The sequence below is a fragment of the Pseudoduganella umbonata genome (genome assembly GCF_014192225.1).
Classification (GTDB): domain Bacteria; phylum Pseudomonadota; class Gammaproteobacteria; order Burkholderiales; family Burkholderiaceae_D; genus Rugamonas; species Rugamonas umbonata.
In genome coordinates this window covers 172251-287200 of sequence record NZ_JACHXS010000010.1, presented here as the reverse complement: position 1 = coordinate 287200, position 114950 = coordinate 172251, and the positions used below count along the sequence as shown (strand labels likewise).

Here is a 114950-nt window from a genome sequence, read left to right as displayed (position 1 = left end):
ACGGACAACGACAGCCGCAGCATCACGGCCATCGTGGCCGAGGATGCCGCGAACATCGGCGCCAATCCGGTCGATAGCGCGGTGGTCGAAGGCCACACGCTGCGCTACACGGTCAGCATGAACGCCGCCGGCGTAACGGACGGAGAGTATGCACTCACGCTGTCCGGCAGCGCCGCCACGGCGGACCTGGGCGCGATCGCGTTTTCAAATGGCGTGACGTGGAAGAACGGCGATCCCGCCACGGGCATCGTGATCGTGCCGGCAGCGGTGACGAGCTTCACGGTCGATGTCGCCACCGTGGACGATACGGTGGTCGAAACGGCGGAAACGGTGGTGATCACGATGGGCGGCATATCGGCCAGCGGCACGATCGTCGATAACGACGTGGTAGTGACGCCGCCTGCGCCGGAGACGCCGACGACACCCGAGACCCCGACGGTGCCGACGGTGCCGACGACACCCGAGACCCCGACGGTGCCGACGGTGCCGACGGTGCCGACGACGCCCGAGACCCCGACGACGCCCCCGGTGCCCCCGGTACCCCCGGTACCCACAACGCCCACGACGCCCACGACGCCCACGACGCCCACACCCCCGACGCCCCCCACGACGCCAGGACTGCAAACGGGCCTCGACCCGGCATCGGACGACGGCAACAGTTCGACCGATACCGTGACCAGCGTCGTCACTCCTGAATTCACGATCAGCGGCGGCACGCTGCTGGCGGCCGGCGGTACGGTCCGCCTGCTGGGTGCCGCCGGCGAGGTGGTGGCCAGCAACGCGATCACGGCGGAGGATATCGCCGCGGGCAAGGTCAACGTGGGGGCCGGCTTGCTGGACGATGGTGTCTACACGTTCAACGCCCAGATCCTCGATGCCGGCGGCAACCTGGTGGCCCAGGCTCCGGTATCGGTGACGATCGTCACCGACGTGGACGGCGTGGCGCCGTCGATCGAACTGGCGGCCAATGGCGGCGACTTCAACCACGACGGCGTGCTGGACTGGCAACAGCACGCGGTGGCGCAAATGCCGATGCGTTCGCTGGCCGACTTTGCACTGGGCAAGAACGCATCGGCCGCGTCGTTCGGCGCGGTGCTCGCCGGTTCGGTGACGACCGTTGGCGAGGCCGTGCAACTGACCAACGGTGCCCAGCTGAAGGACCTGAGCCTGACCGACCTGCCGGCGGCGCTGCCGCAGGAATTCCGCGCCACGTCGCCGGTGTTCAACTTCACGGTCACGGCGGAAGAGGGCGTGGCCAGCCTGCCTGACCTGGATGCGACCCGCGAGGGCCTGCAAACCCGCGTCGTGATCGACCTGGCGGCCGGCGGTTCGCTGGCGAACGATTTCCTGAAGTTCGACAGCGCCACGCAGACCTACTACAGCTTCCTGGACGACCAGCGGCTGGACACGATGGACAACGGCGCCACGCTCGTCGACCTGAATGCCGATGGCCGCATCGATCGTATCGTGCTCACCTTGACGGATGGCGGGTGGGGCGACGAAGATGGGCTCGTCAACGGCACGATCGTCGACCCGGGCATGCTGGCGTTCGATACGCCGGATCACCAGGTCTACAGTATCCTGCTTGCCGACGGCGACCGTTACTACACGGCCAATGCCACCGAGGCGGCGCAGAAGGCGGCTATTGCGGGCAACACGTTCGAAGGCGTGGCTTTCGACGCTGCGCCGGGCGGGCAGCAGATGACGGCGTATTACCAGCCGTTCACGCAAGACTGGACCTTCGCGGCCGCTGGCCAGGCCCTGCCTTACGCCTGCTATGGCGCGGTGGCCGGCGCCGGTGGCTTCACCGCCCTGGCGGCCGGCAGCGGCATCGGAACGGATTTTCACCTGTACCAGAATACGCGGGGAGAAACCCAGCTGGTATCGGCGGCCGACGCGGCATCCCTCGGCCTGGCGGCCCAGGGTTACACCGACCGTGGCGCGAAGTTCGCGGCAACGACCATCAACGCCTTTGATTTCGACGCGGAAGGGTACCTGGTGGCGAACCAGGACAATGCGTCGGTACAGGCCTTGATACAGCAGTTGGCGGCGACCTACCAGTCGAGCAGTGCGGCGGGCTTTGTCGATGCCGTCGAGCAGAACTATTTTGCGCAGGTCACGATCGTCGGTGTTGCGCACGGCACGGCCGCCACGGCAGCCGAGCTGAACGCCGCGTTCGGTACCGCGTTCGCGAATTGAGTCGAGTCAAACATCGGGAGCTTTATGAAACGCAGCAATGGAGCAATTGTGCACGCGGCGCTGACCGCAGCAGTGCTGGCAACCGGGGCGCTGGGAGCGGCCGCTGCCAGTGCCGAGTCTTACCGCTATTGGGGCGCGCACCTCGGTGCCAACACGCTGGACGATTGGCAAGCCCGCGTCGATTTCGGTGCCGGTGTCGCATTCGATGGCCGGGCCGACATGAAGCGCGGCCTGCATGGCGGCCTGCAGGTGGGACATGCCACCGAGCATGCCCGCTATGAAATCGAATACGAACGGGGCGCGCTGCGCGTCGAGAAGCTGGCCCTCGGGCCGGTGACCGAGGCGGCCGATGGCCGCGGCCATTACGATGCCGTATTCGCCAATGCCTACCGCACGGACCGGCTGTCCGAAACGCTGGGCACGTTTTTCGGCGGCGGTATCGGCTGGGGGCGGGTGGAGCTGCCGGAACTGATGCTGGGCAGTTTCGATTGCCGCTGCTTCGGCCCCGCGTCGAAAAGCGGTTTTGCATGGCAATTACGCGCCGGCCTCGAATACCGGCTCACGCCGGTACAGGCCGTGTCGGTGCAATATACCTGGCTGGCGCTGCCGGCACCGAGGCGCGATGCCGGTGTGGCCGTCGATTACGAGCGCCGCCGTTTCGGGGCATTGTCACTGGCGTATTCGCGCCGCTTCTGAACCGAACGGCAACGCCAGCTACCAATAGTCAATCGTGCGCGCCGGGGGCCGTTCATCGGTGATAGGCTGGTTGCTCTGACTTCAGGAGCAGCGCATGTTTCATCATCTCGGAATTGTCGTGACGGATTTCACGCGCAGCGCGGCGTTGTATGACGCCTGCCTTGCGCCGCTGGGTATCCGTCGCACCGAAACCGACATGGACTGGGCCATCTACGCCGCCGAGGGCGGCCAGCCGTTCATCTGGCTGGGGTCCGAAATTCCCACATACTGGGCCGCCGGCCACCAGGCCGGCAATGCGCCGATCCACATCGCCTTCGCGGCACCCGATCGCGAAGCCGTGGACAGGTTCTATGCCGCAGCGATGGAACACGGCGCCGAAGACCACGGGCCGCCCGGTCTGCGGGTCGGCTCGGGCCACTATTACAGCGCCTACATCCTCGATTTCGACGGCAACAACATCGAGGCCACGCTGCGCGAAAAATAAGCGCCCGCAGTCATCTCGCGCAGTTATCTCCCGGCGATACCTCTCATTCCATCACGGCTTCGTCAACCGCGCAGCGCTGCACGGAGCGGACGCGACAGTGAGTGGGTGCCAACGCCTGACGCACCATATCCAGCGCCCGCTGCGGCGCCGCAGCGCCGCACATGAAGATGTCGACGGCGGCAAACGCCTGCTCGGGCCACGTGTGGATCGAGATATGCGACTCGGCCAGCAGTACCACGCCAGTCACGCCGAGCCCTGGTCCGAACGCATGGAAGTGGCTGTGCAGGATATGCGCGCCGGCGGCGTCTGCCGCTGCGCGCAGCAGTGCCTCGATCCGCGCGCAGCTCGTCAACCGGTCGGCCGCGACGCCGGACAGGTCCGCCAGCAGATGGGTTCCCTCGGCCTTGTAAGTGCTCACTTATGGCCTCCGCCGCCACCGCCCCAGCTGCCGCCGCCCGTGTTGGACGACCATGTCGAGCCGCCGCTACGGTAGCTGCTGCCGCCGGAGCTGCCGGAACCCATGCTGCTCCAGCTGAGCACGGTCGAAACGAAGACAACGGCAATGCCGTAGATCCAGAACTTCTTCATGGCTTGTCGTTGTTATCCAGGAAGATCGCCGGCAGGTACAGCGCCAGCCCGGCCAGCACCGTATAGGCGATCGTGCTGCCGAAGTTGGCGATCAGCGGGATCGCGTTGAATACGCCGGCCGCGATGACCAGCAACTTGGCCGCGCTGCGATAGCGGGTTCCACTGCTCAGCGTGCCCGGCGCGCGCAATGGCGGCGCCGTACCTTTCAGCACATCGGGGAACCATGCCTTCACCTGGTCGAACGCCACGGGTGCCGAGCGCGACCAGGTGATCTCGCTGGCGCTGCGCTCCGCCGCCAGCGTAACCTGGCCTTTCTGGAATTCCTCCACCTGCGCCACGTCGCCCACTTCGACACGCCAGTTGAACGCGCCGGCGGCGAACGTCACGCGGGCCGGGTAGCCGTACAGCCGCCGATACGACACGTTGTCGAGCAGCACCGAGTCGCCGCGCCAGTCGGGCCAGACGTCCATCGCGTCCGACCGCTGCCAGCCATCGCCGGTCTCCACCAGCCACGTGAAGCCGGTACGGCTTCCGTACAGCAGGTACTCGGTCCACTCGGTGCCTTCGTCGTCCGCACGGCGCATCACGCCGATCACGGTAAGTGTCTGGCTGCCCAGCCTGCCCTCGGCGCCCAGCGGCAGCGTGGCGCTGGCGGCCAGCGTGGCGTCGACCCGCTCGCCGGCGCGCAGCACTTCGATCTTCGGGCTGGCCGCGTCGAGCTGGGCGCGGCAGGCCGGGCATACCAGGTTCGCCGTCATGCCCGGCAAATAGCGGATGCCGTTGCCGCACGACGGGCAGTCGAGCGCTTCGACCTTGCCGCGGAAGCGGCCGGCCGTGCGCCGGATTTCCAGGTCGTCACGCAGCAGTTGCGGGCGCAGGCTGTCCAGCGCCACCGGCACGCCGCCATAGGCCAGCGGCTCGCCATCGGAATAATCCAGCGTGAGGAAGGCGCCTCCGCCGCGCAGGTCGGCCACCTTGGCTTCCCAGCCTTCGGCCACGCGGAACGGCAGTTCGCCCTGGCCGCCGGTGCAGCGCGCCGTGCGCACGTCGGCCGCCATCCAGCGTTCGCCGGCCACCGTCACGTACTGGCCAGCCCGCAGTTCGCCGAAGGCTGGCAGCGCGCCTTCCAGCCGGCGTTCGAGCGTGATCGTGAACTGGCCCGACGCGTCGCCCAGCCAGCCCGCCTGGCCATCGTCGAACAGCAGATACCACTCGTTCCAGAAGCCGGCGTCGTAGCGCAGCTGCAGGCGCCCGATCACGGTGAACGGGCGATTCGCCCAGGTGCCGGAGGTGCCGAGCTGGATCGGCGAATAATCTTCCAGCACGTCCGCGATCTTGCCGAGATCGCGCACGCTGCCGGCCTCCTTCAGCACGCCGGTGCGGCAGTATTCGCAGACGGCCATCACGGCCGCGTGCGAGCGGAAGCGCACCTCGGCGCCGCAGTTCGGGCAAGAGACGACTTGCACCTGCGCGTCAGCCGATCAGTTTCTTCAGCAGCTCGGCTTTCGTGCTGTCGTAGTCGGCGGCGGAAATCAGGCCCTTGTCCAACAGACCTTTCAGCTTTTGCAGCCGGGCTTCGATCGAATCGTCGGCCGGTGCCGGCGAAGCCGAAGGAGCAGCCGACGGAGCCGCCTGTGGCGCCACCGGCGCCAGCGAAGCGCCGACCGCCTGGCCCATCGCCTGGCCGATCGTCACGCCAGCACCCAGCCCGGCGCCGATGCCGGCGATGCCGCCTTCGTTCTGTGCCGCCAGCGGGATCGCGGTGGCGGTCTGGTAGCGGGTAAAGCCGGCCATCTTGTCGGCCGACAGGCCACCCTTCATGCCGGCCGAAATGCGGTCGTCCAGCGCCTTCTGCAATTCCTCGGGCAGGCTGACGGAAGCCACGTTGAATTCATCGAGCCCGATGCCGTAGCGGGCGAACGCGTCGGCCAGGTCGCCCTTGATTTCCTGCGCCATCAGCGCCTGGTTGGCTGCCATGTCGAGGAACGCCACGTTCGAGCCGCCGATCGAGCTGGCCATCGTGGACAGCAGGATGCCGCGCAGCTGCTCTTCCACTTCGTCGCGCGTGTACGCCTCGCGGGTACCGCTGATTTCGGTGAAGAACTTGCGGGCATCCGTCACGCGATACGAATACATGCCGAAGGCGCGCACGCGGATCATGTCGAAATCCTTGTCGCGGATGGTCACCGGCTGCGGCGTGCCCCACTTGCGGCCCGTCTGCACGCGCGTGCTGAAGAAGTACACGTCCGACTTGAACGGCGCGTCGAACAGCTTGTCCCAGTTTCGCAGGTTGGTCAGCACGGGCAGCGTCTGCGTCGTCAGCTTGTGGGTGCCGGGGCCGAACACGTCGGCGATCTGGCCCTCGTTGACGAACACGGCCACCTGCGACTCGCGCACCACCAGCACGCCGCCGTTCTGGATCTCGAAATCCTGCATCGGGTAGCGCCAGGCCAGCACGCCTTCCTGGTCCTCGTTCCACTGCAGGACGTCGATGAACTGCTTCTTGATAAAGCTGCCGATACCCATGGTGGGCTCCTTCAGGAAATGCAGGCGGCGTTGATGCCGCCGATGGAAAGGGAAATGGTACCGAGCAGCGCGCCGAACGCGCTGTTGCCCGCTTCGATCTGGTCCTTGGCCATTTTCAGCGCGCGCGTGGTGACCGCGTAGGCCAGCGCCTGCACGACCATCGCGCCGAAGGCCCAGGCAAAGAATTCCTGGTAATTGCGCGTGTGCAGCAGGCCGGAGGCGATCGTCAGCGAAAAGCCCAGCAGGGCGCCGCCCAGCGACAGTGCCGCCGCGTGGTTGCCTTGACGGATCAGGTGCACCTCGTCGTACGGCGTCATCCACGTATAGGCCTTGAAGAACACCGCCAGCAACGCGGCGGCAATGCACAGGTGGATCAGGTAGTTGGCAACGGCGAACATGGCTTATGATGACAAGCTGTGTAGACAGAGAAACATGATAATCCAGCAGTAGGTCGATGAACAAAAAAATTCTGATCCTGTCCGTGTTCGTCGTCGCCTCATGCGGCCTGGCCTATGAACTGATCGCCGGCGCACTCGCCAGCTACCTGCTGGGCGATTCGGTGCTGCAGTTCTCCACCATCATCGGCTGCTACCTGTTCGCGATGGGTGTCGGCGCCCACCTGTCGAAATACGTGAAGGACGAGCACGTGCTGGCGCGCTTCGTCGACATCGAACTGGCCATCGGCCTGATCGGCGGCGTGTCCGCGGCCCTGCTGTTTCTCACGTTTTCCTGGGCCGCCGCGCCGTTCCGGCTGCTGTTGTACGTGATGGTGTTCATGATCGGTGCGATGGTCGGCATGGAAGTGCCGCTGGTGATGCGGGCACTGAACGCGCGCCAGACCGCGTTCGCCGATATCGTCAGCCGCGTTCTCACGTTCGATTACCTGGGCGCGCTGGCCGTGTCGCTGCTGTTTCCGCTGGTGCTGGCACCGCAGCTGGGCCTGGTGCGCACCGGCTACCTGTTCGGCATGCTCAACATCGGTGTGGCGCTGTGGACGATCCGCGTGTTCCGCGCCGAGCTGGATAACCTCGCCGGCCGTACCCTGCGCGCCTGCGGCGTGCTGGTGGCCTTGGCGTTCGGCTTTGCCAGCGCCGACCGGCTGACGCATTTCGGCGAACATTCGCTGTTCGGCGACGAGATCGTGTACGCCACCAGCACGCCCTACCAGCGCCTCGTGATCACGCGCTGGAAGGACGACACACGGCTCTACATCAACGGCAACCTGCAATTCTCGTCGCGCGACGAATACCGGTACCACGAGGCGCTGGTCCACCCCGCGCTGGAACGGCTGCCATGGGCGAAGCGGGTGCTGGTGCTGGGCGGCGGCGACGGCCTGGCCGCGCGCGAAGTGCTGCGCTACAAGAACATCGAGCAGGTCACGCTGGTCGATCTCGATCCGGCGATGACCGCCGCGTTCCGGACCCGCGCCGAACTGGCCGCGCTGAACCGCGGCGCGCTGTCGGACCCCCGTGTCAGGATCGTCAACGCCGATGCGGCCGTGTGGCTGCGCGGCACCGACGAGATGTTCGACGCCGTCATCGTCGATTTCCCCGACCCGTCCAGTTTCGCGCTCGGCAAGCTGTACTCGGTGCCGTTCTACAGCATGCTGCGGCACCACCTGGCGGCCAACGGCCTGGTGGTGGTGCAGTCGACGTCGCCGTACTTCGCGCCGCACGCGTTCTGGACCATCGATGCCACGCTGCGCGAAGTGGGCCTGCGCACTTACCCGTACCACCTGTACGTGCCGTCGTTCGGCGAGTGGGGTTTCATCCTCGCGTCGCCGCAGGGCAGCTTCACGCCGCCGGTCACGTACCGGCTGCCGATGCGCTTCCTGAACGGCGCCACCACGGCGGCGATGTTCACCTTCCCGCCGGACATGCAGCCGTTGAAGATGGCGCCGAACCGCCTGAATACCCAATCGCTGGTGCACGAGTTCGAGCAGGACTGGCACCGCACGATCCGCTGAGGTAACAATGCAACGCCGTTCCTTCCTGCGCTGGACCGCCGCTCTCGGAGCCGGCGGTGCCGCCGCCGCCGCCGGCATCGTCGCCTATGGGCGCTGGCGCGAAATCAAGCCCGCACTGCATTTCCCCGGCCGCGCCGAGGGCCATTATTTGCGTGACCGCCAGGCGCTGCCTGCACCGTCGGAGACGATCGAGGCGGACGTCGCGGTGCTGGGCTCCGGCATCGCCGGCCTGACGGCGGCGTGGAAGCTGCACCGCGAAGGCGTGGGCAACGTGGTGATGGTCGACGGCCCGGAACCGTTCGGCAACGCGGCCGGCGGCGCCCATGGCGCGCTGGCCTATCCGACCGGCGCGCACTATCTGCCGATCCCGCCGCAGGAATGCCTGCACATGCGGCACCTGCTGTACGACCTGGGCATCATCACGCGCGATCCCTACGGCCCGAAGCCGTACTACGATGAAAAGCTGATCCTGCACGCGCCCCATGAACGGCTGCTGTACCAGGGCAAATGGCAGGAAGGCATCGTGCCGCGTGCCGGCGTGCCACAGGCCGAGCTGGCCGAGCACGCGCGCTTCAACGCCGAGATGGAAAAGCTGCATGCCACGCGCGGGGCCGACCGCCGCAAGGTGTTCACGCTGCCGGCCGCGCATGCCTCGGCCGATCCGGCCTGGCGCCGGCTCGACACGATCACGTTCAAGACCTGGCTGGAACAGAACAATTACCGGGCGCCCACCTTGCTGTGGTACCTCGACTACTGCTGCCGCGACGATTACGGTATCGGCATCGACAAGGTTTCCGCCTGGGCCGGCCTGCATTACTTTTGCGCGCGCGGCGGCGAAGCGTCCAATGCGGAAGGCGGTGCATGGCTGACGTGGCCCGGCGGGCTGCAACCGCTGGCGCAGAAGCTGGCCGAGCGCACGGGGGCGCGGCGCATGGCCGGCACGGTGGCCTCCGTCAAACAGGTGGACGGGCGCGCCGAGGCGCTGTGCTTCGTGCTGGAGAACGGCAAGCCGCGCACGTACCTGGTGCGGGCCCGCAAGGCCATCTGCGCAATGCCGCTGTTCGTGGCCAGCCGCGTGGTCGAGGACATCGCGCAGTATGGCTTCGACCCCGCACGGCACATGCCGGCCTACGCGCCCTGGCTGGTAACGAACTTCCTGCTGGACCGCTTCCCGGAAGAGCTGCCCGACGCGCCGCTGTCGTGGGACAACGTGGTGCACGGCACGCAGGGCCTCGGCTACGTGGTTTCCACGCACCAGGACATCCGGCAGGCGCCGCCGGCGCAGACGGTGTTCACCAGCTACGTCGCGCTGGCCGATCGCGATCCGCGCGAAGCACGCAAATGGATGGAGACCGCAGCGCCCGAGGAATTGCTGGCGCTGGCCACCGTCGACCTGCGCGCGGCCTACGGCAGTGCTTTCGACGGCTGCGTGCTGCGCGCCGACATCACGTTGCGCGCCCACGCCATGGCGGCGCCGCTGCCGGGCTTTCTCTCCAATCCCGGCGTGCAGGCGCTGCGCGATGCCAGCGGGCCGGTGCTGTTCGCGCATGCCGACCTGTCGGGCTTTTCAGTGTTCGAGGAAGCGTCGTGGTGGGGATGGCAGGCGGCGCGGGCGGCACTGTCCTGAGATGAACGCATTGCTCCCTCCCGCCGCGCTGCCCGTCCTGTGCGGCGAGCGTGTAACGCTGAGGCCGATGGATGAACACGATGCCGCGGCCCTTTTCGCCATCTATGGCGATCCGCTGGTCATGCGCCACACCGGCGAAGACCCGTTTCCCGAGCTGGCCACGGTCGGGCAGATGCTGGCCAGCGTGCGCCGCTTACTGGCCAGTGGCCAGTCGCTGGAGTGGGCGATCGTGCTGGCCGGCAGCGGCGAACTGGTGGGCACATGCGGGCTGCACAGCTTCGACGCGGCGGCCCGCGCCGCGCAGGTGGGCTGCCTGCTCAGGCGCTCGGCCTGGGGTCGGGGCATCATGCCGGAGGCGCTTGCCGTCCTGGCGGCGTATGCCGCCGAGGTATTGCGGCTGCATGGTTTAATGGCCGACGTCGCGCCGCAGAATACACGGGCTCGCCGCATGTTCAGACGGCTCGGGTACCGCGAGGATGGCAACGATATGCTGCGCATCGGACTGCGCCCGGCGCCGCGCGCATAGCCGGCAGTCCTAGTCGGCGTTCAGCTTCATCGCCGCATCCAGGTCCAGCATCGCCTGCACCGCGGCATCGAGCGGCGGCGACTGCACGCCGGTCACGCCCACGCTCTGGAAGATGGTTTCGATCGGCACGAAGCCGCGCGCCTTGCGGGAGTACAGCCCGGCCAGCACCAGCGCCCGCGTCGCCACCACGTCGCCGTCGGCCAGGATGCGCTGTTCGAACACGACACGGTTTTCGGTCCACGCCACGATCCGCGTCTCGAGCACGAACGACTGGAACAGGCGCAGCTCGCGGCGGAAGCGGATCGCGCCGCCGCCGACGATTGGCGTCCACTTGTTCTTCAGTACGGCGCCCAGGAGCCCCATGCGCAGCATGATGTCGGTGCGGCCCAGGTCGAACAGCGTCCAGTAGCGGCCGTTGTTGACGTGGCCGTTGGTGTCGAGGTCATTGAACCAGACGCGGAAGTTCAGGCGCGACACGCCGTGCGGCGCGGCCAGCTTGGGGCGGAACGGGGTGCTGATCAGCAGGTACAGCAGGCGGAACCACAGGTTCATCGGAATTCCTGTTGAAAAATCGGCATGCTGGAGCATGCCGATGGCTTTGGCAAGGAGCGTTTCCTCTAGTCGATGCAAGAAGGGCACCCATCAAGGGTGCCCTGCATGCCTGCCACCGGCAGTGCAGCAAAGTTGCCTGGAAAATGGGCGGTCCGCCGATGCGGTACGTCCCCATTTTCCGGCAACATTTCCTGCACCTGCTTACTGCTACTGCTTACTTCAACCGCAGCTTCAGCTCACCCGCCGCCTGCTCCATCGCCCCACGCACGGCCGGCACGTCGGACAGAGCGTTGAGCAGACCGAAGTCGTGGATCATGCCGTTGTAGCGCACCGATTTCACCACCACGCCAGCGGCATCGAGCTTGCGGCCGTAGGCCTCGCCCTCGTCGCGCAGCACGTCGAACTCGGCGGTCTGGATCAGCGTGGGCGGCAAGCCTTTCAGCTGTTCGGTGCCGGCCTGCAGCGGCGATGCGTAGATCTCCTGGCGGGCCGCCGCGTCGCGGGTGTAATTGTCCCAGAACCAGGTCATCATGTTCTTCGTCAGGAAGTGGCCGTTCGCATACTGCCGGTAGGACGGCGTGTCGAAGTTCGCATCCGTCACGGGCCACAGCAGTACCTGGGCACGCAGCGCCGGGCCGCCCTTGTCCTTGGCCATCAGGCTGACCACAGCCGCCATGTTGCCGCCCACGCTGTTGCCGGCCACCGCCAGGCGCTTGCCGTCCACGCCGATCTCGCGGCCATGTTCAGCCACCCAGCGGGTCGCGGCATAGGCTTCGTTGATCGCCACGCCGTAGCCCGCTTCCGGCGACGGCGTGTAGTTGACGAATACCGCCGCCGCACCGGAACCGCTGACCAGGTCGCGCACCAGCCGCTCATGGGTCGGGAAGTCGCCCAGCACCCAGCCGCCGCCGTGGAAGAACATGAACGCCGGAACGGTCCCCTTCACGCCGGCCGGGCGCACGATCGTCAGCTTGACGGGCTTGCCATCGAGCGTCACGGTCTTTTCGCTCACATCGGCCGCCGGCAGCTTGACGTTGGCGCCAGCCTGCGCACCTACCAGCACGGCGCGTGCTTCCTGCGGCGTCATCTGCTCGATCGGCTTGCCGCCTTCGATCGCCTGCAGGAAGCCGGCGGTTTGCCGTTCGACGCCGGGCAGGGCGGCTGCGGTGGCTGCGGTGGCCGCGGTGGCACTAATGGCGAGCAGGGCGGTAGCGAGGAGGGTCTTGGCGGTGTTCATGGTATTTCCTTTGCTTGTTATTAGATAGTGTGCGACTTATTGGGTATGGCTACGTACGGCGAGATTACTTGGCCTGTGCGGCGGTTTCGATCAGCTTCGCTACGGCGGCCGGGTGCGACGTCATCACCACGTGGGAAGCGCCCGGGATCGCCACGGTCTGCCGCGATTGCGCACGGTCGGCCATGAACTGCAGTGCCGCTGCCGGGATGTTCTTGTCGGCGGTACCGTAGACGAAGTACGACGGCACGTTCTTCCAGGCAGGAGTGCCGGCCGCTTCGGTCAGCGCCGCTTCGGCGATCGGGCGCTGTGCAACCGCCATCAGTTCGGCCTGGGCTTTCGGCAAGTCGGCGGCGAACTGCTGGTGGAACTTGTCTTGCTGGATGTAGAAATCCTTGCCGCCGTCCGGCAGGGCCACCGGCTCGGCCAGTGCCGGGCCCAGCGTGCCGCCCGGGTAGCGGCCCGACAGTTCGAGTGCCGTCTCGCCCTGGTCCGGTGCGAATGCCGCCACGTACACCAGGCTCTTCACGTTCGACTGGCCGTACGCCGCGGCCGAGATCACGGCGCCGCCGTACGAGTGGCCAACCAGCACGACCGGGCCCTTGACGCTTTTCACGATCGTGGCCACGGCAGCGGCATCGCCTTTCACGCTGCGCAGCGGGTTGGCCGCGCCGATCACGGTGTAGCCGTCGGCGCGCAGTTTCGCGGCCACGCCGTTCCAGCTGGTCGAATCGGCGAACGCGCCGTGGACCAGGATGACGGTCGGTTTGACGCCGGCGGCCGGGGCAGCCGGCGCGGCGAGAGCCGATGCGGAACCGATGATCGACAGGGCGAGGGCGATGGTTTTGATGGCTTTCATGGTGATCTCCTAGCAAGTGTAAGTTAATAACGTTCGATTAAATAGCGTGCTACTTGTTTGGTTCCACTGTGCCGGGATTTTCCCGGCGTCGCGTTGCTGCCTGGCTGCCGCTGCTTGCTGCTTGCTGCTTGCTGCTTGCTGCGTCAACCCATGGACTGAAGTATAAGTAGCGTGCGATTTAATTGCAAGCGATTTTTAATCTTTTTTGCATGGGTGGTCCGACACAGCCAGATATGTAAATTTGATATACGTTCTGATGAATAATCAATATTTCATGTCTATCTGATCGCGCTACACTGGCCTGACCACATTCCCCCTGCCGACATGAAAATCACCAAGCTCACGCTGTACCGGGTGCCGCCCCGCTGGATGTTCCTGAAGATCGAAACTGACGAAGGCATCACCGGCTGGGGCGAGCCGGTAATCGAAGGCCGCGCGCGGACCGTCGAAGCGGCCGTCAACGAACTGAGCGAATACCTGGTGGGCCAGGACCCGACCCGCATCAACGACCTGTGGCAGGTGATGTATCGTGGCGGCTTCTACCGGGGCGGGGCGATCCTGATGAGCGCGATCGCCGGCATCGACCAGGCGCTGTGGGATATCAAGGGCAAGGCGCTCGGTGTGCCCGTCTACGAACTGCTGGGCGGCCGCGTGCGCGACAAGATGAAGATGTACAGCTGGGTGGGCGGCGACCGCCCGGCCGATGTCATCGACGGCATCCTCACGCTGCGCGAGATCGGCATCCAGACGTTCAAGCTGAACGGCACCGAGGAACTGGGCATCATCGATACGGCATCGGCCGTCGATGCCGCCGTCAGCCGTATCGCGCAGATCCGCGAAGCGTTCGGCAACACGATCGAATTCGGCATCGACTTCCATGGCCGCGTGGCCGCGCCGATGGCGAAAGTGCTGCTGCGCGAACTGGAAGCGCACCGCCCGCTGTTCGTCGAGGAGCCGGTGCTGGCCGAGCAGGCCGAGTACTATCCGCGCCTGGCCGAATACACGTCGATTCCGCTGGCCGCCGGCGAGCGGATGTACTCGCGCTTCGAATTCAAGCACGTGTTCCAGCGTGGCGGCATCTCGATCGTGCAGCCGGACCTGTCGCACGCCGGCGGCATTACCGAATGCGTGAAGATCGCCTCGATGGCCGAGGCCTACGACGTGGCGTTCGCCCCCCATTGCCCGCTGGGCCCCGTGGCGCTGGCCTCGTGCCTGCAGGTGGACTTCGTATCGCACAACGCCGTGCTGCAGGAACAGAGCATGGGCATCCACTACAACAAGGGCGCCGAGCTGTTCGACTACGTTGTCAACCGCGAAGACTTCCAGATCACCGATGGCTACTTCCCGCCGCTGCCCAAGCCGGGCCTGGGCGTGATCGTCGACGAGGAACGGGTCATCGCCGCCAGCCAGAATCCGCCGGACTGGCGTAACCCGGTGTGGCGCCACCCCGATGGCAGCGTGGCGGAATGGTAAGCACGCCCGCGCTCATCGGCCTGGACTGGGGCAGCACCAGCCTGCGCGCGTGGCTGATCGCGTCCGACGGCACGGTGCTGGAAGAACGCAAGGCGGACAAGGGGGCTTCCACGCTGTCCGGCCACGAGGCGTTTGCCGCGGCGTTCGATGACGTGTCCGGCGCCTGGCGCGCCGCGCATGCGGGTGTGCCGGTACTGGCCTGCGGCATGGTCGGCAGCGCGCACGGCTGGCTGGACGTGCCGTACGCGCGCTGCCCGGCCGGCAGCGACGCGCTGGCCGCCGGCCTGCGCCGCCCCGATGGCGGCCAGGATAATGGACCCTACATCGTGCCCGGCGTGCTGTTCGACGACACGAGCCTGCCGCCGGACGTGATGCGCGGCGAGGAAACGCAGGTCGTCGGCGCGTTGCACCTGCACGACACGCTGCGTGCTTCCAGCTGCGTGGTCATGCCCGGCACCCACTCGAAATGGGCGCAGATCTGCGCTGGCCGCATCGTGCGCTTCGCTACGCACATGACGGGCGAGCTATATGCCGTGCTGCGCCAGCATTCGGTGCTGGGGCGCCTGATGCCGGACGACGTGCCGGTCGATCCGGATGCGTTCGTGCAGGGTGTCGACGCGGCGCGCGACCATGGCGAGCTGGGGCTGCCGCACCAGATGTTTGCCGCGCGCAGCCTCGGCGTCACGGGGCGCCTGCCGCACGAGATGCTGGCCGATTACCTGTCCGGCCTGCTGATCGGCCACGAATTGCGCGCTGGCCTGCAGTGGCGTGCAATGGCCGGCCTGGGCGCGCAGCCGCTGGCGCTGGTGGGCGCGCCCGACCTGTGCGCCCGCTACCAGGTGGCGCTGCACCGTTTCCAGCGGCCGGCCGACCTCGTGCTGGATAATACGGCCCCCGCGGGGCTGCTGGCACTGGCCCACGCGGCAGGCCTGCTGCCGCTTGAAACCTGAAGGGTTCCGATGAACGTATTCGACGAAGCATTTGCAACACTGCCGCTGGTCGCGATCCTGCGCGGCCTGCGCCCGGACGAAGCCGAAGGCATCGGCGCCGCGCTGTATGGCGCCGGCTTTCGCCTGATCGAAGTGCCGCTCAATTCCCCCGAGCCGTTCGAGTCGATCGCGCGCCTGGCGCGCAGCCTGCCGGCCGATGCCGTGCTGGGCGCGGGCACCGTGCTGGAGACGGCGGCGGTGGCGCGCGTGCGCGATGCCGGCGGCAAGCTGATCGTGATGCCGCACGCGGATACGGAAGTGATCCGCGCCGCGAAGGCGGCCGGCATGTATTGCGTGCCCGGCGTGGCCACGCCCACCGAGGCGTTCGCCGCGCTGAAGGCCGGTGCCGATGCCCTGAAGCTGTTCCCGGCCGAACTGATCACGCCGGCCGTGGTCCGTGCCATGCGTGCGGTGTTGCCTAAGGACAACAAATTGCTTCCGGTGGGTGGTATTACTCCTGACAATATGTCAGACTTCCGCGCCGCCGGCGTTGCCGGCTTCGGACTCGGGTCCGCCCTGTATAAACCTGGCATGGATGCCGCATCCGTTGCCGCCAACGCAAAGGCTTTCGTCGACGCCTGGAAGCAGAAGTAGAGCACACCCTGTAAGCACACCCTGTAGATAAAGCACACCCTGCCAACCGGCGACGCGCCCGCGACCAGCGGGCGTTGCCGGAACCGATTACCTGGAGACTGGATGAGCAAGCATTTGACGCGGCCCGCACTGGCGCTGGCGGCAGCATTGGCGATGTGCGGCACGCATGCCGCGCAGGTCATCGGCGTGGACGCATCGGCACCGGCTGCCGCACCCGTGAGCGGCCACCTGCAGCTCGGTACCGCGACGACACCGAAAGGCAGCGCACTGGGCGCGAATAACCGCTACCTGACGCTCGACGGCCAGCCGTGGATGCCCGTGATGGGCGAGTTCCACTATTCGCGCAGCCCGGCGGCAACGTGGGAAGCGGAACTGGCAAAGATGAAGGCGGCCGGCATCACCGTCGTGGCCAGCTACGTGATCTGGAATCACCACGAACCGAAGGATGGTGCGTTCGACTGGAAGGGCGATCGCGACCTGCGCCGCTTCGTGCAACTGTGCGGCAAGCTGGGGCTGAAGGCCGTCGTGCGCGTCGGCCCGTGGGTGCACGGCGAAGTGCGCTATGGCGGCATCCCCGACTGGGTGGTGGACGGCATGCGCACGCGCGGCGACGATCCGCAGTACCTGCGCCACGTGGCGCGGCTGTACCGCGAAATCGGCGCGCAGCTGAAGGGCAGCCTGTGGAAGGATGGCGGCCCCGTCATCGGCCTGCAGCTGGAAAACGAGTACAACTTGAGCGGCCCAGGCGAGGGCGCCGGCCATATCGCCACCTTGAAGAAGCTGGCGCTACAGGCGGGCATGGACGTGCCGTACTACACCGTCACCGGCTGGGATGGCGCGCAGTATCCGTCCGGCCAGGTCACGCCCGTGTTCGGCGGCTATGTCGACGAGCCATGGGCCGTGTCCACCACGGAACTGCCGCCGAAGGAAACCTACGCGTTCCGCTTCGACAGCCGCGTGTCCGGCGACCTGGGTGCGCAAACAAAATCGCACGGCCCCGGCACCGCCGAGACGGACATCGACAAGACGCCGTTCCTCGGCGCCGAATACGGCGCCGGCCTGCCGTTCATGTACCGCCGCCGCCCGGTGGTCTCGCCGGACGACATCGCCTCGATGCTGCCGGTGCAGCTGGGGTCCGGCGTGAACCTGATGGGCTACTACATGTTCCACGGCGGCCGTAACCCGGTCGGCGGCACCACGCTGGAAGAAAGCAGCATCAGCGGCGGCTACAACGACACGCCGGCGATCAACTACGACTTCCAGGCGCCGCTGGGCCCGGACGGCCAGCAGCGCCCCGTGCTCGGCTACCTGCGCCCGTTCCACTATTTCATCGCCGGCTTCGGCGACCGGCTGGCGCCGATGACGGTCCGCAAGCCCGACGTGACGCCGGCCGGAACGCAGGATTTGCGCACGCCGCGGGTGGCTGTGCGCAGCAGCGGCGACAGCGCCTTCGTGTTCGTCAACAACCACGTGCGCCAGTACCCGATGCCGGCGCAGTCGCTGCAGTTCGACGTGAAACTGGCCGGCGGCACGGTGCGATTCCCGCGCCAGGCCGTGACCGTGCCGAACGGCGCCTACGCGATCTGGCCGGTGAACTTCGACCTGGACGGCACGCGCCTGCGCTATGCGACGGCACAGCCGGTCGCCCGTCTCGATGGCGGTGCCGATGGCATCACGTACGTGTTTGCCGCCGCCGCCGGCGTTCCCGTCGAGCTGGCGCTGGAAGCCGGCGGTGCGACGGTGGAGACGTCCGCCAGCGGCGTTACCGAACAGGGCGCCACGATCCTCGCCGTGACGCCGGGCACGTCGCGCGCGCTGACGATCCGCCGCGCCGGCGCCAGGCCGGTCCACCTGCTGGTGCTGACGGCCGAGCAGTCGCGCCAGCTGGTCATTGGCGAGATCGGCGGCGAGATCGGCGGCCAGCGCCGCCTGGTACTGAGCAGCCAGCAAGCGTGGTTCGAAGGCGGCAAGCTGCACCTGCGCTCCGTCGATGAACCGACGCTGCGCTTCGCCGTCTACCCGGCGCCAAAGCGTGCGCCGAAAGCCCGGCATCCATTTACCGCGCGGGGCAAAGACGGCGTATTCCAGGCTTATGAAGCCACGCTGCCGGCAGTGCGGCTGACGGCCACCGCCACGCCGCTGCGCGAAGCGCGCCCGGCACCGGCGGTAATGAAGGGCGGCCTCGCCAAGGCGGCCATCCAGCCGATCCCGGAAGCCTGGCGCAGCGCCGCCACCTGGCGCATCGACGTGCAGCCGGATGCCCTGAAACACGTCGACGATGCGCTGCTGCAGATCGACTTCACCGGCGACATCGGCCGCCTGTTCGACGGCACGCGGCTGGCCGACGACTGGTACTACAGCGGCTACGGCTGGCAGGCAGGCCTGAAGGCGCTGGCTGCGAAAGAGGAACTGTCGCTGGCGGTGCTGCCGCTGCGTGCCGATGCCCCGGTCTACATCCCGAAAGAAGCACGTCCCGAATTCGGCGCGCAGGCGCAGGTCGCGCGCGTCAATAAAGTGAGCCTGGTACCTGTCTACAAGGTCACCGTCGAGCTCACCGCCACCCCATAAAAAATTATCACACCATCGGAGAAAGCATGAACTTCACCAAGCAACCAGGTCGCCGCCACGCGATCGCCATCGCCGCGGCCATCTGCGCGATGCCGGCACTGGCCCAGACCACCGACACCCCGGCCGCGCCAGCGGCGGAAACGCAGCAGGTCGTCGTGACCGGCATGCGCGCCAGCCTGCAGAAGGCCCAGGACCTGAAAAAGAACGCCGACCAGGTGGTCGACTCGATCGTGGCCGACGACATCGGCAAGCTGCCCGATTCGAACGTGGCCGAAGCGCTGCAACGGATCACCGGCGTGCAGATCTCGCGCAGCCGCGGCGAAGGCGACCGGGTGCAGATCCGCGGCCTGTCGCAGACCCAGACGCTGGTCAACGGCCGCTCCATCTTCACGGCCGGCAAGGAACGCGGCCTGTCGTTCCAGGACGTGCCGTCCGAACTGCTGGCCGGCGCCGACGTGTACAAGAGCCCGACGGCCGAACAGGTCGAAGGCGGCATCGGCGGCGTGATCGACCTGCGCATGCGCCGGCCGTTCGACTTCGCCGGCCTGAAAGTGGCAGGGACCGTCAAGGCCACCAATGCCGACTACGCGGACAAGCGCAACGGCGAAGGCTCGCTGCTCGTGTCGAACCGCTGGAAACTGAACGGCCAGGATTTCGGCGCGCTGATCTCGATCGCGCACCAGAAGCGCGACTACCGTTCGGACATGCAGGAACTGGATCCGCCGGCCCAGCTGGCTGACGGTACGGGCGCCTACGCGCCGATCGGCGCCTGGTATTCCTACGAGATGGGCGAACGCGAACGCACCGGCATCAATTCGTCGCTGCAGTGGCGCCCGATGCGTGGCGTCGAGCTGTACCTGGACGCCAATTTCACTAAGCTGGAAAGCAAGACCGACACCTACGGCTTCTACGGTTCGCCGTACTGGCCGAACTGGTCGGCCGAGACCAATGCCGGCGCCATGTGGCCACGCGGCAGCGTCACCACCGAGAACGGCAATGTCACCAAGGGCACGTTCTACGGCGCCGACCTGACCACCTCCGGCTACATCGGCGACAACGACACCAAGACGCGCCAGCTGGCGATCGGCGGTTCGTGGCGCGCCAACGGCTGGACCGTCAAGTCCGAGCTGGGCTACACCAAGAGCAATTTCGAGCGCTTCTACCAGGAAGTGCGCCTGGGCGTGGGCACCAGCAGCCCGGCATTCACGTATGACCTGACGACCGAGCTGCCGTCCGCCTACCCGGAACTGGCCAACCCGAACGACCTGGTCACGCCATCGCAGTACTGGGCCAGCAAGGCGCTGTACTTCCGCCAGAAGAACGAAGGCCGCGAGACCACGTGGCGCGGCGACGTCGAGCGCAACCTGGACAGCGACCTGATCCCGCGCATCAAGGCGGGCGTGCGCCTGACCGACCGCAAGGCATCGAGCTCCGAGATCAACACGATCGACGACATCTGGAACGCCGGCGGCACCGGCCCCGTGGGCGGCGCGCTGCCGGGCCTGGCGAGCCAGATCGGCACGATTCCGTACAGCGACCTGCTGCACCGCGAAGGCGCCGGCACGATCCCGAAACAGTGGCTGTCGATCGCCAACCTGGACTGGCTGCGCGACCCGCAGACCGTGCGCAACGCGTTGGGCCTGGCGGTGCCGGCCTTCGATGCGGGGCAGACCTTCGACTTCGGCGAGAAGACCCAGGCGCTGTACGGCATGGCCGACTTCGAATCCGAACTGCTGGGCAAGGAAGTGACCGGTAACTTCGGCGTGCGCTACGTGCGCACGAAAACCGAGCGCCGCTGGCAGGAACTGCAGAACAACGGCTACGTGACGCGCCAGGCCGATACCACCGACGACGACTTCCTGCCGAGCGTGAACGCGCGCATGGAACTGACGGACAAGCTGATCGCCCGCGTCGCCGCCTCGAAAGTGGTGACCCGGCCGGACTTCAACCAGCTGACCCCGAGCCTGTCGCTGGACGCCAACAACCGTACCGGCTTCGTCGGCAACCCGGACCTGCAGCCGCTGTCGGCACGCCAGTTCGACACCACGCTGGAGTACTACCTGAGCCAGAGCGACTACGTGTTCGCCGCGGCGTTCTACAAGAAGGTCGACGGCTTCATCCAGACCACCACCAGCGACGTGAAGTACGGCGACACCACGTATGCGGTGCGCACGCCGTCGAACGGCAACGACGGCACGATCAAGGGCCTGGAAATCGGCTACCAGGGCTTCTTCACGAACCTGCCGGGCTACTGGAAGGGCCTGGGCCTGCAAGCCAACTTCACCTACGTGCACAGCAAGGCGCCGGGTCCGCTGGAAGGCCAGCAGACCGCGCTGGAAAACCTGTCGAAGCAGAGCTACAACATCGTCGGCATGTATGACTGGAACGACGTCGCGTTGCGCCTGGCGTACAACTACCGCGGCAAGTACCTGGCCGGCACGGAGAACTACTACGTGAACAACGGCGCGACGATGTCGCAGACGCCGGCGTACATGAACGGCTACGGCCTGGTCGATGCCTACGCCAGCTACCAGCTGACGAAGAACCTGAAGGTGGCATTCGAAGTCAGCAACCTGACCCGCAAGTCGCGCAGCAGCTACTACGGCGTCACCGGCACGCAGTTCGGCCGCTACGCCGACGACCGCCGCTTCGGCCTGAGCCTGCAAGCGAACCTGTAACGGAAGACGGCATGCGGCCGGCGCAGCGATTCGCCAGCGCCCGCCGCATGCCGCATTCACGCCGATCCACGCACCCGCGTGGCTGATGGCCGCACCGACCGGCGCGGCCATTTTTTTCGGCTCTGGCCAACGATATACGACCCGCCATACAACCATCAAATACCGGAGACAAAGATGATGACATTCTCATTCCGCCCCTTCGCGCTGGCCGCGCTGCTGGGCGCCTCGCTGTGCGCCATGCTGCCCGCGGCAGCCAACGAACCGCTGCTGGCCGGCGGCGATTACTCGGTGCTGCCGCTGATGGAAAAGCACGGCGCCGTCTTCAGCGACCGCCAGGGCAAGCCCGGCGACGCGCTGCAGATCCTGCGCGCCTCCGGCCACAACATCGCCCGCCTGCGCCTGTATGAAGGCCCGGGCCCCGGCACCGGCAACGAAGGCTGGCACTGGCCGGCCGGCTCGATGGACTTGCCCGACCTGCTGAAGATGGCGCGCCGCAGCGCGGACCTCGGCATGCAGATCGAGCTGACGTTCCACTACAGCGACTTCTGGACCAACAGCAAGACGCAGATCGTGCCGGCGAAGTGGCGCGCCGAGCTCGATAAACTCCCGGACGACAACGCCCGCTTCGAGCGGCTGCGCCAGCTGGTGTTCGAGCGCACGCGCGAAGTGATGGCGGCGCTGAAGGCGCAGGGCACCACGCCGCAATTCGTTTCGGTCGGCAACGAGACCGAGGGCGGCATGCTGTACCCGTACGGGAAACTGGGCGGCAAGACGCTCGATGAAAACTGGCCGCGCCTGGGCGCGCTGTTCCAGGCCGGCTACGACGGCGTGAAGGCCGTATCGCCCGCCAGCCGGGTGATCATCCACCTGGACGACGGCGGCAACGTGGCCAAGTACCGCCATTACTTCGACCACCTGCAGAAATTGGGCGTGAAGTGGGACGTGATCGGCGCCTCGTACTACCCGTTCTGGACCAAGCGCAACGTCGCCCAGTTCACCGCTTTCGCGCAGGAGATCACGAAGCACTACGACCGCGACCTGTTCGTGATGGAGACAGGCTTCAACTGGTCGCCGGTCCTGCCGAACGGCCATGCCGGCCAGTTGTCCGACAACGGCCCGTATCCGGCATCCATGAGTTCCCCCGAGGGCCAGGCCGCGTTCATCGACGAGTTGCTGGGCGCGCTGCGCCGCACCGACCGCGTGCTGGGCGTGCTGTACTGGGACCCGGTGATGATCGAGGTTCCGGGTACCGGCTGGGCGGTGCGCGACGCCGACGGCAAGCCGGGTGCCAACGTGGTGTCGAACACCACGATGTTCGATTTCAAGGGTCGCGCGCTGCCGGTGCTCGATGCGTGGCGCAAGCATACGCCGCCCGTGCGCAAGGAGTGAACACGGCAGCGCTGCGATTGACGGAGGCAGGGTAGCGGCCTATCATGGCTGACGCACCGGGGATTTGCACCCGGTTTTGCCTCCGATCGCGTCACCCTGCATGCACGACATTCTTTCCGACCGATTCGTCCGCTCCCACCTGAAGATGCGCCAGCTCGTGCTGCTGGTGGAACTTGGCCGCCATGGCTCGATTCTCCACGCGGCACAGGCGGCGAACCTCACGCAGCCGGCCGCCTCGAAGCTGCTGGCCGAACTGGAACACGCGCTGAACGTGCAGCTGTTCGAACGGCTGCCGCGCGGCGTGCTGCCCACCTGGTATGGCGAAGTGCTGATCCGCCGTGCCGGCGCCGCGCTGGCGGAGATGGATGCGGCGCACCAGGAAGTGATGGAGCTGCTGGCCGGCCTGTCCGGCAAGGTCAATATCGGCGCGGTGCTGACGCCATCGGCCGGCCTGCTGCCCGATGCGATCAAGCTGCTCAAGACGCGCCATGCGCGCGTGCGCGTGTCCGTCACCGTCGACACCAGCAAGCTGCTGACCGACAAGCTGCGTGCCGGGGAACTCGATATCGTGATCGGCCGCGTGCAGGACTCGAACGCCGCCGGCGAACTGCTGTTCGAACCGATCACCAACGAGCCGCACAGCCTGATCGCCGGTGCCGGCCATCCGCTGGCCACGCGCACCGACCTGGCGCCGTCCGACCTGGCCAGGGAGCCGTGGATCGTGCCGCCGGCCGGCTCGGTGCTGCGCGACCGGTTGACGGCGCTGTTCCTGTCGCATGGCCTGGAGCCGCCGTCGGACACCGTGGAAGCGATGGCGCTGCCCGTCATCGTCAACCTGCTGGCCGGCAGCCGCATGATATCGGCGCTGCCGGCCGAACTGGTGCAGCCCTACCTGGACATGGGGATGATCACCGTTCTCCCGTATGACCTGGGCCTGACGATGGACCTGTATGGTATCGTCACCCGCAAGCAGCATCGCCTGTCGCCCGGCGCGGAAGCGATGCTGGCGACGCTGCGCGAAGTGGCCGCGCAGCGCTATCCACGGGAGCATGGATGAAGGCCTGCAAACTGTTTCGCGTTGTCGACCGGCCCGAGCTGGCCGACAAGGACGCGGCGCTCACGCCGCTGTGCAGCGGCGACGAGCATGCGGACCGGCAGTTCGGCAAGGGCCTGCACAGGGAAATCGCGGTGCTGCAGGAAATGCTGTACGCCGAGCACCGGCGCAAGGTGCTGCTGGTGCTGCAGGGTGTCGATTGCGCCGGCAAGGACGGTACCGTGCACCGCCTGTTCCGCAAGATCAATCCGATGGGACTTCGCCCCGTGCGTTTCGACGTGCCCACCGCCGCCGAGACCGCGCGCGACTTCCTGTGGCGCGTGCACCTGCAGGTGCCGCGCCAGGGCGAGATCGCCGTGTTCAACCGCAGCCATTACGAAGACGTGCTGCACCCGGTCGTCCATGACCTGATCGACGGCCGCGAGACCGACCGCCGTTATGCGCAGATCCGCGACTTCGAACGCATGCTGGCCGAATCGGGCACCACGATCGTCAAGGTGTTCCTGCACATTTCAAAGGACGAGCAGCGGCGGCGGCTGCAGGACCGCATCGACGACGTGGAGAAGCACTGGAAGTTCGACCCGGACGACCTGAAGAATCGCAGGAAATGGTCCGCATACCAGGCGGCCTACGAAAGGGCGATCGCCGAAACCGATGCGCCCCACGCGCCGTGGTACATCGTGCCGGCCGATTCGAAGCCGCACCGGGATATCGCCGTGGCCGCGCTGCTCGCGGAGACGATGCGGGGCATGAACCTCGCGTATCCGCCGGGCGATCCGAAGCTGGCGAAGCTCAGGGTGAAGTAGGCTGGGGTCTGACCGGTTTTCGCCGTGTTTTCGGCTGCGCATCAAAAACCGGCCCGACCAGCATACAATGGCCTTTTACCATCACATCGTTGGATTCGACATGACCATATTGTCCAGGTTCGCGGCCATCTCCGCATTCGGCGTGCTGGCGGCGGCATCCGCGTTCGCGCAGCAGCCCGCGCCATCCACCCCGGCTGCTTCGCCAGCCACTCCGGCGGCCGCGCCCCGCTATGCCGGCTGCCCCGCCATCCTGCACCGATCGTTCAAGCGCCTGCAGGACGAAGCTTCGCAGGACCTGTGCCAGTATGCCGGCAAGGTGGTGCTCGTCGTGAACACGGCCAGCTACTGCGGTTACACCAAGCAATATGAAGGACTGGAGGCGCTGCATACGAAATATGCGGACAAGGGCCTGGTGGTGCTGGGCTTCCCGTCGAACGATTTCGGCAAGCAGGAACCCGGTACGGCGAAGGAAATCGCCGACCTGTGCTTCAACACCTATGGCGTCAAGTTCCCCATGTTCGCCAAGACGGTGGTGTCGGGCAGCGCGCCGAACCCGCTGTACGCCGACCTGATCAAGGCCACCGGCAAGGCGCCCGGCTGGAATTTCCATAAATACCTGATCGGGCGCGACGGCAAGGTGATCGAGAACTTCCCCAGCAAGGTGACGCCGCAGGACAAGGCCCTGGTCGGGGCGATCGAGAAGGCGCTGGCTTCCTGATCAGCCGCGGACGAGTTCGAACCCCTCGTCCAGCCATCCGGTCACGCCGCCCGGCATGGTTTTCACCGGCCGCCCCAGCCTGGCGAGCCGGATGGCGGCGCGGGCCGCGCCGTTGCAGTGCGGACCGGCACAGTAAGTCACGAACAGGGTATCCGCCGGATACTCGGCCAGCTTCGAACCGATGATCTTGCGGTGGGCGAGATCGATCGCGCCCGGCAAGTGTCCTTCGGCATACTTTTCGGACCCGCGCACGTCCAGCACCACGAAATCCTGCTGCGGCGTGCCGAGCACGCTGTGCACGTCCCAGCAATCCGTCTCGAAGCGCAGCGAACCTTCAAAATGCGCCAGCGCCGCGTCGGCGGGGGCGGCGAGTACTTCGGTCACGATCGACATGTTTTCTCCCTTGTTTGTGTGCAGTTGTGTACATCTGGTTGGTATCGAGGCTTCATTGTCGGCCCGGCCGGCGCCGCGCTGCAGTGGCGCGGATGCCAATCCGCGTTAAGATCGCGCCATGGCACCTTCCTCCATTAAAAAACCCCACCTCGTCGTCGCGCTGGCCTACGACGGCCTGTGTACCTTTGAATTCGGCTGCACGGTCGAGCTGTTCGCCCTCGACCGGCCGGAACTGGGCGTGGACTGGTACGACTTCCAGGTATGCGCCGTGGAACGGGGACCGATCCGCGCGGCCGGCGGCATCACCGTACAGGCGCGCTATGCGCCCGGCCTGCTGAAGAAGGCCGATACCATCGTCATTCCCGGCTGGCGCGACGCCGATGAAGCGCCGCCGCCGGCGCTGGTGGCGGCATTGCGCGCCGCCCACGCACGCGGTGCCCGCCTGTGCTCGATCTGCTCCGGCGTATTCGTGCTGGCCGCGGCCGGCGTGCTCGATGGCCAGCGCGCCACCACGCACTGGCGCTATGCCGCCCGGCTGGCGCAGCGCCACCCGGCGATCGTGGTGGAGCCCGATGCGCTGTACATCGACAACGGGCAGGTGATCACGTCCGCCGGCTCGGCCGCCGGGCTGGACATGCTGCTGCACCTGGTCCGGCGCGACTACGGTGCGCGCGTCGGCAACATGGTGGCGCAGCGGCTCGTGGTGGCACCGCATCGCGAGGGCGGGCAGGCGCAGTTCCTGCCGCGGCCGATGCCGGCCGACGAGGCGGGCCGGCTGGCGAAGCTGATGGACTGGCTGCGGCGGCATCCGGGGCAAGCGCACACGGTGGCCTCGATGGCCGACCGGGCGGCGATGAGCGCGCGCACGCTGCAGCGCCAATTTCGGGATACCACCGGGATGGGACCGGTCGAATGGCTGACGCGCGAGCGGGTGGCCCTTGCCAAGGAGCTGCTGGAATCGCCGCTGCCGCTGACCCAGGTGGCCGAGCGGGCCGGCTTCGGCTCGGAGGAAACGCTGCGGCATCACTTCCGGCGGCTGGCGGCGACGACGCCCGGCGCTTACCGGAAGGCATTCCTTGTTGCAACGACATCCGTCGACTAAGCTGCATGGCGCGGCCGCCCGGCCGCGCATCCTGAATCCGAGATCGAAATCCAGCATCCAACAAAGGAGTCCACCATGCCTTATGTCGATGGTTTCGTCGTCCCCGTCCCGAAAGACAAGATCGAAGCGTACCGTGCGATGGCCGAAACGGCCGGCGCCGTGTGGCGCGAGCACGGCGCGCTCGAGTTTCGCGAGTGCATTGCCGACGACGTAAAAGCGGGAGAAGTCACGTCTTTTCCACAGGCGGTGCAGCTGAAGGACGATGAAACGGTGTTCTTTTCGTGGATCGTCTATAACTCGCGCGAGGAACGCGATGCGATCAATGAAAAAGTGATGAACGATCCGCGCCTGAAAGACACGATGGCGTCGATGCCGTTCGACGGCAAGCGCATGTTCTGGGGTGGCTTCCAGACGTTCGTCAGCCTGTAGGTGACGCCGGCCTCCGGGCCTGCCATCACGTATCGACCAGTTCGGCGCGCAGCGCGCCCCGCAGCGCGTTGCAGACGACGATTTCCTCGGCCCCTGCCAGCGTGCTGCGCGTGATGACCGTTTCCGTGGCACCCCATGCTTCCAGTACCACGGCGCGCATCACGCCCGGCAGCAGGCCGCTGGCCAGCGGCGGCGTCAGCCAGCCGCCGCCGATGCGCACGAACACATTGCTGCGGCCGCCCTCGGTCAGTTCGCCCCGTTCGTTGAAGAACAGCTGGTCGAACGCGCCCTGCGCTTCGGCCGCCTTCCAGGCTGCATCGTAGCCGGCGCGCAGCGTGGTCTTGTGGCGCAGGAACAGGTTGTCCGACGCGGTCGGCGCATCGGCCAGCAGCACGCGCACCGGCTGCTGCAGCGGCGTCAGCAGGCCGCTCTGCATCGCGAAGCCGCCCGCCGCGTTCAAGGCGAGCCGCAGCCGGCACTCGCGGCCGGGCGGCAGCGCTTCGCAGGCGATCGCGATGTAGGCCCGGGCGGCCGCCTCGTCCCATTGAAAACCGAAGTAGCGGGCCGAGCGCGCCAGCCGTGCCAGGTGGCGCTCGACGTGCCGGGCACCCTGCTCGCGCGTGGCATGCATGGTTTCGAACAGGTCGAAATCGTTCGACAGGCCGGTCAGGAAGCGCGCCTTCAGCCCGCATTCGGCATATTCGTCCGCCGCCACGCTGTCGTGCACGATGCCGGCGCCCACGCCCATCTCGCCGCGGCGCACGCCGTTCGCCGGCGGCTGCAGCGTCAAGGTGCGGATCGGCACGTTCAGGCAGAAATCGCCCGGCGCACCGGGCCGCGGCGGGTCGAACCAGCCGATCGCGCCGGTGTACAGGCCGCGCGGTTCCGGCTCCAGTCCGGCGATGATTTCCATCGTGCGCCGCTTCGGTGCGCCGGTGATCGAGCCGCACGGATACAGCGCCGCGAACAGGTCGGCCAGCGTGGCGTCCTGCCGTACTTCGGCCTGCACGGTGGAGGTCATCTGCAGCACGCTGCTGTAGCGCCGCACTTCGAACAGGGCCGGCACCTTGACCGTGCCGGTCACGGCAACGCGGCCGATGTCGTTGCGCAGCAGGTCGACGATCATCAGGTTTTCCGCGCGATTCTTCGGGTCGGCGGCCAGGGCGGCGGCGCGTCGCGCGTTTTCGCCGTCGATGTCTTCGGCCTGGCCCGGCAGCGCTGCCGGCGCGGTACCCTTCATCGGCTGGGCAGTGAGCGTATTGCCGGTGCGCCGCACGAACAGTTCCGGCGACAGCGACAGCACCGCCGTGCCATCGTCGGCAAGTACCAGGGCGCCGTACGGTACCGGCTGGCGCGCGCGCAGGCGCTGGTACAGCGCGCACGGCGCGCCGAATGCATCGAAGCGCAGCCGGTAGGTGTAGTTGACCTGGTAAGTGTCGCCGGCCGCGATATAGGCGCGGATTTGCGCGATCGCGGCCGCGAACGCCGTTTCGGTGACGTTCGACGCGATGCCGGCCAGGCCGGCGATGCCGGTGCCGCGGTCCTGTTCCCGCGCCATCAGCCAGCGCGCCACGGCTTCGCCGTCCAGGTGGTCGCAGCGGCGGAACAGCAGCACCTGTGCCAGCGGCACGCCGGCTTCGCGCGGCGCGATGCCGACGATGTGGTGGCCCAGCTCGTAGCTGCACAGCGCGACGGCGAACAGGCCTTCGGCCAATGCCGTTTCCATGTCCTGCAACAGCGCCGGCCACGTGTCGAACGACGTGCAGCGCAGCGTGCGCACGTGGCCTGTGAGCAGGCGCGAGCGGCCGCCGGCCGCGGCGTCGTCGAGCAGGGCGAAGCAGTTGGCGTTCATCGCATCAGCGCAGCAGCAGCGCGATCTGCGTATTCGCGTCCTGCGCCGGGGACAGGACGAAGCCGCTCTTCGCATAGCGGTGCCAACAGCCCAGCACGAACGCCACCATCAGGCTGGCGCGCGCGGCGATGTCGCGATCCTGGTCGCCGCCAGGGCTCGACGCGGTGGCAGCGGCGACGTCGGCGGCAGCCTGCCGCAACGCGCCTTTCAGCGCCAGTTCCACGCGGTCGTAGAAGCCGTTCATGCGCTGCTGCAGCCGTTCGTCTTCGCCCACCAGCGCGTCGCCGATCAGCACGCGCGTCATGCCCGGGTTGTTGGCGGCGAAGTGCAGCAGCATGGCCAGGATGTCGCAGGCCTGCGCCAGGCCGTCCTGCTGGCGTTCGGTGATCTGGTTGATCAGGCCGAACACCGAGGATTCGATGAATTCGATCAGTCCCTCGAACATCTGCGCCTTGCTGGCGAAATGGCGGTACAGCGCCGCCTCGGAAACTTCGAGCCGCCGCGCCAGCGCGGCCGTGGTGATCTTTTCGCCCTTTGGATGCTCGAGCATCGCGGCCAGGGCCTGGAGGATTTGCAGCTTGCGCTGGCCGGAGGGTTGGGTTGGCATTATTCGATCACGGTATTGCGGCGCAAACGGGACAGCCGCGCCGGCAGGTGTTTGACGGATTTTACTTTGACGTCGACCCAGCCGGGGCGGTTGAGGCGTTTCGGCGGGTGGGCGGTGCCGATCGGGTCGCCCACCTTCAGGTATTGCGTGACCCATGCCGTGCGCATGCCCAGCGCGTGCGCGGTGCGCAGGTTGGCCAGCGTGTCTTCGACCAGGATGCAGCGGCGCGGCGCCACCTGCTGCCGGCGCATCACCTTGCGCAGCAGCAGCTTCGACGGCTTGGGCCGGAGCTGCCCATGCACGCGCATCGATTCGATCGCGATGTGGTGCGAGAAGTGGCGCTGTATGCCCAGGTGGCGCAGCACCATCGTCGAGTAGCGGTGCGGCGCATTGGTCAGCAGCACCTTGCGGCCCGGCAGCCGTTTCAGCAACTGGCCAAGGCCTTTCTCGTGCCGGATCATCGAGAGCAGGTCCTCCATGCCGTGCGTTTCGGCGAGAAAATGATCGGCTTTTACGCCATGGTGCTTCACCAGTCCCAGCAGGGTGGCGCCGTAGCGCTTCCAGTACAGCGTGCGCGCGGCGTTCACGGCATCGGTGTGCGCCGGCGTCATGCCATCGCCCAGCACGCGTGCGATGTACGTGTTCATGTTCGCCGTGATCGCCGGGAAGATGGCGTGCGACGCATTGTGCAGCGTGTTGTCGAGGTCGAACAGCCAGACCGGGGCCAAAGGTTTAATATTCACGTCTCTCGGAACTGCAAAGGTAGCCATGCGACGCCAGATTATAGTGATGTTTTGTTGCCTGTTCGTGTTTACCGCGGCACTGGCACCACGGGCGATGGCGGCCGACGGCACTCCGAACCGGGGCGCGCTGTTCCGCATCGAGCAGCCGGCGGCGGGCAACGCGGGCAACGCGGGCAACGTCGCGTGGCTGTTCGGCACCATCCACGTGGGGGCGAAAAGCTTTTATCCGCTCGAACCGAAGATCATGGCGGCGCTGGAAAACGCCGCGGTGCTGGCGCTGGAAGTCGATCCGCTCGGCAGCCAGGACGACATTGCCCGCGCCGTGCGCGAGTACGGCATGTACCCGGCCGGCCGGGGGCCCGCATCGGCCGAACTGGCCGCCCCCTACCGGCCGCGCCTGGAGCGCCTGCTGCGCCAGTACGACGTGCCGCCCGCCTCGGTGGCGCCGATGAAGCCGTGGATGCTGGCCAGCCTGCTGACGGTGCGCGAATTCGAACGGCAGGGTTACCAGACCGACCTCGCCGTGGAAATGTGGCTGTCGCACGGGGCCCGGGCCCGCAAGCAGAAAATCGTCGAGCTGGAATCGGTGCAGGCGCAGATGGCGCTGTTCGGCCGCATGACCACGGCGGACCAGGCCCTGTTCCTGCAGGAGACCATCGACGCGATCGACGGCAGCGAGCAGGCCAGCGACGCGCGCGCCATCGCCACCGCGTGGGCCACGGCCGACCAGGCGGCACTGGACCGCATTGCCGAGAAGACCGCCACGGACGACACGTTCTCCGGGCGCTTCGTCAGCCGCGTGCTGCTGGACGGACGTAATCCGCTGCTGGCGGACGGCATCGCGAAATTGCTGGCGCGCGAGAAGCAGAGCGTGGTCGCGATCGGAGTACTGCACCTGGTGGGAAAGAACAGCGTGCCGGAACTGCTGCGGCGGCAGGGCCTGCGGGTCGAGCGGGTGTATTGACAACGGAACGGCGGAAGGACGGCGGAAAACCGGGAGACGGGAAAAACCGTAGGAAGAGTGGTACCTGATGGAGCGTGGTGCTGGAGGAGCGTAGTGCTGGAGGAGCGTAGTGCTGGAGGAGATTGGTGCCCTTTACGTGGATTGAACACGTGGCCTCTCCCTTACCAAGGGAGTGCTCTACCACTGAGCTAAAAGGGCATCTTTACCGCGGATCTTGAAGCGCCACTGCAAAAAACGGGCGGCTTGTACCGCCCGGTTTTTTTAGTGAGACCGGATCATAGTGCCAAATGCCTGTTCGGTCAACACTTCCAGCAGCAGGCTGTGTTCGATGCGGCCATCGATGATGTGCACCGTGTTGACGCCGGACTTGGCGGCATCGAGGGCCGACGAGATCTTCGGCAGCATGCCGCCGGAGATCGTGCCGTCGGCGAACATCTCGTCGATTTCGCGGGCCGACAGGTCGGTGACCAGGTTGCCGTTCTTGTCTTGCACGCCGGCGATATTGGTCATCATGATCAGCTTTTCCGCTTTCAGGATCTCGGCGATCTTGCCGGCCACGACGTCGGCATTGATGTTGTAGGCCTGGCCATCCTGGCCGAAACCGATCGGCGAGATGATGGGGATGAACGCATCGTCCTGCAGCGCCTTGACGACGGCCGGGTTGATCGCGTCGATCTCGCCGACGAAGCCGATGTCCAGGTACTGGCCGGGATTTTCCTTGTCCGGCATGGCCATCTTGCGTGCGCGGATCAGGCCGCCGTCCTTGCCGGTCAGGCCCACGGCCTGGCCGCCGTAGTGGTTGATCAGCATGACGATGTCCTGCTGCACTTCGCCGCCCAGCACCCACTCGACGACTTCCATGGTTTCCTCGTCGGTGATGCGCATGCCCTGCACGAACGTGCCCTGCTTGCCGATCTTCTTCAGCGCATTGTCGATCTGCGGGCCGCCGCCGTGCACCACGACCGGGTTCATGCCGACCAGTTTCAGCAGGATCACGTCGCGCGCGAAGCCATGCTTCAGGCGCTCATCGGTCATCGCGTTGCCGCCGTATTTGATGACGATGGTCTTGCCATGAAAATTGCGGATGTAGGGCAGCGCTTCCGCAAGGATCTGTGCCTTGATCGCCGGGGAAACGGCGGCGAGGTCATCGGCTGGCACATCCAGGTTCAAATTCGACAGTTGGCTCATGGCGGGTCCGGTAAAGAGTGTGGGACGATTTTACAGCGAAGCGCGGTAGGAGACCGCAAGCCACCGGCCAGCTGGCCGGCAACGAAGATTTTGACGCGCATTATAGAGCCAAATCCGCATCAAATAAGTTGTCAAGCCACGAACGATCGATTAGCCTCGGCACGATGAGCACCTGCGAGCGCTGCGGCGCCACCTTTCACTGCGCGATGGTCGATGGGAAGACCCCTGGCGAGACCCCCGGCCAGGCCGGCGGCGATGCAGCGCCGTGCTGGTGCACGCTGCTGCCACCGGCCGTTCCGGTACCCCGGCAGTCAGGCCTGAAGGCCGAGGTCAACGAGAAGCAGGCCGCCACGCCGCCCGTGGGCTGCTGGTGCCCGGACTGCCTGAAGGCGCATATCGCGGCGCTGCGGCGGTAACGCGGCCGGGCTGTCGCGGGCGCTCAGCCGCCCCGCACGGTCGAGAAAAACCGCATCATCTCGCGGCTCGCGTCCGGCCCCCTGCCATCCGTATAGCTGCCGGCCGGGCTGCCGCCGGACCAGGCATGGCCGGCACCATGGATCACCCAGTGCTCGGCCAGCGGCGAGCCGTCGTGCAGCCAGTGCTTGGTGCGCGTGTACGAGTAGCCGTCCGGCACGCGCCCCGCCAGGCGCGATGGCAGCGCCTTGGTGCCCAGCGGGTGGCTGCGCAGGCCCTGTGCCATCAGTTCCTCGCCGTTGGCGGGATGAACGGTCGTATCCTGGTCGCCGTGGAACACGATGATCGGCAGGCCGGCGCTCTTCGTTTCGCGCGCGCTGGCGCCGCGCTTCATCGCCGACAGTGCCGACGGCAGGTCGCGCGCGGCCGCGAACGGCAGGCCCGAATGCACGCCGACGGCGGCAAACAGTTCCGGATACAGGGTGCCGACGATGACGGCCATCGCGCCGCCGGCCGACATGCCGGCGATGTACACCTGGCCCGGCGCGACCGGGTAGGTATCGATGATGTCGCGTGTGATGCCGGCGATGATCGACGGTTCGCCCTGGCCATGCTTCTGGTCGAGCGCATTGAACCAGTTCCAGCAGCGCGAATTGTTCGCATCCGGCGACTGGGCGGGATACACGACGAAGCAGCGCCGCTCCTCGGCCACCGCGTTCATCCGCGTGCCGGCGGCGAAATCGTCGGGATTCTGCGCGCAGCCGTGCAGCATCACCACGAGCGGCAAGGCCTGGCCTTTCCAGCACGAGGGAACGTACAGCTTGTAGGAGCGGCTGCCCGCATCGTTGGCATAGACGCCGCTCATGAAGTGGGCACCCGCGGGAATTTTTACGGCGGCGGGCGACGGGTCGAAGACCGTATCGGGCAGGTCGAAAGCGCCTTGCCTGGATGCGGCCTGCCTGGATTGGGCGGATTGAGCCGATTTGCTGGATGGTGTGAAAGAAGGCAGCGTGAAGGCTGTCTTCGGAAGCTCGGGAAGGTTGCTGCCGAACAGCAGCTTGACCGTCTTTCGCATTTGCTTGAACCAGTGATGACCTTCATTCATGGTGTTCCCCGGAGGCTGGTGGATGCGTGTTGGTACTGAGCAGTCGCACGCTTGACCTCTGGTAGAAAACCGATGAAATCGCGTGCCGCGCCGCGTCTCCTCTGCGCTCCGTGTGGTCCACGGGCCTTTTTTGGACCAGTATAGCCAGATTCGCCAAACCGGGGTGCAAGACTGTATCGGCTAAAATACAGCCTCGCCAGAACGCTGCCGCATTATGAAAACTGCATTGCCGGAACATGCCACGCCTGTCCCATCTCCCTGCGTGAGCCTGTGCAAGATGAACCGGGATACCGGCTTTTGCGAGGGCTGCCTGCGCTCGATCGACGAGATCGTGGCGTGGGGAAAAGCCGACGACGATTACAAGCGCGCCGTATGGGCACAGCTTCGTTTGCGCGAGCAGACGATCGACTTCGACTGAACCCCGCGCCTGCCGCGATCCGAAAAAATGATGACCTTACCCGACTCCATCCGCGTATTCGAACGCGGCTGGCTCTCCGCCAATAACGTGCTGCTGGTCGGCCGCCACGACACGGCGCTGATCGACAGCGGCTACGTGACGCATGCGCCGCAAACGCTCGAGCTGGTGCGCCACGCGCTGCCGGGCCGCCGCCTCGACCGCCTGTTCACCACGCACCTGCATTCCGACCACTGCGGCGGCAACGCGCTGCTGCAGGCGCACTTCGGCTGCGACACGTTCGTGCCGGCCGCCGAGGAAGCGAAGGTGCGCCACTGGGACGAAGACGCGCTGACATTCCGCGCCACCGGCCAGCAGTGCCCGCGCTTCACGATCGACGGCGTGGTGCGGCCCGGCGATGTGCTGGAAGCGGGCGATCTCGAATGGCACGTGCTGGGCGCACCCGGCCACCATGCCCATTCGCTGATCTGGTACTGCCCCGCGGAGAAGATCCTGGTCTCGGCGGACGCGCTGTGGCAGAACGGCTTCGGCGTGATCTTTCCCGAGCTGGAAGGGGAAGAAGGTTTCGCCGAAGCGGGCGCCACGCTGGACCTGATCGCATCGCTGGACGTGCGGCTCGTGATTCCCGGCCATGGCGCGATGTTCGACGATGTGGAAGCTGCGCTGGCGCGGGCGCGGCGGCGGCTCGATTTCCTGTCGTCGAAACCGTCCAACAACGCCGAGTATGCGGTCAAGGTACTGCTGAAGTTCCTGCTGCTGGAACGGCAGCGCATCCCGGTTGCCGGCGTGCAGGCGCTGCTGGCATCGATCCCGCTGGTCGTCGAAACAAACCGGCGGCACCTGCACAAGTCGGAAGAAGAACTTGCCGCCTGGGCCGTCAAGCAGCTGGTCCGGGGCCTGGCCGCGAAAGTCGACGGCGACGACCTGGTCAATGTATAACCAAGGTGTAATCCCCGGTGTAAGCCACGGCGCAACGGATGTGTAGCGTCCATGCCGACGCGGTAGAGCGTTCCGTCTAGAATTCGCACGATCGTACTTTTATAAGTCTATAATCGTTTGATTCGATCCATTTCACCAACCTCAACAGCGAGTCGACCATGGCCCTGCCTCCCGTGCTGCAAAACCTGTCCCTTCCAGTGATCGCATCGCCGATGTTCATTGCCAGCGGTCCCGCGCTGGTGGCGGCGCAGTGCAAGGCCGGCATCGTCGGCTCGTTCCCGGCGCTCAATGCCCGGCCGGCCGAGCTGCTCGACAAGTGGCTGACGGACCTGCAGCAGGAGCTGGCGGAATTCCAGGCGGCCAATCCGGACAAAAAAGTCGGCCCGATCGCCGTCAACCAGATCGTGCACCAGTCGAACGACCGCCTGGCTCACGACGTCGAGGTCTGTGTGAAGCACCAGGTGCCGATCATCATTTCGTCGCTGCGTGCGCCGCCGAAGGAAATGCTGGATGCGATCCATAGCTACGGCGGCATCGTGCTGCACGACGTGGTCTCGATCCGCCACGCCCAGAAGGCGCTGGAAGCGGGTGTCGACGGCCTGATCCTGGTGGCGGCCGGCGCCGGCGGCCATGCGGGCACGCTGTCGCCGTTCGCGCTGGTCGGCGAAGTGCGCAAATTCTTCGACGGTCCGATCGCGCTGTCCGGTTCGATCGCGACCGGCGACGCGATCCTGGCCGCGCAGGCGATGGGCGCCGACTTCGCGTATATCGGCTCGCGCTGGCTGGCCACGCAGGAATCGAACGTGACGGATGCCTACCGCGAAGCGATCGTCGAATCGTCGGCGGCCGACGTCATCTACACGAACCTGTTCACGGGCGTGCACGGCAACTACCTGAAGAAATCGATCGTGGCCGCCGGCCTGGATCCGGAAGCGCTGCCCGAATCGGACAAGACCAAGATGAGCTTCGGCTCCGGTACCGCCAAGGCATGGCGCGACATCTGGGGCGCCGGGCAGGGCGTGGGGTTGATGGAAGACGTGCCGACGACGGCGGAGATGGTGGAGCGGTTGAAGGCGGAGTATGCGGCGGCGCGCAAGCGGCTGGCGCTGTAAATCACGTTTTGTGGTGCTAAAACGGGCGAAGCGGGGGGGCGAGGAGCCTGCTCCTCGCCTGTGAAGCGGGCGATGGCACGCATGCCATCGTACTGTCCAGTCCCCCTGGCGCAGGCTGTCGGGTACTAAACCGGGGACAGTCCCCAAGCAAGCAACACCGGGGGCGAAGCAGGGGTTTCGAGGAGCCTGCTCCTCGCCTGTGAAGCGGGCGATGGCATGCATGCCATCGCACTGTCCAGTCCCCTTGGCGCAGGCTGTTGGGTACTAAACCGGGGACAGTCCCCAAGCAGGCAACACCGGGGACAGTCCCCTCTGCCAATGGCATGCATGCCATCGCACTGTCCAGTCCCCCTGGCGCAGGCTGTCGGGTACTAAACCGGGGACAGTCCCCAAGCAAGCAACACCGGGGACAGTCCCCTCTGCCAATGGCATGCATGCCATCGCACTGTCCAGTCCCCTAGCGCAAGCGGCTGAACCCGGGGACAGTCCCCAAGCAGGCAACACCGGGGACAGTCCCCTCTGCCAATGGCATGCATGCCATTGCACTGCCCAGTCCCCCTAGCGCAGGCTGTCGGGTACTAAACCGGGGACAGTCACCAAGCAATCAACACCGGTGACAGTCCCCTCGCGCGAGCGATTCGGCGGCGCGCAAGCGGGTGGCGCTGTAACAGAAAAAAGGGGGCACTGGCCCCTTTTGCTTTACTTGGCAGCCACCGGCGCCAGCGTTTCGTGCTGGGTGGTGGTGCGCTGCGGCGCCTTGTGCACCATCGTGTAGGCGTAGTCGACGCCCATGCCGTACGCGCCAGAGTGTTCCTTGACGATCTTCATCACGGCATCGTACGAATCGCGGTGCGCCCAGTCGCGCTGCCATTCCAGCAGCACCTGCTGCCAGGTCACCGGCACCACGCCGGCCTGGATCATGCGCTGCATGGCCATGTCGTGCGCTTCCTTCGACGTGCCGCCCGAAGCATCGGACACCATGTAGATTTCGTAGTCGCCTTCCAGCATCGCGCACAGTGCGAACGTGGTGTTGCACACCTCCGTCCACAGGCCGGCCACGATCACTTTCTTGCGGCCGTTCTTCGCCAGTGCGTCGCGCACTTTCTGGTCGTCCCACGAGTTCATCGAGGTACGTTCCAGGATGTCCTGGCCGGGGAACACGTCCAGCAGTTCCGGGTAGGTGTGGCCGGAGAAGCTCAGCGTTTCCACGGTGGTGATGGTGGTCGGGATATTGAACACCTTGGCGGCCTTCGCCAGGCCGACGGTGTTGTTCTTCAGGACCTGGCGGTCGATCGACTGCACGCCGAAGGCCATCTGCGGCTGGTGGTCGATGAAGATGAGCTGGCTGTTCTGCGGGGTCAGGACTTCGAGTTTCGGGTTGTTGGCATTGTTCGTCACGATGGGCACCTTGTGTGGTTGTCAGTGGCGAAAATGGTATGCCAGACAACCCGCGGTGCCCATTGGCCTTAGGTGGGAGTACTTGCCGCCCCGATCAAGGGTGTCAACTCGACAAATCGGCGTTGTTGAGCGCCCACAGGCCGGGCAGGTTGCGCCAGTAGTTGTAGGCATCCATGCCGTAGCCGACTACGAAACGGTTCGGGATCACCAGGCCCACCAGGTCGGGTTTTACCGGCTTGGTCTTGCCGATCGCCTTGTCCGCGAACACGACGATGACGACTTCCTTCGCGCCCATGTCCAGCAGGCGCTGCTTCACGTGGGCCAGCGTTTCGCCTTCGTCGAGGATGTCGTCGACGACGATCACGGTGCGGCCCGCAACGTTCGAGCGGGGCACTACCTTCCACACCACTTCGCCGCCGCGGTCTTCGTCGCCGTAGCGGCTGACGTGGATGTAGTCGAACTCGAGCGGGAAGGTCAGCTGCGGCAGCAGGTTGCCGGTGAAGACGACGGCGCCGCCCATCACGCCGAGCACGAGCGGGAATTCCTCGAGCTGGTTGAAGCGTGCGTTCAGGTCGTCGGCCACCTGGCGCACGGCGTCGGACACCTGCTGGGCGGTAAAGATTTCCTCGGCGTTGTCCAGCAGCGCGCGGGCCCGTTGATGATGAATTTGTTGCATGGCGTGGAAAGTACAGTTGAAAAGTGCGCCAATTATCCGCGATTACGCAGCGGTTGTCCGGGCCCGTTTCAATGGTACTGGCTGTATGAGCACAGTGTATCGGCCGAGCTCGGCTTCATGCGGCTGCGCCTCCCGGCTGCGCATCTCAAGTGTAGTCGCGCCGGTCGTCGATCACCTTGCCGTCGTTGGGCAGGCTGCCGCGCTGCACGAACTGGACTTCGCCACGCAGCTTGGTGACGTCGCGCAGCGTGGCGACGATCGCCGCGCCATCGCCGGCCGTTGCCGGATCGTCCACTTCGCACTGCAGCGTCATCGTTTCATCGGCGATCGTGCCCGTCACCACCAGCCGCGCTTTCGCCACGCCGTGGCGGCGCGCCACATCGTGCACCTGCGCCGGATGCACGAACATGGCGCGCACCTTGGTGGTCTGGTCCGCGCGGCCCAGCCAGCCGCGGATGCGCACGTTGGTGCGGCCGCACGGCGATGGCGCCGCGTCGGCCAGCAGCGCGGACAGATCGCCGGTGGCGAAGCGGACCAGCGGATAGTCCGGGTTGAACACCGTGAGCACCACTTCGCCCACCTCGCCCGGCGCCACGGGGTCGCCGGTGCCGGGCCTGACGATCTCGAGAATCACGTCCTCGTCCAGCACCATGCCCGGATTGAGCGCGCCGCCGGTGCGCGTTTCGTAGGCGATGTTGCCGGCATCGGCCGACGCATAGGCCTGGCATACGTGCGGCACGCCATGCTCGGCGAACCACTTGCGCAGCGAATCGGGCAGCGCCTCGGCCGACACCAGCGCATGCGTCAGGCTCGACACGTCCGTCCCCGTTTCCGAGGCCTTCTCAAGGATGATCTTCAGGAACGACGGCGTGCCGACATAGGTATCCGGCCGCAGCGCCGCCATGGCCTGTACCTGCAGTTCCGTCTGGCCGCTGCCGGCCGGGATCACCGTGCAGCCGATCCGCGCGGCACCACTTTCGACCATGAACGCGGCCGGCGTGAAGTGGTACGAAAAGCAGTTCTGCAGCAGCCCGCCGGCCCGCACGCCGGCCGCGTACATCGGCCTCGCGAAGCGCCACCAGTCGGCGGAGTGGCCTTGCGGATCGAAGATCGGCCCCGGCGACATGCAGATGCGCGACAGCGCGCGCGGCGCGGTGCTCGTCAGCCCGCCAAACGGGCCATCGTGCTGCTGCAGCTCCTTCAGCTGCGACTTGCGCGTGACGGGCAACTGCGCCAGCGCGGCGCGGTGGTCGATGGCGCCGGCGTCCACGCCTTGCAGGATGCGCGCCCAGCCGGAAGCCGACTGTGCCTGTTGCAGCAATGCGGGCAGGCGCCGCATCAGGTCGCGTTCGCGGTCCTGCGGATCGCGGATTTCCAGGTCGTCCAGCGTGCCGGGATTCATGGGGCGCCTTCCGCAATTTGCTTTTGCAGCTTCTTCGCGCCGGGCAGGGCGGCGCACGGTTTTTTCGCCTTTGCGATATTCAACACAGCCACCTCACGAAAGCCAGCGCTTGCGCCGTTTGTAGAATTTCTGGTCGCGGAAGTTCTTGCGGCCCGCGCCGGATACGCCCAGGTAGAATTCCTTCACGTCTTCGTTGGCCGCCAGTTCCGCGGCGGCACCTTCCATCACCACCCGGCCGTTCTCGAGGATGTAGCCGAAGTCCGCGTAGCGCAGCGCCACCATCGTGTTCTGTTCGGCCAGCAGGAACGACACGTTCTCGCGCGTGTTGAGATCCTTGACGATGCCGAAGATCTCCTCGACGATCTGCGGCGCAATGCCCATCGACGGCTCGTCCAGCAGGATCATCGTCGGCTTGGCCATCAGCGCGCGGCCGATCGCGCACATCTGCTGTTCGCCGCCGGACGTATAGCCGGCCTGGCTGGTGCGCCGCTCCTTGAGCCGCGGAAAATAGTGGTAGACGCGCTCCAGCGCTTCGCGCAACTGGGCGCGCGACTGCCTGCACGTGTACGCGCCGGTCAGCAGGTTTTCCTCGATCGTCAGATGGCCGAAGCAGTGGCGGCCTTCCATCACCTGCGCCAGGCCGCGCGTCACCAGCGCGTTCGGCGTCAGCTGGTCCACGCGCTCGCCGTTGAAGCGCACCTCGCCTTTCGTCACGTCGCCCCGTTCGCCGCGCAGCAGCGTGGAGATCGTCTTCAGCGTGGTCGATTTGCCGGCGCCGTTGGCGCCCAGCAGCGCCACGATGGCACCTTGCGGCACTTCCAGCGACACGCCTTTCAGCACCAGAATCACGTGGTCGTAGATCACCTCGATATTGTTGACCGACAGCGTGCTCATGGCATGCAGGCCGGCTTGATGTTCTTCTCCGCCGCGTACTTGCCGGACGATTCGTCGATCAGCTTCTTCACCAGCGCGCGGTCGCCCACGATCCAGTTCGGCGTGATGGCATTCCACTTCCTGCCGTCCCACTGCTGCACCTTCACGGCGCCGGAACCTTCATGGTCCTCGCAGCTCGTCTTCACGGTGGGGAACATGTTTGCCGCGCCCACCGCCTTCTGCCGCGCCGCGTCGATGTTCAGGTGTTCCAGACCCCAGCGCATCTGCTCGCCGGTGACGGGTTTACCCTTGCCGAATTTCTCCTGCGCGGTGCGCATCGCCTCGACGAACAGGATGCCGGCCGTGACGCCGCGCATGTGGTACACGGAACCGATGCGCGCCTGGTCGGACAGGTTGCCCTTGCCGGTCTTGTACAGTTTCGCGCGGATCTCGTCGAGTACCGGGTAATTGCCCGGCGTATTGAACGACATCGCCGTGTATCCCTTGGCCGCGTCGCCGGACGGCACGGTGTCCTCTTCGGAGCCGGCCCACCATACGCCGAGGATTTTTTCACGCGGGAAGCCGTTGCGCTGCGCGGTCTTGATCGCCACCGAATTCATCACGCCCCAGCCCCACAGGATCACGTGATCGGGCCGCGCCTGGCGGATCTGCAGCCACTGCGCCTGCTGCTCGCTGCCCGGCGGCGCCACCGGGACCTTCACCAGTTCGAACCCCTGCTGCTTCGCCAGCGCTTCCAGCACGGGCAGCGGTTCCTTGCCGAACGCGGAATCGTGATACAGGTGCACGATCTTCTTGCCCTTCAGCGAACCGCCGTTCTTGTCCGCCAGGTATTTCACCATCGCGGCGGCCTGGCTCCAGTAGCTGGAAATGAGCGGGAACACATAGGGAAAGACCTTGCCGTTGGCCGCATCCGAGCGGCCGTAGCCCAGCATCGTCATCGGGATCTTGTCCTGCGGGATGCGGTCGAGGATGCCGTAGGCGATGCTGGTCGACAGCGGTTCCACGAGCGTGGCGCCGCCGCGCTGGGTTTTCAGCCGCTCATAGCACTCCACGCCGCGCGACGGGTTGTATTCGGTCTCGCACTCCTGCCACGCGATCTTGACGCCGTTGACGCCGCCGGCCGCGTTGACGAGCGAAAAATAGTCGATGATGCCGCCATAGAAGCCGGAGCCTCCCGACGCATACGGGCCCACGCGGTACGACGGCAGGGCGACGAACTGTTCCTGCGCGAAGGCGGGAGCAATGGCGCCGGCAACGAGGGTGCCGATAACGATGGAACGCAACAGCTTCATGATGGTCTCCTTTGGAATATTTTTAATGGGGGAATGGCCACAGGCGCAGCTTTTCCTTGCCGATCTGCCACAGGCGCGCCAGGCCGTGCGGTTCCACGATCAGGAAGAAGATGATCAGCGCGCCGAACACCATCAGTTCCAGGTTCGATGCCACGCTGGTGGGCAGCGCGAGGCCGTGCGCGGCGATGTTCAGGAACACCGGCAGCAGCACGATGAACGCCGCGCCCAGGAAGGAACCGAGGATCGAACCCACGCCGCCGATGATGATCATGAACAGGATGCGGAACGACAGGTCCAGGCTGTACGCTTCCGGCTCCACCGTGCCCAGGTAGGCGAATGCATACAGCGCGCCGGCCACGCCGCAATAAAACGAGCTGACGGCGAAGGCCAGCAGTTTCGTGCGCATCGGGCGAATGCCGATCACCTCGGCGGCCATGTCCATGTCCCGCACCGCCATCCACGAGCGGCCCACGTTCGAGCGCACCAGGTTTTTCGCCAGCAGCGCCATCAGTGCCACCACCAGCAGGACCAGCACGTACTTGCGCTGCGGCGTATCGAAGGCGTAGCCCATGATCTCGATGCGCTGGGCGGTGATCACGCCGGAAGCGCTGCCGCCGGTCAGCCATGAAATCTTGGTCAGGCACCAGATCACGAAGAATTGGGTGGCCAGCGTGGCCGCGGCCAGGTAGAAGCCGCGGATGCGCAGCGACGGCAGGCCGAATGCGATGCCGACGAGGGCCGCGCACAGGCCGCCCAGCACGAAGGCGAGCAGCATCGGGATGCCGGGAATGCGCGCGACGAAATTCCACGACGCGAACGCGCCGACCGCCATGAAGGCGGCGGTGCCCAGCGATAGCTGGCCGGCATAGCCGGTGAGGATGTTCAGGCCCAGCGCGGCCAGCGCGAAGATCAGGAACGGGATCAGGATGGCCGACAGCAGATAGGGCGAAGCAAGGAGCGGCACCGCCAGCACGGCGACGGCCAGCGTGGCGATCAGCGCGATGCGGTCCTGCCGGATCGGCAGCAACTGGCCGTCGGCTTCGTAGGTGGTGCGGAATTGCCCGGCTTCGCGATAGAACATGTCAGATCCTCCGGATGATCTTTTCGCCGAACAGCCCTTCCGGGCGGACCAGCAGGAACAGCAGCGCCAGCACGTAGGGGAACCAGCCTTCGATGCCGCCGCCGACCAGCGGCCCGATATAGACCTCGGCCAGCTTCTCGGAGGCACCGATGATCAGGCCGCCGACGATGGCGCCGGGCACCGACGTGAAGCCGCCCAGGATCAGCACCGGCAGGGCTTTCAGGGCGATGAACGTCAGCGCGAACTGCACGCCGTTCCGCGCGCCCCACAACAGGCCCGCCACGAGGGCCACCACGCCGGCCACCGCCCACAGGATGGCCCAGATGCGCTGCAGCGGGATGCCGACGGCCTGCGCGGCCTGGTGGTCGTCCGCCACGGCCCGCAGCGCGCGGCCGACCCTGGTCTTCGCGAACAGCAGCGCCAGCACGGCAACCATCACGCCGCAGATGATGGCGGCGATCACGTCGAACTGCGACACCACGATGTTGAAGCGGTCCAGCAGCGACTGCATCGGCACATCCTCGATCGGCAGCGGCAACTGGTGTACCTGCGAACCCCACAGCAGCTGCGCCAGGCCTTCGAGGAAAAAAGCCAGGCCGATGGTGGCCATGAACAGCGTGATTTCCGGCTGGTTCACCAGCGGGCGCAGCACCACGCGCTCGATGGCGATGCCCAGGACGATCATCGCCACCACGGTGCAGGGAATCGCCAGCCACAGCGACATGCCGAACTTGTCCATCATGCCCACGCACGTCAGCGCCGCGAAGAACACCATGGCGCCCTGGGCAAAATTGAACACGCCGGAAGCCTTGTAGATCAGCACGAAGCCGATCGCCACCAGCGCATACATCACGCCCGACAGCAGGCCGCCGATCAGGACTTCGAAGAAGAAATTAATGTCCATGGCCGCCGCTTTCCACGCCATTCGCCTCGCCATCCGCCACGCCGCCAAGATAGGCCCTGATCACTTCCGGATTGCTGCGCACCTCGTCCGGCGTGCCGTCGCCGATCTTCCTGCCGTAGTCGAGCACGACGACCCGGTCCGAGATATCCATCACCACCCCCATGTCGTGCTCGATCAGCACGATGGTCGTGCCGAACTGGTCGTTGACGTCGAGGATGAAGCGGCACATGTCCTGCTTTTCCTCCACGTTCATGCCGGCCATCGGTTCGTCCAGCAGCAGGATTTCCGGTTCGGCGGCCAGCGCCCTGGCCAGTTCGACCCGCTTCTGCAGGCCGTACGGCAGCCGGCCCACGGGCGTCTTGCGGATGTGCTGGATCTCGAGGAAGTCGATGATTTCCTCGGCCTTGCGGCGGTGGGCGATTTCCTCGCGCCGCGCCGGGCCCCAGTACAGCGCCTGCAGCAGGAAATTCGACTTCATCTTGAGGTTACGGCCGGTCATCACGTTGTCCAGCACCGTCATGCCCTTGAACAGCGCGATGTTCTGGAACGTGCGCGCGATGCCGGACCTGGCCGCAGCATGGCAGTCCATGTTGCGCCGGTGCTGGCCGCGCAGCACGATCTCGCCCTGCTGCGGGCGGTACACGCCGTTGATCACGTTCAGCATCGAGCTCTTGCCGGCGCCGTTCGGGCCGATGATGGCGCGGATCTCGTGTTCGCGCACGTCGAAGGAGATGCCGGTCAGCGCCTTCACGCCGCCGAACGACAGCGAGATGTCGCGCAGGTCGAGGATCACGGGACCGGCCTGCCTTCGCGCGCCGAACAGCGTATCGGGTTCGTTCATCAGCATGGTGGCTTCTCCCATCACGCCGCGCGCCGCACGGGCGGCAGTACGCGGCTGTCGGCAATGCGCAGGTCGGCCGCCACGATGCCGCTGCGGCCATCCTCGAACTTCACCTGCGTCTCGATGTATTGCGACGCGCGGCCCGCATACAGCGCATCGACCAGCACGCGGTATTTTTCGGCGACGAACTTGCGGCGCACCTTGCGGGTGCGGGTCAGTTCGTCGTCGTCCGGGTCGAGCTCCTTGTGCAGCACGAGGAAGCGGTGGATCTGCGTGGCGCTCATCGCCGCATCGCCGGCCAGGTCGGCATTCACCTTTTCCACGCATTCGGCCATGAGCTCATATACCTGCGGGTGGGCTGCCAGGTCGGTGTAGCCGGAGTAGGCGAAGTTGCGCCGCTCGGCCCAGTTGCCCACCGCGTCCATGTCGATGTTCAGGAACGCGCACACGGTATCGTGCCCATTGCCGAACGCGACCGCTTCCTTGATGAACGGGAAGAACTTCAGCTTGTTCTCGATGTAGTTCGGCGCGAAGATCGCCCCGCCGTTCAGGCGGCCCACGTCCGCCGCGCGGTCGATGATCTTCAGGTGGCCGTCGGCGTCGAAGATGCCGGCATCGCCCGTGTGGAACCAGCCTTGCGGATCGATCGCTTCCGCGGTGGCGTCGGGCCGCTTGTAGTAGCCGCTCATCAGCGTGGGCGACTTCACCAGCACTTCGCCGTTGTCGGCCAGCTTCACGTCCACGCCCGGCGCCGCCATGCCGACGCTGTCGAACTTGATCTGGCCGTCGGGCTGCAGGCAGATATAGGCGCAGGTTTCTGTGGAACCGTAGAACTGCTTCAGGTTGATGCCGATCGAGCGGTAGAAGCGGAACAGGTCGGGTCCGATGGCGGCGCCCGCCGTGTAGGCGACGCGCACCCGCGACAGGCCGAGCACGTTCTTCAGCGGTCCGTACACGAGCAGGTCGCCGAGCGCGTAGTGCAGCCGGTCCGCCGCCGGGACCGGGCGGCCGTCGAGGATGTCGGCGCCCACGCGGCGTGCCACGTCCATGAAGTGATGGAACATCCGGCGCTTCGGCGCCCCCGCATCCTCCATGCGGATCATTACCTGCGTCAGCATGTTCTCGAAGATGCGCGGCGGCGCGAAATAATAGCTGGGGCCGATTTCGCGCAGGTCGGTCGTCACCGTTTCCGACGATTCCGGGCAGTTCACGGTAAAGCCCGCCACGAGCGCCTGGGCAAACGAAAACAGGCAGTCGCCCACCCACGCCATCGGCAGGTAGGACAGCACGTTCTCGTCGTCCGTCAGCCGTTCGAAGCCGGTACCGCCGGTGCCGGCGGCGATCAGTGCCGCATGGGTCTGGCAAACGCCTTTCGGCTTGCCGGTGGTGCCGGAGGTGTACAGGATCACCGCGTTGTCCAGGCCGCTCCCCGCCTGCAGCGCGGTATCGAAGGCGCCCGGGTTGGCCTGGTCCCACGCGCGGCCCGCTTCCTGCAGGCGGGCGTAGGAAACCAGTTCGTTCTGGCGGTAGTGGCGCATGCCGCGCTCGTCGTCGTAGGCGATGTGCTCGATGCCGGCATAGTCGGCCTGCAGTTCGAGCAGCTTGTCGACCTGTTCCTGGTCTTCCACGACCGCGTAGCGGATCTCGGCGTTCTCCAGCACATAGGCCATGTCCGCCGCCGGCGCATCCTGGTACAGCGGCACGGCCACGCCGCCCAGGCATTGCGCGGCCAGCATCGCCCAGTACAGGCGCGGCCGGTTGTCGCCGATGACGGCCAGGTGCATGCCGCGCGTGAAACCGAGCGCGGCAAGGCCGCAGGCCAGCGCGCGCACTTCATCGCTTGCCTGGGCCCACGTCCAGGCCTGCCAGATGCCCAGGTGCTTTTCCCGGTACGCGCACTTGTGCGGCCGGGTCCGCGCGTGTTCGAGCAGCAGGCGGGGGAAGGTCTCCGGTATTGCGTCCATCAGTGTCTCCCATTCTGATTCGGGGTTCGAGACGCGCTTTTTATGCAATGATATTAACTGCGATGCCTGCCCGCGGTTGTCGTTTCAAAGACAATTGCCCGGACTTTCGATGGTGCAATGCAATATGATCAAAGCGTGGATCACTGCATCCATCACAGCGTAGATGACAGCATGGATGACAGCGTGGACGACAAGGTACCCAGCCTGAAAGAAGCATTGCGCGGCGCGTTGTGGGCGCAGGCGCTGACGCCCGAGCAGATGGCACGCGTGGAAGACACCACGTTCGAGGTGTTCGTGCCGAAAGGCGGCTTCGTCTGCCGCAAGGGGGAAGTCGTCGACAACTGGATCGGTATCGTTGCCGGCATGGTCAAGATGAACAACTTTTCGCCGTCCGGCAAGAGTGTCACGTTTACCGGCGTACCGCCCGGCGGCTGGTTCGGCGAAGGCTCGCTGCTGAAGGACGAGCACCGCAAATACGATGCGATGGCGCTGCGCGACAGCCGCATCGCCCGCATGCCGGCCGCTACCTTCCACTGGCTGCTGGAAACCAGCCTGCCGTTTACACGCTTCCTCCTGATGCAGCTGAACGAACGGCTGGGCCAGTTCATCGGCATGGTCGAGCACGAGCGGCTGCTCGATCCGGATACCCGCGTGGCCCGCTGCCTGGCCTCGCTGTTCAATACCCACCTGTATCCCGGCAGCCAGCGGCTGGTGCAAATCTCGCAGGAAGAAGTCGGGCTGCTGTCCGGCGCGTCGCGCCAGCGCGCCAACCAGGCCCTGCAGGTGCTCGAGCGGGAAGGATTGTTGCGCGTGGATTACGGCGGCATCCGCATACTCGACCTGGATGGCTTGAGAAGCTTCGAAGCCCAGGCGCTGCCTTAGCACTGTCGCGCTGTTGTCCAGCTGTGTTGTAAACGATTCGCCTTCTGTGTTAGTGCCTTAACAAATGGCAGCGCTGTCCTGCTTTAGCCTGTCCCGGACACGGTGAATCCAGGAGCATTTCATGTTACAGCTGAGCAGAAAACAAACGGCATGGGCAGCGGCGGCGGTCGGTGCGCTGGCCGCTTCCTACATGGTGGTTCGCAGCAAGACAAAACAGGCCGAGGTGGAAAATCCGCCGACCGGCCAGTTCGTTACCGTCGATGGCGTGAAGCTGCATTACCTGCAGCGTGGCGCCGGCCCCGTTGTCGTGCTATTGCACGGCAATGGCGCGACGTCGCTAGACTTCGAACTGTCCGGCCTGATCGACATGCTGGCGCGCGACCATACGGTGATCGCCTTCGACCGCCCCGGCTTCGGCTACAGCGACCGGCCGCGCAGCACAGTCTGGACGCCACCGGAGCAGGCCGCTCTGCTGGCCAGGGCACTGGCGGAGTTGCACGTCGACAAGGCCATCGTGGTGGGCCATTCGTGGGGGACGCTGGTCTCGCTGGCAATGGCGATGGACCATCCGGACCTCGTCAACGGCCTCGTGCTGATGGCTGGCTATTACTATCCGAACCCGCGTGCCGACGTGGTACTGATGTCCGGCCCGGCGATCCCGTTGGTGGGCGACGTGATGCGCTTCACGGTGTCGCCACTCGTGTCGCGCCTGCTGTGGCCGGGGTTCGTCAAGAAAGTGTTCAGTCCACGCCCGGTGGCGGACAGTTTCAGGCGCTGGCCCAAGTGGCTGTCGCTGCGGCCTTCGCAGCTGCGTGCGGCCAGCGCGGAATCGGTATTGATGATTCCCGCCGCCGCGAACCTGCGGCACCGCTATGCCGAGATCACGCTGCCCGTGACCATCTTCACCGGTACCGGCGACAAGGTCGTCGATCCAGGCCACAACGCCGAACGCCTGCACCGCGAACTGCTGCAAAGCCAGCTGCACACGGTGCAGGATGCCGGCCACATGCTGCACTACGTGGCGCAGGACGAGATCGTGCGTGCCGTACGCGACATTGCCGAGGGCCGTCCGCGCATGGACTTCCAGCACACCACGCATCACCTCGAAGGGGACAACAGCCAGCCGAGGGTGCTGCACTGATGAGCGGCTGCGCGGTATCATTCGGGCACGTGTCCTTACTCGTGTGCCACCGATACCCACCATGTCCCTTACCGCAGCCAACATCTTCGCCGACCGCCTGGCAGCATTGCGCCAGGCCATGCGCCGCCATGGCGTCGACGCCGTCATCGTGCCGTCGTCCGATCCGCACCTGTCCGAATACCTGCCGCCGCGCTGGAAAGGGCGCGAGTGGCTGTCCGGCTTCACGGGGTCGGTCGGCACGTTCATCGCCACCCAGGACTTCGCCGGCGTGTGGACCGACGGCCGGTACTGGACGCAGGCCGAAACGGAACTGGCCGGCAGCGGCATTGCGCTGATGAAGATCGCGTCGGGCGCCAGCACGGAATACGTGGCCTGGCTGGCGGCCACGCTGCAGGCCGGGCAGGCGGTCGCTGTCGACGGCACCGTGCTGGGCCTGGCCATCGCCCGGCTGCTGCAGGGTGCGCTCGATGCGAAAGGCGTCACGCTGCGCGCCGATATCGACCTGCTCGACGACGTGTGGAACGACCGTCCCGGCTTGCCGCACGATCCCGTGTACGAGCACGCGCCGCCGTATGCCGCCACGCCGCGCACCGAAAAGCTCGCCGCGCTGCACGCCGCGATGCGCGAGCAGGGCGCCGACCGCCACCTGATCTCCACGCTGGACGATATCGCGTACCTGTTCAACCTGCGCGGATCGGATGTGAACTTCAACCCGGTTTTCGTCGCGCATGCGCTGGTCGGGCTGGACCACGCCACGCTGTTCGTGGACCAGGGCAAGGTAAAGCCGTCGCTGGCGGCCAAGCTCACGGCCGACGGCATCACCGTCGCGCCTTATGAGCGCGCCGCCGCCGCGCTGGCCGAACTGCCGCCGGGTGCCGTGCTGCTGCTCGATCCGCGCCGCATCACGCACGGTACGCGGCAGGCGGTGGCCGCTCATGTGAAGGTGGTGGAAGCGATCAATCCGACCACGTTCGCCAAGTCGCGCAAGACCGAAGCGGAAGCCGTGCACGTACGCGCCACGATGGAGCAGGACGGCGCGGCGCTGTGCGAATTCTTTGCCTGGCTCGAGGAGGCACTGGCGCGCCGCCACGAGAAGTCGCTGGACGAGGTCGACATCGACCGCCACATCACTGCCGCCCGCGCGCGCCGGCCGGGCTTCGTCAGCCCCAGCTTCGGCACGATTGCCGGGTTCCAGGCCAACGGCGCGATCATGCATTACCGCGCCACCGAAGAACACTGCGCCGTCATCGATGGCGATGGCCTGCTGCTGATCGATTCCGGCGGCCAGTACATCGGCGGCACCACCGACATCACGCGCGTGGTGCCGGTGGGCGACATCACCGCCGAACACCGGCGCGACTTCACGCTGGTGCTGAAGGGCATGATGGCGCTGTCCGCCACGCGCTTCCCGCGCGGTACGAAGGCACCACTGCTCGACGCGATCGCCCGTGCGCCGATCTGGTCGGCCGGCATCGACTTCGGTCACGGCACCGGCCATGGCGTGGGCTTTTTCCTCAACGTGCACGAAGGGCCGCACGCGATCACGCCGTCGCTGATGCCCGAGCCGCACACGGCGATGGAGCCGGGCATGATCACATCGATCGAACCGGGCATCTACCGGCCCGGCAAGTGGGGCATCCGCATCGAGAATCTGGTGCTGAACCGGGCCGACGGCACGACGGAGTTCGGCGAATTCCTGCGCTTCGAGACGCTGACGCTGTGCCCGATCGACACGCGCTGCATCGACCGCGCCCTGCTGCGCGACGACGAGATCGCGTGGCTGAACGATTACCACGCCACCGTGCGCGAACGCCTGGGCCCGCTGGTCGACGGCGCCGCGCTGGCATGGCTCAACGAAAGGACCCAACCATTATGAGCAGCCGTTCCACCCGGGCGTCGAACGCGATCGACCGGCTCAAGCAGCGCAGCGGCAACCCGGGCTGGTCGATGTCGATCACCGGCAGCGGCCACTTCTTTCTCACCGAGGGGCCGGGCAAGCCACCGCTGTGCCCACCGATGGAGCTCGACGAGTTCGTGGCCTTCGTCAATGCGCAGGGGCCGCAGGTGGCGAAGCGCATCAGCAAGAACGATGTCGAATTCGAGAAGCAGCTGACGAAGAAGCCGCCGAAAGCATGACATGACGCGCGACCTGCTGGGGGCCTACTGGACGTCGGCCGAGCTGGTGACAAATGGCGTCATCTTCCTCAACCTGCTGGGCGCGCTGCTGCTCGGCATGCTGGTCGGCTACGAACGCTCGTACCATGGCCGCGCCGCCGGCATGCGCACCTATGGACTGGTGTGCATGGCGTCGGCCGCGCTGACCGTGATCGGCGGCTATCCCGAGCACTGGTTCGGCGGCCAGATGACGGCGCTGGTGGGCACCGATCCCACCCGCGTGATCCAGGGCATCGTCACCGGCATCGGCTTCCTCGGCGCGGGCGTCATCATGCGCGAGGGATTCAACATCAGCGGGCTGACGACGGCGGCGTCAATCTGGGCTTCGTCGGTGATCGGCATCCTGGTCGGCGTGGGCTTCTATGCCGCGGCGATGGGGCTGGCGCTGCTGTCGGCCGTGGTGATGATCTACCTGTCGAAGATCGAAGCCTGGCTGCCATCGCGGCACGCGATCGCGATCACGCTGCGCTTCAAGCCGGGCTACGAACCGCAGGAAGCACGGCTGCGCGCACTGGCGAACGAGCGCGGCTACGAGATCGCCGGCGGTTCGCTGATGATCGCGCTGCAGGGAGGACGGATGGAATGGCGCTTCGTCGCGCTGGCCCACAGCAAGCGCAGCGGCGCCCCGCTGGGCAAGCTGGCGGAAGAAATGGCGCACTACGAAGGCGTGGAAGGGTTCCAGATCACCCACGCGCGCAACTGAGGAAGTTACCAAAAACCGGGGGCGTAGCCGGGGTTTCAAGGAGCACAGCTCCTTGCCGGCGCAGCGATGCCGGCCTGCAAGCCAGCATTCCCTCCAGACCCTCCATTACAGGAAACATTTATGCTCGTGACATCGCAAGACGTACTGGATTTCTGGTTCCTGCCGATCGGCGTGAAAGGCCATAACACGCAGCGGCCGGAATGGTTCCGCAAGGATGACGCGTTCGATCGCCAGGTGTTCGCCGAATTCGGCGATGCCGTCGAGGATGCGCTGGCGGGCGGCCTGCGCCGGTGGGACGATGAAGGAACCCAGGGTGCGCTGGCGCGCATCCTCGTGCTGGACCAGTTCACGCGCAACATCTACCGCGGCACGCCGAAGGCGTTTGCCGGCGACACGCTGGCGCTGGAAGCGGCGCTGGCGATCGACAACTCCGGTGCCAACCAGACGCTGCCGCCGGTCCAGCGCGCGTTTTCGTACATGCCGTTCGAGCATGCCGAAAGCCTGTCGATGCAGGACCGCTCGGTCATCCTGTTCGACAAGCTGGCGGCTTCCGCCGCGGGCTTTGACAGCATGCTCGATTTTGCGAAACGCCACCGCGACGTGATCCGCAAGTTCGGCCGCTTCCCGCACCGCAACGAGATCCTGGGCCGCGCGTCGACGCCGGAAGAGGTGGAATTCCTGAAAACGCCCGGGTCCGGATTCTGATGCGCACGCTGGCCATCGTCGGTGCCGGGCATGTCGGCCGCGCGCTGGGGCGCCTGTGGCACACGGCCGGCGTGTTCGACATCGCCGGCGTGCTGGCCCGTTCGCCCGGCTCGGCGCAGCGTGGCGTGGATTTCATCGGTGCCGGCACCGCCGCCGCGGACGTTGCCGCGCTGCCCGCGGCCGACGTCTATTTGCTGGCGGTGACGGACGACCAGATCGTGCCGGCCTGCGCGGCGCTTGCCGCCAGCCGCCCGTTGCAGGGTGCGATCGTGTTCCACTGCAGCGGCGCGCTGGCGTCGGGCACGCTCGAAGCGGCGCGCCAGGGCGGCGCGCTGCTTGCCAGCGTGCACCCGATCCGCAGTTTCGCCGATCCCGCCGCCGTGGCGGCGGCATTTGCCGGCACGTTTTGCGGCATCGAAGGCGATACCGCGGCACTGGCCGTGCTGGCGCCGGCCCTGGAGGCAATCGGCGCCCGGCCCGTGGCGATCGATCCGGCCGCCAAGACCGTCTATCATGCGGCGGCGGTCTTCGCCAGCAATTACGTCGTCACCGTGCTCGATGCGGCGCTGCGTGCCTACGAAGCGGCCGGCATTCCCGACGACGTGGCGCGCGAACTGGCGCATCCGCTGGCGCAGGAGTCGCTGTCGAACGTGTTCCGGATGGGCGCGGCCCAAGCCTTGTCCGGCCCGGTTGCGCGGGGCGATTACGCGACCGTCCAGCGGCAGCAGGCCGCCGTATCGGCCTGGGATACCGATACGGGCACCCTGTATGGCGCCCTTGTGCCGCCTACCGCGGCGCTGGCGGCGCGCAAGCGCCAATAACCGGCAGTCAATCTTGTCCGGTTGACGTCAAAGCGTTGCGCTGAAGCAAAAAAAGTCACGCTATCATCGACAAACTTGGCGCGAAGCAATAAGCTAGGTCCTCTTATTACTTCACCGACCGGCGCCGCGCCGGACAGGGGATCGTTATGTTATTTCTGAAGTCCACGACCGTCACCAAGGCGCCCGGCATCTACGAAGTCGACGTTGCTGCAAAACCGCCCGGCAAGACCTACGGCGTTTACCTGGCAACCGACCCGGACAATCCGCCGGCCGCCGTGCTCGAGGCACTGGCCTCCGCCGGTTTCGTGCAGACCCACAGCTCCGCCTACACCCACAAGGACCGCGGCAAGGTGCTCGACCTGCACTTCCAGAAAGACGGCACGGACCTGTTCAAGGGCTGGAAAGTAGAAGAGTGCGAAGCCAACATGGCGCAGATCGGCAAGATCTTCGGCGACGTCGGCGTCGCCTTCACGCCACGTGTCATGTCGCTGGCCGAAGCGTACGCGTAAGGCGAGAAAAAATCGGGGACAGTCCGGCGATCCGGGCCGTCCCTATTTTTTCGACCTGCTGAACCTCAGGAAATGTCGATGTGGTACAAGGCCCACGGGCAGGAGCCGAAGCGCTCGGCCACGGGTTTTGCCGCCATGTCCGGCACCCGGTCCGCGTCGTACACCGCCCATAGCGGGCCCAGGCCGCCGAGTGCCATCGGTGCGCCATCCATGTGTGTTGCCACGATAAAGCGTTGCTTGCGCGCCTGTGCGCCGGTGACCGAGGCCGCATAACCGTCCACCGCACGCAGCGTGATGCGGGTGCCGTCCACAAGGGCGACGCCGGCCGCGTTCAGCACGTCGGCCAGCAACGGGCCGGACAGCGTGTGGACCTTGCCGTCGTATTCCAGCGTGGGCCGGATCGTCAGCGCCGGCAGCGCGGCCAGCGCGCCGTAGTCGAATGCCCATGCCTTGTCGAACGACAGCTTTTGCTTGAACATCATCTGGTCCGCCACCGGGTCGAACCTGGCGCGATTGGCTTTCGGGATCGCGCCCGTGACCGTCAGCAGCGTCGGGCCGCGCTGCCCGTTCCTGGGTGCGGCCAGCGCCGGCGCCATGCCGGTGGCTGCCAGCGCAGCCAGGAAGGTACGTTTTTCCATCGGGATTCCTCGTTGTTATTGTCGTGCGGAACGTCCGCTATCATAGCGTGATGGACCTGTTTTCCGCCGATGCCACCCTGCAGCCGATACCGATCGACGACGGCGAGCTGGCCTTCCTCGCGCAACTCCCGCTATCGATGCCGAACGATGCGGTACTGCGCCGCCTGCTCCACGAGATTGCCTGGCGCGAGGAAACCATTTTCTTGTTCGGCAAGGCCCAGAAGCAGCCACGCCTGTCGGCCTGGTATGGCGAGGCCAGCTACACCTATTCCGGCCGCACCTTCCACCCGCTGCCGTTCACGCCGCTGCTGCAGGAGATCAAGCGTGCCGTCGAGGAGGCGACCGGCAAGCGTTTCAACAGTGTGCTGCTGAACTGCTACCGCAACGAGCGCGACAGCATGGGTTTCCACAGCGACGACGAACCCGAACTGGGCCCGGAACCGGCAATCGCCTCGGTGTCGTTCGGCGCCACACGCACCTTCATCCTGAAACACAGGAAGCGGCCGGCCACGGTGAAGCTGGACCTGACCGATGGCAGCCTGCTGCTGATGGCCGGCACGCTGCAGCGGCATTGGCGCCATGGCATCAACAAGGAAACCAGGCCGCGCGGCCTGCGCGTCAACCTCACTTTCCGTGCAATTCGGTAGATCCTTTCCAGGACTACACTTTATTAGGGTTTCTTAAGGAAACGCCGTCAGTTTGGGCGTGTTCACCTTGTTTCAATAGCCATTACATCTGCTAACAATTATTACGGAAATGGACCTTTTATAAATGGGGTACGGTGCTATCTTGGTCTCGTCGCGGTTCCATTGATACGAACAGCGATCCCGCAGCACTGTAAAAACAACCAATTTGCTGAGAGATCAAATCATGAAAAAAACCCTTCTTGCCCTCGTTGCTTCCGCTGCCGCCTTTGGTGCCGTTTCCGCCCATGCCGCCGATGGTTCGCCCTATGTCGGTATCGGTGGCGTCGTCAGCGAACATCGCTACGAGCTGCGTAATGACTCCACCGGTGTCGACAACAGCAAGCACGAGTACGGCGGAAAATTCTTCGCCGGTTACCAGATCAACCCGATGTTTGCCGTGGAAGCCGGCTACACGGACTTCGGCAAGTCTGACTATTACTACGCTGTGAATGGCGCCAGCGGCCGTGCCGAGGCGGACTCGGAGTCCTACTACCTCGCCGGCAAGGCCAGCTACCCGGTGGCGGAAAAGGTCAACGTGTTCGGCAAGCTGGGCGTGGCCCACAACAAGAACGACGTGATGGCATCCGGCCTGGCCGCCGGCTACAACGGCGAGAGCAGCCGCAATTCGGTGTACGCATCGCTGGGTGCCGAGTACGCGGTGAACGAGAAAGTCGCGTTGTCGCTTGAGTATGAGCACTACGGCAAGAACGATATCGACGTGGGCCGCAGCAAGGGCGCCGTATCGCTGAACGCGCGCTACAGCTTCTAAGCGGATTGCAGCGCGTTGCACCGGTCGAGGCCGGGCGCGACAGCGGAGCCGTCATGGGTTCCAATGTCCTTGTGCCCGCCTCCCCAAACGGTTTCTTCGTGACAGAAGAAAAAACGGACTCCGAGGAGTCCGTTTTTATTTGCTGCCTCAGTTCGTGAGAGGCTTGTAGCGGATGCGCTTCGGCTTGGCACCTTCCTCGCCCAGGCGTTTTTTCTTGTCCGCCTCGTATTCCTGGTAGTTACCGTCGAAGAACGTGACCTGCGAATTGCCTTCGAACGCCAGGATATGGGTGGCGATGCGGTCCAGGAACCAGCGGTCGTGCGAGATCACCATCACGGAACCGGCGAATTCCAGCAGCGCATCTTCCAGCGCGCGCAGCGTTTCCACGTCCAGGTCGTTCGACGGTTCATCCAGCAGCAGCACATTGCCGCCCTTGAGCAGCGTCTTGGCCAGGTGCAGGCGGCCGCGTTCGCCACCGGACAGGTTGCCGACGATCTTTTGCTGGTCGCCGCCCTTGAAGTTGAAGCGGCCCAGGTAGGCGCGGGACGGCATCTCGAAACGGCCCACGCTCAGCATGTCGGCGCCGCCGGACACGTCTTCGAACACGGTCTTGTTGTTGGCCAGTTCGTCGCGGTTCTGGTCGACCAGCGAGACTTTCGCCGTCTTGCCGATGACGACTTCGCCGCTGTCCGGCGTGTCGATGCCGGCGATCATCTTGAACAGCGTGGATTTACCGGCACCGTTCGGGCCGATGATGCCGACGATGGCACCCGGCGGCACGATGAACGACAGGTTGTCGATCAGCAGGCGGTCGCCGAATGCCTTGGAGACGTTCTTGAACTCGATCACGTCGTTGCCCAGGCGCTCGGCGACGGGGATGAAGATCTCCTGCGTCTCGTTGCGCTTCTGGTATTCGTATTCGGACAGTTCGTTGAAGCGGGCCAGGCGGGCCTTCGACTTGGCCTGGCGCGCCTTCGGATTCTGGCGCGACCATTCCAGTTCCGTCTTCAGCGCCTTCTGGCGGGCCGATTCGGTGGACTCTTCCTGCTGCAGGCGGGCCTGTTTCTGGTCCAGCCACGAGCTGTAGTTGCCTTTCCACGGGATGCCGTGGCCGCGGTCCAGTTCCAGGATCCATTCGGCGGCGTTGTCGAGGAAGTAGCGATCGTGGGTGATGCCGACGACGGTGCCAGGGAAGCGCAGCAGGAACTGCTCCAGCCATTCCACGGATTCGGCATCCAGGTGGTTGGTCGGTTCGTCGAGCAGCAGCATGTCGGGCTTGGACAGCAGCAGCTTGCACAGCGCCACGCGGCGCTTTTCACCACCGGACAGCACGCCGATTTTCGCATCCCATGGCGGCAGGCGCAGCGCATCGGCGGCCATTTCCAGCTGCAGGTTCAGGTTGCCGCCATCGGCGGCGGCCAGGATCGATTCCAGGCGCTGCTGCTCGGCAGCCAGCGCATCGAAGTCGGCATCTTCCTCGGCATACGCGGCGTATACGGCGTCCAGTTTCGCTTGCGCCTCGAACGCTTCGCCCAGGCCCGACTCCACTTCCTGGCGAACGGTTTTTTCCGGATCGAGCTGCGGTTCCTGTGGCAGGTAGCCGATCGACAGGCCCGGCATCGGGCGCGCTTCGCCCTGGATGTCGGTATCGATGCCGGCCATGATTTTCAGCAAGGTCGACTTACCGGAGCCGTTCAGGCCCAGCACGCCGATCTTCGCACCCGGGAAGAACGAGAGCGAAATGTCCTTCAGGATCTGGCGCTTGGGCGGGACGATTTTGCCCACGCGGTTCATGGTATAGACGTAATTTGCCATTGAGAAATTCTCGAATTGAGTGATGTAACTTTAAAGAAGGTCAACAAGGATACGCCAAACGGTGCTGGAGGGCCAGTCAGGCAGCCGCGCGCCGGCTCGTCCAGAACCCTTCAGCCATGTACAGCGCCAGCGCGCTCCAGATCACGATGAAGCCGGCCAGCCGCGCTGTCGAGAACGTCTCATGGAACACGACCAGCCCGAGCATCATCTGGATCGTCGGCGCGATGTACTGCAGCATGCCCAGCACCGACAGGGGAATCTTGCGCGCGCCGGCGGCAAACAGCAGCAGCGGGATCGCGGTGATCGGGCCGGCGGCGACCAGCAGCGTGCGCGTCCAGTCGCTGGGCGTATTGACGAAGGTGTTGGCGCCATGGACCGTCAGCCAGATCAGGTAGCCGCCGGCCAGCGGGAACAGCAGCAGCGTTTCGAACGACAGGCCCTCCAGCGCCGCCAGCGCGGCGGTCTTGCGCAGCAGGCCGTAGGCACCGAACGTGGCGGCCAGTACCAGGGCGATCCATGGCAGCGCGCCGGCCTGCCAGGTCAGCCAGGCCACGCCGGTGGCGGCCACGCCGATCGCCAGCCACTGGCCGCCGCGCAGCCGTTCCTTCAGCACGAACAATCCAAGCAGCACGTTGAACAGCGGCGTGATGAAATAACCCAGGCTGGCATCGATCACGTGGCCGTTGTTCACGGCCCAGATGTAGATGAACCAGTTGGCCGACAGCAGCAGCGCGCTGGCCGCGAACGTGGCCACGACCTTCGGCTGCCGCAGCACCGCCGGCAGCCATTTCCATTGCTGGCGCACGGTCAGCACGATGCACAGGAACAGCAGCGACCAGACCATGCGGTGCGCCAGGATTTCCATCGGCGGCACCTCGCCGATCGCATGGAAATACAGCGGGAACAGTCCCCACAGCAGGAACGCGCTGGTGGCGTTCAGCACACCGCCATAGCCGTCCTCCTTGCTGGCGTCCTTCGTCATGGCAGTTCCAGGTGCAGGATCGGGTACGGATGGCCGAACGGATCGCGTTCCGAGCGGCCGGCCTGGCGAAAGCCCATGCGCGCATAGAAGCCGGCGGCCTGGCCATTCTGCTCGTTCACGTCCACCTTCGTGGCGCCCAGGGTGCCGATCGCGAACGCCGTCAGCGTGCGGCCGGCGCCGGTGCCGCGCCGCGCCGGATGGACGAACAGCATCTCGATATTGCCGTCGGCCACGCCAATGAAGGCATACGGGGCGCCAGCGGCGTCGCGCAGGCAGTACAGTGGCGTAAACGTGCCCAGCAGCTCGCGTACCAGCGGCACCAGCGTGGCAATCGCTTCCTCGGACAGGAAGTCGTGGGTGGCGCGTACCGACGCTTCCCACACCTCGAACAGGCGGGGAGCATCTTCGGCGGTTGCCCGGTCGATGCTTGCGGGGTTCGCGATGGTTTTTTCAATGGTCATCTGTCATCCTTCGAGGCGCGACCTTAACACAACGGCGCAGCATGCGCTGGTCACCGGCGGCTTGCTTTTAGAGGGCGATTGGCCTATTGTGCAGTGCGCAAAAAAATAATTCGGGTGCAATTTTGACAGACAAGAAAAGCAGCCTCGCTACATTGACGCTGGCGGCCGTGGGGATCGTTTACGGCGACATCGGTACCAGCCCTCTCTATACCCTCAAAACCATCTTCGACCCGGACCACGGACTGGCGCTCACCGAAGCCAACCTGCTGGGCGTCGTTTCGCTGATCTTCTGGGGACTGACGATCGTCGTTTCGCTGAAGTACGTCACGCTGGTGCTGCGCGCGGACAACCGCGGCGAGGGCGGCATCATGGCCCTGATGGCGCTGGCGCTCAATTCCGTGAGCAAGCGCTCCGGCTGGCATTTTCCGCTGCTCGTGCTGGGGGTGCTGGGCGCCACCATGTTCTATGGCGACAGCGTGGTCACCCCGGCGATTTCGGTACTGAGCGCGATGGAAGGCCTGGAAGTGGCCACGCCCGCGCTGGAACACTACGTCGTGCCGCTGACCATCGTGGTGCTGGTGTCGCTGTATTCGGTGCAGCGCCATGGCACCGCCGGCATCGGCCGCTTCTTCGGACCGATCATGGTGCTGTGGTTCCTGGCGCTGGCGGCCATGGGCATCGTCAACATCGTCGAGCGGCCGGACATCCTGCGCGCGTTGAACCCGCTGCACGCGGTGCACTTCATGATCGACAACGGCTTCGTGGCCTTCGTCGGCCTGGGCGCCGTGGTGCTGGCATTCACCGGCGCCGAAGCGCTGTACGCCGACATGGGCCACTTCGGCAAGAAGCCGATCCGCATGGCGTGGTTCGCGGTGGCGTTCCCCGCGCTGGCGCTGAACTACTTCGGCCAGGGCGCGCTGCTGCTGCACGCGCCGGAAGCGATCTCGAACCCGTTCTTCCAGCAGCTGGGCAGCTGGAGCATCTACCCGCTGGTGGTGCTGGCCACCATGGCCACCGTGATCGCATCGCAGGCCACCATCTCCGGGACCTTCTCCATGACCAAGCAGGCCATCGCACTGGGCCTGCTGCCGCGCATGCGCGTGATGCACACCTCCGAGCACCAGATCGGCCAGATCTACATCCCGGCCGTCAACTGGCTGCAGCTGATCGTGGTGCTGATCGCGGTGATCGGCTTCGGTTCCTCCGATGCGCTGGCCGGCGCCTACGGCATCGCCGTCTCGGCCACGATGCTGGCGACCACGATCCTGACGTTCTTCGTGATCCGCTACCGCTGGCACCTGCCGCTGCCGGTGTGCATCCTCGCGACCGGCTTCTTCCTGGTGATCGACGTGCTGCTGTTCTCGGCCTGCACGCTGAAGCTGTTCCACGGCGGCTGGATGCCGCTGCTGCTCGGTACCGCGCTGTTCACGATCATGCTCACCTGGCGCACCGGCCGCCAGCTGGTGTTCCAGAACCTGGAAAAGCATGCGATCCCGCTGGAGGATTTCCTTTCCTCGCTGTTCGTGGCGCCGCCGGTGCGCGTGCCCGGCACCGCCGTGTTCCTGCGCGGCGAAAGCGACGGCGTGCCGCACGCGATGCTGCATAACCTGTCGCACAACAAGGTGCTGCACGAGCGCGTGGTCTTCCTCACCGTGCACATCCTGGAAGAACCGTACGTCGCGCCGGGAGAGCAGGTGCGCATCGCCGACCTGGGACACCAGTGCTACCAGGTCAACGTCGACTACGGCTTCAAGGACGAGCCGGACATTCCCGCCATCCTCGACCGTTGCGCCGAACACGGCTTGCGCTTCGAGATGATGGAAACCTCGTTCTTCATCGCCCGCCAGACCGTGATCTCGGCACCACAACAGGGCATGGCGCCATGGCGCGAACATCTGTTCGTGGCGATGTCGCGCAATGCCCGCGCCGCGGCCGATTATTACCAGATCCCGCCGAACCGCGTGATCGAGCTGGGCACGCAGGTCGAGATTTGATCGTGAATGTGTAAGGAAATGTTGTACTGGGGGAGCGGCAGTGGCACTCTGTTAAACTTTCGCTCCACCGGCAACCGCCAACCAAGCGAGCAGCCATTGGCAACGGCTTTGCAACGGCTTTTTCAACGACTTTTAATCCAGTAAGAGTGACCACATGAAATCGATTCTCCAAATTCTCGCGACGCTGGCTTGCGCGCTGGCCCTGACCGCTTGCGGCGGCAGCGACGACGCACCGGTAACGACTCCCGACCTGCCAGTGGTCTCGAAGGCCGACCTGGCGGTGGGTACCGGCATCGAAGCGATCGCCAGCGACACGGTCACCGTGGCCTACACCGGCTGGCTGTACGACAGCACCAAGACCGAGAACAAGGGTACCCAGTTCGACCAGGCCACCGCGGCAAGCCCGTTCACCTTCCAGCTGGGCAAGGGCGCCGTCATCGCCGGTTGGGACCAGGGCGTGGTCGGCATGCGCGTCGGCGGCAAGCGCCGCCTGGTGATTCCGCCAAGCCTGGGCTATGGCGGCACGGCGAATGGCCCGATCCCTGCCAACTCGACGCTGGTGTTCGATATCGAAGTGCTGGCGATCAAGCGCTGACGATCAAACGCTGGATCAAACACTGAGCATCGTGACGAAAAAATGGCGGCCTGCGGGCCGCCATTTTTTTTGCCGTTTCGCCGCTGCCCGTCACTCCCGCAAGGCGCCGGCCGGTGACAGCCGCAACGCTGCCAGCGCATGGCGCGCCGTGGCCAGCAGCGCCACCAGGGCTGCCAGCAGCGTTGCCGCCACGAGCGGCCATTGGCCCAGCGGCGCGCGTTCCACGAAACCTGCCAGGTAGCGCTCGATCGCCAGCCATGCCAGCGGCACGCCGAACAGGGCGCCGGCCGCCAGCAGCGCGGCGAATTCGCGGCCCAGCAGCCGCGCAATGGCGCCCATGCCGGCGCCGTACAGCTTGCGCAACACGATCTGCCGGCGGTTGCGCTGCACGCTGTAGGCGGCCAGCACGTAGATGCCGAAGGCGGCCAGCCCCACGGCCAGTGCGCTGGCCGTGGCCAGCATCCGGGCCAGCCGTGCATCTTCCTGGTAAGTGCGTGTGAACAGCGTCGCGGCAGGCTGCACGGTCATGATCCGGTCGGGAAAATAGCGCCGCCACAGCGGCGCCAGTGCGCGTTCCACTTCCTCCATGCCGGCGCCGGTGCGCACCGTCAGCACGCCGTAGTTCGGCTGCAGCAGGTAGACGATCGGTTCGGTTTGCCGGCGCAGGTCGTTATGGCGGAGGTCCGGCGCGATGCCGACGATCGGGCCATGGTCGGGGAAGGGCGCCTGGCCGACCGCCGCCTGCGGCGCCGGATAGTCCAGCGCGGCGGCAGCAGCGGCATTCAGCACCAGCGCATCGCCCCCCGCGCGGTCGGTATCGGCCCGGTACAGCCGGCCGAAGCGGGGCCCGATGCCATATACCTCGAAGAAGTCCGGCGACACCGGCTTGATCTCCAGCCGCAGGTCGCGCCCGTCGCGGGTGCGGAAACCCTGCACGATCTTCATGCCGTCGCGGCCGACCGCCTCCGACGACAGCGCGGCCCCGCCCGACAGCGGCAGGCCGCGAACCGCCTCGGCAAAGGCCTGTACGGCCGCCGGCCTGGCATCCTCGGGCAAGTCCACCGTCACCAGCGGTGCCGGGTCGAAGCCGGGATCGGCCCGGCTGGCAAAGTGCGTCTGCCACGCCACGGCGATGGCCATGCCGCCGAGCGCGATCGCGGTGGCGAACTGCAGTGCCGTCAACCCGCGGCGCAGCCATAGCCCGCCCACCGTTTCGCTGTTGTCGCGGCCGGCCAGCGCCGCGGCCGGCCGCACGCGCAGCGCCACCAGTGCCGGCCAGCTCCCTGCGAGGATGCCGGTCAGCAGCGCCGCCAGCAGCGCGAGGGCGATGCGGGCCGGGCTGAAGAAACCGTCCAGCGTGCGGTCGACCAGGCCCGCGAACGTGGGCAGCAGCAGCCATGCCAGCATCATGCCCAGTACCGCGGCGAGCAGGCAGACAAGCACCGATTCGGCGATGAATTGCGCGGCCATGCGCGGCGCGCTGGCGCCGAGCAGCTTGCGCAGGCCCGATTCGCGCTGGCGCTGCTGTGCGCGCACGGTGGCCAGGTTGACGTAGTTCGTGACGGCCAGCACCAGCACCAGCAGGGCGATGCCCGCCAGGCCCAGCACGGCGGAGCGCTTGCCGTAGTCGTCGCCGCTGCGGCTGGCCGCCATGTCGGGGTCGAAATAGACGTCCGGCAGCGCCATCAGTTTCACTTCGGTGCCCGGACCCTGCATCGCCCTGCCGATCGGGCGGGCGCGCATGCGCTGCTCCATCGGCGACGCATCCATGGCTTGCTGCAGCAGCGCTGCCAGCTGCGCGGAATCGGCACCGGGCACCAGCTTGAGGAAAATGCCGCCGCGTTGCCAGCCCGGCACCAGCGTGCGCTCCGCCGCAGGCCGCGCACGGCTCAACGGTCCGGTCAGCGCCTCCCACCGCGTGGTGACGTTGGCCGGGAGGTCGGGCAGCATGGCGGCCACCCGCAAGGTTTCGCCGTTGACCTGCACCGTACGGTCCAGCACACCGGCATCGGTGCCGAACAGGCGGCGCGCCGTGCTGCGTGTCACGGCCAGTGCATCGGGCCGGGTCAGGGCCGCTTCGATGTCGCCGGCCAGGGGCACGATGCCGAACATGCCGGCGAACGCCTTGTCGACGGCAAGCACCGTCACGTCGTGCAGCTGTGCGCCGGCCCGCACCGGCGTGCGCAGCCGCACGGCGATGCTGGCCTGCTCCACCATGCCGCTGTCCACCGCGACCTGGCGCAGCGGCAGCATCGAGCGGGGATCCCAGTCCGGCCGGGGGAACCAGTTGATGCGCTGCTTTACCTGCATCACGCGCCCGGCATCGGGCACGTGGCTGTCGTAGCTGAAGCAGTAGCGCACATAGCCGAGCAGCAGGAAACACGCGGCAAAGGCCAGTGCCACCCCGAGGACGGTCACCAGCGAAAAGCCGGGCTCGCGCAGCAGCAGGCGCCAGCCGATACGGAAATCGCGCAGGGTCATTGCTCTCCTCCTCAGGCGCGCAGCACGGCGGCGGGCGCGGCGCGCAGTGCGGCGATGGTGTGGCGCAGCGTGGCGATGGCCGCCACCAGGATGGCGATGGCGGCGGCACCCAGCAGCGTCCAGCCACCGATCGGCGCATGGTCGACGAAGCCGGCCAGGTAGGCACGGATCGCCAATGCGGCCGGTGGCAGGCCGATCATGGCACCCAGCGCCAGCAGCACGGCGAATTCCCGGCCCAGCAGCCTGGCAATGGCGGCACGGCCGGCGCCGTACAGCTTGCGCAGCACGATCTCGCGGCCGCGCCGCTGCACGTTGTAGGCCGACAGCACATAGATGCCGAACGCCGACAGCAGGATGGCGACGATGCTGGCGGCCCCTAGCAGGGTCGCCAGGCGCAGGTCTTGCTGGTAATTTTCGGCGAGATAGCTGGCGGCCGGGCGCACCAGGGCAATATCTTCCGGGAAGAACTTGCCGAACAGGGCGATGGCCTGCCGTTCCACATCGCGCAGGTCGGCGTCGCTGCGCATCGTCAGTACCGAGCCGGCCAGCGAGTTCCGGTAGAACATCGGCTGCGGTTTTTCACGCAGCGATTCATGGCGCAGGTCGGGTGCGATGCCGATCACGCGGGCCGCGAGCTGCTTGCCATTGTGATCGAACGATACCAGTTCGCCGACCGCTGCCTCGGCGCCAGGGAAGCCCAGCGCCAGCGCGCCTGCCCGGTTCAGCATCACCGTGGTCGGCGTCCTGTCCTGCTCGATCTTCGGGTCGAACGTGCGGCCTGCCACGGCCGCCACGCCATACACCTGGAAGAAGTCGGCCGATACATTGCGCGATACCAGCACCACTTCGCGCCCGCCCAGCCGCCGGATCGGGCCATTCTGGCCGGCGAACGGCTGGCCGACGGCGTTTTCGGAGAACGCCACGCCCTGCACGTGGGGCAGGCGGCGCAGCGCTTCGCGAAGCTGCAGGCCCTGCGGTCCCTGCCACAGCGCGCGCGGCAGTTCGACCGTGAGCAGCGGCGCCGTATCGAAGCCGGGATTGGCCGAACTGGCGTAGCGGGCTTGCCAGGCAATGGCCAGCGTGGCCGCCGTCAGTCCCATCGCCACGGTCAGCTGCAGCACGGTCAGCGCCCGGCGCAGCCACAGGCCGCCACGGGGCTCCATTTCGCGGCGGATGGCCAGCACGGTCGCCGGCCGCATGTCCAGCGCGATCCACACCGGGTACAGCCCGGCCAGCAGCCCCGCCACCGCGCCGACGGCCAGCGCCGCCAGGATCGCGGCGGGCGACATCATCCGCTCGAGCGGGCGGTCCAGCATGCCGGACACGGCCGGCAGCAGGAGCCAGGCCAGCAGCAATCCCAGCGCCGTCGCCAGCATGGCGACCACCAGCGCCTCGGCCAGCAACTGGCTGGCGAGGCGGAAGGCACCGGCGCCGAGCACCTTGCGCAGCACGATTTCCGGCTGGCGCCGCGTGGTGCGCACGGCGGCCAGGTTGACATAGTTCGCCACCGCCAGTGCCAGCACCAGCACGCCGACCGCGCCGAGGCCGATGACGAGGGGCCTGGCGCCATGCGGCGTGCTGCCCGGGCGTCCCTCCAGGCTGGTGTCGAAATACAGGCCGGTCAGCGGGGTCAGCGCCAGGTCGACCATCTTGCGTGTTCCCAGCTTGCGCAGCAGGTCGGCCGGGACCTCGCGCAGCAGCGGGGAATGGTCGAACTCGCGTTGCATGTGGGCGGTGAAGTGCTTCGGCGCGATACCGGGCGCCAGGCGCACGTACAGGTAGCCGGCGATCATGCCCCATGACTGCTCCATGTGCTCGCGGTATTCGCGCGGCATCAGGACGCTGCCGAAGCTGTTGACGAGTTCGTAATGAAGGCTGGACGCCGCCGGCGGGTCCGCCAGCAGCGCCGCCACGGTCAGCGCCTTGCCGTCGATATGCAGCACCTTGCCCAGCGCCTGGCGGGTACCCAGCGCCTTCAATGCCGCGCTGTAGGTCAGCGCGACCGCATCGGGGCGCGCCAGGGCCTGCGCCAGGTCGCCCTCGGCGGCCGCCAGGCCGAACACTTTCGGAAATCCTGGCGATACCGTCAGCAGATCGAGCCGCTGCATGCCGCCCGGCGTGCGCAGGCTCGCCGTGGCGGGCATGGCCAGCGCGGCCGCCTGCGTCATGCCGCTTTTTTCGGCCACGCCCAGCAGCGGCATCGGCATGCCTTCGAACCAGCCGGGCTTGCCGATCAGGTTGATGTGCTGCTTGACCGCATACACCTCGTGCGCGGCCGGCACATGGCGGTTGTAGCCGAACGAGAAGGCCACATAGGCCAGCAGTGCGAAACAGGTGGCGAAACCGGCCGCCAGGCCAAGGATCGTGACGACCGAATAGCCCGGTTCGGCGACCAGGTGGCGCCAGGCGAGGCGCAGGTGCCTCATGCGGCACGCAGCGCATCGACGATGATGCGCCCGTCCAGCAGGTTCAGCGTGCGCGAGGCCTGCGCCGCATGGGCCGGCGAGTGGGTCACCATCACGACCGTGGTGCCCTCGGCGTTGATGGTGCGCAGCAGGCGCATCACGTCGTCGCCGTGGGCGGTGTCCAGGTTGCCGGTCGGTTCGTCGGCCAGCAGGATGGCGGGGCCGGCCACCAGCGCCCGGGCGATCGCCACGCGCTGCTGCTGGCCGCCGGACAGTTGCGACGGACGGTGTTTCGCGCGGTGCGCCACGCCCAGCTTGTCCAGCATGGCCGCCACCTTCACCTTGCGTTCCTTCGCCGGCATGCCGGTGTATTCGAGCGCCAGTTCCACGTTCTCGAACACCGACAGCTCCTCGATCAGGTTGAAGCTCTGGAAGATGAAGCCGATGCGGCCGCGCCGCAGTTCATTGAGCCGCGATTCGCTCCAGCCGGACACGTTGCGGCCCTCGAACCAGTAGTCGCCGCTGGTCGGCACGTCCAGCAGGCCCAGCACCGACAGCAGCGTGGACTTGCCGCAGCCCGACGGGCCGGTGATGGCCACGTATTCGCCGGCGTCGATATCGAGGTCGATGCGGTCGAGGGCCGTGGTCTGTACTTCGCCGGCCACGTGGATCTTGCTGACGCCTGACAGTTTGAGCATGGGAATTCCTTTGTTGGGAGTATGAAGATTACTGCAAAGTGATCAGCGGTCGAGCTGCAGCCTGGCCGAGTTGCCGAAGGCCGCATACGCGGAAACGATCACGCGCTCGCCCGGCGCGAGACCCGACAGCACCTCGATCTGTGCATTGTTGCGGCGGCCGGTACGGATGGTGCGGCGTTCGGCATGGGTGGCATCGGTGAACACATACACCCAGGCCGCGCCGGAGTCGGCCACGAAGGCGCCGTTCGGCAGCAGCAGGGCCGGCCCCGGTTCGCCCAGCGTGATTTGCGCATCCAGGCTCTGGCCCGGACTCAGCATCGGCTGGCCTTCGGTGAACAGCAGCTCGGCCGTGAAGCGGCCTTCCTTGATCTGCGGGTACACGGTACCGACCTTCACCGGATAACGGCGGCCGTCCTGGGTGACCATGCCCATGCGGCCAACGGCCACGCGGGTCAGGTAGTACTCGTCGACCAGGGCGGACAGCTTGAAGCGCTGCGGATCGTCGATGCGGCCGACGCGCTTGCCGGTCACGATCGATTCGCCCACCTGCAGGCGGAAGTCGGTCAGCCGGCCGGCGACGGGTGCGCGCACGGCCAGCGCGTCGACGGTCTGCTCCACCAGGCGCAGGCCGGTGGCCAGGCCCTTGATCGTCTCTTCGAGGCGCCCGAGGGCGTTGCCGCGCACCTTGTCCTCCGCTTCGATGCTGTGCTGTTCGAGCGCCAGCGCGCGCTGCGCCTTGTCGTGCTTGTCGCGCGCTTCTTCCAGCGCCACGGCGGAAACATACCCCTGGCCGGCCAGCCGTTCGGTGCGGGCCAGGGTTTTTTGCGCCTGCTCCAGCGCAAAGGACAGGTCGTCCAGCCGGCGCTGGCGTTCGGTGCGGTTGCTTTGCTCGGCCACCCGCAGCGTCGACAGGTTCGAGATCTGCTGCGCGTATTCGGACTGGCGTGCCAGCAGTTCCAGGTTGCGCTGCGGGTTCGAGATGCGGAACAGCAGCTGGCCCTTGTCGACCAGGTCGCCGTCGCGCGCATGGACTTCCTCGATGCGGCCCGATTCCACCGAATCGAGCATCACGGCGGTCAGCGCTTCGGCATTCGCGCGCACGGCGATGTCATCGCGGAAGATGCCCCGTTCGACGGTGACGATGCGCAGGTCGGCGCCATCGACCTGCAGGCCGCGCGGCATCCAGTGCCAGATCGCCGCGCCGGCGGCCAGCAGCGCCAGCAGGCCGGCGACCGCCAGCGCAATGATGCGGCCGCGGCGGCGCGGCACGATGGTGTCCATCGCCGCGCCGCTCGCCGGCTTGCTGGAGGAAGGGTTCATGATGTGCATGGCCTCTCCACTGCAAAGCACGTGCCAGGCTTGTTATGGCGTATCCACGGGGCGCTCCACGGCGGTTCTGGCCGGAAGCGGACAGGGTGGGGTGTCCGCTTCCGGACAGCTCGCAAAAGCCCTGTCCGCAGCGCGAATGCTGCTGCTAGAATGCCCCGATCCCAACCGTGCCGAAGCGCCTTCCATGTCCGATTCCACCGCCCGGATCCTGATCCTCGACGACGATGCCGACGTGGCGTACGCGGCGCGCATGCTGCTGCGCCGCCGCTACGGCGAGGTGGCGGTACTGCACGACCCGGCACAGCTGAACGGCGTGCTGGCGCGCGGCATGCCCGACGTGGTGCTGCTCGACTTCAATTTCACGCCGGGCCGCACCGATGGCGCCGAAGGCCTGGCCGCGCTGGACCTGCTGCGCCGGCAGCCGCAGCCGCCGGCCGTGATCGCGCTGACCGCCTATGCCGATGTGCCGCTGGCGGTGGAGGCATTGAAGCGCGGCGCCGCCGACTTCATCACCAAGCCGTGGGATAACGCACGGCTGGTGGCGGCCGTCGATTCGGCGCTGGCGCGGCGGCGGCCCGCCACGGGCCCGGCAATGCACGGCGTGTCCGGGCTGATGGGCGATTCGGCGCCGATGCAGGCGGTGCGCGCGATGATCGCCGGCGTGGCGCCCACCGAGGCCAACGTGATGGTGCTGGGCGAGAACGGCGTCGGCAAGGAGCTGGTGGCACGGGCGCTGCATGCGCAATCGCGCCGTGCCGCCGGCACGTTCCTGTCCGTGGACATGGGCGCGCTGCCGGAATCGACGTTCGAGAGCGAATTGTTCGGCCATCGCAAGGGCTCGTTTACGGACGCGAAGGCCGATCGCGCGGGGCGCTTCCAGGCCGCGCGCGGCGGCACGCTGTTCCTCGACGAGATCGGCAACATGCCGCTGGCTGCGCAGGCCAAGCTGCTGACGGTGCTGGAACGGCGCGAGGTCACGCCGGTAGGCGCCGACCGGCCCGAGAGCGTGGACGTACGCATTGTCAGCGCCACCAATCTCGACGAGGCGCGGCTGTTCGACCCCGGCGTATTCCGCGCCGACCTGCTGTTCCGGCTCAATACCATCGTGGTGCGCGTGCCGCCGCTGCGCGAGCGGCGTGACGACGTGCCGCTGCTGGCACGGCACTACCTGGCCTTGTCCGAGACGCAGTATGGGCGGCCGGCGCGTTCGATTGCTCCAGCGGCGGTCGATGCGCTGTGCGGCCACCCGTGGCCGGGCAATGTGCGGGCGTTGCGGCATGCCTGCGAGCGGGCCGTTATCCTGGGGGCGCATGCCGAATACCGGATCGACGATTTCGGACTGGCCGCGATTGCACTGCCGGCGCTGGCGCCGATGGCTCCGACGGCAGGGCAGACGGCGGCGGGAGTGGCGGCAGTGGCGACGGCGGCGGCAGGCGCGGTGCGCGAGGAAGCCACGCTGTCGTCGCTGGAGCGCGAGGCGATCGCCGCCGCGCTGGCGCAGGCGCAGGGCAACATCAGCCATGCCGCGCGCATGCTGGGCGTGTCGCGCGCGGCGCTGTACCGCAAGCTGGACAAGCATGGCATCTGAGCGGGGCCTGCGGCTCGGCGTGATGGCCGGCGCCGCGGCACTGGCCGGGCTTGCCGCCTGCGCGGTGACGGTCACGGATTCGCCGCGCCTGCTGGTGCTGTGCGCCCTGGGCGCCGTGGCAGCCACCATGGTGTCGTGGCGCTGCCTGGAACCATTGCGGCTGCCGGTGGCACGGCCAGAGTCGCCGGCCGCCGCTTCCGCATGGCCGGCATCGGCCTCGGTGCTGGCACTGGAGGCGCGGCTCGAGCATGCGCCGATCGCGCTGTTCCGCATCGACGGGATGTCCGGGCCGGATGCCGTCGTGCCGCTCAACGCGAATGCGCGGCGGCTGGTGGCGCCGGGGCGGGCCAGCGAACCGGAAACGCTGTACAGGCTGCTGGCCGCGCAGCCTGCGGATGAGCGGAGCCTGGTCAGCTTCGATACGGAACGAGGACTGGAGCGGGCAATGGTGGCCGTCTCCACGCTGACGGTGCAGGGACACGCGCAGCGGCTGGTGGCGCTGATGCCGGTCGAGAGCCAGCTGGAAGCGGAAGCGCTCAATGCGTGGCGCCAGCTGGTGCACGTGCTGACGCACGAGATCATGAATTCGCTGACGCCGGTCGCTTCGCTGTCGCGCACCGCGCACGACCTGCTGGGCGAGCTGGCGGCGGACTTGCCGGCCGATGCCGGCGAAGACCTGTCCACCGCGCTCGATGCCATCGCCCGGCGCGCCGCGAGCCTGGTCGACTTCGTGTCGAGCTACCGCAGCCTGTCCACGCTGCCGCAGGCGCGGCCCGAGCGGGTACACCTGGGGCAGCTGTTCGCGCGGCTGGCGGCACTCGTCGGGCCACGCTGGCAGGCGCGCGGCGGCAGCGCCGAATTCTCCGTCGAGCCCGCATCGCTGGAAGTCATGGTCGATCCCGGGCAGCTGGAACAGGCGCTGATCAACCTGCTGAAGAACGCCTTCGAAGCAACCGAGCACGTCGCTTCACCGCGCGCCACGATCGTTGCGCGGCTGGGGCGCGGCGGGCGGCTGCGCATCGAAGTCAGCGACAACGGCGCCGGCGTGCCCGTCGACCTCGCCCCTCACATCTTCACGCCATTCTTCTCGACGAAAAAGCAGGGGCGCGGCATCGGCCTGGCGATGGTGCGCCAGCTCGTGCACGGCAACGGCGGCACCGTGCGCTACGCCCGCTCGGTCAGCAACGGCGCCCGCTTCATCGTCAGCTTCTAGCAACAATTTCCAGCGACCGAGTTGCCAAAAACCGGGGTCAGACCCCGAATTTTGGAAACATTTCCTGAAATCGGGGTCTGACCCCGGCGTTAGGAAACTTTTAGCGCAGCATGTCGATGTGCAGGATGCCGTCTTCGTCGTACGGGGCGCTGACGGTGGTGAAGCCGAAGCCTTGGTAGAAGCGTTCGAGGCGCTGCTGGGCGCCGATGCGGATGCGGTGGCCGGGGTGTTGCAGTTCGGCGCGCCGGATGCCTTCGGCGACGAGCTGCCGGCCGATGCCGGTGCCGCGGGCGATGGCGGGCGTGAGGATGCGGCCGAGGGACATTTCGCTGTACTTGGCGCCAGGCGCGAGGCAGCGCAGGTAGGCCACCAGGCGGCGTTCGCCGTTGGCCGTTTGCCAGGCCATCAGGTGGTGCGCGGCCTGGTCGTAGCCGTCCAGGTCGGGGTACAAGCAGGTCTGCTCCAGCACGAAGACGTCCTGCCGCTGGCGCAGCACTTCGTACAGGTCCCCGCGTGGGATGTTTTCAAACTCCAGCCACTGCCATTCGATCATTTCAACGCCCCCGGATAAAGCGGGCATTGTAAAGGCAGTGGCCGGGGAGGGCCGTTATACGACGGTCAGCGTGACGTCGATATTGCCGCGGGTGGCGTTCGAGTACGGGCAGACGATGTGCGCGGCCTGCACCAGTTTCTCGGCCGTTTCGCGGTCCAGGCCCGGCAGCGAGATCTTCAGTTCGACTTCGATGCCGAAGCCGGTCGGGATCGGGCCGATGCCGACGCTGGCGTCGATCGACGTATCGGCCGGCACGGCGATCTTGTCGCGGCCGCCGACGAATTTCATGGCGCCCAGGAAGCAGGCCGAGTAGCCGGCGGCGAACAGCTGTTCCGGGTTGGTGCCTTCGGCGCCGTTACCGCCCAGTTCCTTCGGCGTCGTCAGCTTGACGTCCAGCACGCCATCGCTGGACACGGAACGGCCTTCGCGACCACCGGTGGATTTGGCATTGGCACGGTACAGGACTTTTTCGATCGACATGATGCAGTTCCTTTCAGTTGAGTAATTTTCGATTCAATAGCGCACTATTTACAGGGCACGTATCGTTTGCTTTTCTGCTGCCTGGGACGCTGTTTGCGTCGTCCATGCAGTAACTATACATAGCCAGCGATTCAATAGCAAGCGATTTATTGTGAAATTGTCGTGACATCACAAGTGACATCACAACGCCGTCTCGAACCCTTCCAGCACGTTGACGACGTTGGTGCCCAGTTCTCGCAGCGGGCTGCCGCCTTCGAACACGAAGCAGGTGGGCAGGTTCAGCCAGGCAAGCCGTTCGCCGAGCCGCAGGTAGTCGCCGCCGCCCAGGCCGAAACCGCCATGGGGCTCGCCGTGAAAGGTGTTGGCGCCCAGCGCCACCACCAGCGCTTCGGGCCGGTACATCGACAGCCGCACGCACGCTGTCTCCAGCGCCGTGAACCATGCCTGGGGCGCGGTGCCGGCCGGCAGCGGCAGGTTGACATTGTAGCCATGGCCCGCGCCGCTGCCGGTTTCGTCGGCATGCCCGCTGTAGAACGGATAGGCCTGGCGCGGATCGGCGTGGATCGACAGGCACAGCACGTCCGCCCGGTCATGGAAAATGCTTTGGGTACCGCTGCCATGGTGGTAATCGACGTCCAGCACGGCCACGCGCTGCAAGCCATCGTCCAGCAGGTGCTGGGCGGCCAGGGCGGCATTGTTCAGGTAGCAGCCGCCGCCGAAGAAATCCGCGCCGGCATGGTGGCCGGGGGGCCGGGTCAGCGCAAAGCTGCCCCGCTCGCCCACGCGCAGCGCGTGCGCCGCGTTGACGGCACAGTCGGCGCCCGTTTTCGCGGCTACCCACGTGCCGGCGGTGAGCGGCGTGGTGGTGTCCATCGAATACAGGCCGAGGCGGGCACCGAAGTCGTCCGGCTCGATGTCGGCGCGCAGCGTGCGTACCGGCCAATGGGTCGCAAACGCGTCGCGCTGGGCGTGGGCAGGCGACAGGGCCGCCCATTCGCTCCAGGCATGGCGCAAAAAATGCAGGTAGCGGGGCGTGTGGGCGCGCTCGAGCGACATCAGGGGCACGCCGTGCGGCGTGACGATGCGCCCGAGCCCGCGCCGCCCCAGTTCGGCAAGAATGCCGTCGATGCGGTCGGGCATATCGCGCCCCGGGGTCGCGAGCCCCTGCACGAGTTCGTGCCGGGGCCGCAGTTGGCCGTGCTGTTCGTTATAGAAAGTCAGCACGCAGGGCCCGCGTCAGGCGTGGTTCGGGCACAGGTTGCTGGCGCGGTAGGCTTTCACGTAGTCGTCGAAGCTGCCCGTCTGCGTGCGCTCCAGCTCGGCCTGCTCGGCCACCGACGTGGCGGCCAGCGCGCCGAAATACGCTTCCTGTTCCGCGGTCGGCGGATGGGCGCGGAAGTAAGCCGCGTGCTTCCTGCTTTGCGCCAGGCCGAATGCGGTAAACGAATTGCCGTGCGCCGCCAGTTCCCGCAGCACGGTGGCCGATGGGGTGCGTTCGGGATCGGCCAGCTTGGGCGCCTGCTGCGCCAGCGCGTCCGCATGCTGGGTATCGCCGCGCAGCGCGTCCAGCAGTTCGGCAGCGGGGCGGATCCGTTCGAGCAGGTCCTCGCCCCAGGCACGCAGCGTGGTTTCCTGGCCATCGCGCGTCAGCGTCAGGCCAGGACGGCGGCCCTCCTTCACGGTGCGGGCGAAATTGCGTGCCAGGATTTCACCTTCCTCTTCGGCAATCGCCGGGCTTTCCTCGAGCGCGCAATACAGCAGGAACGCATCGAGGAAGCGGCCGGTCGTCAGGCCCACGCCGACCGGTTGGAACGGATCCACGTCCAGGCAGCGCACCTCGATGTATTGCACGCCGCGGTTGCACAGCGCCTGGATCGGCCGTTCGCCGGTGCGGATCACGCGCTTCGGCCGGATCGTCGAATAGTACTCGTTCTCGATCTGGATCACGTTGGTGGACAACTGCTGCCATTCGCCGTTCGCATCGCGGGTGCCGATCTTCTGGTACGGCTCGTAGGGCTGGTTGACCGCGCGGGTCAGCGTCGCGACATAGCTGTCGAGGCTGTTCTCATGGGGGCGCAGGCCGGACTGGGCATCGTTCTGGTAGCCCAGGTCGCTCATGCGCAGGCTGGTCGCGTACGGCAGGTACAGGGTGTCCGGCGACAGCGTTTCCAGCTTGTGCGGCCGGCCACGCAGGAAGCTGCTGTTCAGTGCGGGGGACGTGCCGAACAGGTACATCAGCAGCCAGCTGTTGCGGCGGAAATTGCGGATCAGCGACAGGTAGGCTTCGGACTGGTATGCCACCGGCGTCAGCGCCTGGCCGCCTGGCTCGCTGTCGGCCAGGATGCGCCACAGGCGCTCGTCGAGCGAGAAGTTGTAGTGGATGCCGGCGATGCACTGCATGGCCTTGCCGTAGCGCAGTGCCAGGCCGCGGCGGTACACGTGCTTCAGCGTGCCCAGGTTCGATTTGCCGTACCAGGCGATCTGGATGTCTTGTTCGGCCGGCAGCTGGCAGGGCATCGATTCGCTCCACAGCAGTTCGTCGCCCAGCTTGCTGTAGGCAAAGCGATGGATGCCGTCCAGCTTGTCCAGCGTGGTGGCAATGTCGGCTTCTGCCGGGGTGATGAACTCGGCCAGCGTTTCCGCATAATCGGTGGTGATCTCGGGATGGGTCAGTGCCGAGCCCCAGCCGGCCGGGTGCGGCGTGCGCGCCAGGTGGCCATCCGGCTGCACCCGCAGCGTTTCCCGTTCGATGCCACGCAAGCCGCCCCGCAGCACGTCGCGGTGCCGTTCCTCGGCCAGCAGGGCCAGGCGGCGCGTCAGTAGATTGGACAATTGGCTTTCCTTTCTGTGCATCAGACCAAAATATTGGTGCGAGAGTAACCGAAATTGTGAAAACACGTACGCCGGGGCCCCGACCGCGTCCGGTTCCGGGCACCACTCGCGGATTTTAGCAAAGCGATATCGGCAGTTCGGGGCGGTGGCTAACCCAGGCTGGCCGTGCCGGCGCGGCCGCCGGTCACGCGGGCGATGCCGGCCAGGTCGTGCCAGCTTTGCACGTCGTCATAACATCGGGATGACAGCAGCGCCTGCACGGCGGCGGACTGGTCATAGCCGTGTTCCATCAGCAGCCAGCCTCCCGGCGCCAGGCAGGCCGGCGCTCCCGCGACGATCGCGCGCAACGCGGTCAGGCCGTCCGCATGGTCGGTCAGGGCGCCGGCGGGCTCGAAGCGCAGGTCGCCTTCGGACAGGTGCCGGTCCCCTGCGGCGATGTACGGCGGGTTGGAAACAACCAGGTCGAAGGTGGCGCCGGCGATGGCGGCGAACCAGTCGCTGTGCAGGAAGCGCACGGACACGCCGTTCAGTTCGGCGTTGCGCTGCGCGATGGCGAGGGCGTCGGGGCTGACGTCGAGCGCCGTCACCTGCGCATCGGGGCGCGCATGGGCGATGGCGACGGCGATCGCGCCGCTGCCGGTACCCATGTCCAGCACGCGGCCGCGCGGCGGCAGCCGCTCCAGCGCCAGTTCGACCAGCAGTTCCGTTTCGGGACGGGGGATCAGCACGCCGGGACCGACCGTGAAGTCGAGCCCGTAGAATTCACGCTTGCCGACGATGTACGCGACCGGTTCGCCGGCAAGCCGCCGTTCCAGGAGGGCGGACACGCGGGCCGCTTCGTCTTCGGACAGCATGCGGTCGGATTGCGTGATCAGTGCCGTGCGGGTGATGCCCAGCGCATGGCACACGAGGATGCGCTGGTCGACGGGTTCGAGCAGCGCCATGCGCTGCAGCGCGGCCAGCGTGGTGCCGGGTGCGACCAGCGTGCTCATGCCTGGCGGCGCACCAGCACCCAGACCAGTGTCGCCGCCAGGATGGCGAACCACGCGGCGGACCACTGCGGTACCGACAGGCCCATGAAGCTATCCGCCTTCTCGCACAGGCCATCGGCCTCGAACAGCCAGGGCAGGTAGGTGGCGGTGGGGATCTTGTTGAGAGCGGTCGTCATCGGGTCGATACCACACGAGAACCCGGGATTGGCCAGCACGTACAGATGATTGCCGGCGACGCCGAGGCCGCCGATTGCAGCCGCCAGGCCAATGGCCGCGCCGAGCTTCGGCTTGCGGCCGAACGCGCCGATCAGGCAGCCGATCGCCACGGCGAGGAACAGGTAGCGCTGGATCACGCACAGCGGGCAGGGCAGCATGTCTTTCACGTGCTGCAGGTACAGCGCGACGGCGACCAGCAGCAGGCAGACGGCGGCGGTGGACAGGAGAACGGTGCGCGGACTCGGCGATTTCATTGTCGGTAACGTTGCTGGAATGTGAAGGCGCCAATTCTCGCACAAAGCCGCGCCGGCGTTCCGCCAGCATGCCCCGCACGCGCCGGCCAGGGCTTCCCGATGAAGGCTCAGTCGCCCAGCGCGGCGAGCTGTTCGGCCTGGTGCTCGGCGGACAATGCCGTCGTCAGTTCGGCCAGGTCGCCATCCATGATCATGTCGAGCTTGTACAGCGTGAGGTTGATGCGGTGGTCCGTCATCCGTCCCTGCGGGAAGTTGTAGGTGCGGATGCGTTCGCTGCGGTCGCCGCTGCCGATCAGGCTCTTGCGGGTGGCGGCTTCCTTCGACTGCTGCTCGCGCAGTTGCACGTCCTTGATACGGGCCGCCAGCACTTTCATGGCCGATGCCTTGTTCTTGTGCTGCGAGCGGTCGTCCTGGCATTCGACGACGATGCCGCTCGGCAGGTGGGTGATGCGGACGGCCGAGTCGGTCTTGTTGATGTGCTGGCCGCCGGCGCCCGAGGCGCGGTAGGTATCGATGCGCAAGTCCGCCGGATTGATGTGCACGTCCTCCACTTCATCCGCTTCCGGCATCACGGCCACCGTGCAGGCGGACGTATGGATGCGGCCCTGGGTTTCGGTGGCGGGCACGCGCTGCACCCGGTGGCCGCCGGATTCGAATTTCAGTTTCGAGTAGGCACCGTTGCCGACGATGCGGGCGATCACTTCGCGGTAGCCGCCCAGGTCGCTTTCCGAGGCCGACACGATTTCCACCTGCCAGCGGCTGCGTTCGGCGAAACGGGTATACATGCGCAGCAGGTCGCCGGCGAACAGCGCCGATTCGTCACCGCCGGTGCCGGCGCGGATTTCCAGGAAGATGTTGCGCTCGTCGTTGGCATCCTTCGGCAGCAGCATTTTCTGCAGGTCGAGTTCCAGGCTGGCGAGCCGGGCCTTGCCGGCGTCGATTTCTTCCTGGGCGAACTCCTTCATATCCGGGTCGCCCAGCATCTGCTGTGCTTCGCCGATATCGTCCAGCACGCCCTGGTAATCCTTGTACAGCGCGACCAAGGGGCCAAGTTCCGCATGTTCGCGGGTCATCTTGCGGTAGCTGTCCATGTTGGCCGTGGCGCCTTCGGACATCAGCAGTTCGTCCAGCTCCACGAGGCGGTTGGCGAGTTGGTCCAGCTTGGCCAGCATTGATGGTTTCATGGTCTTGTTCTGGTATGGGTAGTCATCGCACCGGGACCGGTGCGGCGGCAAATAGAAAGGCGGGGGCCGCTAACGGCGGCCGCGGAACAGCTGGGGCAGCAATTCGGCCAGCTGGGCGCGCTCGGCACCCTGGGCGCGGTGCAGCGCCTGTTGCGGACCATGCATGAACTTGGCCGTAAGGCCTTTCGACAGCGCTTCGAGCACGGCCTCGACATCTTCGCCCTTGGCCAGCAGCTTGCGGGCACGGTCGAGTTCGGCCAGGCGGATCGCCTCGCCATTTTCCTGCAAGCCCTGGATCACGGGGACCACGGCGCGGTCATCGACCCAGTGCATGAACGATTGCACGCGTGTTTCGATGATCGCCTCGGCCTGCGCCACGGCGGCCTGGCGGTTTTCGATACCGGCCTGGACCACCTTGCCCAGGTCATCGACGGTATACAGGAAGACGTCGTTCAGCCTGCCCACTTCCGGTTCGATATCGCGCGGCACGGCCAGGTCGACCATGAACATGGGCTTGTGGCGCCGCGCCTTGATCGCGCGTTCCACCATGCCCAGGCCGATCAGCGGCAGCGACGAGGCGGTGGATGAAATCAGGATGTCGTACTGGTGCAGCTGCGTCTGCAGGTCGGCCAGCCGGATCGCCTTGCCGTTGAAGCGGTGCGCCAGCAGTTCGCCACGCTCCAGCGTGCGGTTGGCCACCGTGATCGACTTCGGGTTCTGCGCCGCGAAGTGGGTGGCGCACAGGTCGATCATTTCGCCGGCGCCGATGAACAGCACGTTCTGTTCGGAGAGCTTGTCGAAGATGCGCTGCGACAGCCGCACGGACGCCGCCGCCATCGACACGCTGTGCGCGCCGATCTCCGTGGTGCTGCGCACTTCCTTCGCGACCGAGAAGCTGCGCTGGAACAGCTGGTGCAGGTAGGTGCCCAGGCCGCCGGCTTCGTCGGCCGTGCGGATGGCATCCTTGATCTGGCCGAGGATCTGCGTTTCGCCCAGCACCATCGAATCGAGGCCCGATGCGACGCGGAATGTGTGGCGCACGGCCTCGTGCTGCGGCAGCATGTACAGGTGTGGCCGCAGTTCCGAGAAATTAAGCTGGTGGAAATCGGCAAGGAAATGCGCGCCGGCGTCGAGCGGGTTGGCGGCACCGCTGGCGGCATACAGCTCGGTACGGTTGCAGGTGGACAGGATGGCTGCCTCGCATCGTCCATCATGCCCAGGGCGCAATCCGGGAAGCGGGCCAGTCGTGTCGCCATCGCGCCCGTCCAGGCGCTGGAACCAGTTGCGCGCCGCGCGCACGGCCGACCCCAGCTGGTCAGGCGCGAACGCCAGCCGCTCGCGCAGGGCGACCGGAGCTGTAGTGTGGTTGAGGCCGACGGCTAGGAGTTGCATTTCCAGAAAAATCAACGACGTAGGCATTGATTATAGCCTGATGTACGGCAATTGGCTGCGCAGGGGCCACGGGGCCGGGATGAGACAAATCGTCCCAGCCGGTACCTGTTGCCATTTTTTAATGCTTAATTGCCGAGTTTTTCCAGACGATAACCGTAGCTGTAAACAGGCACGAGACGGAAACCATTCTCCGGTTTCAACTGCAGTTTATTGCGTACGCGCGACACGTGGGTATCCATCGTGCGGGACGGAACATCGGTTTCGCGAATCCACACGGCCTCATGTATATAGGCGCGCGACAGCGGACGACCAATGTTGCGGAAAAACAGCAGGGCCAGGTAAAACTCCTTGTGCGTGACATCCAGCACCTGCCCATTCATTAACAGCCGGCCCGGACGGGTTTCAAATACATATTGCCCGAAAGTCAGTTGTTCGGCACCGTTCTGCGCCGGGAAAGCACGGCGCAACAGCGCCTGGACACGGGCCACCATTTCACTGCGGCGCAATGGCTTGATCATGTAGTCGTCGGCGCCGGCATCGAGGCCCGAGACGATGTCGTCCTCGCCGGAACTGGTGGTCAGGAACATCACCGGCGCATCCTCGTGGAGTTTTTCCCGCGCCTTGCGCATCAGCTCCGTGCCCCCCATATCGGTTACCTGCCAGTCGAAAATAAGCATGTCGTAACTATCCCTGCGCAGCTGGCCGAGCAGTTCCTTGCCTGTTTGAAAGGCATGGCAAACGTGGCCGGCGGAAGTCAGCACCTGGGAAATCAGGTCGGTCTGGCTTCGGTCATTATCAAGGACTACGATTCTCATCTTATCTGTGGGTTAAAGCACGGCAGTAAGGCTTGGTCACTTGCGAATATAACAGGATTTGCCGAACAGTTACTAATTTGACCAAATCTTGCTTTGTGGACATTATACTTGTGCGGTTTGCACGGTCGCTACACGGTACACTGCTTAAACGGCATTTTCAATGATCTTTTTTGTTTGGCAACTTTTTAGGAGACAGATTCGTGGACAACGGCTGGGAATTGTTGCCTTATTCTTCAGATAATATTGCCGAGGTGCGGGAACGTTGCCGGCGGCTCGTGCGGCGCCGCGCCGCGCTGGCGGCCGGCGTATCCGCAGTGCCGATTCCAGGCATCGATATCGTGTCGGACATGAAGTTGTTCACGCAGCTGATCGAGGAAGTCAATACGGCATTCGGCCTGACACCGGCGCAGATCGAACGGCTGCAGCCGAAGTACCGGCTGATCGCGTATGAGGCGGCGGTCAGCGTGGGCGGCATGCTGGTCGGCAAGCTGATTACACGCGACCTGGTGTTTAAGCTGCTGGCGAAGAGCGGCAAGAAGCTGGTGGCCAGGCAGGCGTCGAAAATCGTGCCGCTGGCCGGGCAGGTGGCATCGGCGGCGATCGGTTTTTTCGCGTTTCGCCAGATCGGCTACCAGCACGTGGACGCGTGCGTGAAGGTGGTGGAAGAGTTGTGGGCGGCGAAAGGCAGGTGAGTGCCGGCACGAAGCGACTATGGCGCGGCACCGTGGCCTGCCGCCGGGGGGGACCGGCGGCAGGCCTGGGAAGCCTGGGAACGATCCTGGCAAGGCCTGCGCGATTGACGAGGCAACATCGCCGGCAAATCGCCTTGCGCGATCGGGTGGCACCGGGACGTCCGGGGCGGCGCGGCGGCCGGCCCGGATGCGCCGGGGAGCAGCTTACGCGTCCGGCAGGACGACGTTCACGTCCAGGACTTCCAGGTTGCCCTGGCGGTCCAGCGAGATCTTGATGTCGTCGGCGTTCACCTTCGTGTACTTCGAAATCACCTCGATCAGTTCCTTGTGCAGCGCCGGCAGGAAGTCCGGACCGCTGCGGCCATTGCGTTCGCGCGCGATGATGATCTGCAGCCGCTCTTTCGCCGCATTGGCCGTTTTCGGCTTGCTGGGGAACAGGAAAGATAGCAGTGCCATTTACTTTCCTCCAAAGATACGCTTGAACAGTCCCGGCTTTTCGTAGTCGATGAAGCGCAGAGGCCGGGTTTCACCCAGGAAGCGGGCAATGACGTCTTCGTAGGCTTCAGCCACATCCGTGCCCTTGAAGTGGATCGCAGGATTGCCCTGGTTCGACGCATGCAGCACCTGTTCCGATTCCGGAATGATGCCGATCAGCGGAATGCGCAGGATTTCCTGCACGTCGGTATGGCTCAGCATTTCACCGGCTTCCACGCGTTTCGGCGAGTAGCGGGTGATCAGCAGGTGTTCCTTGACCGGTTCGCCGCCGGACTGCGCGCGGCGCGACTTGGCTTGCAGGATGCCGAGGATGCGGTCGGAATCGCGCACCGACGATACTTCCGGGTTCGTCACCACGATGGCTTCGTCGGCAAACGTCAGCGCCATCAGCGCGCCGTGCTCGATGCCGGCCGGCGAATCGCAGATGATGTATTCGAAGCCCATGTCGATCAGTTCGGCCAGCACGCGCTCGACGCCGTCTTCGGACAGCGCATCCTTGTCGCGCGTCTGCGAAGCGGGCAGGATGAACAGGTTGTCGCAGTGCTTGTCCTTGATCAGTGCCTGCGGCAGCGAGGCTTCCTTGTTGATCACATTGATCAGGTCGTACACGACGCGGCGCTCGCAACCCATGATCAGGTCGAGGTTGCGCAGGCCCACGTCGAAATCGATGACGGCGGTCTTGTGGCCGCGCATCGCGAGACCGGTGGAAAAGCTGGCGCTGGAAGTCGTCTTGCCGACACCGCCCTTGCCGGACGTTACAACAATAATTCTTGCCACGAATAATCCTTTTAGTGTGAAAGCTCAGGCGCGGGGCGCGGGCGCATTGCCTGTTTAATTGCCTTAATTGACAGATTGTATATCCAGTTTGTCGCCGCTGAGCCTGATTTGTGCGGGTTGCTTTGCCTGCTCGGCAGGGAAACCATCCTCGAACGTACGGTAAACACCCGCGATCGACACCAGTTCTGGCGACATCGACAGAGCGAAGATGCGCGCGCTGGCGTCGCCGGAGGCGCCGGCCAGTGCACGGCCGTTCAGGGTGTTGTAAACATGGATGCTGCCGTCGGCGATGACCTCGGCGCCGTTGTTGACCACGGCCATCACGATCAGGTCGCCGCCACGCGCATAGATGCGCTGGCCGGCACGCACCGGGGTATCGATGATGATCGTGCCCGTGTTGGCCGGCGTGGCGGGTACGGGCACGGCGGCGGGAGGGGGAGCAGGGACTGGCGCGGGCGCCGGCGCCGAGGCTGAAGGGGCGGCGGCGGTGCCCGCATCGTCGCGCTTGCCGGTATCGATCGACAGGCCGAGGGCCTGGATTTCCGCCACCATGTCGGGCCGGGCATTGCGCACGGCAACCGGGTTCAGCCGGTATTTCTTCAGCAGCGCGATCGTGCCGGGCCAGTCGATGCGTTCGGACCCCGGCGCCAGGTCGCCGACGTCGATGACGGCCAGGTCGCCTTCAAAAAAATCTTCGACACCGCCCGTCATGCCGCGCAGGGCGGCATCGAGGGCAATGCGGTCGGACGTGTGCAGGATCGCGGAAACGGCGACAACGGTGGAAATCTTGATTTCGATGGGCTTTTGAAACGGGCTTTTGGACATGACGACAGTAAAAAGTTCGGGCTGGCCCGGGCCCGAGCATTTTACTGTCAAAAAACAATTATCGGTGAGGCATTTTCACGTATGGAACAGCCTGCCGGCCCTGCATTCATGCGGCTTCAGCGTTGTCGCGGCCGTGTGCTTCGGCCGCCAGTTCGGCGCGCATCTGCCGCGCCGCCTCGACCATGTTCCGCAACGCCGCCTCGGTCTCCGGCCAGCCGCGGGTCTTCAGGCCGCAGTCGGGGTTGACCCACAGCTGTCCGGGCGGGATGACCGAGCGGGCACGGCGCAGCAGCGCCAGCATTTCCCCGCGGTCCGGGACGCGCGGCGAGTGGATGTCGTAGACGCCCGGGCCGATGTCGTTCGGGTAGCGGAAGTTGCCGAAGGCATCGAGCAGCGCCATCGCCGAACGGGACGTTTCGATCGTGATCACGTCCGCATCGAGCGCGGCGATCTGCGGCAGGATATCGTTGAACTCGGCGTAGCACATGTGCGTGTGGATCTGCGTATCGTCCCGCGCCACCGCGGCCGCCAGGCGGAAGGCGCGCACCGCCCGGTCCAGGTAGCCGGCGCGCGGGCCCTGGCGCAGCGGCAGGCCCTCGCGCAGCGCCGGTTCGTCGATCTGCACGATCGCGATGCCGGCTTGCTGCAGGTCGTCCACCTCGTCGCGCATCGCCAGCGCGATCTGGTCGGCCGTGTCGGCGCGCGGCTGGTCATCGCGCACGAACGACCATTGCAGGATCGTCACCGGCCCGGTCACCATGCCCTTCACCGGCAACGCCGTCAGGCTTTGCGCATAGCGCGCCCATTCGACGGTGATCGGCGCGGGCCGTGACACGTCGCCCCAGATCACCGGCGGTTTCACGCAGCGCGAGCCGTACGACTGCACCCAGCCGTTCTGCGTGAACGCGAAGCCGGCCAGTTGCTCGCCGAAGTATTCGACCATGTCGTTGCGCTCGGCTTCACCGTGCACCAGCACGTCCAGCCCCAGCGCTTCCTGTCGGCGGATCGCGTGTTCGATCTCCGCGCGCATTGCCGCTTCGTACGCGGCGCCATCCAGTGCGCCGCGCTTGCAGGCAGCACGGGCCGAGCGGATCGCCGGCGTTTGCGGAAACGAGCCGATGGTGGTGGTGGGGAAGGGCGGCAGGTCCAGCTTTACCCCTTGCAGCAGCCGGCGTTCGGCGAACGGCGACTTGCGCTGCGCGGCATCGGCGGGCAGCCTGGCCAGCCGTGCCCGCACCGCAGCGTCGTGCACGCGCGGGCTGGCGCGGCGTGCGGCGATGGCCGCGCGGGAGATCGCCAGCGCTTCCGCCGCGGCGGCGGGGCGTTCGATCGCGGCCCGCAGCACGGCCAGTTCATCGAGCTTTTCATCGGCGAAGGCCAGCCAGGACTTCAGTTCCGGTGCCAGCGCGGTCTCCGGCTGCAGCGTGTACGGCACATGCAGCAACGAGCACGAGGTGGACAGCCACAGCTGGCCATTGCGTTTTTCCAGCACCGGCGCCAGCGTGGCCAGCGCCGCGTCGAGGTCGGTGCGCCAGATATTGCGGCCATCGACGATGCCGACCGACAGCACCTTGTGCACCGGCAGCCAGTCGGCCACGCTGACCAGTTCGTGCGCGGCGCGTACGCCATCCACGTGCAGCCCGGCCACGGGCAGGCGGCAGGCCAGCGACAGGTTTTCTTCCAGCGGCGAAAAGTAGGTGGCCAGCAGCAGCGGCGCGCCGGCCTGGTTCAGCTGCCAGTAAGCGGTGTCGAAGGCGCTGCGCCATTCCTGCGGCAGGTCCAGCCCGAGGATCGGTTCCTCGATCTGTACCCAGGCCACGCCCTGTTCCTTCAACCGCGCCAGCACCTGGCCATAGACTGGCAGCAGGCGCGGCAGCAGGCGGTCCAGCAGGTCCGGGCGCGGCGTGCCGTCGGTGGCCTTGGCCAGCCACAGGAAGGTAAGCGGTCCGATCAGCGTGGCCTTGACGGCGTGGCCCAGTGCCAGCGCTTCGGCCACTTCGTCGAACAGGCGCGAGGAAGCGAGTTCGAACTGCGTTCCGGCGTCGAGTTCGGGCACCAGGTAGTGGTAGTTCGTGTCGAACCACTTGGTCATTTCCAGCGCCGGACTGCCGCTGTCATGGCCAGGATGGCCCTCGTGGCCGCAGCAGCCGCCGTCATTGTCGCGCCCTGCGCCGGCACGGCCGCGCGCCAGCGTGAAGTAGCGGACCAGGGCCGCTTCGTCCTGGAACCCGAAGCGTGCCGGTTCGCAGCCGAACAGCTGGATGTGGTTGGCCACGTGGTCGTAGAAAGCGAAGTCGCCCACGGTAACGAAGTCCAGGCCAGCGTCGCGCTGCCGGGCCCATTGGCGCGCGCGCAGGACGCGGCCGGCATCTTCCAGCTCCGCAGACGTCAGTTCGCCGCGCCAGTGGCGTTCCAGTGCCGTTTTCAATTCGCGGCGGGCGCCGATGCGGGGGTAGCCGGGGATGTGCGTGTAAATGTTTTTCATGTCACGAGAGTTAAATATTCGTGAAGTAGAGTGTGCGACAATGCCATCTATAAGCCAAACGAAACATTTTGCGGTTTAACATGAAAAATATTCATTGACCATGCTGGAGATCCGTCATTTGCGCACGCTTGCCGCGTTGCGCTCGGCAGGGAGCCTGGTGCGCGCGGCCCAGTTGCTGAACCTTACGCAATCGGCGTTGTCGCATCAGATCAAGTTGCTCGAGGACCGCTACGGCGGGCCGCTGTTCGAGCGCAAATCGGTGCCGATCGGCTTTACCGCCACCGGGGCGCGGCTTTTGCGGCTGGCCGACATGCTGCTGCCGGAAATCGAGCTGGCCGAGCGCGATGTGGTACGGCTGATGCAGGGCGACCAGGGACAGTTGCGCGTGGCGCTTGAATGCCATACGTGTTTCGACTGGCTGATGCCGGTAATGGATGAATTCCGCAAGCGCTGGCCCGAGGTCGAGATCGACCTGGTATCGGGCTTCCACAGCGAACCGGTCGACCTGCTGCGCGCCGGCAGTGCCGACCTCGTCATTGGCTCCGACTACAGCGCCCAGTACGCGACGTTCCCGCTGTTCCGCTTTGAAATCCTCACCGTGATGGCGCAAAAACACCGGCTGGCCAGCCAGCGCCGTCTCGCCGCCACCGATTTCGACGGCGAAACGCTGATCACGTACCCGGTGCCGGAAGAGCGCATCGACCTGATCCGCGAAGTGCTGCGCCCGGCCGGCGTGGCCTTCACCCGCCGCACGGCCGAACTGACGGTGGCCATCCTGCAGCTCGTGGCCAGCCGCCGCGGCATTGCCGCGTTGCCGAACTGGGCGATCAAGAACTACGTCGACTACGATTACGTGGTGGCACGGCCCATCGACGAAAACGGATTGTGGAGCGATCTCTACGTGTCGGTTCCGGAGGCCTTGCGGCAAAAGGCGTATGTAGCGGACTTCGTGAAGGTGATCCGCGAGCAGTGCGCGGCATCGCTGGACGGTATTAAATTGCTCTCATAACGCAGAGTTTGATATTTATCAAACAACCATCAAGCTCTGCCAATTAGCATGAAAGCCTTTGCGATATCGCTGTATCCGCACAGCCGTTTTCTGAAAGGGCCTCTTCATGTTTACGCTTCCCACGAAGTTCTTCAGCGCGTGGCCGACCACGCTTTCGGCTCCTTTTTCGGTTCCTTTTTCAGTTCCGTTCCCGGCCAGTTTCCCGGTCCCGCTTTCGACGCCGTTTCCAGCGGAACTGCCGACCGCGCTGCCAGCCGAGTTCGTCAATGCTGGCCGCACCTTCGCCGAAACGCAGCTCGCCGGCTGCAACGCCCTGATGCGGGCAGCCTTTGAAAGCGGCGCCAGCCTGGTCGAGCTGAACGTGCATGCCACGCGTGAAGGCATGGCGGCAGCCAGTACCGTTTCAAACGGACTGCTGTTCGTGCGCGAGCCCCGCGACCTGGTCTGCCTGACGGCATCGCAATCCCAGCAGGCACTGGAACGTGCTCAGCGGTATGGCCGGCAAGTGGCCGGCGTGGCCAACACGGCCCAGCATCGCTTAGGCGAACTCAGCCGCGACTTCGCTGGTAGCTTGCCTCGCAACCCTATAGAATGAAATGTAGTAGCGCTTCGACAACCCTGCTGGCTTAGTTCCTAATTTGGTTTCTAATTTGGTTTCCAATTTAGTTTCTATTCGCTGGCACATAGGAGAAAGTACATGGAAGACGTAGTCATCGTTGCCGCGGCCCGTACCGCGGTCGGCAAATTCGGCGGAAGCCTGGCCAAGATCCCCGCAGCCGACCTGGGTGCGCATGTAATCAAAGGCCTGCTCGCGCAGACCGGCATCGATCCGAACCTGATCAGCGAAGTGATCCTGGGCCAGGTACTGACGGCTGGCGTGGGCCAGAACCCGGGCCGCCAGGCGGTGATCAAGTCCGGCCTGCCGAACGCGATTCCCGGCTACACGATCAACAAGGTGTGCGGCAGCGGCCTGAAGGCCACCTTCCTGGCGGCCCAGGCGATCAAGGCCGGCGATTCCGAGATCGTCATTGCCGGCGGCCAGGAAAACATGAGCGCCTCGCCGCACGTGCTGAACGGCTCGCGCGACGGCTTCCGCATGGGCGACGCGAAGTTGACGGACACGATGATCGTCGACGGCCTGTGGGACGTGTACAACCAGTACCACATGGGCATCACCGCCGAGAACGTCGCGAAGAAGTATGAAATCTCGCGTACCCAGCAGGACGAATTCGCGCTGCAGTCGCAACTGAAGGCCGAAACGGCGCAGAAGGAAGGCAAGTTCAAGGACGAGATCCTGCCGCTGGAAATCCCGCAGAAGAAAGGCACGATCGTCTTCGACAGCGACGAATACATCAAGGCCGGTTCCACGCTCGAAGGACTGCAGGGCTTGCGTCCGGCCTTCAACAAGGAGGGTAGCGTTACCGCCGGTAATGCCTCCGGCCTCAACGACGGCGCGGCCGCCGTGGTGATGATGTCCGCCTCGAAGGCCAAGGAACTGGGCCTGACGCCGCTGGCACGCATCAAGGCCTACGCTTCGTCCGGCCTGGATCCGGCCTACATGGGCATGGGCCCGGTACCAGCCAGCACGCTGGCGCTGAAGAAGGCCGGCTGGTCCCCGCAAGACCTGGACCTGCTGGAAATCAACGAAGCGTTCGCCGCGCAGGCTTGCGCCGTGAACCAGGAAATGGGCTGGGATACCAGCAAGATCAACGTCAACGGCGGCGCGATCGCCATCGGCCACCCGATCGGCGCCTCCGGCGCCCGCATCCTGGTCACGCTGCTGCACGAAATGGTCCGCCGCGATGCGAAGAAAGGCCTGGCCTCGCTGTGCATCGGCGGCGGCATGGGCGTGGCGCTGGCAGTCGAACGCGAATAACAATAGAAGTGAAAGGGGCCACATACGCAGTGGCCCTTTGTTTTTGTCAGTGGAAAACGCTAACTAGAGGGGATGACATATGGCACGAGTTGCATTGGTAACGGGCGGCATGGGTGGTCTGGGCGAAGCAATCTGCATCAAGCTGCTTGCACTGGGCTATAAGGTGGTAACCACGTATTCCCCGAACAATACGAAGTACCAGGGCTGGCTGGATGAAATGAAGGAGAAGGGTTACGACTTCTCCGCCTATCCGGCCGACGTTGGCGACTACGAGTCGGCACAGGCGTGCGTTGCCGCGGTCACCCGCGACATCGGGCCGGTCGACGTGCTGGTCAACAACGCGGGCATCACCCGCGACATGACCTTCAAGAAGATGGACAAGGTGAACTGGGATGCCGTGCTGCGCACCAACCTGGATTCCGTGTTCAACATGACGAAACCGGTTACCGACGGCATGGTTGAACGCGGCTGGGGCCGGATCATCAACATCTCGTCCGTCAACGGCCAGAAGGGCGCCTTCGGCCAGACCAACTATTCGGCGGCGAAGGCCGGCGTGCATGGTTTCACCAAGGCACTGGCGCTGGAAGTGGCGCGCAAGGGCGTGACCGTCAACACCATCTCGCCGGGCTACATCGGCACCAAGATGGTGACCGAGATCCCGCAGGACGTGCTCGATTCGAAAATCCTGCCGCAGATCCCGATGGGCCGCCTGGGCAAGCCGGATGAAGTGGCTGGCCTGGTGGCCTACCTGGCATCGGATGAGGCTGCCTTCGTGACCGGCGCCAATATCGCCATCAACGGCGGCCAGCACATGTCGTAAGCCGCCGCTCACCGGTGGTGCAACCGGGGACAGGTACCTGGTGTCGGGCAAGCCCCGCACCAGGGCCTGTCCCCGCTTCGTTTTCCCCATGCTTTCGAGGAGCCGCGCATGACCATCCTGCCCGACGGCGGCCTGCAACTGGCTGGCCTGGAAGAGCAATCGCTGCAGCCCGGTACCAAAGGCCTGCCTATCACCGAGCCGCTGCGCCAGCACATGGTCGGGATGCAGGGCTGGAACGTGCTCGCGGCCGATACCAGTTTGCCGGTGGCCGTGTTGAAGACGTCCAGCCTGCTGCACAACCTCGACTGGATGCGCGCTTTTTGCGCCCGTTACGATGTGGTGCTGGCGCCCCACGGCAAGACGACGATGAGCCCGCAGTTGTTCGGCGCCCAGCTGGCCAATGGTGCGTGGGGCATCACGCTGGCGACGGCACCGCAGGTGCTGGCTGCGGCGCGCTGCGGCGTACGCCGCGTGCTGCTCGCCAACGAGCTGGTGGCACCGGCCGATATCCGCGCACTGCTGGCGCTGTTGCGCGACGATCCGGCGTTTGAATTGTTCGTGCTGGCCGATTCGGCCGAGGGCGTGCGGCGGTTGTCCGACGCCGCGGCGGGCGCCGCGCTCGGACGGCCGCTGCCGCTGCTGCTGGAGCTGGGCATTGCGGGCCAGCGCACCGGCTGTCGCAGCATCGACGACGCGCGGGCGCTGGCACGCATGATCGCGGCGGCGCCAGGATTGCAACTGGCCGGCATCGAAGGCTACGAAGGCTTGCTGGTCAGCGATGACCGGGCCGCCGATCTCGAGCGCGTCAATACGTTCCTTGCCGGGATGACGGACCTGGCGCGCCAGCTCGACGCGGAACGGCTGTTCGGCGCGCCGCATATCCTGCTGACGGCCGGCGGCTCGTCGTATTTCGACCTGGTGGCGCGCGCGTTCGGCGCGGTCAATGGCTTGTCGCGGCCGGTGTTGCCGGTACTGCGCAGCGGTTGCTACCTGACCAGCGATCATGGCCATTACCAGGAGCTGACGGCCGAACTGGATGAGCGCGAAGGATCAAGAGGCAGCGCGGGCGAAGGCTTGCGGCCGGCGCTGGAGGTATGGAGCGTCGTGCTGTCGCGGCCTGAAGCGGGGCTGGCGATCCTGTCGATGGGCAAGCGCGACGCGTCGTACGACCTGGGCTTGCCGCACGTGCTGGCCGCGCACCGGCCGGGGGAAGGTCCGGTAAGCCTGCCGGACGGCGCGCGGATCGACAAGATGAACGACCAGCATGCGTATCTCCGCCTGCCGGAGGAATCCGGCCTGCGCGTGGGCGACCTGGTCGGGTGCGGCATCTCGCACCCGTGCACGACGTTCGACAAGTGGTCCGTGCTGCTGCTCGTCGACGACGATTACAATGTACAGCGTGCCATCAATACACTTTTTTAACCCCTTTTTTTGACGCGTTTCTAGAAAGCCGGCCCATGCCAGATCCATCGCCGTACCTCTTCCCGCCCATAAACCCTTTGCGCACCGGCATGCTGCAGGTCGATGCGCTGCACACGATCTACTGGGAGGAGGTGGGCAATCCGCACGGCATTCCCGTGGTCTTCCTGCATGGCGGGCCGGGGGCCGGGCTGTCCGCGCAGCACCGGCGCTTCTTCGATCCGCGCCACTACCGCGTGATCCTGTTCGACCAGCGGGGCGCCGGCAAGTCGACACCGCTGGGCGAAACGCGCGGCAACACCACGCAACTGCTGGTGTCGGACATGGAGCAGTTGCGCGAGCTGATGGGCATCGACCGGTGGCTGGTGTTCGGCGGTTCATGGGGTTCCACGCTGGCGCTGGCCTACGGCCAGGCGCACCCGGAACGCTGCCTCGGTTTCGTGCTGCGCGGAATCTTCCTGTGCACGGCGCAGGAAATCGACTGGTTCATCAACGGTGCCCAATGGTTCCATCCGGAGATCCATGAGGAATTCGCGGCGGCCATTCCGCCTGAAGAACGCGGCGACCTGCTGCAGGCATATTACCGGCGCATCATGGATGCCGATCCGGACGTGTACTGGCCGGCGGTACGGGGGTGGAGCCGGTTCGAAGGACGCCGCGTATTCCTGATGCCGCAGCCGGAAGAGCCGTCGTGCGATGCGCTGGACCTGGGCCTGGGCCGGCTGGAGGCGCACTACATGGCGAACCTGGGATTCTTCGAGGAGGAACAACTGCTGAAGAACCTGGAGCGCATCGCGCACTTGCCCGCCGTGATCGTGCACGGCCGCTATGACGTGATTTGCCCGCCGGCGACGGCCTGGCGGCTGCACAGCCACTGGCCTGGCTCGGTCGTGAAAATGGTGCCGGATGCCGGTCATGGCGCCATGGAGCTGGGCATCAGCCGCGAGCTGGTGGCGGCCACCGAAGCGTTCCGCCGGTTCGGCCGGTTTTAAGCCGCCCGGCTTCGCCGCCGCGCGGGCGGCGGCCTGCTACACTTGCGCCTGGAGCGGGCGCATCGTCCCGCAGAGAAAATATAATAGTATGCCAATGAACATTCAGCTGGGCGACATCGGCCACATCATTCAACTGGCGATCGCACCGGTATTCCTGCTGAACGGTGTGTGCACCGCACTGATGGTGCTGATCAATCGCCTGGCGCGCATCATCGACCGCTCGCGTGTCCTGGAAGACCGCCTCGACATCGCCTACAACGACAACTACCTGACCGAGCTGGACGTACTGTACCGCCGCTCGCATTACATCAACATGGCGATCACGCTGTCGACCTTGTGCGGCCTGTTCGTCGGCATCGTGATCGCCTTGCTGTTCGTGGGCGATACCACCGATGTCACGCTCGACAAGTACATTGCCGGCCTGTTCGCGGCGGCGGTGGCCAGCCTGATCGCCAGCTTCGGCGCCCTGCTGCGCGAGATCTTCATTGCATCGTCGGCGATGCGCGCGATGCGCCACGTGCGCCGCGCGCCCAAAACCAACGAGCCAGTCACGAAATAATATAGTCACGAAATAATACTTAGGCACGAAACCATGCACGACTATCAACGCCCCCCGACCCTGCACCGCTACGGTCCCCGTGACGAACTCGACCAGGCACTGAGCCAGGGCCAGTTCGTGCTGCGGCCCAGCGCGGGCTTCCTGACGCTGTCGTTCTCGCAGGCATGGCACCGCGACCTGTTCGACCATTTCGGTGCCGATGCCTGTCTCGTCATCCATAACACGGAGGAATTCGGCGAACGCGTGCACCGCGCCGTGCAGCGCACGCTGCCGAACTGGGCCGGCATCGATGGCGCTGTCGAGTATGGCAGTCGCGCGCGGCTGGGCTCGGCGTTTACGATGGCTGCCCAGGATGCGCCGGAGCAGGAGTGGAAATTCGCCTGGCGGCCGATGCATGCGCAAGCAAGCATGAACCCGGTGATGATCCGCATCGGCAGCCTGGAGAATTTCGCCGAAGTGCGCACGCGCGACCAGTATCCCGCCTGAGCAGGCCAGTGCAGCGCAGGGCAACCAGGCGGTTGTGCCCGATGCCACGATCGGTTGGCGAATGAGCGGCCGGGTTCAGCGCGACGCCGCTTGCGCGGCCGCGCCGGTGCGGGCGATATCCGTGGCCGCCGAAGGGAGCGAGCGCGGTGCGATACCCTTGTCGAGCCGCGCCAGCACGGCGCCCATCATGCGCTCGATGTCGCCGCGAATGATGTTCGTGCCGAGGATGCCGGGGACGTAGAAGTTGGGCATCATGCGGCCCGTGTACAGTATCTTCGTGCCGCCCGTTTCCGGCATCGGCACCAGTTCCCAGCGCGATTCGTAGTGTTTCATGTCGCCGGAAATGAGCGCGATGTCGATCGACGACATCGGTTGCTCGGTGGCGCGCACGATCAGGTGGATCGAGCGGGACATGAACAGGAAGCGGGCATTGCCGAACTGCTCGATGATGACCTCGTTGCCATTGCGCGAAAGCACACGGCACGACACCAGGTCCGGCACGAATTCCTCCATCCGGTCATAACCTGTCAGGATGCGCCAGACCACCGGCAGCGGCGCCTGCACGGTGCCGCTGGCATCGATCTCGTACATGTGCAGCGCATCCTGGGTGATGCGCTTGACTGCAACCTGGAGTTTGGACGCATCGGCGCGTTGCCCCTGCGCGAACACGAGCGCGGGAGCACTCCACCCTAACAACAATAGCAGCAACAGTTGCCTCATGGTTCCAGCGTACGGTAACGGGCAGAGGAACACAAGCGCGTTGCGAGCGTACGGTTAGCTGGCGCACGGAGCTTGCTCCATGCGCCGGTGCCGGCTGCCGTCAATGCGCGGCGGCCGCCGGCTGGCGGAAAGTGTCGAGTACATAGTCGCTCATGTTGTCGGCCAGGACCTGCTCGCCGATGAAGATCTTGCCGGCCTGTTCCTGGCGCAGCAGCTCCGCTTCCTCGTCGCTGTGGGTGCGCACGACGGTGCGGATGGCCGGGTTCAGCGCGCGCGCCGTTTCGATCATCGCGCGCACGTGGAAGGTGTCCGGCGTGGCGATCACCAGCATCCTGGCGTGGGCGATGTGGGCCTGGATCAGCACCGCCGGATCGCCCGCGTTGCCGGCCACGGCGGGAATGCCGTTGCGCCGCAGTTCGTCGACCAGCTCGCGGTTCTGTTCCGCCACCACGTAGTGGATGCCATGCTCGTTCAGCGTGCGGGCGATGTGGCGGCCGACGCGGCCATAACCCACCAGCACCACCTGGCCGGACAGCTTGGTGCGCGCCGTGGTCATCGGCAATTCCGCCAGCGGGTCGGCCGGCCGGTCGAATTTCGCCGCCAGCAGCTTGTTGCGGCCGAGCCAGCGCTCCAGCGGCCCGGTGGCGGCGAACACCAGCGGATTCAGGGCGATCGAGATGATCGCGCCGGCCAGCAGCAGGCTCTGCCCTTCGTGCGGCATCAATTTCAGCGAAATGCCCAGCGCGGCAAGGATGAACGAGAATTCGCCGATCTGCGCCAGGCTGGCCGAGACCATCAATGCCGTCTTGGCCGGGTAGCGCAGCAGTACCACCAGCAGGAACGCGGCGAGCGACTTGCCGAAGATGATGATCGCCACCACTGCCAGCAACTGCAGCGGCTGTTCCATGATGATGGCCGGCTCGAACAGCATGCCCACCGAGACGAAGAACAGCACGGCGAATGCGTCGCGCAGCGGCAGCGATTCCTGTGCCGCGCGGTGCGCCAGCGCCGATTCGCGCAGCACCATGCCGGCGAAGAATGCGCCCAGCGCGAACGAGATGCCGAACAGCTTGGTGGCGGCGAATGCGATGCCGACCGCGGCCGCGATCACGCACAGCGTGAACAGCTCGCGCGAGCCGGTGCGTGCCACCTGCCACAGGATCCACGGGAACAGCTTGCGGCCCACCACCAGCATGAAGCCGACGAACACCGCCACCTTGCCCAGCGTAATGGCCAGCGTCGTCCAGATGCTGGCGTTCGGGTCGACGCCGGTGGTGTCGCCGCCCAGCGAGGGCGCCAGCGCCGGCAGCAGCACCAGCACGATGACGGTGACCAGGTCTTCGACGACCAGCCAGCCAACCGCGATGCGGCCGTTGAAGGTATCGAGGATGCCCCGTTCTTCCAGCGCGCGCAGCAGCACTACGGTACTGGCGACGGACAGTGCCAGCCCGAACACCAGACCACCGCCGATCGACCAGCCCCACCAGTGCGCCAGTCCCATGCCCATCGCGGTGGCGGCGGCAATCTGCAGCACGGCACCGGGTAACGCGACCTTGCGCACCTCCCACAGGTCCTCCAGCGAGAAATGCAGGCCCACGCCGAACATCATCAGCATGACGCCGATTTCGGCCAGCTGGCCGGCCAGCGCGGCATCGGCCACGAAGCCTGGGGTGGTGGGGCCGAGCAGGATGCCGGCGGCAAGATAGCCGACCAGGGCGGGCAATTTCAGGCGGACGGCGATGAAGCCGAGGACGAGACCGAAGCCGAGGGCGGCTGCAATGGTGGTGATCAGGGGGACGTCATGGGGCATGCAGGCAGGGTTCCTTTCAGGCGGGGAGCGGGACGGCGGACGCCGGCCCTTGCCGAAAGTATAAACTGCCGTGGCTGTGCGGCCCCGCCGTTTCCTTTACGGAGCAGCCGGCCGCGCCGCGCTGGCCGCGGCACATGCGCTTGCCTCAGATTTTGCGCACCACCACGCTGCCGATCGAGTAACCGGCGCCGAACGAGCAGATGACGCCATGGGCACCGGCCGGCAGATCGTCCTGGTGCTTGTGGAAGGCGATGATGGAACCGGCGGACGACGTGTTCGCGTACGTGTCGAGCACCACCGGCGCTTCGTCCGTCGTGGCATCGCGGCCCAGGATCAGGCGCGCAATCAGCTGGTTCATGTTCAGGTTGGCCTGGTGCAGCCAGTAACGGCGGATATCCTCGACCTGCAGGCCGGCGCTGGCGATCGAGGACTTGATCATCTCCGCGGCCATCGGGCAGACGTCCTTGAACACCTTGCGGCCCTGCTGCTTGAAGAGCTTGTCCGGCTGGCCCACGCCCGCCTCGTCGAAGCGGTTCATGAAACCGAAATTGTTGCGGATATTGTTCGAGAACGACGTCTTCAGCTTCATGTCGACGATCTCGAACTGGTGTGCGGAGACGGCGGCCTCGCGCGCTTCGATCACGATCGCCGTGCAGGCGTCGCCGAAGATGAAATGGCTGTCGCGGTCGCGGTAGTCCAGGTGGCCGCTGGTGATTTCCGGGTTCAGCACCAGGACCGCGCGGGCCTGGCCCGTCTGCACGGCGGTGGCGCCGGTCTGGATGCCGAACGTGGCGGACGAGCAGGCCACGTTCATGTCGAAGCCGAAGCCTTCGATGCCCAGGGCCTGCTGCACCTCGATCGCCATCGCCGGGTAGGGGCGCTGCATGTTCGAACAGGCGACGACGACCATGTCGATGTCGGCCGGCGTGCGGTTGGCGCGGGCCAGGGCTTCCTTTGCCGCCGCGACGCACATTTCCGCCTGCAGCGACAGTTCTTCGTTGCCGCGCTCGGGAATGCGCGGCGCCATCCGGTGCGGATCGAGGATGCCCGCCTTGTCCATCACGTAGCGCGACTTGATGCCCGATGCCTTCTCGATAAACGCGGCGGACGATGGTTCCAGCGCGGTCACGGTGCCCGCCGCGATGGCGGCATCATGTTCCGCGTTGAACAGTTCCACGTAGGCGTTGAAGGCTTCCACCAGTTCTTCGTTCGAGATCGCATGCGGTGGCGTGAACAGCCCGGTACCGCTGATAACGGCTTGTTTCATAAGCAAACTTTCGAATTCGTTAAGCGGCGCGAGCACCGCTGAGGCGCAGATTCTACCTGAAGAAATGCACGAAAAAATGGCGTAAAAAAACGACGCCCGCAGGCGCCGTTGCGCGGTTCGCCGGCGGCGGCGATCACTTCGCGGCCGCTTGCACGATCGCCGATTCCGGCCTGGCCGTCTGCACCGGCAAGCCCTTCAGGTGGTTCAGCGCCTGCGCCAGCTGGAAGTCTTCGGCGCCGCCGTATTCGAGCGGCTTGCGCTTCTTCTCCAGCGCCAGAATGCGCGCCTGCTCCTCGAGCTCGTCGCGGCGTTCCTGGGAAGCCTCCGCCTCGCGGTCGTTCGCCAGGTGCCTGGACAAGTCCGCCTCGCGCATCCGCAGCGCGTTCAGGCCGTCGCCATCGGCGTGTTCGTTCACGTGCAGGTCCGGCACGATACCCTTGGCCTGGATCGCGCGGCCGTGCGGCGTGTAGTAGCGCGCCGTGGTCAGCTTCAATGCCGTGTCGGCGCTCAGCTGACGGATCGTTTGCACCGAACCCTTGCCGAACGTTTGCGTGCCGATGATCCTGGCGCGTCCGTAGTCCTGCAGCGCGCCGGCCACGATTTCGGAGGCGGATGCGGAACCGGTGTTGACCAGGACCGCGAGCGGCACGCGCTTGACGGCATCGGGCAGGCGTGCCAGCGGGTCGCTGTCGCTGCGCAGCGAGTAATACTCGGCGCGCGCATAGTAGATCTGCTTCGAATCGGGTAGCTGGCCGTTGGTGGACACCACCGGCGTATCCTTCGGCAGGAATGCCGCGGCCACGCCGATCGCGCCCTGCAGCACGCCGCCGGGATCGTTGCGCAGGTCGAGCACCATGCCCTTCAAATTGGGATCCTGCCGGTACAGTTCGGTGATCTTGGCCGCCAGGTCATCCACCGTGGGTTCCTGGAACTGCGCCACGCGCAGCCACGCATAGCCCGGCTCGACGATCTTGCCCTTGACGCTTTTTTGCAGGATTTCCTCGCGCACCAGGCTGAACGTGAGTGGTTGCGGCTCTTCGGCGCGCAGCACCGTCAACGTGACCTTGCTGTGCGGTTCGCCACGCATCTTCTTCACCGATTCATCGAGCGACATGCCTTTCAGCGGCATCGAGTCGAGGCGGGTGATCAGGTCGCCGGCCTTGATGCCGGCGCGGTAGGCCGGAGAATCCTCGATCGGCGCCACGATGCGGATATAGCCTTCGTCGCCCTGGGCGATCTCGATGCCCAGGCCCACGAAGCGCCCCTGCGATCCTTCGCGCAGTTCCGCGTAGGCTTTCTTGTCGAGATAGGCCGAGTGTGGATCGAGCGAGGCGACCATGCCGGAGATGGCTTCGGTCAGCAGTTTGCGGTCTTCGACCTTCTCGACGTAATCGGTCTTGATCAGGCCATACACATCGGCAAGCTGACGCAACTCCTCCAGCGGCAGGGCAGGCTCCGCGGCGCGTTGCGCCATCGCGGAGAACTGCAGCGAAACGGCGATGCCGGCCACCACCCCCAGGCCGACCAGGCCCGCGCGGTTGAGTGCCCCCTTCAGTGCACCGCTTTGCTGCTGGTCCGCGCTGCTGCCAGGGACACTGCTTGGATTGCTGCCGGGTGTGCAGCTGTCCGTGCTGTTTTCCGTGCTCACGCTGCTGGTCGCGCTGCTGTTCACGCTGCTGTTCACGTTGTCGGTCATATCATTGCCCTTCGAAACGCGCAGCGATCACTCGACCGCCGCCGGTCCAGTATAAACCTGATTTTCCATGATGTAGTGGCAGGCGCGTGATGCGGCCGGCGCTTTGCCGCGATTTACTGCGCGCCCGTTTTTCCTCCATGAGCCCTGCAACGTTACCTCTTCCTGGAGGGTTGTACTTCCACGTTAATGAGAGTTACGAAATGTAAGAATGCCGGAAAGCCTTGAAATCGCGTCCTACACTGGGCTCGTATTTCTCTCTACCCTGAAGTGGTTTTGGCCTGCGCCCCAAGCGCAGGCTTTTTTTTGCACGGAGCATTCATGAACACGTTGAAGAAGGGCGCGGCCGCGCTGGCCGCCGCGTTGCTGATGGCCGGTCCCGCCGGTGCGCTGCCGATGATGGAGATGCGCGCGCAGGACTTGCTGATGATGGCCCCTGCGCTGAAGGACGCGCTGAAGCTGAACGCCAACCAGCAGACCTTGTGGCAGCAGACCGAGAGCAGGACGCGCGCACTGCTGCGCGAGCGCCAGTCGCGCGCGGAAAGGATGCAGGCTGGGTCGCTGCGGGCGCTGGAGAATCCGGGCGTCGAGCTGCGCGACCTGTCCGGCGCGCTCGACAGGGAAGGCGCCACCGCGCTGGCCGAGGAGAAGCAGCTGCGCGAATGGTGGCTGGCGGTAAACGATGCGCTCGACGAAAGCCAGCGCCGCGCGGTGGCCGTGTTCCTCGCCGAGCAATTGCAGCGCAAACCGGAAGGGCCGGGCGGTGGCAATGGCGGCGCGCCGCGCGGCGAGGGCGGCGGGCACCGCGGCGGTCCGGGCGGCGGACCGGGCGGCGGCATGGGGGGCGGTATCGGCAACGTGGGCGGGGGGATCGGCATCGGCCGCTGATCCGTGGTTGATGCCCGGCCGCAACCTCGTGTACGCTAGTGGACGGGCGCGCCGATTCACGCAGTGCGCGCCCGCAACCCAGTCTCCATCCGGGAACGGCCCCCACGAAGGACCGCTCCCTTCATAGAAAGCGGCCACGTGAAACGACATCTCCTCTCCACTCTCATTCTTGCACTGTGCGCCACGGGCGCCATGGCAGCCGACACCGCTGCGCCGGTATCCGGCATCGACACCCAGTACATCGACCACGGCGTGCGCCCGCAGGACGACTTCTTCGAACACCTGAACGGCGGCTGGCTGAAGACGGCCGAGATCCCGGCCGACAAGGCCAGCTGGGGCTCGTTCATGAAGCTGCGCGACGATACGCTGCCGCAGCTGCGCGGCATCATCGAGGGACTGGCGGCGCGCAAGAACCTGCACGGTGACGAAGCAAAGATCGCCGACCTGTACGCCAGTTACATGGATGAGAAAAAGCTCGATGCGCTGGGCACCAGGCCGCTGAAAGCGGAGCTGGCACGCATCGCCGCCGTGAAGGACAAGGCGGCGCTGCCCGCGCTGGTGGCGCACCTGAACCGCCTGGGCGTGGTGACGCCGTATGCGGTGCGCGTATCGCAGGATGCGCGCGACTCGTCGCGCTACGTGGCCTACGTGGCGCAGAGCGGCCTGGGCTTGCCGGACCGCGATTACTACCTGAAGAAGGACGACGCCAAACTGGCCGACGCGCTGGCGAAATACGAGCTGCACATCGCCAGGGTGCTGGCGCTGGCCGGCCAGAAGGATACCGCCGCGCAGGCGAAGCACATCGTGGCGCTGGAGACGGCGCTGGCGCAGGCGCAGTGGACCAAGGTGGAAAACCGCGATCCGGTCAAGCGCTACAACAAGGTGGCGATCGATCAGCTGGCCATGCTGGCGCCGGGGTACGACTGGCAGGGCACCCTGGCCGCCGCCGGTATCACCGGCAAGACGGCGAAGGTTCCTGCTCAGGTACCAGCTCAGGTACCTGATTACGTGATCGTGATGCAGCCCAGCTACCTGCAGGGCTTCGTGAAGACGCTGAACGACACCGATCTCGCCACGTGGAAGGCATACTTCACGTGGCAGCTGCTGCGCGACGCATCGCCGTACCTGTCGAAGCCGTTCGCCGATGCGCACTTCGCGTTCTACGGCACCGTGCTGACGGGCGTCACGGAACAGCCGCCGCGCTGGAAGCGTGGCGTGGGTGTCGTCGAAGGCGCGATCGGCGAAGGCCTGGGCAAGCTGTATGTGGCGCAGCACTTTCCGCCGGAGCGCAAGGAGCGGATGGAAAAGCTCGTCCAGAACCTGCTGGCCGCATACCGGCAGAGCATCGACACGCTGGACTGGATGAGCCCGGAAACCAAGAAGGAAGCGCAGGCCAAGCTGGCCAAGTTCACGCCGAAGATCGGCTATCCGGACAAGTGGCGCGATTATGCGAAATTCAAGACCGCCAGCGGCGACCTGATGGGCAATCTGCGCCGCGCCGCGGAGTTCGAGTACGACCGCAACATCGCCAAGCTGGGCAAGCCGATCGACCGCACCGAGTGGGGCATGACGCCGCAAACGGTGAACGCGTATTACCGCTCGACCACCAACGAGATCGTGTTCCCGGCCGCCATCCTGCAGCCGCCGTTCTTCGACGCGAAAGCGGACGACGCCGTGAACTACGGTGCCATCGGCGCCGTGATCGGCCACGAGATCAGCCATGGCTTCGACGATTCGGGCAGCCAGTCCGACGGCGACGGCAACCTGCGCAACTGGTGGACCGAGCAGGACCGCGCCAATTTCAAGGCCAAGGCCGACCGGCTGGTGGCGCAGTACGACGGCTACAGCCCGCTGCCCGGCTACAACGTCAACGGCAAGCTGACGCTGGGCGAAAACATCGCCGACAATTCGGGCCTGGCGATTGCCTACAAGGCCTACAAGCTGTCGCTGAACGGCCAGCCTGCGCCGGTGATCGACAGCCTGACGGGCGAGCAGCGCTTCTACATGGGGTTTGGCCAGGTCTGGCGCGCGAAGATGCGCGAAGCGCAGCAGATCGTGCAGGTGAAGACCGACCCCCATGCGCCGGGCCGCTTCCGCGCCAACGGTACCGTGGTCAACCAGCCCGGCTTCTATGAAGCGTTCGGCGTGAAGGAAGGCGACAAGCTGTACCTGAAGCCGGAAGAGCGCGTGATTATCTGGTGATGCGTATCCGGTGACGAACATCCGCTGACCAACATCCGGCCGGGAAGGCCGGGAAGGCTGGCAAAAAGGCCACATGTCGTGGCCTTTTTGCCAGTCACGGCAGGCCGTATGGTATTGTCGACCGACCGGTAACCGACCGGTAAACCCATAGTCCTACACAAGAGGGAAATACCTTGAAACGACACCTGTTAAGTGCATTGACGCTCGGCCTGCTGGGCGGCGTGTGCGGCTTCGCAAACGCGGCCGACAAGGCCCCCGCCGGCAAGGCGGCATCGGGGATCGCGATCGAATATATCGACCCATCCGTGCGCGCCCAGGACGATTTCTTCGTCCACACCAACGGCAAATGGCTGGCCACCACCGAGATCCCGGCCGACAAATCCAGCTGGGGCGCCTTCCACAAGCTGCACGAGGATACCCAGCCGCAGCTGCGCAAGATCATCGAGGACGCCGCCGCCAGTGCGAAGGATGCGGACCAGCAGCGCATCGGCGATTTCTATGCCAGCTTCATGGATGAAGCACGCGTCGAACAGCTGGGCGTCACACCGGTCAAGGGCAACCTGGCCAAGATCGCCGCGATCGGCGACAAGAAAGCGCTGCCGCAACTGTTCGCCGAATTCAACCGCTATGGCGTGACGGCTCCCATCAACCTGACCATCCACCAGGACAACAAGGATTCGACCAAGTACGTGGTCGACTTCTTCCAGGATGGCCTGGGCCTGCCGGACCGCGATTACTACCTGAAAAAGGACGACGCCAAGCTGGCCGAAGCGCTGGCCAAGTACGAGATCCACGTGACGAAGATGCTGACGCTGGCCGGCGATGCGAATGCCGCCGCCAATGCGAAAGCCATCGTGGCGTTTGAAACGGATATCGCAAAGATCCAGTGGAGCAAGGTCGAGCTGCGCGACCCGGTGAAGGCGTACAACAAGTACGACATCGCCAAGGTCGGCGAACTGATGCCCGGCTTCGACTGGAATGCCTACCTGGCCGCCACCGGCGTGCAGGGCAAGGCAACGTACGTGATCGTCAGCCAGCCGACCTACTTCCAGGCGCTGGACAAGGTGCTGGCCGATACGCCGCTGGAAACGCTGAAGGCGTATGCGCAGTGGCAGGTCATCCACGACGCGGCACCGTACCTGTCGAAGGCCTTCGTCGACGAGAACTTCGCGTTCTATGGCACCACGCTTTCCGGCGCCACCGAAAACCGGCCGCGCTGGAAGCGCGCCGTCAGCGCCACGGAGGGTGCGCTGGGCGAGGCGATCGGCAAGGTCTACGTGCAGCAGCATTTCCCGGCCGAGTACAAGGCACGCATGGAAGTGCTGGTAAAGAACCTGTTGACCGCGTTCAGGCAAAGCATCGACACGCTGGACTGGATGACGCCGGCCACCAAGAAGGAAGCGCGGACCAAGCTGGCCAAGTTCACCACGAAGATCGGCTATCCGAACAAGTGGCGCGATTATTCGGCGCTGACCGTCAAGCGCGACGACCTGCTGGGTAATATGCAGCGCGCAAGCGAGTTCAACTACAACAAGGAGATGAACAAGCTGGGCAAGCCAATCGACCGCGACGAGTGGCTGATGACGCCGCAAACGGTGAACGCCTACTACAATCCGGAAATGAACGAGATCGTGTTCCCGGCCTCGATCCTGCAGCCGCCGTTCTTCGATCCGAAAGCGGATGATGCGGTGAACTACGGCGCGATCGGTGGCGTCATCGGCCACGAGATCAGCCATGGCTTCGACGACCAGGGTGCGCAGTATGACGGCGACGGCAACCTGCGCGACTGGTGGAGCCCGGCCGACCACAAGAACTTCAAGGCCAAGACGAGCCAGCTGGTGGCGCAATACGGTGCCTACAGCCCGTTGCCCGGCTACCAGGTCAATGGCGAGCTGACGCTGGGCGAGAACATCGGCGACAACTCCGGCCTGGCCGTGGCACACAAGGCCTACAAGCTGTCGCTGAAGGGCAAGAAGGCGCCGGTGATCGACGGCCTGACGGGAGATCAGCGCTTCTACATGGGCTGGGCACAGGTATGGCGCATGAAGATGCGCGAACCGGCCCAGATCGTGCAGATCAAGACCGATCCGCACGCACCGGGCCAGTTCCGCGCCAACGGCACGATGCGGAACCAGCCGGGCTTCTACGAGGCCTTCAAGGTGAAGTCCAACGACAAGATGTACTTGCCGCCAAAGGAGCGCGTGATCATCTGGTAACTGCGTGGTAACTGCGTGGTAACCGCGTGGTAACCGCGTGGTAACTACGCCAGAATGCCCCGCGTCAGCGGGGCATTTTTTTGCATGGCCGGTGCCATGACTGCGAAGGTGCGGGCCGCCGGGGTCTTCATGCGGGCCGTGCGCGGGTGGCGCCCATCATTGGACTGCGGCCGCGGATTGTGACCCGGACCGTGACCGCGACGGTCAGGAAATCGACTTCAGGCGATTCACGATACCGGCTTCTTCCCGCAACGAGAAGAAGAAGGGAAACAGCGATCGCTGCGCCTGGCCGGAAGGCTTGTCGGCGGTGCCGCCGAATTGCCTTATCTGTTCCGCCATCTCGTTCAGTTCGACGGCAAGCAGATAGGCAGGAGCTTGCACACGCGGGTTCTCCCTCACAGCCCCGACACGCTTAAACCCCAGCATGCTTTCGTAGAAGCGGCGGTGACGCGGATTCACTTCGATCAGCGCATGGGTGCGGTCATGGATGTGATACGAGTAGATGAACAGCGTGTGAAACAGTGCTGCCAACGCGTGTTTCGACCGAACGGTGTGATCGAACGCCAGCTTGGTAATCTCACAGACCCGAGCGCCGCCATCGCGCAGTGCATCGACGTGGTCCCTGAAAATCTCGTCCGCCAGAAGGCCGGACGACGAATCGATTCCCAGCGTAACGGTGCCGATGGTGCTGCCGTTTTTCTCCGATGCGGCCAGTGTGATGCGGTTGGGGTTGGATTCGACCTTGTGGGTCGAGCCATAGCCGCGCCAGGCATACATCTTGTTGATCAGCAGGCTGGCGGAATTGCGGCCTTCGTCGGTATCGGCGAGACGGATGCCGAAGGTCTTGGTATCAATGATGATGTTTTGCAGATTGCCGGCCGGTTCGGCCTCCGAGACTGGCAAATCATTCTTCAGCCCGAGAGCATCGTCGAGATGCTCTCCTGGCCCGGAGGCATTTGCCCTTTCACTTAAGGTTGCCATGACTTCCCCTCCGTTGATAGTCGATATTCGTTGCGTTACCTCATGTACAGTTGCAAGGCCCGCATTGCAGCGATGATATACCGAAGCCAGCCTCAAGAATCGTGAAGATTGTGGATACAGGCTGATGACAAGGTTTTTGTCGCATATCGAGGGGAAAAGAGCACACCATTCCGGCTGTCCTTGCGGGCAGGTCCCGTCACGCTCGACAATCTTCAGAAAGGGTCGTGCCGGCTTCGGTCATCAAGGGCGCACAGTGCCGGGATCTTGTTCCCCTGCGGTGCGCCGTTGCGGATCGCAGGTCAGCCTTTCGGCGCTTGCGCGGCTGCGGCGGGCGCAGTCGCGGAAGGGGCTGCAGGTTCGGCAGCGGCAGGGGCGGCGGTAGCAGGGGCAGTGGCAGGCACTTCCGGCTCCTTGAATTTGGCACCGGACTGGTTGGCCATGAATACCACGGCACGCGCGACTTCAATATCGTCCAGGTCCGGGTTGCCGCCCTTGGCCGGCATGGCGCGCAAGCCTTCGACCGCATGCTTGAGGACCGTATCGTAACCCTGCGCGATCCGGGCTGCCCAGGCGCCGCTGTCGCCTGTTTTCGGCGCGCCGGCAATACCGGCGCCATGGCATGCCTGGCAAGTCGACGTATAGACCGCCTCGGCGGTCTGCAATACCTTCGGCGCGCTGGCATCCTTGAAAGTAAAGCCTTCGTCGGCGACGGGTTTCAGGCGGGCTGCGATGGCTTCGGCTGACATGGCATTGGATCCGGCACCGGTCAATTTTTGCTGAGTGACGAACTGGACCAGCAGGATGATGCCGAAGATGGTGACGAGGAAGAATGCGATGACCGCTGCTGCAAGTTGCTTCGGAGTCCGGATGAGGGATTGGTGCTCGTGGTGTGCGTCGCTCATGATTTCCTTAGTACAAGTGGCTGGTGGACCAGCGCGTGAATGTTGTAAACATCGGGGTACTTGGGTATGGCAGACTTCTCGCCGAGAAACCGGCTGATTATAGTCCCAAAATTATGGCGCGGGAAACAACTCGGCCGTGCCGGAAACGGGCCGCTGCGTACGGCTTCACGTGGCAGCCACGATCTTCATAAGCAAAATACTTGTGCTTTCGGATAGACGCGCGGCACGAAAGCCGGTATCCTTCGGGTCTCCGTGCGGCTGTAGCTCAGTGGATAGAGTATTGGCCTCCGAAGCCAAGGGTCGCTGGTTCGATCCCAGCCAGCCGCACCAATAGAATCAATGCGTTACGAGGGTATTCGGTATCCGGGCAGACATGGTTTCTGTTCGAGTAACCCTCAAGTAACCTTCCTCGCCTTCCCTGCATTAACTTCCTGCATCAACTTCCTGCGTCGCATCTCCTTCATTACACCTGCATCACTCCCTGCGTTAACCCTTCCGCATCCTCTCTGTCTTAAACCCGCGCTGATTCCGGACTTTCCCGCGCTGCCGATATACCGTTGGCCGACTGCCGCATGTTCGGATGCCCTTGTTCCGATCGCCGCTGGTCTGCTGTTCGTGGGTTGCAGCAAGGCACGCTGACTTTCAAATTGCTACTTTTGGTGATGCGAGGCGTGGCGGCAGCCCACGCCCATGCCAAGTGCGCACTACGCTGCGGAATCGCCGGAAACCCGCTAAATGCCTTGCTGAGCAGCCTTTCGACGGTCTTGCCGATGCCTCTTTTCACGCCCGGAAATTGTCGTATAATCAACTGAGCGTATTTCTTCGGAATAAGTATAAGGGTAACAAATGGTCATCCATGTCCCGCTTTTTTCATCGAAGATCGCCAATGAAGGCGTGGACCTGGCCGGAGCCTTGCAACGCGTACTGGAGCGGAATTGGTACGTGCTCGGCGCCGAAGTGGCCGCCTTCGAAGCGGAATTTGCCGCCTACCTGGGTGTCGAATCGTGCATTTCGGTGGCGAACGGCACGGACGCCATGGAAATCGCCTTGCGCACGCTGGGCATCGGCCCGGGGAAACGGGTAGCACTGGTGGCCAATGCGGGGTTTTATGGCAGTACCGCCGTGCACGCCGTGGGTGCCGAGCCGGTCTACGTGGATGTCGATGATGCCACGCTCACGATGGCCCCTGCGGCCCTGCAGGCGGTACTGCCCACGGGCGTCGATGCCGTCATCGTCACGCACCTGTATGGGCAGATGGCCGACATCGAGCGGATCGCCGCGTTTGCCACGAAAGCCCGGGTGCCCCTGATCGAGGATTGCGCCCAGTCGCATGGCGCCATCCACAATGGCATCCGCGCCGGCAGCTTCGGCGACCTGGCCTGCTTCAGTTTCTACCCGACCAAGAACCTTGGCGCCATCGGCGATGGCGGCGCCATCACGACCAGCGACAAGGAACTCGATACCCGGGCCCGCCGCCTGCGCCAGTATGGCTGGGGCAAGAAATATCATGTGACCGAAGCGGGCGGACGCAATAGCCGGCTCGACGAGTTGCAGGCCGCCGTGCTGCGCGAAAAGCTGCCCATGCTCGACGACTGGAATGCCCGGCGCCGCGCCATCGCTGCCCGTTATTCCACTGCCTTTGCGGACTTTCCCATCCGGTTGCCAGCTTCGAACGGCGACGATTTCGTCGCCCACCTGTATGTGATCCGGGTACCGGACCGCGCCGCTTTCATTGCCAGCATGAGCGCCGCCGGCATCGCCACCGATATCCACTATCCCGTGCCCGACCATCTGCAGCCGGCCTACGCGCAGGCTGACAACGTTGCATTGCCGGTGACGGAAGCCGCCAGCGGCTCGGTCGTCACGCTGCCTTGCTTCCCGGGACTCGATGACGAATGTGTCGAGCGCGTCATTGCGGCGGTGCGCGGCCACTTCGGCACCGGCCACTAAAATGCTCAGCCTGATTGTTCCTGTCTACGGGAATGAAGGCTCGCTGCCGGAACTGCTGGCCGCGGTTACCCGGCTGAACGACAGCGTTGGCGGCGATTTCGAAACCGTCTTCGTCGTCGATGCCAGCCCCGACAACTGTTATGTGTTGTTGCGCAAACAGCTGCCGCAACAGCGCTTCCGGTCGCAACTGGTCCTGTTGTCGCGCAATTTCGGCTCCTTTGCCGCCATTCGCATGGGCTTGCAGTTTGCCAAGGGCAACCGCTTCGCCGTCATGGCGGCCGACTTGCAGGAACCGCCCGAACTGGTGTTGCGGATGAACGACATCCTGCAGCGCGATGAAGCCGATGTGGTCGTCGGCGTGCGCGAGGGGCGCAGCGATCCGCTGGCCTCGCGGCTGATGTCGGGCGCTTTCTGGTGGCTGTACCGCAAATATGTGATGCCGGACGTTCCTCCAGGGGGCGTCGACATGTTCGGCTGCAACCGCGATTTCCGCGATACCCTGCTCACGCTCGAAGAGCGGCATTCGTCGCTGATCGGGCAATTGTTCTGGGTCGGTTACCGCCGCAGCGTGGTGCCCTATACACGGCTGGAGCGCCAGCATGGCAAGTCCGGCTGGACCTTCAGGAAGAAATGGAAGTACCTGATGGACAGCGCGTTCTCGTTTACCGACCTGCCCATCAAGTTGCTGATCCGCGTGGGCGCCGCCGGCACTGCCCTCGTGACGGCACTTGCCGTGGTGGTGGTGGTGGCCCGTCTCAACGGGCTGATCGCCGTGCCCGGTTACGCAATGACCATCCTGACGATGGCCCTGCTCGGTTCCATCAACCTGTTCGGTCTCGGCATCGTCGGCGTCTATGCCTGGCGCACCTATGAAAACACCAAGCAGCGGCCCAACGCCATCTACCGCCAATCCCACGTATTCGAGGGCGCCCATGTACATGCACACCAACGTTGATTATTTCATCCACGAGCGCGCCATGTGCGAGTCGCCGCATATCGGCAAGGGCACTCGAGTATGGGCATTCGCCCATGTGTTGCCGGAAGCGCGTATCGGCGCGGACTGCAATGTCTGCGACAACGTGTTCATCGAGAACGATGTGCGCGTGGGGGACCGCGTGACGATCAAATGCGGCGTGCAATTGTGGGATGGTGTCACGCTCGAGGACGACGTGTTCGTCGGACCGAACGCCACTTTCACCAATGACATCTTCCCGCGCAGTAAAAAATTCCCCGAGAAATTTGCTCGCACCATCATCCGGCGCGGTGCCTCGGTGGGTGCCAATGCCACCATCCTGCCGGGCATTACTGTCGAGCAGGGAGCAATGATCGGCGCCGGCGCCGTGGTCACCCGCTCGGTGCCGCCCAATGCCATCGTGGTGGGCAACCCGGCCAAGATCGTCGGCTATGTCGATGCCAAGCCGGTGCCCGTCGGCGATGCCGCTCCGCCGGGTGCCAGGGGAGCGGGCTTGAATGTCAGCGCCACCGATGTCCGCGGCGTGACCCTGCACAAGATGAAGGAAGCAGCGGATATTCGCGGCAGCCTGTCGGTGGGCGAATTCGAACGGGATATTCCATTCGTGCCGGCGCGTTATTTCCTTGTGTATGGCGTGCCGACCGCGGAAACGCGCGGCGAGCATGCGCACCATGAGTGCCATCAGTTCCTGGTGGCCATCAAGGGTTCGGTGCATGTGGTGGCGTTCGATGGCAGGAAGCGCGAGGAATTCGTGCTCAACGCCGCCACCATGGGGCTGTACCTGCCGCCGATGACCTGGGGCATCCAGTACAAATACTCGAGCGATGCCATTTTGCTGGTGTTCGCATCGCACCACTACGACAGTGCCGATTACATCCGCAGCTATGACGAATACGTCGAACTGATATCGCACAGGTATGCATAAAGGGCGGGCTTGGCTGGAAAGTTCGATGAGTTCGTTTAGTGCCTGGCTGATACGCCAGCGCTTCAGCTGGCGGGAACTGCTTCTTCTGACGCTGATCGGCATACTGGCGAATGCTTACTTCCTGACGAATTACTCGCCGTCCATCGATGATGAACTGGCGGCAGTGCGGACCAGCAGCGAGATCTGGATCTCCCAGGGGCGCTTCACCACTTATCTGGTAGAGACGCTGCTTTTCCCGCAGCCATCCCTTCCATTCAGTCCTTATGTTTTCCTGGCCGTCATGCTGGCGCTGACGCACATGCTGCTCGTGCGTGCCCATGGCATGACGCCGGGCTGGCGCAGTTACAGCGCCTACTGCCTGTTCGTCACTTACCCGACATGGTGGCTGATCGAGGAATTTTCGGCCAATGTGCCGGCAACCGGCATCGGTTTCCTGCTGGCCGTTGCCGCGCTGTGCCTGCAGGCGGAAGCGCCACCCGATGCACTGCGCCGCTTCTCTCGCCACGAGGCCGGCAGGCTGCTGGCGATTGGCCTGTTGCTGGCCTTATGCGCCGGCGCCTACCAGACCCTGCTGCTGCTGTTCGCCTGCGGGACGATCGGCGTGGCCCTGTGCCGTTCGATCGAGGGCGATGCCGCCTTCCCATGGCGGCAGGCATGCCTGCGGATTTTTCACGGCGGTGTCTGCCTGGTGGCGGGGGCATTGTTGTATTTCGTGTTGAACAAGCTGGCACTGGGTGTCTCTGGTACCCGGCCGGAATACGTGGCCGGCTTCATCAATCTCGACAATCTGAAAGCGCCGTATTGGCTGGTGGGCTCGATTGCGTTGCAGGCCTGGGCGATTTATTCCGGCTCGGCCGGGCAGTTCGGTGCGGCGATGCCGGTTGCGGCCGTGGCACTGGCCTGCGCGGCGATCGCGGTGGCGCGCGCCCGCCCAGGCGTGACGCTGCCGAACTTGCTGTTGTTCGCTGTCCTGCTGGGAACGCCTTTCCTGCTGTGCTTGCTGACCGGGCCGGCCGGCCTGCCGCTGCGGGCGATGGTGGCCTTGCCTTATGTCATCTGGCTGTGCGCGCTGCTGGCCTTCACGTACCAGCGCGGGGTTGCCTGGATCGCCAGCCTGGTGGTCTTTGCGCTGTTCCAGCTGCAAATCGTCAACCTGACGTCGCAATACATCGCCACCGCGACCCTGGTCCAGCACCAGGACCGCTTCATGGGTTTCGACATCGGCCGCCGCCTGCTGCTGCTGCGCGGCGGCGACGAGACCGGCAAGCCGATCTGGCTCGACGCCTACGGCCACGGCCCGGAAGAGCGGGTTTCCCTGTTCGCCGCCGCCCAGACCGGCGTGACCAGGGGCTCCTTCTTTGGCTGGGACAAAGGCAATCTCCAGCGCATCGCCGCGTATTTGCGGGTGCTCGGTTTCGACACTGTCCGTCCGGCACCGCCCGCTGCGCGCAGTGCATTTACCCGCGAGTTCGAACAGATGCCGGTGTGGCCACAGGAGGGCTCGTTGCGCCGCAGCGGCGATTATTACCTGCTCAAGCTGGGCAAAGCGCCGGATGCGGCGCATGTCGTCCCGGCCGACTAGTTGTTGGATCGCGAGAGATTTGCTCTAGCTCATGTGCTGTGTTGATTTATGACGGGGCAGGACTTGGGAATTGCGCAAATTATGCTGTCGAAAAACTTTACAGTCGATTTCTGGAATAACAAGTTGCTGCGATAAGTGGTTGATTTTATTACGGGGCCAAGTCTGGCACAGTCTATGCTTAATATCATTGAGGCAAGACCAACCGCTTATTTCCAGGAGAAATCATGAAACTCAAATCAGTGCTCGCCGCAGTCGTCCTGTCCGCCATCGGCGTTACGCCAGCATTCGCAGGCGTGGCGGGCATGGCCGACCTGTCCATTTCCCAGTTGCTGGTGGTGGATCCTATCACCGGGGCCCCGAGCCCATTCGCCAGCCAGATCCGGATCACCAGCGATTCGCGTACCGGTACTGCTGCGTCGAACTATAACGGCTCGCCAGGTGTCGGGATCGGTGACGCCAGTATCACGGACACCCGCACCGACGGCACGACCGCCGCGGTCGACGTGCGATACCGCGCCGCTGGCCCGGATGCTGGCACGGTCAATGCCATCTACGGCGGTTCGGCCGAGAACAACACGACCGCGAACTTCGTACAGAACGTCGGTAACTTCGCGCTGGGCGACATGAATATCACGGGCAACGCACTGGCTGGTGGTGCGAACGGCCTGACCCGCGCTGACTCGTCGGCCGATACCCCGAACGCATCGGGCGGCGCCAATGCCACGATTCTGAACGGCGTGACGGTCATCACCGACTTCGTGGCGGGTACCACGGCTGACCTGGCATTTGCACTGACCTATGATGCGTTCGTCAGCGCATTCGTCGATGCGCTGCTGCCGGCAAACCAGGATTCGTTGGCTTCCGGCGCCATCACCTTCAACCTGACGCTGCGCAACCTGACGACCGGTGTCACGCTGCTGAACTGGAGCCCGGAGGCACTGAATCAAGGCTTCCAGTCCACGGGCTTTGATGAAAATGCCCTGCATGACAGCGCAGGCACGATCCTTTCCCAGACCATCGGTGTAGTAGCCAATAACCGCTACAGCCTGGTGATCAACCAGGCATCGAACTCGACGATCCAGCTGCAGGCCGTGCCGGAACCGGAATCGCTGCTGCTGGTCGGCCTGGGCCTGCTGGCCATGGGTGTGACCGCACGCCGCAAACGTCTGCAATAATCGCGAGGCATTCAGTCCTTCAGCAAGCCCGGGTATACCCGGGCTTTTTTCATGTGCGCCCGGCATGGGCGCACTCTTGACAGCCTGGGCGTGCCACACCTCACGTAACCTCCATTACCCGAACCGCCCGGTGTGGACCACATGTCGAGTGGTCTGGGCGGAGCCCGGTCAGGTACACTGATGGCCTCTATCCCGATTGGTCATCATGCCAAGACATACCGCAGACACTTCCAACGTTACAGGCTTGGCGCAACCGGGAGGGCGCATCCTGCGGCCGCGCACCACCGCCCAGGTACAGCGCATCGTCCGGCTTGCCAATCGCCGGGGATGGACCATCAACCCCGTCTCGACCGGCCTCAACTTCGGCTATGGGAGCGCGTCTCCCGTTCGGCCAACCTGTATCCAACTCGATCTCAGCCGGATGACGGCGATCCGCAATGCAGCGGAGATCTCGCGCGGCAATCCGGTGGCCGTCATCGAGCCCGGCGTCACCCAGCAGGGACTGTATGCCTGGCTGCAACAGCATCACCCCGATCTTGCCTTCAACGCTACCGGTTCGGCACGCGAGACCAGCATCATCGGCAATGCGCTGGACCGCGGCGTGGGCTATTTCGGTCCGCGCAAGGAAGACTTGTTCGGCCTGGAAGTCGTCATGGGGACCGGTGAGCTCGTGCGTACCGGTTTTCGCCGGCTCGGCGAAGCATCGCCGCTGGCGCACAGCCATCCTTACGGGCTGGGCCCGATTCTGGACGGCCTGTTTTTCCAGGGTAACTGCGGCATCGTGACGAGTGCCTGTTTCCGCCTGGTCCCCAAGCGCCCGCAGGCCGTCGCGGTATCGCTCGGACTGCGCGACGGCAAGGACCTTGCGGCCTTCATCGACCGGCTCGCAGAGCTGAAACGGGACGCCGTGATGGACTCCGTCACGCATATCGGCAACCGCCAGCGCAGCCATGCATCGCTGATGTACGGCATTACTACCTACCTTGAAAAGGAATGCGGCCGCACGCCTGAAGCAGCCGCTGCGGAAGCCAGGGAAGCGCTGGCGCTGATCGCCAAAGGCGACTGGACCAGCCTGGGGGCCGTTACCGGCACGGCAGCGCAGGTGCGTGCGAATCTTGCCGAAGTGCGCAAGCGGATGGGCGATATCGCGACAGTGCGCGTGTTGAGCGAGGAAAAGCTGGCCCTGGGTTACCGGGTAATGCACGCGCTGCGCTTTTTCCGCGTGGCACGAACGAATGCCGCGGCCATCGCCGCGATCCGGCCACTGCATGTGCTGGCGCTCGGCCAGCCCACCGATGCGGCGATCGACAATCTGCTGTGGCGGTATGGCCGCAGCGACCTGCCGGCCACGCAGCTCGACAAGACAAATTGCGGCCTGATCTTCATCAATCCCGCCTTGCCGATGAACGGCGCCCTGGTGGCGAGGATCGTCCGCGAGCTCGAGGAAGTAGCCCGGCCGTTCGAGCTGTACATGACGATCAATATCGAAACCGCCACGTCGCTGGTGGCGGTGATCAACCTGTTGTTCGACCGCAGCAATGCGGATGAGGCGGCAGCGGCCCGCGCGACCGCCGATGCGCTGCATGCTTACCTGCGTTCACGGCAGCTCGAGGTTTACCGCGCCCGCGCGGACATGATGGAAAGCGTTGTCGACCCGGTCGATCCTTATTGGCAGGCGGTCGGGGCGATCAAGCAAGCGCTCGACCCGAACGGCGTCATCGCCCCCGGTCGCTACAGCCCCTGACCGGACGCGGATCCCGCTGCCGAGGGTGACACCGCCGGCAGGCATGGCGCCGGCATGACCGTTGCCGGCAGCCGAGCGGTCAGAGCTGTTTCAGCAGGGCGCGCGCCTGCTCTGCCTGGGCGACGTCGCTTTTCTCGGCCAGCAGGGTTTCCAGCTCCTTGCGTGCCGCCGCCTTGTCGTTGTTGCGCGCGTGCGCGGCGGCAAGATGGTAGCGAATGTCGGCTGCACCCGGTTCCGCTGCGCTGGCCTTCTTCAGCAATGGCAAGCCGCGGGCAAGGTCGCCTTTGTCGACCAGCATCCAGCCGAGTGTATCCATCGCTGCGCCGCTCTGCGGAAGCGCCTTCAGGGCTTGTTCCGCGGTTGCCAGCGCCCGTGCATCGCCCGTGGCCTGGTACGCCAGCGCCAGGTTGTTCAAGATGACCCCATTGTTGGGCAGCTCTTTCAGCAGGGCCGTGAACGTCTCGATCGCGGCAGGGTATTTCTTATGCGCGACATACAGTTCGCCAAGGTAGACGCCGATGGCATTGTCCTTCGGCCGTTCGTTGCGCCACTGCTGGACCAATCTCAACGCTTCGTCGGGACGGCCCGCCTGGCGATAGGCATTGGCCAGCTTGATGCGCAGCGGTGAAGACCCCTTGCTTTCCTGCAAAGCGCGCTGGTAGAGCGGAATCGCGAGGTCCGGCTTTTGCTGTGCTTCGCGTACTTCGGCTTCGACGATCAATCCGGGAAGCTTGCTGGCCGGACGGGCCTGCACTTCACGCGCGAACATGATCGCTTGCTCATGATTACCGCGGCGCACTTCGACAGCGATGCGTGCCAGTTTGATCGCTACGTCATCCGGACGCTCGGTATGTGCCTTGCGCAAGACATCGGCTGCAAGGTCGCGTTCACCCAGTTCCTCGTACGCTGCAGCCAACCGTGCCGTAATGCCGCTCGTG

The 114950-nt window shown here is 65.5% G+C and carries 105 protein-coding genes and 2 tRNA genes (1 of these 107 only partly in view); 55 read left to right on the top strand and 52 right to left on the bottom strand.

The window, feature by feature from the left end; all coding sequences use genetic code 11:
* The 3 genes from FHS02_RS23775 to FHS02_RS23765 all read left to right on the top strand — a co-directional run.
* The coding region (locus tag FHS02_RS23775; protein WP_183444267.1) for a choice-of-anchor U domain-containing protein at positions 1–2199 on the top strand (2199 nt) is incomplete at its 5' end.
* A 24-nt stretch (positions 2200–2223) separates the two neighbouring features.
* A complete protein-coding gene (locus tag FHS02_RS23770; protein WP_137315476.1) occupies positions 2224–2895 on the top strand; it encodes an outer membrane protein in 672 nt (223 codons plus the stop codon).
* Between the two features lie 94 nt (positions 2896–2989).
* Positions 2990–3379: a VOC family protein gene (locus tag FHS02_RS23765; protein WP_137315477.1), complete on the top strand. Its 390-nt coding sequence runs from the start codon at positions 2990–2992 to the stop codon at positions 3377–3379.
* A gap of 43 nt (positions 3380–3422) precedes the next feature.
* On the opposite strand, the gene speD is transcribed toward FHS02_RS23765, so the two are convergent.
* Genes speD through FHS02_RS23740 form a run of 5 tightly spaced genes read right to left on the bottom strand, consistent with a single transcriptional unit; the run spans position 3423 to position 6891 of the window.
* The gene (gene speD, locus FHS02_RS23760) at positions 3423–3797 is read right to left on the bottom strand and encodes an adenosylmethionine decarboxylase (RefSeq protein ID WP_137315478.1); all 375 of its coding nucleotides are present in this window, start codon (positions 3795–3797) and stop codon (positions 3423–3425) included.
* Positions 3794–3967, bottom strand: a complete 174-nt coding sequence (locus tag FHS02_RS23755) for a hypothetical protein (protein ID WP_175424880.1) — start codon at positions 3965–3967, stop codon at positions 3794–3796. The genes speD and FHS02_RS23755 overlap by 4 nt, the downstream gene beginning before the upstream one ends.
* Entirely contained in the window at positions 3964–5433 is a 1470-nt protein-coding gene (locus tag FHS02_RS23750) for a DUF4178 domain-containing protein (protein WP_137315479.1), read from the bottom strand. The genes FHS02_RS23755 and FHS02_RS23750 overlap by 4 nt, the downstream gene beginning before the upstream one ends.
* Before the next feature lie 7 nt (positions 5434–5440).
* Positions 5441–6493, bottom strand: a complete 1053-nt coding sequence (locus tag FHS02_RS23745; RefSeq protein WP_137315480.1) for an SPFH domain-containing protein — start codon at positions 6491–6493, stop codon at positions 5441–5443.
* A gap of 11 nt (positions 6494–6504) precedes the next feature.
* The gene (locus FHS02_RS23740; protein ID WP_137315481.1) at positions 6505–6891 is read right to left on the bottom strand and encodes a DUF350 domain-containing protein; all 387 of its coding nucleotides are present in this window, start codon (positions 6889–6891) and stop codon (positions 6505–6507) included.
* A gap of 56 nt (positions 6892–6947) precedes the next feature.
* On the opposite strand from FHS02_RS23740, the gene FHS02_RS23735 reads away from it, so the two are divergent.
* Genes FHS02_RS23735 through FHS02_RS23725 form a run of 3 tightly spaced genes read left to right on the top strand, consistent with a single transcriptional unit; the run spans position 6948 to position 10612 of the window.
* Positions 6948–8459: a polyamine aminopropyltransferase gene (locus tag FHS02_RS23735; RefSeq protein WP_137315482.1), complete on the top strand. Its 1512-nt coding sequence runs from the start codon at positions 6948–6950 to the stop codon at positions 8457–8459.
* A 7-nt stretch (positions 8460–8466) separates the two neighbouring features.
* A complete protein-coding gene (locus tag FHS02_RS23730; protein WP_137315483.1) occupies positions 8467–10086 on the top strand; it encodes an FAD-dependent oxidoreductase in 1620 nt (539 codons plus the stop codon).
* 1 nt (position 10087) lies between these two features.
* Positions 10088–10612 (top strand): GNAT family N-acetyltransferase, encoded by a 525-nt coding sequence (locus FHS02_RS23725; protein WP_137315484.1) that lies wholly within the window; start codon positions 10088–10090, stop codon positions 10610–10612.
* 9 nt (positions 10613–10621) lie between these two features.
* Here the strand turns inward: FHS02_RS23725 and FHS02_RS23720 are convergent, their stop codons facing one another.
* The 3 genes from FHS02_RS23720 to FHS02_RS23710 all read right to left on the bottom strand — a co-directional run bounded on the left by FHS02_RS23720 (position 10622) and on the right by FHS02_RS23710 (position 13257).
* On the bottom strand, positions 10622–11164 hold the full coding sequence (locus FHS02_RS23720; protein WP_137315485.1) for an acyl-CoA thioesterase: 543 nt from the start codon (positions 11162–11164) through the stop codon (positions 10622–10624).
* 214 nt (positions 11165–11378) lie between these two features.
* Positions 11379–12401 (bottom strand): alpha/beta hydrolase, encoded by a 1023-nt coding sequence (locus FHS02_RS23715; protein ID WP_137315486.1) that lies wholly within the window; start codon positions 12399–12401, stop codon positions 11379–11381.
* Between the two features lie 64 nt (positions 12402–12465).
* A complete protein-coding gene (locus FHS02_RS23710) occupies positions 12466–13257 on the bottom strand; it encodes an alpha/beta fold hydrolase (RefSeq protein ID WP_137315487.1) in 792 nt (263 codons plus the stop codon).
* 324 nt (positions 13258–13581) lie between these two features.
* On the opposite strand from FHS02_RS23710, the gene dgoD reads away from it, so the two are divergent.
* From dgoD to FHS02_RS23665, 9 genes are all read left to right on the top strand, one after another.
* On the top strand, positions 13582–14730 hold the full coding sequence (gene dgoD, locus FHS02_RS23705) for a galactonate dehydratase (protein ID WP_183444266.1): 1149 nt from the start codon (positions 13582–13584) through the stop codon (positions 14728–14730).
* Positions 14724–15680 carry a 2-dehydro-3-deoxygalactonokinase gene (locus tag FHS02_RS23700; protein ID WP_137315488.1) on the top strand — a complete coding sequence of 319 codons (957 nt, stop codon included), beginning with the start codon at positions 14724–14726 and terminating at the stop codon, positions 15678–15680. The genes dgoD and FHS02_RS23700 overlap by 7 nt, the downstream gene beginning before the upstream one ends.
* Before the next feature lie 9 nt (positions 15681–15689).
* Complete coding sequence (locus FHS02_RS23695; RefSeq protein WP_137315489.1) at positions 15690–16313, top strand: 2-dehydro-3-deoxy-6-phosphogalactonate aldolase; 624 nt, start codon at positions 15690–15692, stop codon at positions 16311–16313.
* Between the two features lie 102 nt (positions 16314–16415).
* Positions 16416–18881 (top strand): beta-galactosidase, encoded by a 2466-nt coding sequence (locus FHS02_RS23690; protein ID WP_137315490.1) that lies wholly within the window; start codon positions 16416–16418, stop codon positions 18879–18881.
* Positions 18882–18907: 26 nt separating this feature from the next.
* A complete protein-coding gene (locus tag FHS02_RS23685) occupies positions 18908–21559 on the top strand; it encodes a TonB-dependent receptor (RefSeq protein ID WP_137315491.1) in 2652 nt (883 codons plus the stop codon).
* Between the two features lie 174 nt (positions 21560–21733).
* Positions 21734–22948 carry a glycoside hydrolase family 53 protein gene (locus FHS02_RS23680; protein WP_137315492.1) on the top strand — a complete coding sequence of 405 codons (1215 nt, stop codon included), beginning with the start codon at positions 21734–21736 and terminating at the stop codon, positions 22946–22948.
* A 100-nt stretch (positions 22949–23048) separates the two neighbouring features.
* Entirely contained in the window at positions 23049–24005 is a 957-nt protein-coding gene (locus FHS02_RS23675) for a LysR substrate-binding domain-containing protein (RefSeq protein ID WP_137315493.1), read from the top strand.
* The gene (locus tag FHS02_RS23670; protein WP_137315494.1) at positions 24002–24808 is read left to right on the top strand and encodes a PPK2 family polyphosphate kinase; all 807 of its coding nucleotides are present in this window, start codon (positions 24002–24004) and stop codon (positions 24806–24808) included. Before FHS02_RS23675 ends, FHS02_RS23670 begins: the two co-directional genes overlap by 4 nt.
* Positions 24809–24908: 100 nt before the next feature.
* Positions 24909–25526 carry a glutathione peroxidase gene (locus FHS02_RS23665; RefSeq protein ID WP_137315495.1) on the top strand — a complete coding sequence of 206 codons (618 nt, stop codon included), beginning with the start codon at positions 24909–24911 and terminating at the stop codon, positions 25524–25526.
* On the opposite strand, the gene FHS02_RS23660 is transcribed toward FHS02_RS23665, so the two are convergent.
* Positions 25527–25919: a rhodanese-like domain-containing protein gene (locus FHS02_RS23660; protein ID WP_137315496.1), complete on the bottom strand. Its 393-nt coding sequence runs from the start codon at positions 25917–25919 to the stop codon at positions 25527–25529.
* 118 nt (positions 25920–26037) lie between these two features.
* Between FHS02_RS23660 and ftrA the strand changes: the two genes are divergently transcribed.
* Positions 26038–27021, top strand: a complete 984-nt coding sequence (gene ftrA / locus FHS02_RS23655; RefSeq protein ID WP_137315497.1) for a transcriptional regulator FtrA — start codon at positions 26038–26040, stop codon at positions 27019–27021.
* Between the two features lie 75 nt (positions 27022–27096).
* Positions 27097–27450 carry a DUF1428 domain-containing protein gene (locus FHS02_RS23650; RefSeq protein ID WP_137315498.1) on the top strand — a complete coding sequence of 118 codons (354 nt, stop codon included), beginning with the start codon at positions 27097–27099 and terminating at the stop codon, positions 27448–27450.
* Positions 27451–27475: 25 nt separating this feature from the next.
* Here the strand turns inward: FHS02_RS23650 and FHS02_RS23645 are convergent, their stop codons facing one another.
* Genes FHS02_RS23645 through FHS02_RS23635 form a run of 3 tightly spaced genes read right to left on the bottom strand, consistent with a single transcriptional unit; the run spans position 27476 to position 30679 of the window.
* Complete coding sequence (locus tag FHS02_RS23645; protein WP_137315499.1) at positions 27476–29302, bottom strand: chorismate-binding protein; 1827 nt, start codon at positions 29300–29302, stop codon at positions 27476–27478.
* Positions 29303–29306: 4 nt separating this feature from the next.
* Positions 29307–29909 carry a nucleoid occlusion factor SlmA gene (gene slmA / locus FHS02_RS23640; RefSeq protein WP_137315500.1) on the bottom strand — a complete coding sequence of 201 codons (603 nt, stop codon included), beginning with the start codon at positions 29907–29909 and terminating at the stop codon, positions 29307–29309.
* Entirely contained in the window at positions 29909–30679 is a 771-nt protein-coding gene (locus tag FHS02_RS23635) for a pyrimidine 5'-nucleotidase (RefSeq protein ID WP_137315501.1), read from the bottom strand. The genes slmA and FHS02_RS23635 overlap by 1 nt, the downstream gene beginning before the upstream one ends.
* A gap of 19 nt (positions 30680–30698) precedes the next feature.
* On the opposite strand from FHS02_RS23635, the gene FHS02_RS23630 reads away from it, so the two are divergent.
* On the top strand, positions 30699–31616 hold the full coding sequence (locus tag FHS02_RS23630; protein ID WP_137317592.1) for a TraB/GumN family protein: 918 nt from the start codon (positions 30699–30701) through the stop codon (positions 31614–31616).
* Positions 31617–31739: 123 nt separating this feature from the next.
* Here the strand turns inward: FHS02_RS23630 and FHS02_RS23625 are convergent.
* Positions 31740–31814: transfer RNA gene (locus tag FHS02_RS23625), tRNA-Thr, on the bottom strand.
* A gap of 63 nt (positions 31815–31877) precedes the next feature.
* Entirely contained in the window at positions 31878–32804 is a 927-nt protein-coding gene (gene argB / locus FHS02_RS23620) for an acetylglutamate kinase (protein WP_137315502.1), read from the bottom strand.
* A 164-nt stretch (positions 32805–32968) separates the two neighbouring features.
* Between argB and FHS02_RS23615 the strand changes: the two genes are divergently transcribed.
* Positions 32969–33220, top strand: a complete 252-nt coding sequence (locus FHS02_RS23615; protein ID WP_137315503.1) for a cysteine-rich CWC family protein — start codon at positions 32969–32971, stop codon at positions 33218–33220.
* Between the two features lie 23 nt (positions 33221–33243).
* On the opposite strand, the gene FHS02_RS23610 is transcribed toward FHS02_RS23615, so the two are convergent.
* On the bottom strand, positions 33244–34293 hold the full coding sequence (locus FHS02_RS23610; protein WP_175424881.1) for an extracellular catalytic domain type 1 short-chain-length polyhydroxyalkanoate depolymerase: 1050 nt from the start codon (positions 34291–34293) through the stop codon (positions 33244–33246).
* A gap of 244 nt (positions 34294–34537) precedes the next feature.
* Between FHS02_RS23610 and FHS02_RS23605 the strand changes: the two genes are divergently transcribed.
* The 3 genes from FHS02_RS23605 (at position 34538) to FHS02_RS23595 (ending at position 36789) form a co-directional block, all read left to right on the top strand.
* Entirely contained in the window at positions 34538–34741 is a 204-nt protein-coding gene (locus tag FHS02_RS23605; RefSeq protein WP_137315505.1) for a DUF1289 domain-containing protein, read from the top strand.
* 27 nt (positions 34742–34768) lie between these two features.
* The gene (locus FHS02_RS23600; protein ID WP_137315506.1) at positions 34769–35677 is read left to right on the top strand and encodes an MBL fold metallo-hydrolase; all 909 of its coding nucleotides are present in this window, start codon (positions 34769–34771) and stop codon (positions 35675–35677) included.
* Positions 35678–35835: 158 nt separating this feature from the next.
* The gene (locus FHS02_RS23595) at positions 35836–36789 is read left to right on the top strand and encodes an NAD(P)H-dependent flavin oxidoreductase (RefSeq protein ID WP_137315507.1); all 954 of its coding nucleotides are present in this window, start codon (positions 35836–35838) and stop codon (positions 36787–36789) included.
* Positions 36790–37488: 699 nt separating this feature from the next.
* Here FHS02_RS23595 and FHS02_RS23590 read toward each other — a convergent pair.
* From FHS02_RS23590 to FHS02_RS23550, 9 genes are all read right to left on the bottom strand, one after another.
* Positions 37489–38187 carry a hydrolase gene (locus FHS02_RS23590; protein ID WP_137315508.1) on the bottom strand — a complete coding sequence of 233 codons (699 nt, stop codon included), beginning with the start codon at positions 38185–38187 and terminating at the stop codon, positions 37489–37491.
* A gap of 103 nt (positions 38188–38290) precedes the next feature.
* A complete protein-coding gene (locus FHS02_RS23585) occupies positions 38291–38863 on the bottom strand; it encodes a hypoxanthine-guanine phosphoribosyltransferase (protein ID WP_137315509.1) in 573 nt (190 codons plus the stop codon).
* Positions 38864–39008: 145 nt separating this feature from the next.
* Complete coding sequence (locus FHS02_RS23580; protein ID WP_137315510.1) at positions 39009–40265, bottom strand: phenylacetate--CoA ligase family protein; 1257 nt, start codon at positions 40263–40265, stop codon at positions 39009–39011.
* 93 nt (positions 40266–40358) lie between these two features.
* A complete protein-coding gene (locus tag FHS02_RS23575; protein WP_137315511.1) occupies positions 40359–41159 on the bottom strand; it encodes an ABC transporter ATP-binding protein in 801 nt (266 codons plus the stop codon).
* A complete protein-coding gene (locus FHS02_RS23570; RefSeq protein ID WP_137315512.1) occupies positions 41156–42451 on the bottom strand; it encodes an ABC transporter substrate-binding protein in 1296 nt (431 codons plus the stop codon). The genes FHS02_RS23575 and FHS02_RS23570 overlap by 4 nt, the downstream gene beginning before the upstream one ends.
* A 22-nt stretch (positions 42452–42473) precedes the next feature.
* Positions 42474–43532, bottom strand: a complete 1059-nt coding sequence (locus tag FHS02_RS23565; protein WP_137315513.1) for a branched-chain amino acid ABC transporter permease — start codon at positions 43530–43532, stop codon at positions 42474–42476.
* A 1-nt stretch (position 43533) separates the two neighbouring features.
* Positions 43534–44430, bottom strand: coding sequence for a branched-chain amino acid ABC transporter permease (locus FHS02_RS23560; RefSeq protein WP_175425000.1), 897 nt, complete (start codon positions 44428–44430; stop codon positions 43534–43536).
* The gene (locus tag FHS02_RS23555) at positions 44426–45283 is read right to left on the bottom strand and encodes an ABC transporter ATP-binding protein (protein WP_229422292.1); all 858 of its coding nucleotides are present in this window, start codon (positions 45281–45283) and stop codon (positions 44426–44428) included. The genes FHS02_RS23560 and FHS02_RS23555 overlap by 5 nt, the downstream gene beginning before the upstream one ends.
* Before the next feature lie 14 nt (positions 45284–45297).
* Positions 45298–47244 carry an AMP-dependent synthetase/ligase gene (locus tag FHS02_RS23550; protein WP_371861486.1) on the bottom strand — a complete coding sequence of 649 codons (1947 nt, stop codon included), beginning with the start codon at positions 47242–47244 and terminating at the stop codon, positions 45298–45300.
* 168 nt (positions 47245–47412) lie between these two features.
* On the opposite strand from FHS02_RS23550, the gene FHS02_RS23545 reads away from it, so the two are divergent.
* The 8 genes from FHS02_RS23545 to FHS02_RS23510 all read left to right on the top strand — a co-directional run bounded on the left by FHS02_RS23545 (position 47413) and on the right by FHS02_RS23510 (position 54177).
* On the top strand, positions 47413–48123 hold the full coding sequence (locus tag FHS02_RS23545; RefSeq protein ID WP_137315517.1) for a Crp/Fnr family transcriptional regulator: 711 nt from the start codon (positions 47413–47415) through the stop codon (positions 48121–48123).
* 121 nt (positions 48124–48244) lie between these two features.
* Complete coding sequence (locus FHS02_RS23540; protein WP_137315518.1) at positions 48245–49264, top strand: alpha/beta fold hydrolase; 1020 nt, start codon at positions 48245–48247, stop codon at positions 49262–49264.
* A 61-nt stretch (positions 49265–49325) separates the two neighbouring features.
* Positions 49326–51140: an aminopeptidase P family protein gene (locus tag FHS02_RS23535; RefSeq protein ID WP_137315519.1), complete on the top strand. Its 1815-nt coding sequence runs from the start codon at positions 49326–49328 to the stop codon at positions 51138–51140.
* Positions 51137–51400 (top strand): hypothetical protein, encoded by a 264-nt coding sequence (locus FHS02_RS23530; RefSeq protein ID WP_137315520.1) that lies wholly within the window; start codon positions 51137–51139, stop codon positions 51398–51400. Before FHS02_RS23535 ends, FHS02_RS23530 begins: the two co-directional genes overlap by 4 nt.
* Before the next feature lies 1 nt (position 51401).
* Positions 51402–52142 carry an MgtC/SapB family protein gene (locus tag FHS02_RS23525; RefSeq protein WP_137315521.1) on the top strand — a complete coding sequence of 247 codons (741 nt, stop codon included), beginning with the start codon at positions 51402–51404 and terminating at the stop codon, positions 52140–52142.
* A 120-nt stretch (positions 52143–52262) separates the two neighbouring features.
* Positions 52263–52847: a DUF924 family protein gene (locus tag FHS02_RS23520; RefSeq protein WP_137315522.1), complete on the top strand. Its 585-nt coding sequence runs from the start codon at positions 52263–52265 to the stop codon at positions 52845–52847.
* On the top strand, positions 52847–53668 hold the full coding sequence (locus FHS02_RS23515) for a Rossmann-like and DUF2520 domain-containing protein (protein WP_137315523.1): 822 nt from the start codon (positions 52847–52849) through the stop codon (positions 53666–53668). Before FHS02_RS23520 ends, FHS02_RS23515 begins: the two co-directional genes overlap by 1 nt.
* A 146-nt stretch (positions 53669–53814) precedes the next feature.
* Positions 53815–54177, top strand: coding sequence for a hypothetical protein (locus FHS02_RS23510; protein WP_137315524.1), 363 nt, complete (start codon positions 53815–53817; stop codon positions 54175–54177).
* A 65-nt stretch (positions 54178–54242) separates the two neighbouring features.
* Here FHS02_RS23510 and FHS02_RS23505 read toward each other — a convergent pair whose 3' ends face one another.
* Complete coding sequence (locus tag FHS02_RS23505; protein WP_137315525.1) at positions 54243–54815, bottom strand: putative pterin-binding protein; 573 nt, start codon at positions 54813–54815, stop codon at positions 54243–54245.
* Positions 54816–54865: 50 nt separating this feature from the next.
* Between FHS02_RS23505 and FHS02_RS23500 the strand changes: the two genes are divergently transcribed.
* Together FHS02_RS23500 and FHS02_RS23495 are read left to right on the top strand one after the other, a co-directional pair.
* Positions 54866–55462, top strand: coding sequence for an alpha-ketoglutarate-dependent dioxygenase AlkB family protein (locus tag FHS02_RS23500; RefSeq protein ID WP_137315526.1), 597 nt, complete (start codon positions 54866–54868; stop codon positions 55460–55462).
* 223 nt (positions 55463–55685) lie between these two features.
* Entirely contained in the window at positions 55686–56270 is a 585-nt protein-coding gene (locus tag FHS02_RS23495) for an outer membrane beta-barrel protein (protein ID WP_137315527.1), read from the top strand.
* Between the two features lie 147 nt (positions 56271–56417).
* Here FHS02_RS23495 and ettA read toward each other — a convergent pair whose 3' ends face one another.
* From ettA to FHS02_RS23480, 3 genes are all read right to left on the bottom strand, one after another.
* Complete coding sequence (gene ettA / locus FHS02_RS23490) at positions 56418–58085, bottom strand: energy-dependent translational throttle protein EttA (RefSeq protein ID WP_131148337.1); 1668 nt, start codon at positions 58083–58085, stop codon at positions 56418–56420.
* 76 nt (positions 58086–58161) lie between these two features.
* A complete protein-coding gene (gene rarD / locus FHS02_RS23485; protein WP_137315528.1) occupies positions 58162–59067 on the bottom strand; it encodes an EamA family transporter RarD in 906 nt (301 codons plus the stop codon).
* Positions 59064–59528: a GNAT family N-acetyltransferase gene (locus FHS02_RS23480; protein WP_137315529.1), complete on the bottom strand. Its 465-nt coding sequence runs from the start codon at positions 59526–59528 to the stop codon at positions 59064–59066. Before FHS02_RS23480 ends, rarD begins: the two co-directional genes overlap by 4 nt.
* A gap of 119 nt (positions 59529–59647) precedes the next feature.
* On the opposite strand from FHS02_RS23480, the gene FHS02_RS23475 reads away from it, so the two are divergent.
* Positions 59648–61522 carry a potassium transporter Kup gene (locus tag FHS02_RS23475; protein WP_443094134.1) on the top strand — a complete coding sequence of 625 codons (1875 nt, stop codon included), beginning with the start codon at positions 59648–59650 and terminating at the stop codon, positions 61520–61522.
* A gap of 154 nt (positions 61523–61676) precedes the next feature.
* Positions 61677–62117, top strand: coding sequence for an FKBP-type peptidyl-prolyl cis-trans isomerase (locus FHS02_RS23470; protein WP_137315531.1), 441 nt, complete (start codon positions 61677–61679; stop codon positions 62115–62117).
* Positions 62118–62207: 90 nt separating this feature from the next.
* On the opposite strand, the gene FHS02_RS23465 is transcribed toward FHS02_RS23470, so the two are convergent.
* Genes FHS02_RS23465 through FHS02_RS23450 form a run of 4 tightly spaced genes read right to left on the bottom strand, consistent with a single transcriptional unit; the run spans position 62208 to position 69030 of the window.
* Positions 62208–64598 (bottom strand): ABC transporter permease, encoded by a 2391-nt coding sequence (locus FHS02_RS23465; protein WP_137315532.1) that lies wholly within the window; start codon positions 64596–64598, stop codon positions 62208–62210.
* A gap of 11 nt (positions 64599–64609) precedes the next feature.
* The gene (locus tag FHS02_RS23460) at positions 64610–67024 is read right to left on the bottom strand and encodes an ABC transporter permease (RefSeq protein ID WP_137315533.1); all 2415 of its coding nucleotides are present in this window, start codon (positions 67022–67024) and stop codon (positions 64610–64612) included.
* Positions 67021–67701 carry an ABC transporter ATP-binding protein gene (locus FHS02_RS23455; protein WP_137315534.1) on the bottom strand — a complete coding sequence of 227 codons (681 nt, stop codon included), beginning with the start codon at positions 67699–67701 and terminating at the stop codon, positions 67021–67023. The genes FHS02_RS23460 and FHS02_RS23455 overlap by 4 nt, the downstream gene beginning before the upstream one ends.
* A 42-nt stretch (positions 67702–67743) precedes the next feature.
* On the bottom strand, positions 67744–69030 hold the full coding sequence (locus FHS02_RS23450) for an efflux RND transporter periplasmic adaptor subunit (protein WP_229422293.1): 1287 nt from the start codon (positions 69028–69030) through the stop codon (positions 67744–67746).
* A 184-nt stretch (positions 69031–69214) separates the two neighbouring features.
* Here FHS02_RS23450 and FHS02_RS23445 point away from each other — a divergent pair, with 184 nt between their 5' ends.
* Both FHS02_RS23445 and FHS02_RS23440 read left to right on the top strand, forming a co-directional pair.
* Complete coding sequence (locus FHS02_RS23445; protein WP_137315535.1) at positions 69215–70618, top strand: sigma-54-dependent transcriptional regulator; 1404 nt, start codon at positions 69215–69217, stop codon at positions 70616–70618.
* Positions 70608–71831, top strand: coding sequence for a sensor histidine kinase (locus FHS02_RS23440; protein WP_137315536.1), 1224 nt, complete (start codon positions 70608–70610; stop codon positions 71829–71831). Before FHS02_RS23445 ends, FHS02_RS23440 begins: the two co-directional genes overlap by 11 nt.
* A 100-nt stretch (positions 71832–71931) precedes the next feature.
* On the opposite strand, the gene FHS02_RS23435 is transcribed toward FHS02_RS23440, so the two are convergent.
* The 9 genes from FHS02_RS23435 to FHS02_RS23395 all read right to left on the bottom strand — a co-directional run bounded on the left by FHS02_RS23435 (position 71932) and on the right by FHS02_RS23395 (position 80549).
* Positions 71932–72384 (bottom strand): GNAT family N-acetyltransferase, encoded by a 453-nt coding sequence (locus FHS02_RS23435; protein WP_137315537.1) that lies wholly within the window; start codon positions 72382–72384, stop codon positions 71932–71934.
* Positions 72385–72438: 54 nt separating this feature from the next.
* Positions 72439–72864 (bottom strand): organic hydroperoxide resistance protein, encoded by a 426-nt coding sequence (locus FHS02_RS23430; RefSeq protein WP_137315538.1) that lies wholly within the window; start codon positions 72862–72864, stop codon positions 72439–72441.
* 180 nt (positions 72865–73044) lie between these two features.
* Positions 73045–74088 (bottom strand): histone deacetylase family protein, encoded by a 1044-nt coding sequence (locus FHS02_RS23425; protein WP_137315539.1) that lies wholly within the window; start codon positions 74086–74088, stop codon positions 73045–73047.
* Positions 74089–74100: 12 nt separating this feature from the next.
* Complete coding sequence (gene gshA, locus FHS02_RS23420; protein WP_137315540.1) at positions 74101–75696, bottom strand: glutamate--cysteine ligase; 1596 nt, start codon at positions 75694–75696, stop codon at positions 74101–74103.
* Between the two features lie 149 nt (positions 75697–75845).
* The gene (prmC, locus tag FHS02_RS23415; RefSeq protein ID WP_137315541.1) at positions 75846–76688 is read right to left on the bottom strand and encodes a peptide chain release factor N(5)-glutamine methyltransferase; all 843 of its coding nucleotides are present in this window, start codon (positions 76686–76688) and stop codon (positions 75846–75848) included.
* Positions 76685–77158: a disulfide bond formation protein B gene (locus tag FHS02_RS23410; protein WP_137315542.1), complete on the bottom strand. Its 474-nt coding sequence runs from the start codon at positions 77156–77158 to the stop codon at positions 76685–76687. Before FHS02_RS23410 ends, prmC begins: the two co-directional genes overlap by 4 nt.
* Before the next feature lie 107 nt (positions 77159–77265).
* Positions 77266–78342: a peptide chain release factor 1 gene (gene prfA / locus FHS02_RS23405; RefSeq protein WP_137315543.1), complete on the bottom strand. Its 1077-nt coding sequence runs from the start codon at positions 78340–78342 to the stop codon at positions 77266–77268.
* Between the two features lie 69 nt (positions 78343–78411).
* Positions 78412–79734: a glutamyl-tRNA reductase gene (hemA, locus tag FHS02_RS23400; RefSeq protein ID WP_137315544.1), complete on the bottom strand. Its 1323-nt coding sequence runs from the start codon at positions 79732–79734 to the stop codon at positions 78412–78414.
* A 125-nt stretch (positions 79735–79859) separates the two neighbouring features.
* A complete protein-coding gene (locus FHS02_RS23395) occupies positions 79860–80549 on the bottom strand; it encodes a response regulator transcription factor (RefSeq protein ID WP_137315545.1) in 690 nt (229 codons plus the stop codon).
* A gap of 200 nt (positions 80550–80749) precedes the next feature.
* Here FHS02_RS23395 and FHS02_RS23390 point away from each other — a divergent pair, with 200 nt between their 5' ends.
* Positions 80750–81241, top strand: a complete 492-nt coding sequence (locus FHS02_RS23390) for a hypothetical protein (protein WP_229422294.1) — start codon at positions 80750–80752, stop codon at positions 81239–81241.
* A 204-nt stretch (positions 81242–81445) separates the two neighbouring features.
* On the opposite strand, the gene minE is transcribed toward FHS02_RS23390, so the two are convergent.
* From minE to metE, 4 genes are all read right to left on the bottom strand, one after another.
* Positions 81446–81697, bottom strand: a complete 252-nt coding sequence (gene minE / locus FHS02_RS23385) for a cell division topological specificity factor MinE (protein WP_131148321.1) — start codon at positions 81695–81697, stop codon at positions 81446–81448.
* Positions 81698–82513 carry a septum site-determining protein MinD gene (gene minD, locus FHS02_RS23380; RefSeq protein ID WP_137315546.1) on the bottom strand — a complete coding sequence of 272 codons (816 nt, stop codon included), beginning with the start codon at positions 82511–82513 and terminating at the stop codon, positions 81698–81700.
* 63 nt (positions 82514–82576) lie between these two features.
* Positions 82577–83338 (bottom strand): septum site-determining protein MinC, encoded by a 762-nt coding sequence (gene minC, locus FHS02_RS23375; protein ID WP_137315547.1) that lies wholly within the window; start codon positions 83336–83338, stop codon positions 82577–82579.
* A gap of 106 nt (positions 83339–83444) precedes the next feature.
* A complete protein-coding gene (gene metE, locus FHS02_RS23370; RefSeq protein ID WP_137315548.1) occupies positions 83445–85823 on the bottom strand; it encodes a 5-methyltetrahydropteroyltriglutamate--homocysteine S-methyltransferase in 2379 nt (792 codons plus the stop codon).
* A gap of 100 nt (positions 85824–85923) precedes the next feature.
* Here metE and FHS02_RS23365 point away from each other — a divergent pair, with 100 nt between their 5' ends.
* The 8 genes from FHS02_RS23365 (at position 85924) to FHS02_RS23330 (ending at position 92984) form a co-directional block, all read left to right on the top strand.
* Entirely contained in the window at positions 85924–86832 is a 909-nt protein-coding gene (locus FHS02_RS23365; RefSeq protein WP_137315549.1) for a LysR family transcriptional regulator, read from the top strand.
* 106 nt (positions 86833–86938) lie between these two features.
* Positions 86939–87427: a phasin family protein gene (locus tag FHS02_RS23360; protein WP_137315550.1), complete on the top strand. Its 489-nt coding sequence runs from the start codon at positions 86939–86941 to the stop codon at positions 87425–87427.
* 102 nt (positions 87428–87529) lie between these two features.
* Entirely contained in the window at positions 87530–88708 is a 1179-nt protein-coding gene (locus FHS02_RS23355; RefSeq protein WP_137315551.1) for an acetyl-CoA C-acetyltransferase, read from the top strand.
* A gap of 79 nt (positions 88709–88787) precedes the next feature.
* Complete coding sequence (gene phbB, locus FHS02_RS23350; RefSeq protein WP_137315552.1) at positions 88788–89528, top strand: acetoacetyl-CoA reductase; 741 nt, start codon at positions 88788–88790, stop codon at positions 89526–89528.
* 108 nt (positions 89529–89636) lie between these two features.
* A complete protein-coding gene (locus FHS02_RS23345) occupies positions 89637–90950 on the top strand; it encodes an amino acid deaminase (protein ID WP_137315553.1) in 1314 nt (437 codons plus the stop codon).
* Between the two features lie 35 nt (positions 90951–90985).
* Positions 90986–91939: a prolyl aminopeptidase gene (gene pip / locus FHS02_RS23340; RefSeq protein ID WP_137315554.1), complete on the top strand. Its 954-nt coding sequence runs from the start codon at positions 90986–90988 to the stop codon at positions 91937–91939.
* A gap of 94 nt (positions 91940–92033) precedes the next feature.
* Positions 92034–92498 carry a DUF2721 domain-containing protein gene (locus FHS02_RS23335; protein WP_137315555.1) on the top strand — a complete coding sequence of 155 codons (465 nt, stop codon included), beginning with the start codon at positions 92034–92036 and terminating at the stop codon, positions 92496–92498.
* Between the two features lie 33 nt (positions 92499–92531).
* Complete coding sequence (locus FHS02_RS23330; RefSeq protein ID WP_137315556.1) at positions 92532–92984, top strand: hypothetical protein; 453 nt, start codon at positions 92532–92534, stop codon at positions 92982–92984.
* Between the two features lie 75 nt (positions 92985–93059).
* On the opposite strand, the gene FHS02_RS23325 is transcribed toward FHS02_RS23330, so the two are convergent.
* The 4 genes from FHS02_RS23325 to FHS02_RS23310 all read right to left on the bottom strand — a co-directional run bounded on the left by FHS02_RS23325 (position 93060) and on the right by FHS02_RS23310 (position 98477).
* Positions 93060–93704, bottom strand: coding sequence for an SRPBCC family protein (locus tag FHS02_RS23325; RefSeq protein WP_137315557.1), 645 nt, complete (start codon positions 93702–93704; stop codon positions 93060–93062).
* A gap of 100 nt (positions 93705–93804) precedes the next feature.
* Complete coding sequence (locus FHS02_RS23320; RefSeq protein ID WP_137315558.1) at positions 93805–95514, bottom strand: cation:proton antiporter domain-containing protein; 1710 nt, start codon at positions 95512–95514, stop codon at positions 93805–93807.
* A 145-nt stretch (positions 95515–95659) separates the two neighbouring features.
* On the bottom strand, positions 95660–96781 hold the full coding sequence (locus FHS02_RS23315; RefSeq protein WP_137315559.1) for a beta-ketoacyl-ACP synthase III: 1122 nt from the start codon (positions 96779–96781) through the stop codon (positions 95660–95662).
* A gap of 133 nt (positions 96782–96914) precedes the next feature.
* A complete protein-coding gene (locus tag FHS02_RS23310) occupies positions 96915–98477 on the bottom strand; it encodes a S41 family peptidase (RefSeq protein ID WP_371861424.1) in 1563 nt (520 codons plus the stop codon).
* Positions 98478–98795: 318 nt separating this feature from the next.
* Between FHS02_RS23310 and FHS02_RS23305 the strand changes: the two genes are divergently transcribed.
* From FHS02_RS23305 to FHS02_RS23295, 3 genes are all read left to right on the top strand, one after another.
* Positions 98796–99362: a hypothetical protein gene (locus FHS02_RS23305; RefSeq protein ID WP_137315560.1), complete on the top strand. Its 567-nt coding sequence runs from the start codon at positions 98796–98798 to the stop codon at positions 99360–99362.
* A gap of 138 nt (positions 99363–99500) precedes the next feature.
* Complete coding sequence (locus tag FHS02_RS23300) at positions 99501–101564, top strand: M13 family metallopeptidase (RefSeq protein WP_371861426.1); 2064 nt, start codon at positions 99501–99503, stop codon at positions 101562–101564.
* 173 nt (positions 101565–101737) lie between these two features.
* Positions 101738–103780, top strand: a complete 2043-nt coding sequence (locus FHS02_RS23295) for a M13 family metallopeptidase (protein ID WP_137315561.1) — start codon at positions 101738–101740, stop codon at positions 103778–103780.
* Between the two features lie 204 nt (positions 103781–103984).
* Here FHS02_RS23295 and FHS02_RS23290 read toward each other — a convergent pair whose 3' ends face one another.
* Complete coding sequence (locus FHS02_RS23290; RefSeq protein WP_229422295.1) at positions 103985–104761, bottom strand: N-acyl amino acid synthase FeeM domain-containing protein; 777 nt, start codon at positions 104759–104761, stop codon at positions 103985–103987.
* Positions 104762–105060: 299 nt separating this feature from the next.
* On the bottom strand, positions 105061–105663 hold the full coding sequence (locus FHS02_RS23285; protein WP_137315562.1) for a c-type cytochrome: 603 nt from the start codon (positions 105661–105663) through the stop codon (positions 105061–105063).
* A gap of 254 nt (positions 105664–105917) precedes the next feature.
* Between FHS02_RS23285 and FHS02_RS23280 the strand changes: the two genes are divergently transcribed.
* The 7 genes from FHS02_RS23280 to FHS02_RS23250 all read left to right on the top strand — a co-directional run bounded on the left by FHS02_RS23280 (position 105918) and on the right by FHS02_RS23250 (position 114012).
* A tRNA-Arg gene (locus FHS02_RS23280) sits at positions 105918–105993 on the top strand.
* 516 nt (positions 105994–106509) lie between these two features.
* Positions 106510–107613, top strand: coding sequence for a DegT/DnrJ/EryC1/StrS family aminotransferase (locus FHS02_RS23275; RefSeq protein ID WP_137315563.1), 1104 nt, complete (start codon positions 106510–106512; stop codon positions 107611–107613).
* A gap of 1 nt (position 107614) precedes the next feature.
* Positions 107615–108568: a glycosyltransferase family 2 protein gene (locus FHS02_RS23270; protein ID WP_137315564.1), complete on the top strand. Its 954-nt coding sequence runs from the start codon at positions 107615–107617 to the stop codon at positions 108566–108568.
* Positions 108552–109511, top strand: a complete 960-nt coding sequence (locus FHS02_RS23265) for a WxcM-like domain-containing protein (protein WP_137315565.1) — start codon at positions 108552–108554, stop codon at positions 109509–109511. Before FHS02_RS23270 ends, FHS02_RS23265 begins: the two co-directional genes overlap by 17 nt.
* Complete coding sequence (locus tag FHS02_RS23260; protein WP_137315566.1) at positions 109504–111093, top strand: glucosyltransferase domain-containing protein; 1590 nt, start codon at positions 109504–109506, stop codon at positions 111091–111093. Before FHS02_RS23265 ends, FHS02_RS23260 begins: the two co-directional genes overlap by 8 nt.
* 224 nt (positions 111094–111317) lie before the next feature.
* Positions 111318–112268, top strand: a complete 951-nt coding sequence (locus FHS02_RS23255; protein ID WP_137315567.1) for an EDSAP-1 family PEP-CTERM protein — start codon at positions 111318–111320, stop codon at positions 112266–112268.
* A 244-nt stretch (positions 112269–112512) separates the two neighbouring features.
* Positions 112513–114012, top strand: coding sequence for an FAD-binding oxidoreductase (locus FHS02_RS23250; RefSeq protein ID WP_175424883.1), 1500 nt, complete (start codon positions 112513–112515; stop codon positions 114010–114012).
* A 79-nt stretch (positions 114013–114091) separates the two neighbouring features.
* Here the strand turns inward: FHS02_RS23250 and prsT are convergent, their stop codons facing one another.
* A protein-coding gene (gene prsT, locus FHS02_RS23245; RefSeq protein ID WP_137315569.1) for an XrtA/PEP-CTERM system TPR-repeat protein PrsT crosses the window boundary here: on the bottom strand, positions 114092–114950 show its end. 1907 nt of this gene lie beyond the right edge of the window; only the last 859 of its 2766 coding nucleotides appear in the window; its start codon lies beyond the right edge, outside the window; the stop codon is at positions 114092–114094.

Coding starts and splice junctions, on each gene's coding strand:
- FHS02_RS23770 (WP_137315476.1), top strand. CDS start 2,224: ATGAAACGCAGCAATGGAGCAATTGTGCACGCGGCGCTGACCGCAGCA.
- FHS02_RS23765 (WP_137315477.1), top strand. CDS start 2,990: ATGTTTCATCATCTCGGAATTGTCGTGACGGATTTCACGCGCAGCGCG.
- FHS02_RS23755 (WP_175424880.1), bottom strand. CDS start 3,967: ATGAAGAAGTTCTGGATCTACGGCATTGCCGTTGTCTTCGTTTCGACC.
- FHS02_RS23745 (WP_137315480.1), bottom strand. CDS start 6,493: ATGGGTATCGGCAGCTTTATCAAGAAGCAGTTCATCGACGTCCTGCAG.
- FHS02_RS23740 (WP_137315481.1), bottom strand. CDS start 6,891: ATGTTCGCCGTTGCCAACTACCTGATCCACCTGTGCATTGCCGCCGCG.
- FHS02_RS23735 (WP_137315482.1), top strand. CDS start 6,948: ATGAACAAAAAAATTCTGATCCTGTCCGTGTTCGTCGTCGCCTCATGC.
- FHS02_RS23730 (WP_137315483.1), top strand. CDS start 8,467: ATGCAACGCCGTTCCTTCCTGCGCTGGACCGCCGCTCTCGGAGCCGGC.
- FHS02_RS23725 (WP_137315484.1), top strand. CDS start 10,088: ATGAACGCATTGCTCCCTCCCGCCGCGCTGCCCGTCCTGTGCGGCGAG.
- FHS02_RS23720 (WP_137315485.1), bottom strand. CDS start 11,164: ATGAACCTGTGGTTCCGCCTGCTGTACCTGCTGATCAGCACCCCGTTC.
- FHS02_RS23715 (WP_137315486.1), bottom strand. CDS start 12,401: ATGAACACCGCCAAGACCCTCCTCGCTACCGCCCTGCTCGCCATTAGT.
- FHS02_RS23710 (WP_137315487.1), bottom strand. CDS start 13,257: ATGAAAGCCATCAAAACCATCGCCCTCGCCCTGTCGATCATCGGTTCC.
- dgoD (WP_183444266.1), top strand. CDS start 13,582: ATGAAAATCACCAAGCTCACGCTGTACCGGGTGCCGCCCCGCTGGATG.
- FHS02_RS23700 (WP_137315488.1), top strand. CDS start 14,724: ATGGTAAGCACGCCCGCGCTCATCGGCCTGGACTGGGGCAGCACCAGC.
- FHS02_RS23695 (WP_137315489.1), top strand. CDS start 15,690: ATGAACGTATTCGACGAAGCATTTGCAACACTGCCGCTGGTCGCGATC.
- FHS02_RS23690 (WP_137315490.1), top strand. CDS start 16,416: ATGAGCAAGCATTTGACGCGGCCCGCACTGGCGCTGGCGGCAGCATTG.
- FHS02_RS23685 (WP_137315491.1), top strand. CDS start 18,908: ATGAACTTCACCAAGCAACCAGGTCGCCGCCACGCGATCGCCATCGCC.
- FHS02_RS23680 (WP_137315492.1), top strand. CDS start 21,734: ATGATGACATTCTCATTCCGCCCCTTCGCGCTGGCCGCGCTGCTGGGC.
- FHS02_RS23675 (WP_137315493.1), top strand. CDS start 23,049: ATGCACGACATTCTTTCCGACCGATTCGTCCGCTCCCACCTGAAGATG.
- FHS02_RS23670 (WP_137315494.1), top strand. CDS start 24,002: ATGAAGGCCTGCAAACTGTTTCGCGTTGTCGACCGGCCCGAGCTGGCC.
- FHS02_RS23665 (WP_137315495.1), top strand. CDS start 24,909: ATGACCATATTGTCCAGGTTCGCGGCCATCTCCGCATTCGGCGTGCTG.
- FHS02_RS23660 (WP_137315496.1), bottom strand. CDS start 25,919: ATGTCGATCGTGACCGAAGTACTCGCCGCCCCCGCCGACGCGGCGCTG.
- ftrA (WP_137315497.1), top strand. CDS start 26,038: ATGGCACCTTCCTCCATTAAAAAACCCCACCTCGTCGTCGCGCTGGCC.
- FHS02_RS23650 (WP_137315498.1), top strand. CDS start 27,097: ATGCCTTATGTCGATGGTTTCGTCGTCCCCGTCCCGAAAGACAAGATC.
- FHS02_RS23645 (WP_137315499.1), bottom strand. CDS start 29,302: ATGAACGCCAACTGCTTCGCCCTGCTCGACGACGCCGCGGCCGGCGGC.
- slmA (WP_137315500.1), bottom strand. CDS start 29,909: ATGCCAACCCAACCCTCCGGCCAGCGCAAGCTGCAAATCCTCCAGGCC.
- FHS02_RS23635 (WP_137315501.1), bottom strand. CDS start 30,679: ATGGCTACCTTTGCAGTTCCGAGAGACGTGAATATTAAACCTTTGGCC.
- FHS02_RS23630 (WP_137317592.1), top strand. CDS start 30,699: ATGTTTTGTTGCCTGTTCGTGTTTACCGCGGCACTGGCACCACGGGCG.
- argB (WP_137315502.1), bottom strand. CDS start 32,804: ATGAGCCAACTGTCGAATTTGAACCTGGATGTGCCAGCCGATGACCTC.
- FHS02_RS23615 (WP_137315503.1), top strand. CDS start 32,969: ATGAGCACCTGCGAGCGCTGCGGCGCCACCTTTCACTGCGCGATGGTC.
- FHS02_RS23610 (WP_175424881.1), bottom strand. CDS start 34,293: ATGCGAAAGACGGTCAAGCTGCTGTTCGGCAGCAACCTTCCCGAGCTT.
- FHS02_RS23605 (WP_137315505.1), top strand. CDS start 34,538: ATGAAAACTGCATTGCCGGAACATGCCACGCCTGTCCCATCTCCCTGC.
- FHS02_RS23600 (WP_137315506.1), top strand. CDS start 34,769: ATGATGACCTTACCCGACTCCATCCGCGTATTCGAACGCGGCTGGCTC.
- FHS02_RS23595 (WP_137315507.1), top strand. CDS start 35,836: ATGGCCCTGCCTCCCGTGCTGCAAAACCTGTCCCTTCCAGTGATCGCA.
- FHS02_RS23585 (WP_137315509.1), bottom strand. CDS start 38,863: ATGCAACAAATTCATCATCAACGGGCCCGCGCGCTGCTGGACAACGCC.
- FHS02_RS23580 (WP_137315510.1), bottom strand. CDS start 40,265: ATGAATCCCGGCACGCTGGACGACCTGGAAATCCGCGATCCGCAGGAC.
- FHS02_RS23575 (WP_137315511.1), bottom strand. CDS start 41,159: ATGAGCACGCTGTCGGTCAACAATATCGAGGTGATCTACGACCACGTG.
- FHS02_RS23570 (WP_137315512.1), bottom strand. CDS start 42,451: ATGAAGCTGTTGCGTTCCATCGTTATCGGCACCCTCGTTGCCGGCGCC.
- FHS02_RS23565 (WP_137315513.1), bottom strand. CDS start 43,532: ATGTTCTATCGCGAAGCCGGGCAATTCCGCACCACCTACGAAGCCGAC.
- FHS02_RS23555 (WP_229422292.1), bottom strand. CDS start 45,283: ATGCTGATGAACGAACCCGATACGCTGTTCGGCGCGCGAAGGCAGGCC.
- FHS02_RS23545 (WP_137315517.1), top strand. CDS start 47,413: ATGGATGACAGCGTGGACGACAAGGTACCCAGCCTGAAAGAAGCATTG.
- FHS02_RS23540 (WP_137315518.1), top strand. CDS start 48,245: ATGTTACAGCTGAGCAGAAAACAAACGGCATGGGCAGCGGCGGCGGTC.
- FHS02_RS23535 (WP_137315519.1), top strand. CDS start 49,326: ATGTCCCTTACCGCAGCCAACATCTTCGCCGACCGCCTGGCAGCATTG.
- FHS02_RS23530 (WP_137315520.1), top strand. CDS start 51,137: ATGAGCAGCCGTTCCACCCGGGCGTCGAACGCGATCGACCGGCTCAAG.
- FHS02_RS23525 (WP_137315521.1), top strand. CDS start 51,402: ATGACGCGCGACCTGCTGGGGGCCTACTGGACGTCGGCCGAGCTGGTG.
- FHS02_RS23520 (WP_137315522.1), top strand. CDS start 52,263: ATGCTCGTGACATCGCAAGACGTACTGGATTTCTGGTTCCTGCCGATC.
- FHS02_RS23515 (WP_137315523.1), top strand. CDS start 52,847: ATGCGCACGCTGGCCATCGTCGGTGCCGGGCATGTCGGCCGCGCGCTG.
- FHS02_RS23510 (WP_137315524.1), top strand. CDS start 53,815: ATGTTATTTCTGAAGTCCACGACCGTCACCAAGGCGCCCGGCATCTAC.
- FHS02_RS23505 (WP_137315525.1), bottom strand. CDS start 54,815: ATGGAAAAACGTACCTTCCTGGCTGCGCTGGCAGCCACCGGCATGGCG.
- FHS02_RS23500 (WP_137315526.1), top strand. CDS start 54,866: ATGGACCTGTTTTCCGCCGATGCCACCCTGCAGCCGATACCGATCGAC.
- FHS02_RS23495 (WP_137315527.1), top strand. CDS start 55,686: ATGAAAAAAACCCTTCTTGCCCTCGTTGCTTCCGCTGCCGCCTTTGGT.
- ettA (WP_131148337.1), bottom strand. CDS start 58,085: ATGGCAAATTACGTCTATACCATGAACCGCGTGGGCAAAATCGTCCCG.
- rarD (WP_137315528.1), bottom strand. CDS start 59,067: ATGACGAAGGACGCCAGCAAGGAGGACGGCTATGGCGGTGTGCTGAAC.
- FHS02_RS23480 (WP_137315529.1), bottom strand. CDS start 59,528: ATGACCATTGAAAAAACCATCGCGAACCCCGCAAGCATCGACCGGGCA.
- FHS02_RS23470 (WP_137315531.1), top strand. CDS start 61,677: ATGAAATCGATTCTCCAAATTCTCGCGACGCTGGCTTGCGCGCTGGCC.
- FHS02_RS23465 (WP_137315532.1), bottom strand. CDS start 64,598: ATGACCCTGCGCGATTTCCGTATCGGCTGGCGCCTGCTGCTGCGCGAG.
- FHS02_RS23460 (WP_137315533.1), bottom strand. CDS start 67,024: ATGAGGCACCTGCGCCTCGCCTGGCGCCACCTGGTCGCCGAACCGGGC.
- FHS02_RS23455 (WP_137315534.1), bottom strand. CDS start 67,701: ATGCTCAAACTGTCAGGCGTCAGCAAGATCCACGTGGCCGGCGAAGTA.
- FHS02_RS23450 (WP_229422293.1), bottom strand. CDS start 69,030: ATGCACATCATGAACCCTTCCTCCAGCAAGCCGGCGAGCGGCGCGGCG.
- FHS02_RS23445 (WP_137315535.1), top strand. CDS start 69,215: ATGTCCGATTCCACCGCCCGGATCCTGATCCTCGACGACGATGCCGAC.
- FHS02_RS23440 (WP_137315536.1), top strand. CDS start 70,608: ATGGCATCTGAGCGGGGCCTGCGGCTCGGCGTGATGGCCGGCGCCGCG.
- FHS02_RS23435 (WP_137315537.1), bottom strand. CDS start 72,384: ATGATCGAATGGCAGTGGCTGGAGTTTGAAAACATCCCACGCGGGGAC.
- FHS02_RS23430 (WP_137315538.1), bottom strand. CDS start 72,864: ATGTCGATCGAAAAAGTCCTGTACCGTGCCAATGCCAAATCCACCGGT.
- prmC (WP_137315541.1), bottom strand. CDS start 76,688: ATGAGCACGCTGGTCGCACCCGGCACCACGCTGGCCGCGCTGCAGCGC.
- FHS02_RS23410 (WP_137315542.1), bottom strand. CDS start 77,158: ATGAAATCGCCGAGTCCGCGCACCGTTCTCCTGTCCACCGCCGCCGTC.
- prfA (WP_137315543.1), bottom strand. CDS start 78,342: ATGAAACCATCAATGCTGGCCAAGCTGGACCAACTCGCCAACCGCCTC.
- hemA (WP_137315544.1), bottom strand. CDS start 79,734: ATGCAACTCCTAGCCGTCGGCCTCAACCACACTACAGCTCCGGTCGCC.
- FHS02_RS23395 (WP_137315545.1), bottom strand. CDS start 80,549: ATGAGAATCGTAGTCCTTGATAATGACCGAAGCCAGACCGACCTGATT.
- minE (WP_131148321.1), bottom strand. CDS start 81,697: ATGGCACTGCTATCTTTCCTGTTCCCCAGCAAGCCGAAAACGGCCAAT.
- minC (WP_137315547.1), bottom strand. CDS start 83,338: ATGTCCAAAAGCCCGTTTCAAAAGCCCATCGAAATCAAGATTTCCACC.
- metE (WP_137315548.1), bottom strand. CDS start 85,823: ATGAAAAACATTTACACGCACATCCCCGGCTACCCCCGCATCGGCGCC.
- FHS02_RS23365 (WP_137315549.1), top strand. CDS start 85,924: ATGCTGGAGATCCGTCATTTGCGCACGCTTGCCGCGTTGCGCTCGGCA.
- FHS02_RS23360 (WP_137315550.1), top strand. CDS start 86,939: ATGTTTACGCTTCCCACGAAGTTCTTCAGCGCGTGGCCGACCACGCTT.
- FHS02_RS23355 (WP_137315551.1), top strand. CDS start 87,530: ATGGAAGACGTAGTCATCGTTGCCGCGGCCCGTACCGCGGTCGGCAAA.
- phbB (WP_137315552.1), top strand. CDS start 88,788: ATGGCACGAGTTGCATTGGTAACGGGCGGCATGGGTGGTCTGGGCGAA.
- FHS02_RS23345 (WP_137315553.1), top strand. CDS start 89,637: ATGACCATCCTGCCCGACGGCGGCCTGCAACTGGCTGGCCTGGAAGAG.
- pip (WP_137315554.1), top strand. CDS start 90,986: ATGCCAGATCCATCGCCGTACCTCTTCCCGCCCATAAACCCTTTGCGC.
- FHS02_RS23335 (WP_137315555.1), top strand. CDS start 92,034: ATGAACATTCAGCTGGGCGACATCGGCCACATCATTCAACTGGCGATC.
- FHS02_RS23330 (WP_137315556.1), top strand. CDS start 92,532: ATGCACGACTATCAACGCCCCCCGACCCTGCACCGCTACGGTCCCCGT.
- FHS02_RS23325 (WP_137315557.1), bottom strand. CDS start 93,704: ATGAGGCAACTGTTGCTGCTATTGTTGTTAGGGTGGAGTGCTCCCGCG.
- FHS02_RS23320 (WP_137315558.1), bottom strand. CDS start 95,514: ATGCCCCATGACGTCCCCCTGATCACCACCATTGCAGCCGCCCTCGGC.
- FHS02_RS23315 (WP_137315559.1), bottom strand. CDS start 96,781: ATGAAACAAGCCGTTATCAGCGGTACCGGGCTGTTCACGCCACCGCAT.
- FHS02_RS23310 (WP_371861424.1), bottom strand. CDS start 98,477: ATGACCGACAACGTGAACAGCAGCGTGAACAGCAGCGCGACCAGCAGC.
- FHS02_RS23305 (WP_137315560.1), top strand. CDS start 98,796: ATGAACACGTTGAAGAAGGGCGCGGCCGCGCTGGCCGCCGCGTTGCTG.
- FHS02_RS23290 (WP_229422295.1), bottom strand. CDS start 104,761: ATGGCAACCTTAAGTGAAAGGGCAAATGCCTCCGGGCCAGGAGAGCAT.
- FHS02_RS23285 (WP_137315562.1), bottom strand. CDS start 105,663: ATGAGCGACGCACACCACGAGCACCAATCCCTCATCCGGACTCCGAAG.
- FHS02_RS23275 (WP_137315563.1), top strand. CDS start 106,510: ATGGTCATCCATGTCCCGCTTTTTTCATCGAAGATCGCCAATGAAGGC.
- FHS02_RS23270 (WP_137315564.1), top strand. CDS start 107,615: ATGCTCAGCCTGATTGTTCCTGTCTACGGGAATGAAGGCTCGCTGCCG.
- FHS02_RS23265 (WP_137315565.1), top strand. CDS start 108,552: ATGCACACCAACGTTGATTATTTCATCCACGAGCGCGCCATGTGCGAG.
- FHS02_RS23260 (WP_137315566.1), top strand. CDS start 109,504: ATGCATAAAGGGCGGGCTTGGCTGGAAAGTTCGATGAGTTCGTTTAGT.
- FHS02_RS23255 (WP_137315567.1), top strand. CDS start 111,318: ATGAAACTCAAATCAGTGCTCGCCGCAGTCGTCCTGTCCGCCATCGGC.